Source organism: Aquamicrobium zhengzhouense, from assembly GCF_016124105.1.
Lineage (GTDB): Bacteria > Pseudomonadota > Alphaproteobacteria > Rhizobiales > Rhizobiaceae > Aerobium > Aerobium zhengzhouense.
The window spans coordinates 57,672-144,859 of record NZ_JADGMQ010000009.1; the positions used below are offsets into that span (position 1 = coordinate 57,672).

Here is an 87,188-nt window from a genome sequence, read left to right on the forward strand (position 1 = left end):
CTCGGACAACGGACAGCCGAATTTCACTCAGCTCTCGCGACCGAGACGCAAGACGCTGCGTTCTCTGCCGAAATGATCACGGATGACGACCTGAAAGAATGGGTTGCGGAGGTTTCCGACGATGTCCGCGCTACGCTTGGTCGCCTCAGGACTGGCCTGTCTGACGGTAGTATTCACTCAGAAACCGCTGCGACTGACCTTCTCGATCGCGAAGATGAACTCTTGGCGTTGATAGGCCAAGCATTGAGATATCCGGTTGAAGGTCTGAAGACCCGGATTCATGGTGATTTTCATCTTGGCCAAATTCTCGTGGCAAAGGGCGATCTGATCATCATTGATTTTGAGGGTGAGCCCAACCGGTCCCTTGAGGCGCGGCGCAGTAAGTTCTCCCCGCTGCGAGACGTAGCGGGCATGTTACGCTCGTTTGCCTACGCTGCATCAGCGGTGGAACGAACGCTGGAGGTGAGCTCAGGTCCGCGCGAAGAGACAATTCGGGCAAGGCTCAATCATTGGCTAAGCCTCGCCTCGACTGACTTCCTGAACGCTTACTTGTCCCATGGAGCGAATGATGGGACACCAGCTCGGCATCAGCTTGCTCTTCTCGATCTTTTTGTCGTTCAGAAGGCGATTTACGAGATACGCTACGAGCTTGCCAACCGGCCCAGCTGGGCAGAGATCCCCATAAGAGGGCTTCTGCAAATGCTGGACCGATCTTCTGATCTGGCCGAGGAGTGATGCCCTAAGGATTTATCATGTTGCGTACATCCGCCAGACCACGAATGGCATTACGGTTGCCTGTTCCCGCGGCGGCTTCGAAGACGCGTCGCGCATCGCCTAACCGGTTGAGTTTCATATAGGCGTATCCGCGTATCACCATTAGATCGACCCGCTCTGGTGCGATCTGGGCGCGTTGGTCGAGTGCGACCAGCGCCTCGACATACCGCCCGCGCTCAAACGCGCCGAGCGCTCGTTCGGCCAATATGCTTGTCTGCAGTTCGGAAGCCCGCGCCTGAGACTGGGGCGCGCGCGTTGCTGCTACGGCGGCGTCATTAACCAGGCCGGCCCGCAAATATGCAAGGCTTTGACCGTACGCTGCATCGCGTTGGACCTGTCCACTTCCACTGCGAAGCGCGACTTCGAAGGCCTTGGCCGCTTCGATTGGGCGATTGACGTCCAGCAAGCACCAGCCTCGGTTGAGAGCGGCGGAAGGCTGAAGGCTTTCAGGGTGGACGTGGTTGGTGCAGCCTCGGCGCGGTGCAGATGCCGCAGGTTTTGCAGCGGGCGCACGAACCGGTCGGGTCGTCTCCGGTCTGGCGGTCGGCATTGGTGCAACAGCCACCTGATCTGTGCGCATGCTGGTCGCGGGTGCAGGTTCGGTCGGCGCGATGCCAACGAGTTGAATTCGTTCGGACCGCCCTTCCCAAGCCTTCTTGATCTGCGCCAATTCCGCGAGTTCGCCGAATAGATGGTGGGTTAAAGCCAAACCGTACGCGGATGGCTCGTCTTGCGGATCCCAGCCGAGCGCGGTGATGAACCAAGCCTTTGCCGTCGCATGTTGTTCAAATGCGCGCGAGTACCAGCCAAGTTGACGGGCGCCTTCCACGTGTTTCGACGCAGCGACTTCAGCCACGATCCGATCGAGGACCTCGCTCGACAAGAGCGGCCTTGGCTCGACGCCAAGAAGGTTGGCCGCGGCTGCCAGATAGACTATCCGCGTATTGTCGCTGTCGCCTCGCCAGCGATGCATCAAGTCTTCTGCATCCGCATAAGCTTCGCGTTCAATCAGCGCTAGAGCAAGGCCCTCCGCAGCATCGGCTGATGGCTCTTCATCGAGAGCCATCCGGAACCATTTTTCAGCGACCGTGTGGTCCTTGCGCTGCAGGTAATACCAGCCGAGAAGGCGTGCATCTGACGGGAGCTTTTCAGCTTCCGCAGTTTCTTCGACGCGCTTCAGTTCTTCACGAGGAACTGCGACCTCGGCATCCTTGCTGCCGCGCGCAACGGCATCACGTGCCAGATCGTTGCGGATGGCAGCGAACTCACCAACGCCCTGGTCGTCTTTCCGCTCAAGGCGGAGCAGATCCGCGATGAGAGGCGCGGACAGCAATTGCGACGCGTTCTGCATCGTTGCGACGCGCTCATTTGTGTCATCGCAATTGGTCAGAATGTACTTGTACGCGTCGTAGCCCCGCTGCTCGCGGTCCGTATGAACGAAAGCCTCTGCCACACGCCAAAGGACGTCGACCTCGCTACAGGTGAGAAGCTGCGGGTTGTCCGTAGCTACCGAAATGACGGTACCATACTGATCGAGCTCAGAGGAGTTGATCAGGCGTTCTCTCGCTTCTGCGAGAGCCAGCCGGTCGAGGAGATCTCCAGGCGGGCGCCAATCCTGATCGGCTGCCTGCCGCTCGGCAATTTTCTGACGTACCTCTCCTAGTTTGCCTTCGGAATAGAGCTGCCAGAATTCTTCGAGAGAATCGTCCGTCTGTGTAGGTGTTGCGAGAGGATCGGCCGGCGGCGTCCAGTCGGGATAAAGCGCCTTCAGACGCGCAATTTCGATCTCAAGCCGCCGCGTGTCTCCTTGGCGAGCAAAGTATCGGAGGGCGGATTCGTCCACCTCTGCCGGCGCAGGCTCAGCCTTGGTCTCGCTCGGCGAAGCACTTTCCTCGGACACCACTTGTGCGAGGAGCTGCACAGCATCACTGCTTGAGTAGCTGTCGTCTGCAGTCGTGCCGGTGACTTCCAGCGAGATACCCGGTGATGGCGCGTCCCAGTACTGACGGCCTTGATCCAGGCAGTATGCAGCAAGCAGGAGTGAAACGCCTGCAGCGCCGATGGTAGCGGACTTAGCCGAGATCAGAGGCATTCGGGCCGGTCCTCCCTGATGTGCGAGAGCGCGAGCAGTTGCAGGGTTGATGGATAGTACAGCGAAGGTTGAAAATTCTGCAACGCAGCTGGAATTTTGGCACCATCGACGACGCAACTCGCAAGCGCGGGAATTATCCGGTAGCCCGCGTCGTTAAGTGAATCGATGACCTTCCCATTGACCGTATCGACGATGATGAGTTCGCCGTTGCTTCCGGTCATGCCATCGCGTAGCCGCCGTAACAGCTCCTTGTCGTCATCAAGAGCCCGCATCAGGTATAGCGGGATACGCAACGCATTATACCCGAATGTTGCCGGGAAGCCCTGCGCCGTCTTCGGCGCGTTTGCGAGTGAAAGCCATTCAGGTGGCAAGGCGCGCTCGCCAAGCTGAGATTTACGGATGAGACGCTTTCCGCTTTCCGCCAGCCGCTGCCAATTGGTGTGTGGTGCCAGGCTTGCGAAGTATGGGAAAGCTTCGAACACCCAGTACGAAAGGTTCACGACCGGTCCATCGGGACGGTCCTTAGCTCCAAAGCCGGTCACACCAGGAAGAAGCAACAATTCGCCATGATGCTCGAGAACGGACGTTCTCCCGATGGCCTTCGCGATGATCTGGGCCTTGCGAATAAAACGCGTCTCATTCCAGGCGGTACCTGCACGGGCGAGAGCATAGGCAATCAGGATGTCACCATCAGAGGCGTTGTTGAGATCAGTGATATGCGGAACCGCTGACGGGTCCCATCGCCACGCCGAGAGGTTGTCGTCACGCAGCAGAAATTCGCGCTCCGTGAATGACCATATCCGTTCAAAGTCAGCGCGATTGCCCGCCAGGTACGCGAGGAGCAACCCATATCCTTGTCCCTCACTGTGTGAGATGTTGTGGTTGCCGTCGTCGATCACGCGACCTTCACTGGATATGAAGCGTTTCGAATAATCGGCCCACTCGCGAGCCGAAATTTGAGCGGAAGCGTTTGAAGAGGCCATGCCCGCAATCAGCAAGAACGCGAAAAGAATTGCCCGGATCAACGCCGCCTCCCAATTCTTGAGAGGAGCGATGAGGTGGCGATGCCAAGCAAGATACATGCGAAGATCAGCAGGACAGAGTACGATAGAATATTGGTCGATAGCCAGTTCGCGATGATCAGGCGGAAATTATTCAAGGTAAGGGGCCGGGTCAGCACAAGGCTCTGCTCTTTAGCTGGCAACGCGTTGATGGTTTGCTCGTCGCTGTCCAATGTGGCAAGTCGCCCAGACAGGCGAGACCAGTTGGGCAGGTTGGTGATTGCACTGACCCCATCAGTAAGCATCATGGCGTCAGGTGCTGTGAAGAGGGTCCAAACACCGTTACCGGCCGGGTTTACCCCTTGTGCGACCAGTAGCTGTGCCGGTTGGGAGGGCACGAAAGGCTTCTCTGAGCCAGGTGCGAACCTTAGCTGGCTGAGGCTTAGTTCAAACTTTCGCTCGAACCATTGGCCAATATTGTCCAACCAGGCGCCCTGCCCGATTCGCTGCCGCCACAATTCCGCGTCTGCTTGCGTTGCATCACCTTCAACCGGGACACCACCGTGAGAGGCGACCCAGAAGGTCCGGGCTTCCTCCGACAGTTTGACCTGTGAAAACACTGGCGCCGGAATCGCGTTCACGGAACTGATGAATATGGCGTCCTGATCGCGCAGAGCATCGGGAGAGTTGGTCAAGGTGACCGGGACTGAGCGTCCCGCGCTCAGTGCAACGCGCGCCATGAGATCTGCGGCGACGGAGAGCGTCGCGGCGTCATTCCGCTCTAGATATATCGGCAAAGGCTCGGTCAGCCGCGTATACGGGAAGCCGGTGCCGCCGAGCGCAGCAAGGTTCGGATGCTGGCCGATACGGGCGAAGTCTGGGATCACGAAACGCGAGGAATTGAAGATCGCCAGACGCGGAGTTTCATCCGACAATCCTACCGCAGTACATGCCTCGTCCTCAGCCGTTTGCAGATTTGCCACGATCGTGACTTCGTTGAGGCCCGGTTTGAAATGCCGCATGGTCATGCGCAGAGGCAGCTGCTCGAGGATAGCGCCCCGCTGATCGTTCAGCGGCATTGAGACCGCAATCGAGCCGTTCACATAAACGTTGATCAGGCTCCCCGGCAGGACGTTAGCGGCATAGCCTGCGTCCAGTAGAATCTGGGCCTCTCCATAGGAGTCCGCATAGAAGTCGGACGGTACTGCGAATTGGAAGCTGGTGCTGAAACTGCGCCCAGAAAAGCTCTCCGAGCGAATCCCCAGCTCCCGGAACGTCAGTTCGCGGCCGCCTAAAACCATAGGCGCGTTCGGAAGGTGCCACGCTTCCGTAATCACCGTGTCGCGCCTTGTTCCGGCAGCTCGGTCTATCGGCGCAAGAACCTCATCGAGCGCGCTGAGCCATTCGGAACGATTGCGTCCGCTCACGACGAATGTAGGCACGCTGGACTGCCCTTCCGCGAAGGCGGCAACGGGTCCGGTTGAGCTCGAAGGAAGGCGGACGCCCAGCGCTTCAATTTCGTCATGCGTTCCGAAAAACACACGCAAGCTTGCGTCTTCCTGTTCAGGGGAAGGTGCGGAGTCGATAACAAAGTCGAGATCCGGCAGGGGCAGATGCAGTGCGATTGCCTGAGCCAGCCGAAGAACGTCTGCGCTGATATCGCTTTGAGACATGCCGGGTGCGACAATCGCGATTGTCGCGCGGCCTGTGCCGTCTGCGGAGATCGTACGCAGATCCTCGACAGTCGTCAGTTTTGCTGCGGAGGGATCGCTCGAGCTTATGAAGGTCTGTGCTGCGTTGATGGCGCTCCACAATTCATAGGTCGATTCGATTGTGCAGTCGGTTCGATGGCGCTGACGTGCTCGCAGCGAGATATCGTTGCGTCCAGCGCGCAGAAGACCTGCAGGGATGTCGACCTGTATGTTCGCCACCCCATCTGCGGAGCGGACCGGCGTATCGATCACCGCGGAATCATTGATCAGCAACTGGAGGCGTGATGCTTCTGGCGCGACAACGATGGCGTTGCTGTAGGCGAGTTGCAGTCGCATGGGCGCTTCGGCTTGCGCCTTGGTCAGGTTCAGTGCCCAGCCTTTGGAGGCGGTCTCACCCCGCAGCATCACATCTCCTGCAGGCAGGAGCCTGCGACGGAATTCGGCTTGTTGCGGCTGATCTGGAGATGCCAACGGTGATGGTTGCAGCTCGCGCGGTGCTGCGGGCTTTTCTCCCTCTGACTGAAGCGGACGCTCCGGAGACATGTCGAAAGGTGTGGGCTGGGCATGAAGCGAAGTCGTCGACGCCAGCGCAAGAAACAATGAAAGCGTATATCGGTTCATGACTTTGCCCCGTTTTGCTGGGGTGCAGCCTGGCGATCATTGCCGCGAAGATAGCGGATCAGATAGGTAATCCCACGCGAGGTCTGGTAGAAGGCTAGCTGGAGGAACCAGATCGTCCCGCCGACCACGCCTGGATTGCGCCGCCGTGCGGCTTGGAATTGCGACCATTGTTCCGGATTTGCAAATACCAGGTCGGCAACGTAGCGATGGTGGTCGGCTGCGGTGCGCATGTACTGGCAGCCCAGAACGAAGGTATCACCTTCCTTGATCTGGTTGCGCACGACTATTGGAAGCATACCGCTGGCGTCCCCGGAGAGGAGCTGGAAGCGAATAGCCGACTCTCCTTGCGCAACGAACTTTTCGGTGTCGGCAGCGTAGACGCGCACACGCGCCCCATTCACGGATACATCCTCGATCGTGGCAGGAAGCCAGCTGTCTCCATGCCCGAACTCGCAACGGCGGTTTACCTTGATACGCCTCGTGCTGGTCCACTCCCTGCGCTCGGAAACTACTCCAAGGGCGCAGCCCGCCAAGATCAGGTTGAGCAGATTCCAGGTGCCGACGACGAGAGTGACATCTGCCTTCCAAGGTTCACTGTAGATGCGCCATATGGACACTCCTGCTGCAACCAAAAGGACTGCGAAGATGAGGAAGAAAGGCCGGCTGAGTTCGGAGAGCCTGCTTGTCGAAATGGACTCGTCTTTCGCGGTCACCTTGAAGGTCGGTTTGCGCGGGTTGATCATAACGGAAATGACTGCAGGCAGCAGATGCACTGACTGGATGTACTCATACAGTTCCGAGATCCATGGCCAGCGGAACCGTCCATAGAGATAGTTCTGCATCATGAGGTTTACCGTCATGTAACTGAGTGTGTAGGCGAAGAATTCGCCACCCGAAGCGGTAAAGATCTGCAAATCGAGGAAGATGTAGAACAGCGGCGCGAACAGGAAAATGATGCGCGGAAATGGAAACAGCCAGAACAGCGTTGATGACATGTAGCAAACGCGCTGCGGTATGGTCAGACCGCGCTTCAGCAATGGAAAGCGGAAGCGCAGGATCTGCATCATGCCTTGGGCCCAGCGGCTTCGCTGGCCAATAAAGCTCGCGAATGACGCAGGTTGCAGACCTGCGATCAGCGGCTTGTCGACATAGACGCTGTTCCAGCCCCGGGAGTGCAGTTCGACTGCAGTCTCGCAGTCCTCCGTGATCGAGACGCCGGAAAAGCCATTCGACTCCGTGAGAGCAGCGCGGCTCAAAACGGCAGCTGAGCCGCAGAAGAATGATGCGTTCCATTTGTCCAGCCCGCGCTGGATGACGCCATAGAACATCTCGTTCTCTGACGGCATCTTCTCGAACGTGCGCAAATTGCGCTCGACCGGGTCGGGGTTCAGGAAGAAATGCGGTGTCTGGACGAGGAAGAGCTTAGGGTCTTCCTTGAAGTAGCCCACTGTCTCCTGCAGGAAGCTGCGCGTTGGTGCGTGGTCGGCGTCAAATACAGCGATCAGGTCGCCGTCTGAGTGCGCCAAACCGTTGTTGAGATTTCCGGCCTTTGCGTGCTCATTGCGTTCGCGGGTCAGATAATTGACGCCAAGATCAGCGCATAGCTGCTGTAGCTCAACATGGCGCTTCTGAGCGGCTTGTGCGGTGGGAATATCGTCGGAGTTGCGCTTTTGAACCGTGCCGCCATCATCGAGTAGCCATACAGTTACCAGATCAGCCGGATAATCCATTGCCTTGGCAGCTGCCATGGTGTCGGCCAGGAGAGACGAGTTTTCATCATAGCTTGGAATGAAGACGTCAACGCGCGGCAAATCTTCTTGCGCCACTGGTCGTGCTTCACGCGAAGGCAGTGGCTTGGCAACGATGAACAAGCTGAGGAACAGCATGAAGACGCTGTACATCTCGGCGAGGTAAAGAAGCAGGCCGGGGATGAAGTTCTCGAGCTGGCTCACCGGCGGAATTGTGCTCGTCGTGCGCCAATACACGTAGCGCATCACGAGCGCGGTGCCGAGGGCAAGAGCGATTAGCCGCCAGGTGCCCCCAAGGCGCAGCAATTTCATCGTGATCATGATGGCGAGAACGATGCCGCCGAGAACGAGATGGGTTTGAAGGTTGATGGGAAGCGAGACGATAAATATCGTCCCTGCTGCCAGAATCGCCCACACCAACCCTACGAAAACTTTACCCATCCAATTACCTCAGAGTGCTTTTTTGGCGTCACGCGGAACGTCTCCGAGTCACGACATGAGACAAGTGGATTTAAGATACCTGCCGGCCAATTGTCTGGATGCCTTCCAAACCCTACCATGGTTAACAGCTGGTAACTGACCATGGTGCCGTCGCAAATTATTCTTCGATTACAGGCGGGGCAGGAACCTGCGGCGTTGTCTGTGTCGAAGAAAGCGCGGGGGGAAGCGGAACCACCGGCGCGTTTACGGGGACCGGAGGCAGAGCGGGAGCGGATGTCACAACCGCCGCCGCAGCTGGTTGGGGACGTCGGGTCGGTCGTGGCGCGGATAGGTCACGCGGAGCGGATACCGTGATCAGCTCCGAGCCTGACAATCCGCGAGGATGGATCGGCTGCCCGGTAACGCCAAGGCGCGGGTCGGCAGCGGGGACCGTCCCGTACGGGTTCCATGTGTACCCAGCGAAGGCGCTGTTGATCGTGTACCCGTACATGACGGCGAGCAAGCCATCCTCGGTCGCTCCGGTTTGACAAAGCCGGAGCCTTACCTGAACGGATCCGCGTGTTGCCAGACTTGCGTCCGACTTCAATCCCGAAATGCGTTGCCAGGCGTAAAGGCACAGATCGCCGGAATGGGACCGGCCGGTGGCGTAGCCGAACGGGCCGTAGCTATTTTGGACGTAGAGTGGAGACCGGACCATCCGGATGCCCGGCAGTGCATGGCGCATCTCGCGCGCGACGACGCTTTCGGACGGAGGGGTATCGCTCAGAGGTGTGTCGCCACCGCTTGAGCCGACTGGCCCGAAAAACTGAATCTGAAGCGTGTTCTGTCCGGGTACTTTTGCGGAGGTCGACAGTACGATCTCTTGCTGGATCGCGTTAGCGAACACGCGCTCCACGACGCCAATAACAGCCGGTCCTCCAGGTGGAGGAAGAGCCATGGCATCAGTGATCTCACGTTCGCGGCTCAAGGCCGATTCTTCAAGTCGAACTGGTTGCTGGGCGCAAGCGGCGAGCGCGATGCACGCAGTGGCTAGCGCAATGGCCGCGACCGGGCGAACAATCGCGGTTGCGACCTTGGATCCTCGTAGGATGAAAATATCAGCTGACATAATGCGAATCAGATCGACCCTTGCTGCCAAAATACTTAGCGCGTGTTAACCATACGCGGAAGCCCTTATGCAACCTGCGCGCTAGTTGCGGGGAGGTGTGGCCTTGAAGTGTCACCCTGCGCAACCAAGATCAGATGTTGGTGGGCGTTGCCCTCCGTTGCTTGCTCTGTCGATCTGGTTTTTGAGAGGAAGTAATGACTGACGTTGCATTCCCGACCCCTGTTCTGTTGCGCATGGCTGGTCGTGGCGAGCGCCAGGTGTCGACGAGTTTTGAGACTCTGGAGTGTCTGGAGCGCGAATGGCCTGAATGGGCGCGCGGGCGCCGCTGGCGCAGCGCCGTTACAACGTGTCGCGATTCGCTGGATGGCTGGCGGACCGGTGTGGACGCACAGCGCAGCTTTTTGCGCGCGGCGGAGGCTGCGGGGCTCCTGCCGGTTGGCAAGCGGACCCGGACCGTCCAGCGGTGGGGCTTTTCAGGTCCGACGAGTGCCCAAAATCATCTGAAAAAACAGCCCGCAAGGCGAATTCGCCATTCTGGTGCAAGAGCGGGGCGCTAGCCTCATTCTCTGCCCCAATTTGGTGACAATCAGGCGGCAACAGGATCGCGTTGACGCAATGATTGCGATCACGCCCTTGTTTTCACGTGGAGGTTGAAGGTGTCCCGCTCGTTGTACTGCCCTTCGTGTCATACGCACCGACCGAAGGCTGCAACTAAATGTCCGTACTGCCGCAATGCATACGGCCCTATTGATAGTCCGCCAGATCATCTTTTTGCGGACCCGAGCGGTGAGACGCATAGCGCACCTCCACGATCGGTTCGGGCGACCGGCGGCTGATTTTAGATCAGTTTGCCGAGCTTCAGGTTGACGCCTTTAGGGCTCGCGTCTTGGGAAGTCTGACGCCTGTGCTGCAGGCTGGTGTGGGGCCACGCGGCCCCACCTTTGTTTCATTCGTGGCGTTTCGATCGCTGCGAGAGCATCCGCCGCATCGTCGAATGACGGAACTGCTTTGAACTGCTCAAGTCCGAAGCTGTGCGGTCAGGCATTGACGAGTTTACGTTACGTCATCCGCTCCAGAGCCGGCGATTTGACCGCGATCTCATCACTTTTACCGATTTTGGAAGGACCTGTTAACCAACGTTTCCTATCCCTCGTAGTGCCAATCCAGTCGTGAGTCTTTGAGTATGTCGTCCATGCGTTCACCCAGGTCCACTCCGTTGGAAATCGTCTCGCGGAATGACACGCACTTGCCGAGGGGCGAGGCGTCGCAAGGCCATGCAGACGACCAGCCTCCCGCATGGGACAACCATTTTTACATCGCGCCGAACGTGCGGTTCACGCGCACGCCCGATCGGATGCTGAGGAAAACCACCGACGAAGTTAAGCCCGAGCCCGCGCCTCAGGCGAGCCTTGTCACGTCAGGTGCAGCGCCAAACATCCCCGCCCGGACCATGATTCCGGTGGCTCCAGTTCAGGACGTACCAATCGAGCCACTGGTTGAAGCGGCCGCGCCTGAAGGGGTTTCGCATGTCGTTGCGGTCGCAAATGAAGATGCTGCTCCTTTAGTCCCGCTTCGGCAGGTCGCGTCGACGGTAGTGACACCCGCCCCGCCCGCTACTCCGGCAAACCCGACACGCGTCTATCCGCAGGATCAGCCAGTTGTGCAGGCCGCGGAACCCGCAGCGCCCGCGGCGGTAGAAGAGGTTAAGCCGAGCGCAACCGAGCCGGTCAATATCGTCCCTTCCGATAATCAGCTGTCTTATCTCTCTGATTTCGCATTCTTTGAGCTCGGAGCGCCTACGCTGGTCGTTCCTGAAGCCGAGCCAGATGCGATCGCGGCCGAGGACGTTTGTAAGCCGGTTGAGGTTGTCGCGGAAAAGCCTGCGCACGTAGCTCAGGTGGTGCCAATGCAGCCCGTTGACATCGCATCTCTTTATCGGGTGATCGAATGTGCTGTTGCAGAGCGGTCATTTGCGGAAGCAACCGAGCCGCAAACGGAAAGTTCTTCCGTTTCGCAGACCGAGCCTGAGGTTGAAGTAGCGGCAGCACGTCACGAAGCGGCTTCCTCCTCCACTCCGAAGCAGCCACAGACGCTATCCTCCGTAGTCACGCCGCTACGTGCGCCCTCGCTTCCCCTGGCAGGCGCGGTGTCTGCTGCAAATTTCGGTGGCGACTATGAGTTCCCGACACCGGAATTCTTGCAATTGCCGCCGGAAGGTCAGGGTTTCTATATGTCGCAGGAGAGGCTGGAACAAAATGCCGACCTCCTGGAAACCGTCCTGCAGGATTTCGGCGTTCGTGGTGAAATCATCAACGTCAATCCGGGACCGGTGGTCACGCTCTATGAGTTCGAGCCAGCGCCGGGTGTAAAATCAAGCCGAGTCATCGGCCTCACTGAAGACATTGCGCGGTCAATGTCAGCCATCTCCGCACGTGTTGCGGTCATTCCTGGCCGGAACGTCATCGGTATCGAGCTGCCCAACGAAAGCCGCGAGACCGTATATTTCCGCGAGCTCATCGAGAGTGAAGGGTACAAGGACAGCAGCTACAAGTTGGCGCTGTGCCTTGGAAAGACCATTGGCGGTGAGCCGGTGATCGCCGAGCTCGCGAAAATGCCCCACCTGCTTGTTGCCGGCACGACTGGGTCCGGCAAATCGGTCGCGATCAATACGATGATCTTGTCGCTGCTCTACCGCCTCAAGCCGGAAGAGTGCCGCCTGATCATGGTTGATCCGAAGATGCTTGAATTGTCCGTTTATGACGGCATCCCGCATCTCCTCACGCCGGTCGTCACCGATCCGAAGAAGGCCGTGACCGCGCTGAAGTGGGCGGTGCGTGAGATGGAAGACCGCTATCGCAAGATGGCGCGGCTCGGTGTTCGGAATATTGACGGCTTCAACCAGCGTGCGGCAATCGCGCGCGACAAGGGCGAAGTTGTCACCATGCAGGTTCAGACTGGCTTCGAAAAGGGAACCGGCGAGCCGCTTTATGAGGATCAGGAAATCGATCTGACGCCAATGCCGTATATCGTCGTCATCGTCGACGAGATGGCAGACCTGATGATGGTCGCTGGTAAGGAGATCGAGGGAGCGATTCAGCGTCTGGCTCAGATGGCGCGTGCTGCTGGTATCCATCTCATCATGGCTACACAGCGTCCTTCGGTTGATGTGATCACCGGCACCATCAAGGCGAATTTCCCGACGCGCATTTCGTTCCAGGTAACGTCGAAAATCGATAGCCGAACGATATTGGGTGAGCAGGGTGCCGAACAGCTGCTTGGCCAGGGAGACATGCTGCACACAGCTGGCGGGGGGAGGATCTCCCGCGTGCACGGACCTTTTGTTTCAGACGAGGAAGTCGAGCGTGTCGTTGCACATCTGAAGCTGCAGGGCCGCCCGGAATATCTCGACACCGTTACCGCGGATGAAGAGGATGAGGTCGAAGAGGTCGACGACGCGCCGGTGTTCGACAAGAGCGCGCTGGCTTCAGAGGACAATCCCGATGCGATGTTCGAAGAGGCGGTGAAGATCGTTCTTCGCGACAAGAAGTGCTCGACCTCGTACATCCAGCGCCGCCTGGGGATTGGATATAATCGTGCCGCCTCTCTTGTGGAGCGCATGGAACAAGAGGGCCTTGTCGGTGCGCCCAACCATGTCGGGAAGCGCGAGATCCTCGGTGGTCGAGCCTAGCTTTCCTCATTGAAGGTTTCGACGAAAACGGCGGGGGTGACCCGCCGTTTTCTGTTTTATGACAGGTTCGTGTCCCCAGCCTGTGGACAAGGTCGCCACCGAGCCCTTCAACACGAGTATCCTCTGCCCGTCATTTGAGCACATTGGCGAGGCGGAATGTGCATCTGCGCAACTTTGTGCGTGGTTTAGAAGTAGAGCGCCAAATCCGCCGCGAAAATTGCGTCCCCGCGCAATAGTCCTTCCAAAGATCGGAACTCAGCGCTAGACTGCCTTCAAATATTGGCATCCGAGCCCCGTTTCGACCGCGTCTTCGCGCGGTTCGGTGCGGGGCTTTTCACGTTGGGCTTCCGCATGAAGCGAGTGGTAGACATTGGGGTACTTCTTTCGCGCAGCGGCATGTACACTGCGCTGGCGTGCGCGAGCCGTGCGGGCGTGCTGCGTGGTGTCGAAGAAGTAAACGTTGATCCCAATCTCGATGTCGCCTTTCGGGTAATCGAGCGCGACCCCGAAGGGCGCGCGGATCGCTACGCGCCGTTGTGCCGCGAGATATTAAAGGGTTCCAACGCAAGACACATTTTCGGATGCACCACTTCGGCGAGCCGCAAGGAGGTCATACCGGAGCTGGAGCGTTTCGACGGTGTTCTCTGGTACGCGGTTCCCTATGAAGGCTTCGAGGCTTCGGAGCGGGTTGCGTACATGCATTCATGCCCAAACCAGCACCTCCTCCCGCTTTTGGATTGGGCGCTGCCCAACCTGGGCAATCGTTCCTATCTTGTCGGCTCCAATTATATCTGGGGCTGGGAGCTGGCGCAGATTGCTCGCGAGCGCGTCTCGGCTGCGGGAGGGCAGGTCCTAGGTGATCGCTATCTCGCGATCGGCGATACTGAGCCGGATCATATCATCCAGGACATCCAGGCTTTGAAGCCGGATTTCATCCTCAATTCACTTGTCGGGGAAAGCTCCTACGCATTCATGGCCAAACTGGCTCAAGCTGCGCAAAATTTGTCGTTCAGCCGACCTACCGTAATCTCCTGCAATTTCACGGAGTGCGAAATTGAGGCGGCTGGAGAAGCTGCGGAAGGGCTCGTGTCGGCCGGTCCATGGTTCGAGCCGGAAGGCGCACGTGGCGGATCGTTCTACGAAATGGCTCGCCAGTCCGTGCATGAGCTTGCACGATTGCTGCATGGGCGTCCCGGCGCAGAAGGGTTGCCTTTGTCGGATTTGCTTCGCAGCGCGACTGAGGCGGGCAAAAGCCCTCGTCTCGATCCGACGCATCTTCATGCGCGCCAGCCCGCGATCATCGCACGCCTTGAAGGCGGAAGGTTCCGGGAGATAAAGCGCCTGGTCACCATGCGCGCAGATCCCTACCTGACCAGCCGCTCGCGCCCCACGCAAGCAGGCGCCATCCTGAAGGTGGTGTCATGAGTCGCATCAGGACGGAAAATCTTGGCGGCGCGATCGCCTGGATCCTGCACCGCCCGCACCCTTCGGTACAAGGTCTCGTCCGGCAGCTCGGTGTGATCGGTCTGGAGGTCCGTGAGGCGTGGCCCGAATTGCCCGCTGAGGCGATCGGTGCCGACTTCATCTTCTATGATGCGGATATGGGACATGACGAGCAGTTCCCGTGGCCGCGGGGGCAGTCGCCGATGCCAATGATTGCGCTTATCGGGTCAGAAGCGCCGGGTCGTCTGAAATGGGCGATGGATGTAGGCGCGCATGCGCAGCTTCTCAAGCCGGTCAGCGACAAGGGCGTCTATGCCGCGCTGCTCGTCGCACGCAGCAATTTCGACCGGGCGAATGCTTCGGAGGCGATGATCGCCGATCTGCAGAACCGCCTCTCCGCGAGGCAGACAATTGTGCAGGCGGTGATGATCTTCGTCATGAAGGGGATGACCGAAGCCGAGGCCTATGACCAGCTTCGCCAGGCCGCAATGGCCTGGCGCGTAACGATTGAGACCGCCGCCGAACGGCTGGTCGCGAACCATTCTAATGAGAGGGGCAAAGACGATGGCAGACGCGTCGATCTCGCCTGAACCCTTGGTAGTGCATGAAAACGGGCCTTCCGTCCTGCGTAGGCTGCTGAAGCGCAAGCTCGCGCTGATCGGATTGGCGATCATTGTTATCTGTGTTGGCGGCGCCGTTTTCGCTAAATGGCTGGCGCCACATGACCCGTATGAACAATTCTTCGACGGGCTGACCATCGAGGGAGCGCCTCTGCCCCCTAACGAAATGTTCTGGTTCGGCACAGATCTTCTGGGCCGAGATCTCTTCTCGCGAATCCTTTACGGCGCCCAGACCTCGTTGATCATCGGCCTGGTGGCCAACGGGGCGGCCTTGTTCATCGGAACACTTGTTGGAGTGACGGCGGGCTACTTCCGCGGTGTCATCGGTGGCGTGCTCATGCGCTTCACCGACCTGATGATGGCATTTCCTGCCCTTCTCCTGGCGATCTGCCTTGCAGCGATCTTTTCACCGTCGCTCTGGATTGTTGCGATGGTGATCGCCTTCGTTAACTGGGTCCAGACCGCGCGCGTTATCTTCACCCAGACCTCTTCCCTCGCAGAGCGCGATTACATCGCTGCCGAGAAGACCCTCGGGGCTGGTCATGGCCGGATCCTGTTCAAGCACATTTTGCCCCACCTTATTCCGACTTTGATCGTGTGGGGCACTCTCGGTATTTCTACCACCGTTCTGCTGGAGGCCACCTTGTCGTTCCTCGGCATTGGCGTTCAGCCGCCGATCCCTTCGTGGGGCAACATAATTTTCGAGAACCAGACTTATTTCCAGTCTGCGCCATGGCTCGTCTTTATTCCGGGGGCGGCGATCCTTTTGTTAGCCCTTGCCTTTAACCTCGTCGGCGATGCGCTGCGCGATATTCTCGACCCGACACAGCAGGGGCGTGACTGATGGCTGCCTATATCCTGCGACGCCTCATTCAGTCCACACTGATCCTGCTCGGCGTTTCGTTCATTACTTTCGTTCTGCTCTACGTTCTCCCCGCCGATCCTGTGCGGCAGATTGCAGGGCGTTCAGCCACTGCGGCGACTGTCGAGAGCATTCGTCAGCAATTGGGCCTCGATCAGCCGTTTCTGGTCCAGTATGGCAACTATCTGCTGAATCTGTTCCAGGGCGACTTTGGCCGCTCTTACCTGCAAAAGACGGAAGTCGCAGAGCTGATCGTTTCGCGGCTCCCAGCGACGCTGATGCTGCTTGTTGCTGCAATCGGGTGCGAACTCCTGATCGGCTTGCCACTTGGCATTATCGCAGCCCTCAATCGCGGTAAGGCTATCGACAACGGTCTGATGCTGACGAGCTTCCTGACGGTGTCAGCACCGCAGTTCGTCGTGGCTCTGCTGCTTCTCTTCGTCTTTGCGGTCAAGCTGGGCTGGTTCCCGATCGGCGGCTACGGAACGTTCGCCCACATTGTCCTGCCGGCGCTAACGCTCGGTATTCTTGGGTCCGGCTGGTATTCGCGGATCATGCGATCCTCGATGGTTGATGTGTTGCGCGCGGACTTCATACGTACCGCAAGAGCCAAGGGGCTGAACCGCACCAAGGTGATCCTTGGCCACGCCCTCCCCAACGCGATTTTGCCGATCATCGCGATGATTGGGATCGATATCGGTCTGTTCATGTCAGGAATTGTGGTGGTTGAAAGCGTCTTTGGCTGGCCAGGGATCGGTCAGCTCGCCTGGCAGGCCATCCAGCGCGTCGACATCCCGATCATCATGGGCGTGACGCTTGTCTCGGCCTGCGGGATCGTGATCGGCAATCTCATCGCCGACCTGATTTCGCCGCTCATCGATCCGCGCATCAAGCTGCGCTGAACCATTTAATCCAGAGGAGTAACACACATGAAGAAGCTTATCCTTTCCACGGCGCTGGCAAGCCTATTGGCGCTGCCTGCCTTTGCACCGGCACAGGCCGAAGAGCCACAGTACGGCGGCAACATGATCGTCACCTATAAGGACGACGTTGCCACGCTGGATCCGGCTATCGGCTATGACTGGCAGAATTGGTCGATGATCAAGTCGGTATTCGACGGCTTGATGGATTATGAGCCGGGGACCACGACCCTGCGCCCGGGCCTCGCCGAGAGCTATGAGATCTCGGACGACGGCCTCACCTATACCTTCAAGCTGCGGCCGGGCGTCAAGTTCCACAATGGCCGCGAGCTGGTCGCTGATGACGTGGTCTACTCCATTAACCGCGTGGTCAATCCGGCTACCCAATCTCCAGGTCAGGGCTTCTTCGCCATGATCGATGGTTACAATGAAGCAGCCTCGGGTAGCGCAGACACGGTTTCGGGCGTCACCGCACCTGATGCCAGCACAGTCGTCTTCAAGCTGGCCCGTCCGGACGCGACCTTCCTTCACGTCATGGCGCTGAACTTCTCGTTCATCGTCCCGAAGGAAGCGGTTGAGGAAGCTGGCGCTGACTTCGGCAAGAAGCCGGTCGGGACAGGCGCGTTCAAGCTGACCGAGTGGACCCTCGGACAGCGTCTCGTGTTCGAAAAGAACCAGGACTATTGGATCTCTGGCGTTCCCTACCTCGACAGCTTCACGGTTGAAGTTGGTCAGGAGCCGGTCGTAGCGCTTCTGCGTGCGCAAAATGGCGAAGTCGACATTCCGGGTGACGGCATTCCGCCGGCGAAGTTCGTTGAAGTGATGAAGGACGAGGCTCAGGCAAGCCTTGTGGTTGAGGGCGGGCAGCTCCACACCGGTTACATCACCATGAATGTGCAGCAGGCACCGTTCGACAAGGTTGAGGTGCGTCAGGCCGTCAATATGGCGATCAACAAGGACCGCATCATTCAGGTCATCAACGGCCGTGCAGTTCCTGCCACCCAGCCGCTGCCGCCATCAATGCCGGGCTACACCGAAGGCTACGAGGGCTACAAGTACGATCCGGAAGCAGCCAAGAAGCTGCTTGCCGACGCAGGCTATGCGGACGGCTTCGAGACCGAAATGTTCGTCATGAACACCGACCCGAACCCGCGTATCGCGCAGGCGATCCAGCAGGATCTGAAGGCAATCGGCATCAACGCGTCGATCAAGTCGCTGGCGCAGGCGAACGTGATTGAGGCTGGTGGCGCAGGAACGGCTCCGATGATCTGGTCCGGCGGGATGGCATGGATTGCTGACTTCCCGGACCCGGCAAACTTCTACGGTCCGATCCTCGGCTGCGGTGGCGCGGTTGAAGGCGGCTGGAACTGGTCGAAGTACTGCAATGAAGAGCTCGACATGCTCGCGGCGCTGGCAGATTCGATCGTTGATCCGGCCAAGGAAGGCGAGCGTCTGGCCAAGTGGTCGGAAATCTACATGAAGGTGATGGAAGACGCCCCATGGGCGCCGGTGTTCAACGAGCAGCGCTACACGCTGAAGTCGGCCCGCATGGGCGGCGCAGACGAGCTCTTCGTTGATCCGGTCTCGATCCCCGTCAACTACGACTACGTCTTCATCAAGGAGTAGGGCACATCATGTGCAAGCACTGTAACCATACGATCCACGCTCATCAGCACCATTTCGGCTGGGACAATTCTATTGCTCCGGCTCTGACGGTAGCTCCGGGCGAGACGATCCTGTTCCAGTGCCTTGACAGTTCTGGGGGCCAGCTTGGCCCCCAGTCCACCGTCGAGGATGTGAAGGCGCTGGATTTTGGCAAGATCAACCCCGTTTCCGGTCCGATCTACGTCGACGGTGCAAAGCCGGGCGACGTACTCAAAGTGACGATCGAGAGTTTCACGCCGCAGCTGCGCGACGGCACTGGGTTTGGCTGGACCGCTAATATTCCGGGTTTCGGGCTTCTGGCAGATCAGTTTACTGAGCCGGCTCTCAATGTCTGGAAGTTCGATGCCACCAGCATGGAACCAGCATTGTTCGGCAAGAATGGCCGCGTGCCGTTGAAGCCGTTTGCCGGAACGATCGGCAACGCTCTTGCGGAAAGCGGCCTCCATTCCGTCGTTCCGCCGCGCCGTGTAGGTGGCAATCTTGACATCCGTGATCTGTCATCCGGTACGACTCTCTACCTTCCGGTCGAGGTCGAGGGCGCTTTGTTCTCGGTTGGTGACACGCACGCTGCCCAGGGCGATGGCGAGGTCTGCGGCACCGCTATCGAAAGCCCGTTCGATGTCGTTCTGACGCTTGACCTGATCAAGGACCAACCGCTGAGGACGCCGCGCTTCACGACGCCGGGGCCAGTCACGCGCCACCTCGACGCTAAGGGCTACGAGGTCACGACCGGTATCGGTCCCGACCTGTGGGCCGCGGCGAAGGATGCGGTTGCGAACATGATCGATCTGCTCTGCGCAACGCAGAAGCTGGATCCGGTCGATGCCTACATGCTTGTCTCGACGTGCGGCGATCTACGCATCTCCGAGATCGTGGACATGCCGAATGTGGTGGTCAGCTTCTACTTCCCGAGGGCCGTCTTCGAATGACCGCAGCAATGCTTTCTCCTACAGTCGATAGGGCGGCGGACGTCGTCCTGTCAGTGCGCGACCTTCAAGTCTCTGCCCGTTCGGACCAGGGATTGATACCGCTGGTCGAAGGTCTCAGTTTCGATCTCCATCGGGGTGAGACGCTGGCGATTGCGGGAGAAAGCGGCTCGGGCAAATCGATCACTTCGCTGGCCTGTATGGGGCTATTGCCGGCGCCCGCTGTACGGGTGACAGGCGGTTCCATTCGTTTCGGTGACACGGAATTGACGACTCTGCCTGAGAAGAAGATGCAGGAAATGCGCGGCGCGCGCATCGCAATGATCTTCCAGGAACCGATGACAGCGCTCAATCCGGTGATGAGCATCGGACGCCAATTGGTGGAAGCGATCCGGGCGCACGAACCGTTGTCCGTGTCCCAAGCGCGGGCCCGCGCGCTAGAAGCGGTACGTGCTGTCCGGTTGTCTCAGCCGGAAAAACGGCTTGAGCAGTACCCGCATGAATTGTCGGGCGGCATGCGCCAGCGCGTGATGATCGCAATGGCAATTGCATTGCGCCCGGCGGTTCTGATTGCAGACGAGCCGACCACAGCTCTCGACGTTACCGTGCAACGTGAAGTGCTCGATCTCCTTCGCGATCTGCAGGAGGAGCTTGGGACCGCCGTCATCCTGATCACACATGACATGGGTGTGGTTGCGGAAATGGCTGACCGCGTCATCGTCATGCGCAAGGGCAAGATGGTAGAAGCTGCGGGCACGATCGAACTGTTCGATGCACCAAAAGAACAATATACGCGCGACCTTCTGGCGGCAGTGCCCCGGATCGGCGCTGGTGCATCGCGGCCGGAGCTCGAAACGCGCGACGTTCTCGTGCGCTACGACGATGTTTCGGTCAATTTTCCGATCCGGCAAGGACTGTTGGGCCGCGTTGCCGCGCGGGTACATGCGGTAGAGCACGTCTCTCTCGAGATTTTCCGCGGTGAGACGCTGTCACTGGTGGGAGAGTCCGGATGTGGCAAGTCGACGATGGCGAAAGCTCTGGTCGGCCTGGTCCCGCATACCGGGCGCATCGAGATAAACGGTCAGGCGCTTGGTGAGCTCGATAGCAGAGGGCGCAAAGCGATCCGTCGCGACCTCCAGATGGTCTTCCAGGATCCGATGGCCGCGCTGGACGCGCGCATGACCATTGGTGAGCTAATCCGGGAGCCACTGGTCATCCATGGTATCGGCACTGCCGAGGAACAAAAGGCAAGGGTGCGGGAACTATTGGAGCGCGTTGAGCTTTCTGCGAACGTTTACAACCGATATCCGCACCAGTTCTCCGGCGGACAGCGCCAGCGCATCTGCATTGCCAGGGCGCTCGCTCTGAAGCCGAAGCTAATCATCTGTGATGAGAGCGTGGCAGCGCTGGACGTTTCGATCCAGGCTAAGGTGCTGGATCTTCTGCGCGATTTGCAGAAAGAAAGTGGCGTCACGTACCTCTTCATCAGCCACGATATGGCCGTCGTCGAGAATATCTCGGACCGTGTTGCCGTGATGTATCTTGGCCAGATCGTCGAGATGGGAACGCGCGCGCAGCTTTTTGGCAATCCACAGCATCCATACACAAAACGTCTTCTGGCGGCTGTGCCGGTTCCAGACCCACGCCGCGAGCGCGGCCCAAGCCTCAGGTTGTCCGGCGAGATACCGAGCCCGGTCTGGAATGTCGGACAATCTCCAGAGCGCGTCGAACTGGTGGATATCGGCGGCGGGCATCTCGTCGCCAGGCATTGATCATTCGCGTCGCAGGGTAATCCAGGCAGGGGCGTGATCGCTCGCCCCTTCCCTACCGCGGACCTCGTGATCGACTCCTCCGCTCTCCAGCCGATCGCGCAGGTTCGCGCTCAGGAGAAAGTGGTCCAGGCGCATGCCGGCGTCCCGCTGCCAGCGAAGCCGCTTATAGTCCCAGAAGGTGTAAATCTTCTCGTTTGGATAGAGATGACGCAGCGCATCGGTCCAACAGCGGCCCACAAGCTTGCGGAACGCTGCTCGGGCTTCCGGCTGAACCAGGGCGTTATCGTCCAACGACTTCGTCCGATAGATATCGAAATCCGTTGGGACAACGTTGTAGTCACCCGCGAGAACGACTGGCGCTCCAGTCTTTCGCAAGGCGGTAGCATGCTTTCGAAGCCGATCCAGCCAGGCGAGTTTGTAGGCGAACTTTGGCCCTGGCTGCGGATTGCCATTCGGCGCGTATATGGACGCGAAGAGAATACCAGCGATCGCAGCCTCTACATATCTGGCCTGCAGGTCTTCAGGATCGCCGGGCAAGAACGTTCGAGTCAGAACCGGCTCGCCGACGCGAGAGAGGATCGCAACACCATTCCAGCTACGTTGCCCCACCCAGACGGCGTCATATCCGAGCGCCTTCAGAGCACTCTCGGGAAACGTATCATTCGTGGCCTTCAATTCCTGAAGGCACACAATATCCGGTTCTGTGTCTTTCAACCACGCAATGAGGTTGCCTAGGCGGCGGTTGATACCGTTGATGTTGAATGTCGCGATCCTCATCCTGCGGTGATGCGATTGGCCCAGTCGCGTGTGGTCATAGCCATCGTCTTTAAATGGTCAGCCACGCTGAAGCCGGAAAATTTCTTTCGCGGCTTGAGATCATGGTCCCCATCCTCCAGCCAGAAGATCTTTATCGCTTCGGAGAGCTGGTACTGATCGACCTCCTCATTTGTGCCAAACGGATCTCGTGTGCCCTGAATGACGAGCGTGGGTACTGAAAGATTTTCGAGGTGTGCTGTCCGCAATTGATCGGGCTTTGCCGGGGGATGAAAAGGATAGCCAAGGCATAGAAGTCCGGCGATTGCGCCCTCCGCGTGCATCTGGTCGGCAAGCATGGAAGCAACCCGCCCACCCATCGACTTTCCGCCAATGATTAGGGGAGTTGCGGCTGCTATCCCGGCAACCGCATTGCGATATTCATCGATCAGCTTTTCAGCCTTAGGCGGTGGCTTGCGTCCGCCCTCGCGACGCGCGGCCATATAGGAGAATTCGAACCGAGCGACCCGGAAGCTCTCTTGTGCAAGTGCGTCTACGATCGCATTCATAGATGTGGAATCCATCGGAGCTCCGGCACCATGTGCCAGGAGGATCATTACGTCTGCATCTTCTGGGCCGTCAAAAATGAACTGCATCTAAAACCGTCCCTGTTCAGCCAGGACCATGTAGTGCAATAATTCGCGATGACATTCCCGAATGCCACCAGTCTTTGGCATTTGACGGGTCACTCAACCAAGAGGCGGTGCCTGAGGCTCATCCCGTTCGAGCGCTTGTCGAATGTGGTCGATGATCTCTTCGAGCACCTTCATCCTGCGGCCGCCAGAGGGACGCGCGGCGTAATAGGAAATCTCGATCGTCGGCGTGAATGGTATGGTGCATAGATCGACCCTTGCCGCGCGCAGGGTGGTACGGTCCACGATTGCCACTCCCATTCCTGCGGCCGCGAGCTGGCAGCAATTTCGCATCGATGTCTCGATGGTGTTCAGGGGCCCCTCCTCCGCCAGAGCAAACGCCCTGTCCAAACCGCTGCGTAGCGGGGAGTTTCGCCCCGCCGTCAGCACGCGGTACTCCCGAAGATGCGCCGGAGTGATGCGGGGTAGTGTTGCGAGCGGATGATCATGCGGCATCGCTGCGACCGCTTCGGAACTGTGCAGATGCACGGTCTGAAGATGGTTGCGAGGGGGCCCAAACACGATGCCGAGATCATAATGGTTTTTCTCTACCATGTCCCAGATGTGCCTGCTGTTCTCGACATCGAGCACGATTGGAAGATCAAGTCGAGGACCAATGATATCGATGATTGCCTGATGCAAATACGGACGCAGGAGTGAAGTTACGCTGCCGATCCGAAGCACCACGTTCTTGTGCTGGCGAATGTCGTTTGCTGCGCGCCCCACCTGATCGATGCCAATATATAGACGCTCCACCTCGGCAAATAGGAGGACGGCCTCTTCAGTCGGCAACAATCGCGCGCCCTGACGCGTGAATAAGGTCATTCCCACCGCATCTTCCAGATCGCGGATCAGCCGACTTACGGCTGGTTGGGTGATGTTCATCGTCTCAGCGGCAGCCGTGATACCGTTTTGGTTCATCACATGGCGGAACGCTTCCAATTGCCGTGGTTTGAGCCGCATCGTCTCCCCCTCACCCATAACATTAGGTCATGGTCTCAAAGCAAAAAGCAATTTTTAATCACCTTCGAATGTGGCTAACAACTCCCAAGAGTTCAGGAAAGAAAAACTGGACGCGTTTGAGGGAAAATATTCGATGAAGATTCTCGCGACTGCCGCGTTGGCTGCTTCGGTGGCATTCATCCCAGTGTCTGCAATGGCGCGTGATCTGACTGTCGGTCTTGCGGCCTCGACGACGTCCATGGATCCGCAGTTCTATGTGGTGGGTCCAAACAGCGCGATGGCGCGCAACATTTTCGACGGCCTGGTCAACCAGGATGCGCGTCAGCAGATCGAGCCGGCTCTCGCCGAGAGTTGGGAGCGTCTGGGCGAGACGACCTGGGAGTTCAAGCTGCGCGCCGGCGTGAAGTTCCACGATGGCAGCGACTTCACTGCTGAGGACGTTATCGCCAGCATCGAGCGCGTCCCTGTGGCAGCTACCAACAGCCCAAGCTCTTTCGCGCCGTACGTGAAGGCGATCAAGGAAGTCGTCGAGATTGATCCGCTGACGATCCAGATCAAGACCGACGGCCCGACCCCTCTCCTCCTGAACAACCTCAGCCGCATCTCGATCCTGCCGGCAGAGCAGGCGCAGACGACAACCGAAGAGATGAACAAGGGTAATGGTGTCATCGGCACCGGACCGTTCAAGTTTGTCTCTTGGACCCCGGACGCGGAGATCATCGTCGAGCGTAATGAAAATTACTGGGGCGGGGAAGTTGCGTGGGACAAGGTTACGTTCCGCATCTTCAAGAACAACAGCGCGCGCGTCGCAGCAATTCTGTCGGGCGACGTCGACATGATCGAAAGCATCCCGACGGCCGATACGCGTCGCCTCGAGCGGACAGCTGATCTCAAGGTCATCAAGGCAACAGGCAATCGCCTTATGTACCTGCATATGGACCAGGATCGCGAAGAGGCGCCTTTCGCAAAGGATGCCGAAGGCAAGAACCCGCTGATCAAGAAGGAAGTTCGCCGGGCGCTGTCGCACTCGCTCAATCGCGAAGCTATCGTTGATCGTGTGATGGATGGTCAGGGCACGCCGTCGGGCCAGGTCGTTCCCCAGGGGTACTTCGGCTTCGAGGATGCGCTTGCAGTAGACGTCTACGATCCAGAGCTCGCCAAGAAGATGATGGCTGATGCCGGTTATCCTGAAGGGTTTGAGCTGACGTTCCACGCGTCCAACGACCGCTATCCAAACGATTCCAAGGTTGCACAGGCCGTGGGTCAGTTCTTCAGCCGCGTTGGTGTGAAGACCTCCGTCGAGACCCTTCCCGGCAGCGTCTACTTCTCCCGCGCTTCGGCGCGCGAGTTCAGCTTCATCATGGGTGGTGCAGCGATCGAGACAGGCGAGCCTTCAGGCATCCTTGGACCGTTGCTCGAGACCTATGGCGAAAAGGCTGGCCAGGGCAATCGCGGCCGTTACTCGAACGCGGAGTTCGACGCAACGCTCGATCAGGCGCGCAAGACGCTTGACGACGCAGAGCGCGAGGGTCTGCTGAAGGCGGCAACGAAGATCGCCATGGATGATCTCGGCATCATTCCGCTGTTCTTCCTCGACAACACCTGGGCAGCCAAGGCGGACCTCTCCTATGAGGGTCGCTCTGACGGTTACACCCTGCCCTTCTACGTGACGGCTGAATAAGCCGTCGGCAGAAGGAGGCAATCGCTGATGTCGCTCCACGGCGTATTTCCCTATCTGGTGTCGCCGACCACTGCCGAGGGCGAGGTCAACACCTCAGCCCTTGGCGATCTGGTCGAACACCTGATAGCGCAGGGTGTCCATGGCCTCGCTCCGCTAGGCAGTACGGGCGAATTTGCCTACCTGTCCAACGCGCAGCGGTTGGTCATCGTGCGCGCCACTGTGGACGTAAATCGCGGTCGCGTTCCGGTTATTGCTGGTGTCGCCTCCACGTCGATCAATGATGCGGTTCAACAAACCAAAGCATTGGTCGAGGCCGGCGTGGACGGTGTCCTGGCAATTCTGGAAGCTTACTTTCCGGTGTCGGATGCAGGCGTTGAGGCCTACTTCAGGGCGATCGCCGCTGCAGCGGACGGACGCCCGGTGGTTCTTTACACAAATCCGCAATTTCAGCGGTCGGATCTTAGTCTGCCCGTCATCGAGCGGCTGAGTCATGTGGAGAACATCCGATACATCAAGGATGCGTCCACAAATACTGGACGCCTCTTGTCGATCATCGAGCGCACGCGCAGTCGCATGGAAGTCTTCTCCGCTTCCGCGCATATCCCTGCCTGTGTGTTGATGATTGGCGGTGTGGGCTGGATGGCGGGGCCAGCCTGCATTGTACCTCGGCAGAGCATTGACCTTTACGACGCAGCGCGTGCCGGCGACTGGACGCGCGTCATGGATCTTCAGCGTCCGCTTTGGCGGGTCAACGAGATCTTTGCGAAATACTCGATTGCCTCCTGCATCAAGGCAGCCTTGCAGCTGCAGGGCTTTGATGTGGGCAACCCGATAGCACCACAGGAACCTCTGGGCGACGAAGCTCGCGCAGAGATTGCTGAGGTGCTTGCCTCGGTGGGCGCTCTTTAGCGCCTGCCTCCATAATAAGAAGCCTACAACCGTCCCGATTGTCCGGCTGTCAGTTCCCCGCGGGACTGGGCGCCGGACAATCTACTTAGGCAAGTGAAGTGAGACCTCATGTTCAAGACCCGGATCATTGTTGATTGCGATCCTGGCATAGATGATGCGATCGCGCTTCTGGCCTCCTTCGTGTCGCCTGAACTCGAAATCCTTGCAATCACGACCGTCTCTGGCAATCAGCCGCTTGAGACTTCTACCCAAAATGCGCTCAAGCTGTGTGAGCTTGGGGAGCGCACTGACATTCCGGTTTACGCTGGTAGTCACCGGCCGCTCCTGCGCGAACCCATTCGTGGTCAATACCACGGCACAACCGGGCTTGGATCTTGCAACCTGTCAGAACCGACAAAGACGCCTGAGCCTGCAGGAGCCGTCGAATTCCTTATTGAGCGTCTTCTCTTGGCTGCGCAAGAAGAACAACCCATTACCTTGTGCGCCCTCGGGCCACTGACCAACATTGCCATGGCGCTGAAGATCGAGCCATCGATCGCGCGCGGCATCAAGCAATTGGTCATGATGGGAGGCGCATATCGCGAGCCCGGCAACCGCACGTTGACCGCGGAGTTCAATATTCTGGCGGACCCTCATGCAGCGCATATTGTCTTTTCGAGCGAACTGAAGATCGTCGCCCTTCCCCTCGACGCCACACATCAGGTGATTTTGACGCCGGATCACGTCGCTCGCTTCAGCGCGGTCAGCGGGCGCATCTCAAAAGCAGTGTCAGAGCTGATGATGTCGTGGGACCGTAACCAGGTGGAACGTTATGGCTCACGCGGGGGCCCTCTCCACGATCCTCTGGTGATCGGTTGGCTCTTGGCACCGGAGCACTTCGAAACAAAGTCTGTTCGTGTCTTTGTCGAGTATCAAAGCGAATTGTGCATGGGACAGACTGTGGCCGACTGGTTTTACAAAACCGGTCTGGAGCAGAATTGTCAGATTGTCACGCAAGTTAATTCAGCGTCCATAATTGACGTATTTCTCGAGCGTTTCTCCCGCTACCAGACGGTGGCTGCGCCATGAGTGTTCGGCGTATCATAATCGATACTGACCCGGGCGTTGACGATGCAGCAGCCATTCTGCTCGCAATCGCATCACCGGAACTCGACGTCATCGGGATCTCGGTCGTTGCAGGTAATGTCGGCCTGACGGAAAGCGTGAAGAATGCGTGTAAGCTGGTCAGCATTGCGGGGCGGCAGGATATCCCCGTTTACGCGGGGGCGGCAGGTCCGCTTGTGCGCGAGCAGGTGTTTGGCAAGTACGCTCATATAGGCGCTTTCCCGGACGAGATGGTGCCGCCATCCTCTGTGAAGCCGAAGTCCCTCTCGGCAGTACGCTTCATTGCAAATGAGGCACGCGCTGCTGCTGCTCGCAACGAGAAGATTACGATCTGCGCGATTGGTCCGCTGACCAACGTTGCGTTGGCACTGCGCCTCCACCCTGATGTCGCGGCTGGCATCGAGCAAATCGTCGTGATGGGCGGTGCCTTCAAGGCGATGGGCCACCGAACGGCCTGGGCAGAGTATAACGTTTACGCTGATCCGCATGCGGTCGACATTGTGTTGGGCTCAGGTGTCAAGCTGGTGTTGTTTTCGCTTGATGTCACGCTACAGGCACTGTTTACGGAGGACGACTTCCGTGGGCTCGAGCGTCGAGGGGGCGAGCCAGGCAAATGCTTGGCGGCACTGCTGAGAGCGTTCGACCGCAGTGATATTGCCCGGTTTGGACGGCCGGGGGGCCCTATCCATGATGCAATGACGGTCGCCTGGCTCCTGCAGCCGGGGCTCTTCGCAGGCAAGAATACCGCTGTGGGAGTGACCCGAGATGGTCCAACGGCAGGTCATACCTGGGCAGATTTCCATCGGAAATCCGATCATGTCGCGAACGCGCTTGTGATCAGGACGGTCGATGAAACGGGCTTCCGGCAGTTGCTGGTCAGCCGCATTGCATCGATGGGTATCCAATCGCCGTCTAGGAACGAGAAAGTAAGCGCGACGATATGAGCAGCTACCTATTCAGCCGTCTGGCGCAGACGATCGTAACGCTCTTCGTCATGAGTGTCCTGGTCTTCGTCGGACTCTATATGGTCGGTAACCCGGTCGACGTATTGCTGAGCTCGTCAGCAACCCCTCAGGAACGGATGGAGGTCATCCGCGCCTTTGGGCTTGATCGTCCGGTCTGGGAACAATATTTCACGTTCCTGACCAAGGCTCTGCAGGGCGACCTTGGCAATTCCTTCATTTTTAACCAGCCGGCGCTGGACCTGATTTTCCAGCGCATGCCAGCTACGCTGGAACTGGCCTTCGTCGCGCTGGTAATGGCGCTGATCATCGGCATTCCGCTCGGGGTTCGGGCCGGTCTCAAGCCGAAAAGCCGCATCTCGCGGCTGATCATGACGTTCTCCATCCTGGGGTTCAGTTTGCCGACGTTCTGGATCGGCTTGATCATGATCATGATCTTCAGTGTGTTTCTGGGCTGGCTTCCGGCGTCCGGGCGGGGCGACACCGTCAACCTGTTGGGGGTTCCCGTCAGTTTCCTCACTCTTGACGGTCTTTCACATCTACTTTTGCCTGCATTCAATTTGGCGCTGTTCAAGATATCGCTGGTTATCCGCCTGACCCGTGCTGGCGTGATGGAGGTGATGCAGCTCGATTATGTGCGCTTCGCGCGCGCAAAGGGAATTAACGAAAAGCGGATCCTGCGCGTACATGTTCTGAAGAATACGCTGATCCCGCTGATCACCGTCATCGGTCTGGAACTCGGATCCCTGATCGCGTTTGCTGTGGTTACCGAAACCATTTTCGCGTGGCCGGGCATGGGCAAGCTGATAATCGATGCAATTGGGGTTCTCGATCGCCCGGTCATCCTCGCATATCTGCTGATTACCGTCGTCATGTTCAGCGTCATCAACCTGGTGGTCGACATTCTTTACTCGATAGTTGATCCGCGTGTTCGCCTTGAGGGAGGCTCACGATGAGCAACGATGCCAAGAGGAAAGTTGCCTCGGTCCACTCGGAAGATGCGTTAGTCGCAGCCGAACGGATCTTGCCGCTCAAGCGGACGCTGCTTGCACTCGTACGAGATCGCGTTGCGCTGGCGGGTTTGATCATTGTTAGCGTGCTTGTTTTCATCGCAGTGCTCGCCCCGGTCCTTTCCGTGCAGGATCCCTATGATCTGGCGCAGTTGGACATCATGGACGGACGGCTACCGCCAAGTTCCACCAGTATGACCGGCACGGTCTATTTGCTGGGAACGGACGATCAGGGCCGCGATCTTTTCAGCGCGATCATGTACGGCCTGCGCACCTCGATCCTCGTCGGCCTTGTCAGCGCAGCAATCGCGCTCGTCATAGGTGCGAGCATAGGTCTGTTCAGTGCTTATGCGGGCGGTCGCGTCGACGCATTGCTTATGCGCATCGTCGACATCCAGCTCAGCTTTCCGGCAATCCTCGTCGCCCTGATCTTCTTGGCAATCCTCGGACAGGGCGTCGACAAGATCATCATCGCTTTGGTCGTGACTCAATGGGCATATTATGCCCGCACCGTTCGTGGTTCTGCGCTGGTCGAAAGCCGGCGCGCCTATACGGATGCAGCGCGGTCGATGGCGCTGTCGGACAAGCGTATCATCTTCAGGCATATTCTGCCGAACTGCGTCCCGCCATTGATCGTGGTTGCCACGATGCGCGTTGCCTACGCGATCATGCTCGAAGCGACGCTCTCTTTCCTTGGCATTGGACTTCCGGTGACTGAACCGTCGCTCGGGCTGCTGATTTCGAACGGGTTCGAATATCTCCTCTCCGGCGATTACTGGATCAGCTTCTTCCCGGGTATCACGCTGTTGATGCTGATTGTGGGTATCAATCTGATCGGCGACGCCCTGCGTGACATTCTGAACCCAAGGCAGGAGGGCTGAGCCATGAGCGAACCGATACTTTCGATCTCCGGCCTGACCACCGAGTTCAAGGTAGGCAAGGAGTGGCGTGACGTCATCCGCAACGTTAATCTCGATATCCACCAGGGGGAAACTGTCGCGGTAGTGGGCGAGTCAGGGTCGGGCAAGAGCGTGACCGCAATGTCAGTGATGCGTCTTCTCGGAAGCAATGCACGTTCTTCCGGGAAAATCCTGTTTGAGGGCCAAGATCTTCTTGGGCTTACTCAGGAGGCGATGCAGACGGTTCGCGGCAACCGGATCGGTATGATCTTTCAGGAGCCGATGACCTCGCTCAATCCGGTACTGAAGATCGGCGAGCAGATTACCGAAGTCCTGATGGAGCATCGCGGGCTCGAACATCGCGCAGCATTGGCGGAGGCAGAGCGCCTGCTTGAAAAAGTGCGGATACCCTCAGCGCGGCAACGCCTGAATGAATATCCCCTAAGCTTCTCAGGGGGAATGCGTCAGCGCGTTGTCATTGCAATTGCACTGGCCTGCGAGCCGAAGCTGCTGATTGCGGATGAGCCGACCACAGCGCTCGACGTCACGATTCAGGCGCAAATCCTTGAGCTAATCAAGGCCTTGCAGCAGGAAGAGGGCATGGCGGTCCTTTTCATCACGCACGACATGGGCGTAGTGGCGGAGATTTCAGATCGTACCGCCGTCATGTTCCGAGGCGACGTGGTGGAGACCGGATTAACCGAGCAAATCTTTCGCCAACCAGCTCACCCTTATACCCGCGCGCTACTCGCTGCTGTCCCGCAGCTTGGCTCGATGAATGGGCAGAGCCTACCCCTTCGCTTCCCTATCGTCGACATGGCAACGGGCCAGATCGAGCCGGTCAAGCCGACGGTGGACACGGTGCGCAACGATGCGGATCCTGTTCTCAAGGTCGAACGCCTCGTCACGCGCTTCCCGGTCAAAAAAGGAATTCTGCGCCGTACGGTTGGCAACATCCATGCCGTGGAAGATGTCTCTTTTGAGGTGCGCGAAGGCGAGACACTATCACTGGTTGGCGAATCCGGTTGTGGAAAGTCGACTACCGGACGGTCAATTCTGCGGCTGACGGACCCGACGTCAGGTCGGGTAACGATTCAACAGCGTGATGTTGTCAGTGCCGACAAGCAGGAACTTGCCGTGATCCGCCGTGAAGCGCAGATGATCTTTCAGGATCCGTTTGAAAGCCTCAACCCGCGGCTGCGTGTTGGCGATGCGATCGCCGAGCCGATGGTCGCGCATGGCCTTGCAGGCGCATCCGATGTTGGTGAGCGCGTCGGCAAGTTGCTGGAAAAGGTGGGTTTGTCACCTTCAATGGCGGACCGCTTCCCACATGAGTTTTCCGGCGGGCAACGCCAGCGTGTGTGTATCGCGCGGGCCCTCGCGCTGGATCCGAAGATGATCGTTGCTGACGAATCCGTCTCCGCGCTCGACGTGTCGATCAAGGCGCAAGTCATCAATTTGCTGCTCGATCTGCAGGAGCAGCTTGGCCTTGGCTACCTCTTCATCAGCCATGATATGGCGGTGGTCGAGCGCATAAGCCACCGGGTCGCGGTCATGTATATGGGCGAGATCGTTGAGATAGGTCCGCGACAGGCGGTGTTCGAGAACCCACAGCACCCGTATACACGCAAGCTGATGGCGGCGGTGCCGATTGCCGATCCGACGCGCAAGCGGGTTCGCCAGATCAGCAATGACGAAATCCGCACCCCCTACCGGGAGGCCGGATTTGTGCCCCCTTCAAGGGAATATTTGAAGATCGGGGAGGATCATTTTGTCCTCGGCCGGAAGCAGGAACGGGCGGCCTAAGCCGCCCTGCCCTCTCGCATCAGTTTATTGCGGTCAGCGTGACTGACGTGCCAGTCGCGGCGGCGTTCAGGCCGATTTGACCCGTGGCGCTCACAGTCTGCAGATGAACGGAGCCGGCGGTGCCACCCACGAGGATGTTGGCTCCAATGCCTGCACCAACCGTTGCTTCAACAGTGGCTCCGGAATATAGGCCAGCCAGCGAACCCTGGTGATAGCCAGCGGTCGGCGCAAAGACTGCCCAGACCAACCGGCCTTCGGTGGTGAAGCCGACATCAAGGCCCACCTTTCGGATCGTGCCGACATACTGTTCTGTCGACCGGCTGCCAATGGTCGACTGAAATACGCAATCGAGTTCTTTTGCCGAGCCGATAACGTATCCCACGCCGCCGCCTACCCGGCAATCGAGGGTGCCAATTTTCACGCCGTCGCGATCACCGGCACGCTCTACTTCGACCGCCCGATACTCAACCATGTCAGCGGCAGATGCGATGGGTGCCGCAACCATCATGGTGGGCAGGATTGCGGCTGCGACCAGATAACGCTTCGTCATATTATTCTCCTTGGTCTGCGACCGCCGCGTTACCGCAACGGCCTTCGTCCAGCTAACGCTCTTTCTAGGAAAACGATCCGCCCGTATAGGCCATGCGTCGAATTGGCCTTTCGGCCGCAGATGTGCAATTTAGCGGTCTTCTAAGGTTCCAGGCGGGTCATGCTCACTTACATTGTGCTGCTTCTTGCCGGCTTTTGTGCCGGTGCACTCAACGCGGTCGCGGGCGGTGGAACGTTCTTGTCGTTCCCGGCTCTGGTCTGGGTGGGAGTTCCCCCTATCGCGGCTAACGCTACGGCTACCTTTGCAGCGTTGCCGGGTTATGTCGGGAGTGCATGGGGCTTTCGCAAAGACATGCGCTCGGAAGGGCCGCTGTCGGTCAAAATCATCATCGCCCTTGCCGTTCTTGGCGGCTTCCTCGGTGCCTTGCTCCTTCTTGTGACTTCTCCGGATGTGTTCCGGGTTATCGTTCCTTGGCTGCTTTTGCTTGCAACAGCGGTTTTCGCTGCGGGACCGGCACTGCTCAAGATGATTACGGCGCGTGGTGCCGGTGGACTTGGAGCTGGAGTGGCGGCAATCCTGCTTCTCGCCATCGCTACGTATGGCGGCTACTTCAACGGCGGCCTCGGCATCATGCTTCTCGCAGGCTTCGGGCTGATCGGCTTTACTGATCTGAACGCAATGAACGGCCTGAAGAATGTCATCTCGGCCATTCTGTCGCTTGTTTCAGTCGCCACCTATATGGTGGCGGGCCTGATCGACTGGACCTATGCGTTGCCTGTCGCGATCGCATGCACGGTAGGTGGGTATGTCGGGGCGGCCTTGGCCCGCCGCATAACCCGCCCTCAGATGCTCCGCATCTTCATCACGCTGGTCGGCGCCGTAATGACGGTTGCGTTTTTCCTGGTTTAGCGACTAGCGCAGCATTTTCTTGGCCAGCATCGCGATCGTCAGACCGCAGAGCGCGATCAGGATGAACAGGTAAGACACGCCGTTCCAGCCCTGCCACTCAATCCAGAAGGCGAGAATGGCCGGGCCACCGAGCTGACCGATGGAAGATGCCTGCTGTACCATACCTAGCGCAAGCGCGAGTTGCTGATTGGATGACAGCAACCGAGGCATGGTGACGAGGATCGATGAAGGCATCAAAGCCGCAAGGCCAAGACACAGGCCGGCGGCGGCAACGGCAAGTTCCATTGGGCTGGAAGCGTGGAAGATGGCCACGCCACAGACGCCGATTGTGGTGAACACGACGGCGAAGATTCCCCACAGCGGCGCTCCCATTCGCAAGATGAAGCCGGCGGATATGTTGCCGACAGCATTGGCAATCACCGCCAAGGCAGAGACCGTCCCCGCAACCTCAAGCGATAGCCCCATCTGATCGATCAAGAAAGTAGGTAGAAATGTGGTCAGAGCGAAGTACTGGATTGTATAAAGGGTGAAAGTGAAAGCGAGGAGGACGGGCGTTCCCGCCTTGAAGACCGCCGAGATGTCGCCAATGGTCGGGCTTGCGCGCCGCGAGACTGCCACTTCTTCTTTAGGACGGAGGACAAACAGCAGTACCGCGTGAGTTGCTGCAACAATACCGTTGAGGGTCCAGAGCCAGCGCCAGTCGCCTTGCATGAGCATTGGTCCCATCAAGATCATCGTCGCAGCACCGACGGGCATGTACGCCGCCCAGAAAGCGAACACCACCTGCTGTGTTCGAGGGGTGACCATGCTGCGCAAAAGAGTGGGGCACGCAATCACTACGCCCAGGAAGCCGATGCCCTCGATCACCCGGCTGACAATCAGTATGGTTGCGTCCGCCGACATCGCGCCGAGGAAACTGCCGCCGGAGATCATCAGCAGGCCGAATATGATGACGTGTCGCAGCGCGAAATATGAAAAGACGAAGCCTGCGGCCATCCCTCCAACGACGCCCAAGGCAGCATAGGCGCCAGCTACCCAGGATACGGCAAACAGGCTCAAGCCTAAATCATCGCGAAGCAGCGGGATTGCGATCGCTACCTTGCCGATCTGGAAGGCGCCAATAATTCCTGCGGCGATGATCAGGACCGATTGCAGCCAGTTGGTTGTATCTCGCACGTCTACTCTCATCTGCGTCTAAAACTTGAACAGCCTGAGAAACAGAGATGCTACATCTACGTCCACTTTCGGCTTGCATTTGGGATCATAGCCAGGCCGCGGCGGCAGACAAGCGATATGTATACAATCGCTGTGGGAGCTTCCGTTAGGTCGCTGACATTATGTCGCCCTGCTTTTGCGTATGCGGCGGGGCATAAGGCTCGAAAAAAGGAGTCAAAAATGTCGCTATTTCTGATGTCGGTTACGGGCCTTGTTCTTGCAGTTGCGTTTGCGTTCGCCGCAACCAGCATCGGCTTTGTTCAGGCGCTGACACTTGGGGCGATCGCTTCCACAGCGCTGATCTTTTACCTCCTCATCCGCATCACGATGAGCTGAGCCCCCGCTGTTCGGAGCGACCTGTTTCCACTCGATTCCGGCCTGCTTTCTTGGCCAGATAGAGCGCCTCGTCAGCGGCGTTGATCAGATATTGGTAATCGGGGTGGCCTTCGAAGGCGGCAACCCCGACAGACACCGTAGCGCGAACAGGCTGGCGATCGGGGATATTGGCCGCCTTTTGGGCAACGCGAGTACGAATGCGCTCAGCAATTGCAATTGTCTGATCAGTGTCGGCTTCTACCAGAACGATCAGGAACTCTTCACCGCCATATCGGAACACGAAGTCGGTCGGCCGAACCGTCGTCAGGAGAATATCGGCAACATGGCTGAGCACGGCATCTCCGACTGCATGGCCATGCGTGTCATTAATCGACTTGAAGTGATCGATATCGACCATCAGGACGCTCAGCGGCGTGCTGGTTTGCTTGGCGAACGATATCTCCCGCGCGATGACCGAGGGCAGGAAGCGGCGGTTCAATGTTCGGGTTAGCGGGTCGCGTCCGTTTTCAATGTTCGAGGCGGCATCGAACAAATCGTTCAGGTGGTACCTGATTTCGCCTATCTGTACCTCAAGATTAGCAACGGCTGCGTTGGGGTCAGATGCAAACTGCTCCAGCACGTCGGTGTCGATTAATTGGATGATCGTTTTGATGCTGTCGAGTTGAGGCGCGCCCTGGAAGATGACGGCGCCGCGATGGCGGACCCAAAGACCGAAAGCGGAATTGGCGAGCTTGGCGATGTTCTGGGATCCGTTGCCGAACAGGCTGAACAGGACCGATTGCGACCACTCCATGAGAGCAGCACGCTGCGTTTCGCGCTCCAGATGAATGTCCTGTCCAAGCGAGAGCAGGCGGAATGCCTCGTCGGTGCGTGTCCGGCGGTCAGTGTCGGTCAAGTACGCTTCCGTCATCAGGCGCAGAGCGTAATCCATCAACTCCCCAAGCAGGATGATGGTCTTCGCGGTTTCCGTACTGTCGAGATCGAGATCGGCGACCTTTAACGAGATTTCGGTCTTCAGGAGGGTGATCCCCTCCATCACCAGGTGATTGGGGATCTTCAGGCGGGCGTGAACTTCACCTACCTTAACCTGACGCTGATCGAATTTCGTCAGGTCGCCCAGCGGATCGACGCTGACAAGCTCCAGAAGCCAGTTGCGGAGCGAATGGCTCAGCCGATTGGTGACGACAGAGTGGTCGAGAAAAGCCGCGCCGTCATCGTGGGCGAGGAAACTTGCGTAGAATTTTTTGACCAGATCATCAACGTGCGCGCGGACGATCGATGCCAAGCGCTCCGATGCAGTGGCGCGCTCCTCATCTGTGGCCTGTATCCAGATATTCATTCCAGGACGGTATGCGTGTGACATGGACATCTCACATGGTGGTTCAGGTCCGTAGCGCGTCCAAACGGGGGGATCAAGGATGCGAATGTCGACGCCATACCATTTGGAGGGTGTCCGCTGTCAGGCACAAAATCAGACGTTGCTTAAATTGTCGCTTGTGCACCGAGCGATTGACTTCGGATGATAAAGATATGCAGAATAACAATGAGCAATCCAATTCTTTTGCCTGGACTGTTGGGGAGGTATTTATGCAGAAAATCATCGGCCGCATTGCGGCCGCAGCTATGTTCACGACCATGATGAGCGGTCTTGCGTTGGCCGACATCACGATTGGTGTGACCGTCTCGTCGACCGGTTCCGGCGCGGCTCTCGGCATTCCGCTGAAGAATTCTGTCGAACTTTGGCCGACTGAGATCGACGGCGAGAAGCTGAATGTCATCGTTCTTGACGATGCGGGGGACCCCTCCATTGCCACGACCAATGCCCGTCGTTTTGCAAATGACGACAAGGTTGACGTCATCGTCGGCTCCGCGCTGACGCCGGGATCGATTGCGATCTCCAACGTGGCAAACGAAGTTGGCATTCCTCATCTGGCATGCTCGCCGATTCCGCCGAATGTTGCTGCGACGAAGTACACCTTCGTGATGCCGCAGGACGCTGGTCTTATTGCCCGCACTTTATTCAAGAAGATGCAGGATGATGGGGTCAAGCGCGTCGGTTATATCGGCTTCTCCGATTCCTATGGCGATCTGTGGGTCAATCAGTTCAAGGCGATCGGTGAAGAGTACGGGCTCGAGCTTATTGCTGATGAGCGCTACGCGCGTCCGGACACCTCCGTTTCTGGCCAGGTGCTGAAGCTGGTAGCTGCGCAGCCGGACGCAGTCTTCGTGGGTGCTTCCGGCACTGGCGCTGCTCTTCCACAGCTGGCTCTGCGCGAGCGCGGTTTTGAGGGCACCATTTACCAGACGCATGGCGCGGTAACCTTCGACTTCCTGCGTATCGCTGGCGAAGCGGCGAAGGACACCGTCTTCGCCTCCGGCCCGGTGATGGTTGCGGAACTCCAGGACGATGCTTCGGAGACGAAAGAGGAAGGCCTGGATTACGTAACTGCTTACGAGGAGAAGTTCGGTGCCGGGACGCGTACGCAGTTTGGCGCGCACGTCCATGATGCCATGGCGATCCTGAAGCGGGCGATCCCGATTGCAAAGCAGGTGGCCGAGCCAGGCACGCAAGAGTTCCGTGAGGCGCTGCGCGATGCCATTGAGACCGGCGGCCCCTTCCCCGCAAGCCAAGGCGTCTTCGAATTTAGCGCTGATAACCACTTTGGGCTTGATGAGCGCGCTGTGGTTCTGCTGGCCCCTTCGCCCAAGAACGATGGCAGCTTTGATCTGATCAAATAACGGCTTTTACAGGCTAGAAACGAGAAGGCCCGGAGAGATCCGGGCCATTTTTTCGGGTGTACAGGGAAGCGGGAGGTCCAGAGCTTACGAGCCTGTAGCTCCACCCAGATAGCTTTCGACCAGGGCCGGATCCGCTGCCATCTCCGCGGCTTTGCCGGAGCGACGAACTTCTCCCAGTTCTACCAGATACGCGTCGTCCGAAATTTCCAGCGCCGCGCGTGCATTCTGCTCCACGAGGAGAATGGATACTCCGGTCGCTCTCAATTCGGAAACGATGCCAAGGATCTCCGCAACGATCTTTGGCGCAAGGCCTAGGCTCGGCTCGTCAAGCATTAACAATTGCGGCCGGCTCATCAGCGCACGCCCAAGAGCCAGCATCTGACGCTCGCCGCCGGAAAGCGTGCCGGCAATTTGCGTGCGCCGTTCCTTTAGACGGGGAAAGCGGTTGTAGACGTCTTCAAGCGTCTCTTTGCGCTCGGTTGCGCTTCGCAAAAATCCGCCCAAGGCCAGATTGTCTTCGACCGACATCGACGTGAACAGCTCACGTCGCTCAGGGACCAGGCACATGCCAGCCTGAACTCGCCCCTCGACTGAATGAGGAGCGGGTTTCCCTCGATAATGAATGGTGCCGCTGCTGGGAATAACGCCCATCGCAGCGTTGAGAAGCGTCGTTTTCCCGGCACCATTAGCGCCGATAACAGAGACGATGGAGCCGGTGGCAACGTCTAGCGAAATGCCGTGGACGACCTCAGCCCGGCCGTAGGAGACACGAATATCCTTGAGCTGAAGAAGGGGAGCGGTCATGCGACGCCTCCAAGATATGCAGCGATCACCGCAGGGTCATTCCTTACCTTGTGAGGGTCACCCTCAGCGATGACGGTGCCGAAATCGAGCACAACCAGGCGATCAACCAATTCCATGACGAAGCTCATGTCGTGTTCGACAAGCAGGATGGCAACGCCCTCGGCCCGCAGCTTGCGCAGAAGATCTGCCAATTGCTGCTTCTCCCCGTGACGCAACCCTGCTGCCGGCTCATCAAGCAGCAGCAGATTAGGGTCGAGTGCGAGCGCTCGGGCAATTTCAAGGATGCGAAGCTGTCCAAGCGGTAGATCTCCCGCAGGCCGGTCACGCGCCTCCGCCAGGCCAACGCGCTCAAGTTGACGGTCTGCTTCGGCAAGGATCTGCGCTTCTTCGGCACGTTCCGTGTGCAGGAAGCTGCGCATCACTCCAGCATTTCCGCGAAGATGAGCACCGAGAGCAGCGTTTTCCAAGGCAGTCATGTCAGGGAAAATCTTGGCATGCTGGAAGGTGCGCGCAACACCCTGCCGGGCGACGTCTCCGGGCCGATGAACGCCGGCGTCGCGCCCGCTAAGCCGGATCTGGCCGCCGCTGAGTGTTGTCACGCCCGTGATCAGGTCGAAGGTGGTGCTCTTGCCGGCTCCGTTAGGGCCAATTAGGCCTATGATTTCGCCCGCACCGATCTCAAAGCTGACATCGTTGACGGCGACGAGACCACCAAACTGCTTCCGAGCTTTGTCGAGCGTGACCAGGGGTGAGCCATGTGCCGGCATCTCCCGCTTTGCCAAGGGGGCGGTGCCATCTTCCGCTCGTGGCTTCGGTGCCTTCTCCGGCAGGATGCGCAAGACGAATGACCAGAGGCCGTCGCGTGCAAATTGCAGCATAGCGACGAGAAGGATCCCAAAGAACACAGCTTCGAAGTTGCCGCTGGCACCGATCAGCCAAGGCAGGTAGCGCTGGAGCAATTCTTTGAGAAGGAGCACAATGCCTGCACCAAAGATCGCGCCCCAGATATGGCCTGCTCCGCCTAACACGGCCATCAGCAGGTATTCGATGCCCATATTGAGCCCGAACGGCGTCGGGTTGACCGTGCGCTGGAGATGCGCATAGAGCCAGCCCGACAAAGCTGCGGCAACGCCTGCGAAAACGAACACTGTGAGCTTCGCACGTCCGGTGTTGACACCGAAGGCTTCAGCCGCTGCCGACCCGCCACGCAGGGCACGAATTCCTCGTCCGACACGCGAGTCCAGCAGGTTTCGAGCGCCAAAGGCCAGAAGCAGAACGAACGTCCAGATCACGTAGTACATGGACGTGGTGTCAAGGAAGCGATGCCCCGCGATTTCGAGCGGCGGAATACCGGTGATGCCATCGTACCGGCCGAGGAAATCGAGCTGGCCGAAGAGATAATAGAGTGCGATGCCCCAGGCGATCGTGCCGAGAGGCAGATAGTGACCGGACAGGCGCATGGTGATCAGGCCGAGCGGCAGCGCACACATCGCGCCCACTGCCAGTGAGACAGGCAGTGATAACCACGGTGACAGCCCGTATGAGGTGGTCAGTAGCGCCGTTGTGTAGGCGCCGAATCCGCAAAACGCGGCTTGTCCGAAAGATGTGAGGCCGCCAACCCCGGTCAGCAGTACCAGGCCGATAGCAACCAGAGATGCGAGGCCGATATTGTCCATCAACGTGATGACGAAAGGCGGCACAGGCAGAAGTGGGATGATCGCAAGCAGCGCAATCGCCGCCAGCCCCGGGAGCGAGATGTTCAGGCCCTTCATATCATTCATCCTCATGCGGGTCTGTGGTCAGCGAGCGCCAGACCAGCACCGGAATTATCAGCGAGAAGACAATGATCTCCTTGAAATTGCTGGCGAAGAATGAAGCGAAAGCTTCCACCAGACCGACGGTGATTGCCGCGATGGCTGTGAGTGGGAAGCTGGAGAGGCCGCCTATGATGGCTGCCACAAATCCCTTCAGGCCAATCAGGAAACCGGTGTCGTAGTAGATCGTCGTGATCGGAGCGATGAGGACGCCGGAGATCACGCCAATGGTCGAGGCGAGCACGAACGCGGTGCCGCCGGTCAGGTTGGTCCGTACGCCGACAAGGCGAGCGCCCAGTCGGTTAACGGCAGTCGCACGCAGCGCCTTGCCAAGAATTGAACGTTCGAAGAAGACGTAAAGACCGACCATCGCAGCAATGGTCGCGCCATAGATCCACAAGCTCTGAGCCGGGATCGGCAGGAAGCCGAGTGAGTAGCTTCCGCGTGCGAGAGGCTGTGCGCGTAGTCCTTCGGCGCCGAAGGCAAAGAGGCCCATGCCCATCAGCGCCAGATGCACGCCGACAGACGTTATGAGCAGGACGAGGACAGAGGCGTCAGCCAGAGGCCGGTACGCCACCCGGTAAATGTAGAGCCCCATCGGAGCGATGATCAGGATCGTCAGAAGCGCCCGAACGATTGGACCGGGCTGCATCGGCATCACCGTTACGACCAAGCCATAGACAAGCGCCGGCAATGCAAGATTCAGCAGGGCGCTGGTGACGAGTAGCTGCGAACGAAAGCCGCGCCTCATCGCGATCAGGTCGAAGAGGAAGGACGCGATTCCGAGCCCCAGCAACAAAGGGAGTGTTCCAGGAACACGCCCAACATCAAGCACTGCAAGAGTTAGTGCCCCATAGGCGACAAACTCGCCCTGAGGAATGAAAATGACGCGCGTTACTGCGAAGACCAGAACGAGCGACAGGCCGAGCAGCGCATAGATCGCTCCGCTGGTAACGCCGTCCTGGACCAGGAACGCGAGGATTGTACTGTCCACGCTGAGCCTCCCCTCGCCAGCCTCCCCAGCTGGCATAATTGTAACAATCTATAACAATTGAATCGCGTCTTGCCAATGCAGCTCCGACTTATTCAGAAGAGAAGCCTGATGACCAGATATCAGCGCAAAAACTACAGCGAAGACGGCTCATCTACTGAGAAGCTTACATGTTCCGGGCGTCTTCAAGGATCATGTCCGCGGCCTTTTCAGCGATCATTACGACCGGCGATGCCGTGTTCCCGGAGGTAATCTTGGGCATGATCGAGGCGTCAACGATGCGAAGACCGCCTAGTCCCCGGAAACGCAACCGCGGATCGACCACCGCTTGATCGTCCACGCCCATGCGGCAGGTTCCAACCGGATGGAAGATGGTTGTTGCGATATCTCCGATGGTCTGCAGAAGATCGTCATCTGTGTCGATTTCGGGACGCGGTAAAACCTCTTCCGGACGATAGGGAGCAAGCGCTTTCGCGTTCATGATACGCCTCGCCTGCCTTACTGAGGCGATCGCGACCTCGCGATCGCGCGGGGCGGACAGGTAGTTGGGTGCAATGACAGGCTGAGCCGTCGGGTCCGATGAGCTGACGTGGACGCTGCCGCGGCTCTCGGGACGAAGGTTGCAGACTGACACGGTGATTGCCGGATATTTGTGCAACGGGTCGCCAAGCCGGTCAGTCGAGAGCGGCTGCACGTGATATTCAAGGTCTGGAGTAGCGAGTGCCGGGTCCGACTTGGTGAAGATGCCGAACTGACTGGGGGCCATCGACATCGGTCCGGCGCGAAGGAGTGCGTAATGCAGAGCAATGCGCGCCTTGCCGATTCGGCTGTTGAACATCGAGTTGAGCGTCTTCGCACCGTTGACTTTGTAGACGGTGCGAATTTGCAGATGATCCTGAAGATTTTCGCCAATTTCCGGACGTTCAAATCGGACGTCTATGCCAAGTGAGTGAAGGATTTCCGGCTTTCCAATGCCAGACAACTCCAGCAGCTTTGGCGAGTTGATCGCACCGGAACACAAGATCACTTCGATCTCTGCGTTGGCGGTGAAGACTTGCTGTCCCACTCGGTACTGAACGCCAGTAACCTGCCGGGAGTTTAGCAAGACCTTTTCAGCGAGAGCGTTGGTGATCAGGTGCAGGTTCGGTCGTTTTAGCGCTGGTCGCAGAAAGCCCTTGGCGGTGTTCCAGCGAATTCCCTTATGCTGGTTAACCTCAAAGAAGCCGGAACCTTCATTGTCGCCATCATTGAAGTCGGCCCGCGGCATGATGCCGAATTCCATCGCGCCGCGCTGAACAGCTTCAAGGATGTCCCATTTCAGACGCTGTTTCGATACTTTCCACTCACCGCCTGTCCCGTGTTGGGCAGTCTTGCCGGCGTGATGATCTTCTGAGCGCATGAAGTAGGGCAGAACGTCTTCCCAGCCCCACCCGGCATTGCCCATCTGCCGCCAGCCGTCATAATCGGCGGCCTGGCCGCGCATATAGATCATCCCGTTCACGGATGAGCATCCGCCGAGAACCTTGCCGCGCGGATAAACAAGCGACCGCCCGTTAAGGTTCTTCTCCGGGGCGGTCTTCATCAGCCAGTCGGTGCGGGGATTGCCGATACAGTAGAGGTAGCCGACCGGGATATGGACCCAGTGATAATTGTCAGTGCCTCCCGCTTCGAGCAGCAGGACACGGGAGCGCCCATTCGCGGTCAGGCGATTGGCAAGAACGCAACCTGCCGTGCCCGCGCCCACAATAATGTAGTCGTAGCTCTCTTTCGGCAGCACACGAACCCTCCCAAGTTCTTCCTGTTGAAGGCTGAACGGATCAGCGCTGTTGTCAACCTTGGATTTGAAATGCGATTCTAATCATGGAACTGGTTCGGAAATGCCTGCCCTTCCAATTTGGAGGAGTTCAGATAGAAGGGTACGCACTGAGTAAGATATAGCCTTCCAATACTACGCATCTGCGTATGACTTCCTGGTACCGATGCGTCGCCTGATTCTTCCTTTCTCACACTACCTGCGAGCTCTCTGCCCGGGCGCCGCAGTGCCTGTACGCGAAGGTGTTCGCGCTTCTTTCGGAGCGCTGCTCGGCATCGCCGCAACCGTCATCGTTGCGATGCTCATATCGCAGGATTTGTGGCTCGCGGTTTACCTCGTCGCCCCGTTTGGTTCGAGCTCGGTGCTCTTGTATGCGGCGCCGAACAGCCCGCTCGCTCAGCCGTGGCCGGCGATTGTCGGCAACACGGTCTCAGCATTGGCAGCCATCGCAGTCTGCATGATGGTGCCTGTTCCGGTCTTCAACGTCCCGCTATCGGTGGCTGCAGCAATACTTGCCATGGCCCTCTGCCGGGCGATGCATCCGCCAGGCGGCGCGGTAGCGATGATGGTGGCGATCGGCGCCGAGACGATTGTACCGCTTGGGTTTGGCTTCGCGTTCGTTCCTGTTGCGCTGGGGACTGCGGTGCTGGTTGTTGTGGCCGCGATGTACGCGCCACTGACCGGGCGACGGTACCCCCTGCGCCAGTTCAATGAGCCGAACGCAAAGGGCACGCTTGATCCTGCGCCCGAGGAGCGTCTCGGATTGAGCGAGGATGAGCTTGCGGGAATACTGGCTAGATACAAGCAATCGCTCAACCTGGGCGTTGAGGATCTCGCGCGCTTGATCGGAGCTGCAGAGTTGCAGGCGGCCAGTCACCGAGTTTCACCACAGACTGCCGCAGACATTATGTCGCGAGATCTGGTGACAGTGTCGCCCGACGCGCCCCTTCAAGACGTGGCGTCGCTCTTCATTCAGTACGGGTTCACTTCATTGCCGGTGGTCGAAAACGGTAAATATGAAGGCGTCATCTTCCAGTTGGACCTGATTGAAGGATCATTGGGCGGCAGACGCCCACAAGGTGCGCGACGGCTGCTGCCCAACTGGGCGCAACGACGGTCCGCCCGCAGGGCGAGGGACATCATGAAGAGGCCCAAAGCGGCACAGTCAGATACACGCCTGGCCGCCTTGTTGCCGATCCTTGCATCGCACCGAGCCGATGCGGTGCCAGTCCTTGATGACGGACAGATTGTTGGGATCGTGACGCAGACGGATCTGATCTCTGCGCTGGCACGTCAAAGCCTGCGTGCGGCTTGACTTATCCCTCGGCTTTCATCGTCCGGGCGAGCTCAAACAGCTTCCCGCGGTCCGTCCCATGCTTGGTAACGAGCTCCTTGGCTTGCAGCGGAGAAAGGTCGGTGGCCTCTACGAGTTCGCGGACAAGAGCTTCATGCTCTGAATCCGGATGCATCCATTCGTTGTGATCGTTGGTCATAACGCATCCTTTCTTCGCGTTGAACATTGGCCTTCTTCGCGTCGAACAAGGGTAAGTCGCGGCTGTTCCAAGATCACGGTCGCGGTGCATCGATTGGAACCGGCACTATGGTCTTCGAGCTGTCGTCCGACATCCCGACATAAAACGCGGTGATGATTGTGAGGGCTATGATGCCGACCACTGCGGCGGTGCCGATGTTCTTGCGGATTCTCGATTTTCCGTGCTCCATCTGCAGGTAACGCGGTTGTTACGCCGGTGTTCCGTCTTGCTCTTTCAAAGAGGGGAGGGGCTATGGCGAAGGCCCCTCCCCTCCCCTGACTATTCGACTAGCCTTCAGGCGGGAGGATCACCTGGTCGATGACGTGAATCACCCCGTTGCTTGCGGCGACGTCGGTTGCCGTGACAGACGCATCATTAACTCTCACAGAATTGCCGTCGACCTGAATCTCGATGGTCTCTCCGTTGACTGTCTTTGCTTCATCGAGGCTGACAACATCGGCGGCCATCACCTTCCCGGGCACGAGGTGATAGGTAAGGATTGCTGCAAGCTTTTCCTTGTTTTCAGGCCGGAGTAGTTCCTCGACCGTTCCTGCTGGAAGTTTTGCAAAGGCTGCATCAGTCGGGGCAAAGACGGTGAAGGGCCCCTCCCCTTTCAGGGTCTGAACGAGACCAGCTGCATCAAGCGCTGCTGCAAGAGTGGTGAACTCACCTGCGGCGACCGCAGTATCGACGATATCCTTATCCTGGGCGTGAGCGGGAATTGCGATAGCGATCAGGCCTGCGGCGAGAGCAAACGTCATTCTCATCATTTTTCTCCTCGTTCCTCGTCGGAATTTTTTTCCGACATCTTTCATGTGGCGCAAACAATTTCTACTGCTACTCAATATTTCGTGAGATGAAAGCAGTTTCTCTTGAAAGGAAAAACAGCGTCGCCCTATATTCCTCTTGAGAAAAGGAGTTGGCTTTGTGCTTTCGGATACACTGACGACGGAGCTCGAGCGGTATCAGATCGGGCCGCGAATCCGGGCCATGCGGCTCAAAAAGAAGATGGGTCTCGTCCAATTGGGCGAGCACACCGGGATGTCGCCGGCCATGCTTTCGAAGATTGAGCGCGGTCAACTGTTTCCCACGTTGCCGACACTGTTACGGATCGCGCTGGTGTTCGGGGTCGAATTGAACCATTTCTTCTCGCGCGGCGGACCACGCGTTGCCATCACGAGGCGGAAGGATCGGCTGCGGCTGCCTATCCCCGCTGGCTCTACTGAGCCTAGCTATCTGTTCGAAAGCATCAATTTCCCCCTGCCCGACAGGAAGCTGGAATCCTACGTGGCGGTATTTCCGGTTGATGCGAGTGCGTCGGAGCCGCATCAGCATGGCAGCGAGGAGATGCTGTACGTGCTGAGCGGCGTTTTGACTGTCCGCATCGAGGAGGAAGCGCACATCTTGGAAGAAGGGGATGCGATCGCCTTTGATTCCAGTTTGCCGCATTCTTATGAGGCGAGTGGTGCGGATATCTGCTCGGTGCTTGTCGTGACGGTCAACTGATCTGGGAACATCCCTCGCTTTGTCCAGTTCTGCATGTACTTAGGTTGAAAGGACCAGAGCAATGACCAGTGATGATGCTGATCGTGTTTGGGAGTTGATGCGCAAGATCGGCTTTTGCATTCTGTCCACAAAGGATGGTGAAGATATACGATCGCGCCCCATGGCAGCGCACGTGGACCGGGATGAAAATGCCATATATTTCCTAACTGACGTTCGCAGCCACAAGGACGACGAGATCGATGCCTCCGCGCATGTGGGGCTCGCCTTTGCGGACACCAGCGATCAGAAATACGTTGCATTGACCGGTACTGCAGTCGTGTCGAACGACCGTGCCAAGGTGAATGAATTGTGGTCAACGCCCGCCAAAGCCTGGTGGGATGACTCTGACGATCCGAACATCCGGGTTCTCAAGGTTTCCCCGAAGGATGCGCAATATTGGGATAGTCCCGGTACCGTATCCAGCTACATCACGATGATCGCTGCGGCGGTTGGCGCAGGGCGACCGGACCTCGGTGACAATGCCAAAGTTAAGCTTGGGGCCGGCTGGCTGAGGCAGCCGTGACGGTTTCATAGATGACGAGGAACCTGCGAGACAGCCGGAATTTTTCGCGGTAATTTCTCCCTGCCCGTTTAAGGCAAGGAGGGGTATAATTGGCGCAGCTCTCGCAGGGACGCCAGAGGAAGACGAGGTGGGCTAGCCTGATTGCTGCTCCTTTCGCAGCTATTTGGCTTGCCGTGATCATGCTGCTTGGGATCTCTGTCCTGGGCATTCTGATGATCTGGCAGAACTATAATGGCGCCATTAGCCTCAGCGAGGCGCGCGCACAATCATCAGCTCAAGTTGTAGCGGCTCATATGGAATGGGTGATGGAAGCCAGCGACCAGGCGCTTCGGCGCATCGACGCCACGATCGATGCTGCGCCCATTCGTGCGACGCCGGGAGCTATCGCCAACATCCGCGAGGCGGTGGCTGATCTGCCGGATAATTTTCAGTATTCAGTCTATGACGAGAATGGCCAGTTGCGCATGTCGAGTGTGCCCGAAGCCATTGGGATCGATGTCTCTGATCGGGAGTATTTCCGGCAGTTGCGCGATGGAGATGCCATCGTTATCTCCCCTCAATTGGAAGAGCGGCTTAGCGGCGAGCAGGTGTTCGTCGTCGCGAGGCGGATCATGCGAAACTCGCAGTTTCACGGGGCGGCAAGTATTGCAATCCCGACCCGTACTATGTCCGAATATTGGTCTCTCATGGAATTGGGGCCGGGATCCTCTGTTGCGATCGTGCGGCCCGACGGATGGATTGTCGCGCGATATCCGCAGCTGCCGGAAGCGATGAATATTTCATCGTCGCTGCTTTTTTCGAAGGTGCACGACAGTCCTGGTGGCTTCTACCACAGCGCTTCAGCCGTAACCGATCGCATGCCAAGGATTGCGGGGTATCGAGTTGTAAAAAACTGGCCGATGATCGCGACGACGGGGATCGCGCGCGTGGAGGCGCTCCGGCTTTTCTGGTCAAGCTTGCGCAGTGGGCTTGCTGTTGGACTACCTATGATCGGGCTGCTGGTACTGGGGGTGGGCTGGATTGTGCATCTGCTTCGTGCTGATGCCAAACGTAACCGGCAACTGGTGCAAGCCCTTGAACATAATGAGTTTTTGCTGCGCGAAATTCATCATCGTGTGAAGAACAATCTTCAGGCAGTTTCCTCCCTTATTCGTCTTCAGCCTATGCCACAGGACAGCAAGGATGATCTTACTCGTCGCATTGGTGCGATGGTTGCGGTGCATGAGCAGATCTACGGCTCCGATCAATTCGACCGGTTGGACCTTGCCCCATATTTCGAACGGCTCGTTAGCGATGTTGTGGCTGGTTTCCCAGGGGAGGTTGATGTCGAGACGTCCTTTGAGCCGCTGGTGATTGCACGCGATCGCGCCCTGCCCTTGGGCCTGTTTTTGAACGAAGTTGTCTCCAATGCGTTCAAACATGCCTTCAAAGAGGCGAGCCGCGGCTTGCTCAAGGTGACGCTCGCAGCGGAAGGTGGAAGAGCCCGTCTTAGCGTCATCGATAACGGACGTGGGTACGATTTCTCGTCGGGCCGAAAGGGGATGGGCAGCCGGTTGATTGAGGCATTCGCGGCCCAGGTTGGGGGAGATCTGGAGATCGTCTCGGAGCGGGGCACTGCCGTAAGCCTCACATTCGCCGCAGGATGATGGTGCGCGGGCGACGAGCGAGAGGTGACCGCCCTGCCCCTACTGCTCTTGAAACTGCGCAATTGGCGGATTAGCTCCGTTCCGGGGGGTGGAATGTCTTAGCTTCGGCTGGTTGTACGCGTACAACATCATGGGCCGCAGCGGTCGAACCCAAACCCCACTTATTATCAATGCTGACAGTCTGATCGCGGCGGCTGCCCTTGGCATCCCGCCAATCAAGATAGATCCAGGTGTGTGAATGACCAGTGATACGATCGCTCCCGAAACGCTCTCTTTCGAAGCTGATGTCGCACGTCTCCTTCATATGATGGTTCATTCCGTCTATTCGGACCGCGACGTGTTCTTGCGCGAGCTGATTTCAAACGCTGCCGACGCATGCGAAAAGCTCCGCTACGAGGCGATTACCCGCCCTGAACTGCTTGCCGATGGAAAGGCGCTTTGCATCACCGTTACAGCGGATGCTGAACGCAAGAGGCTGACTATCGAGGACAACGGCATTGGTATGAGCCGGGAAGATCTCGTGGAAGCACTCGGCACGATCGCACGTTCGGGAACCCGAGCATTCATGGAGCGCATTGAGGCCGCAAAAGCGGGTGAGGGTGCTGAGCTCATCGGGCAGTTTGGTGTCGGCTTTTATTCTGCGTTTATGGTTGCGGAGAAGGTCGAGGTTTTCTCTCGCGCGGCTGGCGGCGAGGGCTCATGGCGATGGTCATCGGACGGCAAGGGCGCCTACGAAATCGGCCAAGCTCTCTCTGACGAAACTCCCGCCCGCGGCACTCGCGTTGTCCTTCACTTAATGGACGATGCCGAAAACTACGCCCAGTCCTACACACTGGAGAAGTTGATCAAGGAACAGTCCGGACATGTCGCGGTCCCCGTTTATCTTGTAGAGAAGCCTGGCGGTGAGGCGCGTCAGATTGCAGACGGGACTGCGCTATGGACGCGATCAAAGGGCGAAATCAAGTCCGAGGAATATACGGAATTCTACCGCGGGATTTCCGGTGATTTTGACGAGCCGGCTGCGATTGTTCACTACCGCGCTGAGGGGCGTCAGGAATACAGCGCCCTTGCATATGTTCCGGGTTCGCGTCCGTTCGACCTTTTTGATCCGGATCGTACCGGCCGCTTCCGCCTCTATGTTCGTCGGGTTTTCATTACGGACGAGGCGGATATTCTGCCAAGGTATCTTCGCTTCGTGCGCGGCCTGGTTGATTCAGCGGACCTGCCCCTGAACTTGTCACGCGAGATGATACAGGAAAGCCCCCTTCTCGCGGCCATCAGGAAAGGCGTCACGAACAGGATCCTGGGCGACTTGGAGAAGCTTGCCGAAAACGACGGCGACGCGTTCATCAAGATCTGGGAGAGTTTCGGCGTCGTCCTCAAGGAAGGCATTTACGAGGACTGGGAGCGCAAGGAACAGCTGCTGAAGCTCGCGCGCTTCCACAGCACTGCGGGTGACGAGTGGCGCAGCCTCTCCGACTACACCGGCGCCATGAAGGTTGGTCAGAAGGCGATCTACTATATCAGTGGAGACGACCGCGCTAGGTTGGAAGCGTCGCCGCAGCTGGAAGGTTTTCGTGCACGCGGGGTGGAGGTGTTGCTGCTAACTGACCCGGTCGACAGCTTCTGGGTCACCAGCGTATCCGAGTTTGAAGGCAAGACCTTCAAATCCGTAACGCAGGGTGGCAGCGACCTGCCCGACATCCCACTTACAGACAACACCGAGGATAAAGTCGAAGAGGAGACGTCCGGGGAGGTCAACGCATTTATCTCGTTCATCAAGTCGACCTTGGGCGATGCGGTGAGCGATGTCCGAGCGTCAGACCGGTTGACCGAAAGCGCCGTGTGTCTGGTTGCGCCGGACCATGGACCCGACCGACAGATTGAACGTTTGTTAAGCGCAGCGGGCCGGCTTGAGACGGTGACAAAGCCCATTCTTGAGATCAATCCCCGCAATACGCGCATCGTGGCCCTTGCGGCAAAGGGAGATGACGACCCGGCATTTCGTGAGGACGTCGCGCATCTCCTTTATGACGAAGCGCGAGTTTTGGATGGCGATAAGCCAGTGGACCCTTTCGCGTTTTCTGAAAGGCTCGCGCGCATTGTGGAACGCGGACTTGGCGGCTGAGGGCTCATCGCCTGCCAAAGTATATGGAGCCGGCGGCAATGCTGCCGGCTTTCAATTTCGGGGTAGGGCAGGGGCGTTGTACGCGTACAATCATTTAGCCGCGCAAACGACTGTCCCCAGGGCAGAATCGGCGTTAACTTTCCGTTAACGAAAAAGGGTTTGCCCCGGCGCGAGAATCATCGCATCTTCATCTGCGCATTTTGAAGAAATATCGCAAAAAAAGCGCGGATCGAAGGTGGCATGTTGGATATGACAAATTTCGCGGAGGCTTCACCGCCAAATCTGCGGAAGATGATTGCGTCGGATGCGGCCGAGCTCTCGCGCCAGCTCCAGGCGCACCAACAGCGCATCTTCCCCCCGACCGCCCAAAAGAGCATTCGTCTCTTCACGCCCAGCGAAGCTGCCAGCTTTATCGGAATCCACGAAGGGTATCTCCGCCAGATCGCAGCAGAAGGTCACGGCCCGCAGCCACAGCCAAATGGGCGCCGTCTCTATTCCGTCGATGACATCAACAATATCCGCCACGTCCTCGATGAGGGCGGGATGCGCAAATATGTTCGCCACCGGAGCCCGGGTGAAAAGCTGCAAGTCATCTCGGTGATGAACTTCAAGGGTGGCAGCGCAAAGACGACGACATCCGCGCACCTTGCGCAGTATCTTGCTCTGCGTGGCTATCGGGTTCTGGCTATCGATCTCGACCCGCAGGCAAGTCTGTCCGCAATGTTCGGGCATCAACCGGAACTCGATGTGAGTTCGGGTGACACGCTCTATGGCGCGTTGCGCTATGGCCCGCAGCGTCGGCACATCACCGAAATCGTGCGCTCGACATACACGCCGGGTCTCCATGTCATTCCGGGCAATCTCGAACTCCAGGAATTTGAGCACGAGACAGCCAAGGTCCTGGCTGACCGCGCGCAGGAAACGATTTTCTTCAGCAGACTTGGCGAGGCGCTTTCCGCAATTGAAAGTGCCTACGACATCGTTGTTATCGACTGCCCACCGCAGCTTGGCTTCCTGACCTTGTCAGCCCTATGCGCGGCGACCGCGGTTCTCATCACCGTTCATCCGCAGATGCTGGACGTGATGTCGATGTCACAGTTCCTGCACATGACGTCGGATCTTCTGGCCGTCGTTGAAGATGCTGGAGGCGACACTGATTATGACTGGATGCGTTATCTTGTCACTCGGTACGAGCCGAATGACGGACCGCAAAGCCAGATGGCCGGCTTCATGCGATCGATCTTCGGCAATCGCGTTCTGGAAAATCCAATGCTTAAGTCGACCGCCATTTCAGATGCCGGGCTGACGAAGCAGACGCTTTATGAGGTGGAGCGCTCACAATTCACACGCGGAACGTATGACCGCGCTCTGGAGTCACTGACAAAGGTCAACGAGGAGATCGAAGACCTGGTCCGCAAGACCTGGAAACGGAAGTAGGTATGGCGCGCAAGCACCTTTTCGAGATTGCAAATACCGATCCGGCTCCTGCCGAGGCAACACAAACGCCTCGCCAGCCGGCTCGACCGCTTATGGGGCTCAACCTCACACCATCTACGCCCGTCGGGGCGATATCCCAGTCGCTTGAAGCGATAAATTCCCGTGCGTCGCGCGCGGAGGAGATCGAGCGCAAGCTGAGCCAGGGACATGCGGTGATCGAGCTTGATCCTGCGACAATCGATAGTGCGATTGTGGTGGATAGGCTTGGTGTCGACGCGGAACAGCAAGAAGCGCTCGTTCAGCAAATTCGCGAGAACGGTCAGCTGGTTCCCATTCTCGTTCGTCCGCACCCGCAGGAGGAGGGCCGGTACCAGCTGGCCTATGGCCATCGTCGTCTGTCGGCGATCCGTAAGCTTGGCATTCAGGTCAAAGCGGTCGTCCGCGAGCTCTCCGACGAAGAACTGGTTGTCAGCCAAGGGCAGGAAAACAACAGCCGCCAGGACCTCAGTTATATTGAGCGCTGCTATTTTGCGCTTCGACTTGAGGAACGTGGATTTTCTCGGGACGTGATCATGTCTGCGCTGGGCGTGGACAAAGCAGCTCTGTCTCGAATGATCGCGCTGGTGAAGCGGGTACCTGCGGACATTATTGAGGCGGTTGGTTCGGCCCCATCGATTGGTCGCCAGCGCTGGGCCGAAGTAGCAGATATGCTTGAAGATCGTGCGAAACGCGCGCGAGTTGCCAAGCTTGTCAGTGATGATGAATTTGCCGCGATGACGAGCGATGACCGCTTCAACGCGGTGCATAAGCTACTGGCTACCGTGAAGGTAAGGGCTGCGCCCATAGGCTGGACAGCCTCCGACGGTACCACGCCGGTTTCGATTTCTGAGAATGACAAGCGCCTTGTCCTTACTTTCGACAAGCGCGTGAACCCGCAATTTGGAACCTTCATCCAGCAGCGCTTGCAGGCTTTGTACGATGAGTTCCGAAATTCTGGACCAAAGGAGCACTAGCCGGCAAAAGAAAAGGCCCCCGAAACGTCACCGCCGCGGAAGCCTTCTCAGATCGTGTAGCAACACTGAGAATCGCAAATCCACGAATCGCTGTCAAGAGTCCTTGAGGCTCGGTGCGTCGTTTTGGCGAGCAGAATTCTTTTGCCTCAACGTAAGGTGAGGGAAAGATGCAAACGCATTTGGCAACGACGCCGTTTGGGCGGCGGTCGATGTCGCTTGGAATGCTCGCAGCGCAGATGGCGACAAAGGAAGTCGCCAGCGATGCGCGCGTGCACAAGTGGCAGGTTTTCAGAGATATAAAGGAAGCGCGCAATGCGATAGGCGCGACCGATCGAGGCTTGGCAATTCTCGATGCATTGCTGTCGTTTCATCCGGAGACGGAGCTTTGTGGGGATGGACAGCTTGTGGTCTGGCCATCCAACGAGCAGCTAATTGCGCGCGCAAACGGCATGTCGCCGGCAACCTTGCGGCGTCATCTGGCCAATCTCGTTGAGTGCGGTCTGATCATTCGTCGCGACAGTCCGAACGGCAAGCGTTTTGCCCGGAAAGGGCAGGGGGGCGCTGTCGAGCAAGCCTATGGCTTCGATTTGTCACCTCTCATCGCGCGAAGTGCAGAGTTCCAGCAACTTGCCGAGCAGACGAAAGCCGACCGGAGGGCACTTCGCCTCGCCAAGGAGCGCTTGACCCTCATTCGCCGTGACATCGTCAAGATGATTGAGACAGGCATCGAGGAGAACGTCCCGGGAAATTGGGGCCGGGTGCAGCTTAACTACCAGGAGGTCGTCTCAAGACTGCCACGGACAGCACCGATGCCCGTCCTGGAGCAGATCACGATCGAGCTGGATGAGTTGTGGCGGGAAATCCGTGACACATTGGAAATGTTCATTAATTCGCAGAATCTGAACGCCAATGAGTCTCACAATGAGCGTCACATACAGAATTCAAAACCAGATTCCATACTTGAATCTGAATATAGCTCACGAAAAAAGGATGAAGCGAGCACCAGCGTCGAGCCCAACGACAACGTACACAGCTTGCCCCAAAGGGATCTGCCACTTGGCATTGTGCTTGATGCCTGTCCGAACATCGGATGGCTGGCAAAAGGAGGAAGGATTGGTAGCTGGCGCGATTTTGTAGCGGCGGCAGAGACAGTCCGACCCATGCTGGGCGTGAGCCCCAGCGCCTGGGAGGAAGCCTGTTCCGTCATGGGAGCGCGGGATGCCGCGGTAACACTTGCCGCGATCTATCAGCGGCAGGAGCAGATTTCATCGCCTGGCGGTTACCTTCGCAGCCTGACCGACCGTGCCCGTCTTGCGCAGTTCTCGACCTGGCCGATGATCATGGCACTTCTAAGGGCAAAGCTGGAAGAGAAGCGGCAGCCACGAGAAGGGGAGGGGAGCGCAGGTGATGCTGAGCATACGGCTCATTCGTCATCAGAATATCGCTTCCACGGGCGTCTCGAGGCGAGTGCGGCGCTACAACCCATCGCTAAGAAAAACGGGCGGTCCTGACGAAAATAAACGTCGTTCGTAAAATGGAACTGCATCACGCGGTTTTTGGGACGCGTTTTCGTCGAGGAGAACCGGCACCAGACGGGGCAACTGACTTCTGCTCGATCAGAGAGCGAGGTTGCTCGCTCCAGGAGCGGACGAAATGTCATTGAAAACAATGACCTATGCAATCGTTCGCCTGGAAATCGAAGCGGCGGATTAGGAGGTGCTAGAGAGAGATTTAGACCCCGAGCGTCGAAAATTGCTTTCAACGTCCCATTAGGGCGCAGCCATCGTCGTGGTAATTGAACAGCTGCGTCCTTGCGTCATGAGTGTCGTACGTGGTCGCACAACCTTCATAGAAACTTCATCGACAGTTCGGGTAGCTGTCACATGAGTGGATTAGCTCATCCTCAGCAAAGGCCAACGGCGGCCGGGAACCATGGATGGGGCTTACATGCTTATTACGCGTCGACAATCACTCGGACTTCTGGGCGGAGCCGCTGCGGGTGCGCTGATCCTGCCGCATCGCTTGATGGCACAGGGGGCTCGCCGCTCGATCACCATTGCTGTGCAGAAGATCAGCAACAACAACACGCTGGACAATTGGCACGAGCAGTCCAACGTCGGTGAGCGCGTCTTTTACCCCAATTTCTGGGAAGGATTAATCGGCCGGAACTGGATGGGCGATCAGGGTCCGGTCCCGGAGCTTGCCACCGAGTGGAAGCGCCTCGACGACAAGACCATCGAGTTCAAGCTGCGTCAGGGCGTCAAATTCCACAACGGCGATGAAATGACCGCTGAAGACGTCGCTTTCTCGTTCTCGGACGAGCGCCTGTTTGGTGGCACCGAGCCGGTTGGTGGCACCACCATCTACGCGGAAGATTTCAAGCCGAAGACGGACAAGGAACTGCCAGCCAGCGTGCCTGGAACGGCACGTCGGCTCTGGCCTGCGCTGCGCGGCGTCGAGATCGTTGACCGGTATACGGTGCGCTTTCACAATGCGACACCAGACGTGACGCTGGAAGGCCGTTTCTATGCTGGCGGTCCGCAGATCACCTCGAAGCGCGCTTGGGATGAAGCCAAGACATATGCCGAATGGGCGCGCAGCCCGGTTACCACCGGCGCTTACAAGGTTGAAGAATTCAAGCCTGATGTGTCGCTGACTTTGGTAGCGCATGACGAGCACTGGGCCGGTCGTCCACCGCTTGAGCGCATCCGTTTCGTCGAAGTGCCTGAAGTCGCCAGCCGCGTGAACGGCCTGTTGTCCGGCGAGTACGATTTCGCCTGCGACCTGCCGCCGGACCAGATCGGCACTATCGCAAACACGGCTGGTCTCGAGGTTCAGTCGTCGACAATCTGGAACCACCGCGTTTCAGTGTTCAACGCTCAGAACGAAATCATGGCTGATCCGCTGGTGCGTCGCGCTATGACACACGCCATTGATCGGAACGCTATTGTCGAAGCTCTTTGGGCCGGTCAGACCGTTGTTCCGAGAGGGCTGCAGTTTGACAGCTATGCCGCTTCAAACATGCTGATCGAAGACTGGACCGTGCCGGAATACAATCCGGAGCTTGCCCGTGATCTGCTCAAGCAGGCCAATTACAAGGGCGACCCGATCCCGTACTTCCTGCTGAACAATTATTACACCAACCAGACAGCCACCGGTCAGGTCCTGACCGAGATGTGGCAGCAGGCTGGCATCAACATCGAAATCCAGATGAAAGAAAACTGGTCGCAGATTTTTGCTGGCGAAGGCGAGCGTGGCCTGCGGGATTGGTCGGCTTCCAACCTCGTCAACGATCCGGTGACGCCGATGGTCAACCAGTTCGGCCCGAACGGTCAGGCGCAGCAGAACCTGGAATACAGCAATGCCGAGTTGAACCAGATGTCGGTGGTTCTGGAAACCTCGACCGACCACGAGACCCGGCGCAAGGCCTTCCGCCGCATGCTGGAGATCGCCGAGCGTGAAGACCCGGTCTACACGCTGCTGCACCAGAACGCCGTGTTCACTGGCATGAAGTCCGAGCTCAACTGGAAAGCCGCTCCTGCATTCGCGATGGATTTCCGTCGCGACAATTGGAACGTCTGATCTGCTTCTTTGGCACGGCAGGCTCTTCGGGGCCTGCCAGCTTTTCATGACATGACGGAAAGGACGCAGGATGAGTTTGGTCTCGATCCGTGATCTCAAAGTCTCGTTTGATGGTGTTCAGGTACTCCACGGCATCGATTTCGACGTCGGAAAAGGGGAAGCCGTCGGCCTCGTCGGTGAAAGTGGCTGCGGAAAATCAGTGACATGGCTCGCAGCGCTAGGGCTTCTGCCGCTCAAGGCAACGGTTAGCGGCTCGGTGAAATTTGCCGGCAAAGAGCTGGTTAATGCACCACGCACCACGCTGGAAAATGTCCGTGGCGGGCGCATAGCGATGATCTTTCAAGACCCTTCCTCTTCGCTTAACCCCGTCCAACGTGTTGGCAAGCAGCTGATAGAGAGCATCCGGCTTCATCGGGGCCTAAACGGAGCTGAGGCGCGCGCGGAGGCGGTCCGCCTGCTGGACCTCGTCGGCATTCCGTCTGCCTCGACCCGTATAGATCTTTATCCGCACGAATTTTCCGGCGGCCAGTGTCAGCGCATCATGATTGCAATGGCTTTGGCCGGCGAACCCGATCTGCTGATCGCCGACGAGCCGACAACAGCGCTCGATGCGACCATTCAGGCGCAAATTCTTGATCTTCTGGCGCGAATTCGTGCTGAAACCGGCATGGCGATGGTGTTCATCAGCCACGATCTTGGCGCTGTTTCAGCGGTGTGTGAGCGCGCAGCGGTGATGTATGCCGGCCGTGTCGTTGAACAGAACGGCATCCAGGGCCTCTTCAAAAATCCGCGTCATCCGTACACGGTTGGTCTGTTTCAGGCCATCCCGCAGCTGGACGGACCGCGTCAGCGTCTGCAACCCATCCACGGCACAGTGCCTGACCCGCGCCATCCGCCGGCCGGTTGCGCATTCTCGCCGCGCTGCGCCCGCGCCAGCGATTTTTGCACCAGCGTTCAGCCAGGTCTTGTTCGGCAGGACGATGGCTGCGATCTCGCGTGTTTTAACCCCTCCGCTCATGCGATCCCCGCAGCTTATGGCTCCTCCGCGATGATCAGCGAGTATGCCAGATGAGCGTTCTGTTACGTGCATCCGGACTTTGCCAGCGCTACACCACTGGCAAGAAGCTCTTCGGCAAACCATCAACGGTAACCGCCGTTGATGGCATTGATCTTGAAATTCATGCCGGCGAAATTGTTGGTGTCGTTGGCGAGTCCGGTTCGGGTAAATCGACGCTTGCACGAATGCTGCTCGGGATCGAAACGCCGGCTGCGGGCGAGGTTGAGTGGCAAGGTGGGCCGATGCCAAATCCGGCAACGCCGGAGTGGCGGGCTTTGCGCCGTGACATGCAGTTGATCTTTCAAGATCCGCTCGCGGCGCTTGATCGGCGCATGACCGTCGCCAACCAGATCGCCGAACCGCTCGAGATCCATAAAATGTTACCACGTGACCAGATCAGCGGTCGCGTCGCCGAGTTGATGGAAAAGGTCGGTCTGCGCCCGGACCAGGCGGATCGCTATCCGCTTGAACTTTCGGGTGGTCAGCGTCAGCGCGTCGTTATCGCTCGCGCTCTGGCTATGTCGCCGAAATTCCTTGTCTGTGACGAGCCGGTCTCAGCGCTGGACGTGTCGATCCAGGCACAGGTCGTCAATTTGCTCTACGATCTGCAGCAAGAAGAAGACCTGACCATGGTCTTCATCAGTCACGATCTCAAAGTGGTTCGCAATCTCTGCGACCGCGTGGTCGTCATGTATCTGGGGCGCATTGTCGAGGAAGGTCCAGCGGACGAGATCTTCGCCAAACCGTTACATCCCTACACACAGGCACTGGTGTCCTCGGTGCCGCAGGCCGGAACCGGCATGAAGGGCCGCATCGTGTTGCAGGGTGAACCGCCGAATCCGGCCGCGCGCCCTTCCGGCTGCGCCTTCCACCCGCGCTGCCGCTTTGCCGATGCAGCCTGCAAATCGCAAGTGCCGCCGCTGATGCGCGACAACGGCCGCCTTGCCGCCTGTCTAAAACTGCGGACCCTTCCTTTTCAGGACGAGAAGCAACTGACCCATGCTTAATCACATTCTGATCCGTCTCGTCCGGGCGTTCCTGACGTTGATGCTGGTGATGACGTTCGCCTTTCTGGTTCTGCGTCTGTCGGGCGATCCGGCGATTATCCTTCTTGGCCCCGACGCGCCGCAGGACGCGATCAATGCGTTTCGGGAACGCTGGGGTCTCAATGATCCGTTGTGGAAGCAATATCTGGCCTACATCGCGCAGGTTCTCACCCTCGATTTCGGCGTTTCGATGCGCGATCAGGTGCCGGCGCTCGAATTGGTCATATCCCGTATTCCCGCAACGCTTGCGATCACTGTGCCGGCGCTCATCCTCAAGATCGCCATAGGCATTCCGGCTGGGGTCTATGCCGCCTTGCACCGCCAGTCGATCGCCGACCGGGGCGTGATAACCCTCTCGATCTTCGGCTTCACTGTGCCGTCCTTCGTGCTTGGGCTTATCCTCGTGCTGATCTTTGCCGTCAGTCTCGGCTGGTTGCCATCTGGCGGTCAGGACAGCTGGAAGCATGCAATCCTGCCAATTGCGACACTCTCAGTAGGCGGCATCGGCATCATGGCGCGCTTTTCACGCTCTGCCATGATCGAGGTGCTGGGGCAGCCATACATTCGCACGGCCATGGCCAAGGGCCTCAGCTGGCGCGACGTCGTCTGGAAACATGCTCTGCCGAATGCGGCCGTGCCGATCGTCACATTGCTCGGCTTCATGGTCGGTTCGCTGATCGCCGGTGCTGCTGTGGTCGAGAGCATCTTCTCCTGGCCCGGGGTTGGACGGCTGATCGTCACTTCAGTCGCCAACCGTGATCTGGCCGTCGTTCAGTCGCTGCTGCTCGTCATCGCCTGCTCAATGATCGTCGCTAATTTCCTCGTCGATCTGGGTTACGGCTTACTTGATCCACGCCTGCGCGCCAGACGCGCCGCGCACTGAGGACATCTTGTCATGACTGTTGCTGCTCTTTCCGCAGAAGTGCCTGCCCGGCGAGGTCTCCTCTCACGCGCACGGCAGAAAATGCCGATGCTGATCTGGCTGTGTGCGCTTTGGCTTCTCGCAATGGTCCTGGTTGCCATCTTCGCCGACCTGCTCCGCCCCTATCCCATCACCAAGATGGATCTGAGCGCGCGTATGGCCGAGCCGGGAACGCCGGGCCATTGGCTGGGTACTGATGATCTGGGTCGGGACGTCCTGTCCCGGCTGATGCAGTCCATTCGCGTTTCGCTGGTGATCGCCTTCGGCGCGACCATCTTGTCCGCGGTCGTCGGGACGGGCCTCGGGTTTCTGGCTGCCCAGTTTCGCGGCTGGGTGGAGAACGCGGTAATGGCTCTGGCTGACTTCCAGGCCGCTCTGCCGTTCCTGATCATGTCTCTGGCGGTTCTCGCATTCTTCGGCACGTCGATGTTGCTGCTGGTCTGCTTGATGGGCTTCTATGGCTGGGAGCGTTATGCGCGCATCGCTCGCGGCCTTGCCATTTCCGCCTCTGCGCAAGGATATGCCGGCGCGGTGGTGCAACTCGGCGCAAAGCCGAGCCGGGTATATTTGCGTCATATCCTGCCCAACGTCGCCTCGACGCTGATCGTCTCCATGACGCTGACCTTCCCGGAAATCATCCTCATGGAATCGGGCCTCAGTTTCCTCGGGCTCGGCGTACAGCCGCCACAGACCTCTCTTGGCAACATGGTCGGCTTTGGACGTGAATATCTGACGCGAGCACCCTGGATCATGCTCGCGCCATCGGTGGTCATCGTATTGACCACGCTGTCGATCTCGCTGCTCGGAGACTGGCTGCGCGACCGTCTCGATCCTACCATTCGTTGAACCGGAAGACCCTCAATGTCCCGCATCATGGCGCACCGCGGTGCCCGCAATCTTTGGGCCGAGAATTCGCTGCTCGGCTTTCGCAACACCCTTGAGTATGGGTTCGACGCGGTCGAATTCGATGTGCACCTCACCGATGAAGGTGAGATGGTTGTTATCCACGACGCCACGCTGGAGCGTACTACTGATGGGAGGGGTGATGTACGCAAGCTGACCCCAGCAGAGCGCAAACAGCTCAAGCTGCGCGGTCCGGATGGCGCTCTGATTGATGAATGCCCGCCTACTCTCGAGGAAGTTCTTGCCATTCTGGCTCAAGATCCGAGCATCGAGGCGTGGGTCGAACTCAAATCCGATGCCGATAACAGGCCATATGATGGACTGATCGAAAAGGCGGCGTCAGCAATCCGGGCAGCCGGACTTGCACAGCGTGCTGCCCTGCACAGCTTTGACGTCAGCGTCGTCGAGAGAATCCGCGAGATCGCGCCAGAGATGCGCCGCCTCGTTTCGGTCAACGCACAATCGGCCGAGCGTTATGGCGGTCTCGCTGCAATGATGGAGAAAGTGCGCGGCCTGCCGCACATCCTTGGCGTCCATCATGAATTGTTCGCTGCCGAATTTGACCTGATTGCCAGCGAATGGGGCGTCGAGAACTGCTCGGTCTGGACCGTCAATGACGCGGACCAGATGCGTCGATGGATTGAAGTCTATCCCGGCTTCATCGTCTCTGATGATCCGGTAACGCTTCAATCGTTGATGCGCGAAAAAGAGCCGGCGCAATGAGCCGCGTCAAGGCAATCCTCTTCGATTGTGACGGTGTTCTCATCGATAGTGAGCCAATGGGCTGCGGTTCCCTGGCACAGGCAGTTACAGAAGCTGGGCATCCTATGAGCCAGCACGAGGCGAGGGCGGTATTTTCCGGGAATGCGGCACGAGACAGCCGTAATTGGATGGCTTCGAACGGGTTGGACGCAGCAACGGTGTTTGCCCGCAGCGATGACATCCTTTTTGAGATGTTCGAAACTTCGGTGCCCTACATTCCGGGCATTGAAGAGGTGCTGCGCGACTTTCCGCTCAAGCGCGCAATCTGCTCCAATTCCTCGGTGCTGCGCCTTGAGCTCTCGATCTGCCGGACGCCTCTTGCGGCGTATTTCGGGCGGCATGTCTATTCTGCCGAACATGTAGCGCAGCCGAAGCCTGCACCTGATATGGCACTTCATGCCTGCCGCGAGCTTGGCGTTCTGCCGCATGAGGCAATCTTCATCGACGACAATATTCACGGAATCAGATGCGCCCGCGAAGCGGGCTGTATCGCCGTCGGCTTCGTCGGACCATCAGATGATCGTCATGACCATGACCAGACCTTGCGCGCGGCGGGGGCTCACCATGTCGTCAACGGCATGAGCGATTTCCACGCACTTTTGACCACACTCACGACCGAAATATTCGAGGTAATTTGAGATGAGCGAACTTCCCCTTCTCGGCGCGGCGATGCCCGTTGACGTTCTTGAGACACTGCAGGACTTTATCGTCAACGAACACCGCGATCTTGAACTGCAGGACTTCTGTGTCCCGGGTGTTCTTGATGATGATTGGAAGCCGATCGCCGACCGCGCGAAGGAGCTCCTGTCAGGTTACCGCGGTCGCCTCGGCATTCATGGCCCTTTCTGGGGCCTGCACATCGCAAGCCCTGACCGGGAAATCCAGAAGGTCGTCACACGTCGCATGATGCAGGGGCTGGATGTCTGCGAGCACCTGTCGGCAACGCAGATGGTAATCCACTCGCCTTACATCACTTGGGATTACAACAATCTTGATAACGCGCCCGGGCGTCAGGCCTACCAGGCGGTTCTCGACCACGCCCATGCAACACTCGACGAAGTGGTGCGCCGTTCCGAGGAAATCGGCGTGACCATGGTCGTCGAGAACATCATGGACAAGGATCCGGATATTCGTCGTACGCTGGTTGAGGATTTCAACACAAGCGCAATGGCCGTCTCGATTGACACGGGCCACGCCCATTATGCCTGCGGCTCAACGGGTGCGCCTCCGGTTGATTATTTCGTGCGCCGCGCCGGAAACTCGCTGCAGCACATCCACCTGCAGGATGCCGACGGCTATGCCGACCGGCACTGGAACATTGGCGAGGGGAATATCAGCTGGCATGCCGTTTTCCGCGCGCTTGGCGAACTGACATCGCAACCTCGCCTCATTCTGGAACTGCGTGACAAGACCGGTATCCTGCCATCCGTTGAATGGCTTCGCAGCTGTAATCTGGCACGCTAAGCGGCGCGCCGTGACATCAGTCTTTGGCGCTGTAACCGTAGCGCCAAAGACCATCTCGGCATCTCATGGCGATAGCGGCCGATCACTGCTTCAAGATAAAGCGCTCCAGCTTGCCGAGGGTCTCGTAGCCAAGCTCGACCGCGCCGAAACCCTTCGCCGACTGGAATTCGGCAGCGGTTGAAAACACCATGCCGAGCGTCACCGTCGTTGCACCATCGGCTTCGTCAAACGACGCCCAGGCATCGGCGTGTTTCGGACCGTTTTCGCCCCACAACAATTCGTAGCCGATGCGCTCCTGCGGCTTTACCGCGTTGTAGTGATGATGGTTGGGATAGACGGTCCCGTCTGGGCCGATCATGTCGAACACCCATTCGCCGCCTTCGCGCAGATCGATGCGGCTTGTGCGGCACGAAAACCCCTCCGGGCCCCACCATTGCGGCAAGGTCTTTTCGTTCATCCACGCGCCCCAAACGGCGCTGCGCGGAGCGCGGATCAGTTTTTGCAAGATCATGGTGCGCTCGGCGACACCCGCCAGATTGTCGAGCCCACCATCAAAGCCTTGCTGGTAATCTCCCGACATGTCGCCGACGAGCGAGGACAGTTGAACCGTCACGATCACCTTGGATCGCGCGCCAAGATCGACGAAATCGGCGGTGATGAGCGAGGCGGACAGGCTCTCGCCCTCGCAGGAAATGACTTCGTAATTGACGCTACGTGCTTGCGGGTAAAGCTCGAGCCAGCCGCATTCGCAGCGGATATTCGGCTGACCCTCGACCTTGCAGATCGAGACTTCGCGCCCGCCCTTTCGCGTGTCGGCTTCGATGAAATCGACAGTCACCGCCGGTGTTGGCGCAGCCCACACGGCGCGCGCGGCGGGAGCGGTCCAGGCAAGCCACAGTGCCGAGACGGGCGCTGCGACCTCGCGTTCAAAGGTGAGTGTTGCGAAGCGATCGTCAGTCTTTGTCGCCAGATTCTGCTTTGTCATGTGCGTTCTCCTCCATCATGCGCATGACGAACTGGTCGAGACGATCGAGCCGCGCCGCCCAGACCGCCCGTTGCTCCTCGATCCACGCCCGCGCGGGTTCCATGGCTTCCGGCCGGATGGCGCAGGTGCGGATACGTCCGTCCTTGCTCGACACGATCAAACCGGCCTCCTCCAGCACCGACAGATGCCGCATGACCGTTGGCAGCTTCAGCCCCGTCGGTTCCGCCAGATCCGTCACCGCCGCCGGCCCCTCCGCCAACTGCGCGAGGATCGCCCGGCGCGTCCCATCCGCCATCGCGTGAAACAGAAGTGAAAGGTCAGGATCATGTTTAGCCATAATGCTAAGTATCACGGGGCATGAACGTCAGCAAGTAAAACTTCACCGATTGGCTAAGTGTTAGACGCGACCAAGTCGCAGCGCCTTGTCTGGACGGAACCTGCTAAGAGGTACCAAAATCCGATTCTACAGTTGAGCTTGATGAACCCTGCCGCTCTCGAAATCCTGAAAACCGTCTACGGTTATGATGCCTTTCGCGGGCCGCAGGCGAAGATTGTCGATCATGTGATGGAGGGCAACAACGCCTTCGTCCTGATGCCGACAGGTGGCGGCAAGTCGCTGTGTTATCAGATCCCGGCGATCGCACGGCCGGGCATGGGGCTGGTCGTCTCGCCGCTTCTGGCGCTGATGGCAGATCAGGTTGCGGCTCTGCGCGAAGCTGGCGTGCGCGCAGCAGCGCTCAATTCCGACCTGCCGCCCGATGCGCGCCGGGCGCTGTGGCGCGACATCGAAAACGGCCATCTCGATCTTCTCTATGTCGCGCCGGAAACGCTGCTGCGCCCGGACGTGCTCGAAATGCTGACGGGCGTTCGCCTGTCTCTGATCGCAATCGATGAGGCGCATTGCCTGTCGCAATGGGGCCACGACTTTCGCCCGTCCTATCGCCAGCTCGACATTCTGGTGCGCCATTTCCCCGACACGCCGCGCATGGCGCTGACCGCGACGGCGGACGAACCGACCCGCGAAGAGATCCTCGCGCATCTCAATATCGACGAGGATGACGCCTTCATCGCCGGGTTTGACCGGCCAAACATCCGCTACGCGATCGAGGAAAAGGACAATCCGCGCGCGCAGCTGAAGGATTTTCTCAAGCGCCACAAGGGCGAAAGCGGCATCGTTTATTGCCTGTCAAAGCGCAAGGTCGAGGAGACCGCCGCCTGGCTGCGAGAACAGGGCCACGATGCGCTGGCCTATCATGCCGGCATGGACAAGGCTGACCGCGAGGCCAACCAGATGACCTTCCAACGCGGCGAAGCCGTCATCATGGTCGCGACGGTCGCCTTCGGCATGGGCATCGACAAGCCGGACGTGCGTTTCGTTGCGCATTTTGACCTGCCCGGCAGCATCGAAGCGTTTTATCAGGAGACGGGCCGCGCCGGCCGTGATGGTCTGCCGTCCGAGACGCTGATGCTCTACGGCTCCGACGATATCGGACTGCGCACCCGCTTCATCGAAGAGTCCGACGCGCCCGACCAGCGCAAACATATGGAGCGGCAGAAGCTCGATGCGCTGCTGGGTCTTGCCGAGACGGCCGGCTGTCGTCGGCAGGTGCTGCTTTCCTACTTTGGCGATCAGTCCGAGCCGTGCGGCAATTGCGATACCTGCGCTGCGCCGCCCAAAATGTTCGATGGCACGATCGCGGCGCAAAAGGCGCTGTCCTGCATTTATCGCACCGGCGAGCGCTTTGGTCAGGGCTACATCATCGACGTTCTGCTCGGCACCGAAAACGAGCGCATCCGCCAGTTCGGCCACAACAAGATTTCGACCTTCGGCATAGGTCAGGAGCACAACAGCCGCACCTGGCGTGCGATCTTGCGCCAGCTGATCGCGCTGCGTCTGGTCGAGGTGGATCTCGCCGGCCATGGCGGGCTGTCGATCGCACGTGCGGGCCGCGATTTCCTGCGCGACAAGCCAACCTTGATGCTGCGCCAGCCGGGCCTGCAGCGCGAGCGCAACCGCACGATCGCCAGCGGCAGCAGCGCGGCGCAATCACAGCTCAGCGAACACGATCAGGGCCTGTTTCAGGCGCTGCGCCAAAAGCGCATGGAGCTTGCCCGCGCGCAAAACGTCCCGCCCTACGTCATCTTCCACGACAAGACGCTGCTGGAACTCGCCGCTGCCAAGCCCTCATCGCGCGCCGAGATGGGCCAAGTGCCCGGCATCGGCGAAGCCAAGCTCGACCGCTACGGCCCCGCCTTCCTGCTGGTCATCGCCGAATATCAGTAGCGTCGCTGCAACAACCCACTGGACACGATTTCCACCTCCTAATCCGGGGAGGGGCGCCTCTCGCTCTGCCATCTACAGGGCGAGGGGGTGGGAGCAGCGCGTTTGCCCTCGAGAAACAGTCAGCTGGCCGGATTTACATAGCTTTTTCGACCGCTGGGCGTAGTATTCCATATGACTGATAAGGCAAGATTATCGCTCATAATTGGTGATCGCTAGCTTGTGCGGTTTTGTTAAAATGAATCCGTCATAGTGCACGATCTCCTTGTCTGAATGGGACTCCCAAGGATCCGGGATTGGTCTGAGAACGCTAACGTTGCCGCTCTACCGCAATCCGCACTGGCACGGACTTTGCCGCTGGCGTTTTGCTTTCCTGGGAGTAGTGCCAGAGAGGAATGAGGGCGTTGCATTCTGGGTAGTAGGCGGCGATCGTACCGGAGGGCAGGTCGTAATCGATCACCTGAAAGCCGCCCATGCTGCGGTTGATCCCGTCATCAACGGCGGTGGTCAACCTTGCGGTCCCGTCTTTTTCGATGCCGAGTCGCTCGCGATCCTTGCGGTTCATCATCACGATCATGCGCGAGCCGTGAATGCCGCGAAGGCGATCATCATAGCCGTAGACCGTCGTGTTGAACTGGTCGTTCGAGCGAAGGGTGATCAGCCGCAATATGTCTGGATCATTTCCCTCGTCGAAGGAGGCGTTCAGCGCCTGCGGCACCTTGAAATTGGCACGACCCGTATCGGTCTCCCATCGACGGTCCCGGGCCGGGACGGGCCGCGCGAAGCCGCCCGGAATGTCGAGCCTCGCATTGAAATTCCTGAAATCTGCCGGAAAGATGGCCGCGATTTCGTCACGCACCAGGGCATAGTCGCCCACCCATTCATCCCACGGCACACGCCCGTTTGGCAAAAGCGATGCCTTGGCGATCTTGGTGACGATACGCGGTTCGGAGCAAAGGTGCGGGCTGGCAGGCTTGTATTTGCCGCGCGAGGCGCGGACATGACGAACACCGTGCCGATCTGCAATAGGCACACAGCAGCACGATGCCCGAGCGCCGGCGCTCGGGCGCAAAACGACCGAACAGCGCCACCAGCGTTCCAATGCGGCCAAGCCGATCAGATGGGACCAAGGTGAAAGATGGATCAGTGGCAGCACGATGGCCGCCGCCAGCGCGGATTGTAAGCCCGCGAGAACGGAATTGCGCAGCGAAGGCTGCCGGGCCAGCGCCAGGCTGTCGCGCAATAAGTGCAGCAGCAGGTGGCTAGCGGTATCATCCCGGCGCGCCGGGTGGAATCCGATTCTGGCTCGACGGGTACGCTCATCAGTGATCTCCTGTGCCCCCGCCCACCCTTCACGCGCTTTTTAGCGTGGCCGGCAGTTCCGGGCCCAGCGGAACGATGCCGGCCGGGTTGAGGGCCTTGACAGAATAATAGCCGGACTTGATGTGGTCGATATCGACCGTTTCGCGAATTCCGGGAACTGCCAAGACGCGCTCGATATAGCGAGGGAGGCTCGCATAGTCGGCAATGCGACGCAGTTTGCACTTGAAGAGGCTGTGATAGGCGACGTCGAAGCGCACCGGCGTCACAAAGAGCCGCACATCGGCCTCGGTGGACCGCCGCCGCCCGAAAGGAAATTTCGGCCATCGGGAAAGCGCTGTTCCAGCTCGTCCAGCATCGCGAAGACCTCGTGGAAGGCTTCTTCATAGGCCATCTGTGTCGTGGCGAAGCCGGTGCTGAGGAAGAGAGCAGCGCTTCTTTTGTCAGCCACCTCCTGCGTCATTCCTTCTTCTCGGAAAGATCTAGGACATCTTCACCGCCCTTCGGTACGATCGACTGCTGGCCCGCAGGTGGCATCGTTGGTGTAAGGACTGAAGCCGTATTTGTGTCCGTCGAGACAGTAAGGAATGCAAGGTGCGCTTCGTACCGGTCGAGCACATCGTCTATCACCTGTTGCCGGGTCAGGCCCATCAGATCGTACCCGCCTGAACCGATCTGGGTAAAGACCTCGAGGCGGTAGTAGACATCGGTCTCCCGCGACATGCGTCCGCTGAACATCGGCACCGGGGCCTCGACGAGCGCGACCTGATAGTGGAAGGCCCGGAACGTGTTCATCGACACCCGCAATACAGGCTCCTCGATGCCCTTCGCGTTGGTCATAGACGTCTGTTCGACCTCGTAGTCCTGGCTCCGGAATTCACGGTCGATGGCAATGCCGCGTGGGGCAAGGCGTGCTCGATCGACGACCCTGAATGCGAAGCCTGCCAGTAAGCGGCGATCAAGGAGAAATATGATGCTCAACTGGGCAGAGACGAATACGTCGGCGAAACAGCCGACTGCCATGGACGGCGAAGCGGATGCGACGGGCCTTGGCGATATAGAACGTGGCGGAGCGCGCGTTTCCGTCGATGACAAACGCATGATCAATGCGCGCGCCGACGTGAAGCAGCTCTTGCCGCTCAAATATCGCTGGGCGTGGGAAAAGTACCTTTCAGGCTGCAACAACCACTGGATGCCGACAGAGGTCTCGATGCAGGCCGACATCGCGCTGTGGAAGTCGAAAGATGGCCTCACCGACGACGAGCGTCGCATGCTCAAGCGCAATCTCGGTTTCTTCGCCGCGTCGGAGAGCCTTGTTGCCAACAACATTGTGCTCGCGATCTATCGCCACCTGACCAATCCGGAGTGCCGTCAGTACCTGCTGCGGCAGGCGTTTGAGGAGGCAATCCACACCCACACATTCCAGTACATCGTCGAAAGCCTCGCGTTGGACGAGGGTGAACTGTTCAACATGTACCGTGAGGTGCCGTCGATCACCGATAAGGCGGCGTGGGCGCTGAAGCACACCCAGAGCCTCGATGATCCCGACTTCAAGACGGGGACGCCGGAGACCGATCAGGCATTCTTGCGCGACCTTGTTGCCTTCTACGTGATCTTCGAAGGCATGTGGTTCTACACGGGCTTTGCACAGATCTTGTCGCTTGGCCGCCGCAACAAGATGGTCGGCATTGCCGAGCAGTACCAGTACATCCTACGTGACGAGTCGATCCATCTGAACTTCGGGATCGACGTGATCAACCAGATCAAGATCGAGAACCCGCATCTGTGGACGCAAGCGTTCCAGGACGAAGTGCGCGGCATGATCACCGAAGCTGCAGCGCTTGAGGCGGCCTATGGACGTGACACGATGCCCCGCGGCTTCCTTGGCCTCAACGCAGCGCTCTGCGAGCAGTACATGCAATTCATCGCCAACCGTCGCTGCGCCCAACTCGGCCTCGCGCCTGTATTCGCGGAGACGGAAAACCCGTTCCCGTGGATGTCCGAAGCGATGGACCTGAAGAAGGAAAAGAACTTCTTCGAAACCCGCGTCATCGAATATCAAAACGGCGGGGCGTTGAGCTGGGATTGAGACCCTAAAAAAACCGCAGCCGAGCGTGTGATGTCCCGTGCGGCTGATGGCATCGCAGCACCAGCATAACGGCGAAACGATTTGCCGAATTTCAAGCTGTCGCGTTTTCGGGTGGGCATGTCGTTTTCGCGCTCACCCCGAAGATGCCCGTGTGATCTGATCAGGTCGTTCAAGGTGCCTTCCGACGTCGTGTCGGCAGGATAATTGGGAAGCCGGTGTCCTCAAGAAGAGAAAGCCGGCGCTGCCCCCGCAACGGTAGCGAAGCGTGTCCGTCGTCAGGGTTTTTGGGACAACTGGCGGGGTGAGCTAACGGAGGCTCTGGCCCATCAGGATTGTCATGTTAGGCTGCCGCTTCTCGATGAAGCAAGCGGCGTTGTCTGATGGTTTCGCGTTTGATCCTTTCCCTTTCCAGCATGATGATGTCGCCGCGCCCGAAGTAGACATCGGCTGGTGTGAGATTGCTGATGCTCTCATGGTAGCGGCGATGGTTGTAATGATCGACGAAGGCCGCGATCTGCCGCTCGAGATCGCCCGGCAGGAAGTAGTTTTCGAGCAGGATGCGGTTCTTCAGCGTCTGATGCCAGCGCTCGATCTTGCCCTGTGTCTGGGGATGGCAGGGAGCACCGCGGGTGTGGTCCATGCCCTTGTCCGACAGCCAGGCGGCGAGGTCGGAAGAGACGTAAGACGGGCCATTGTCGGACAACAGCCGAGGCCGCCGCATGACCCTGGCGTTGTCGCAACCGGAAGCCTGCAGCGCCATGGTCAGCGTGTCGGTGACGTCCCCGGCCTTCATCGTGGTGCACAGCTTCCAGGCGATGATGTAGCGGGAGAAGTCATCGAGCACGGTCGACAGATAGAACCATCCCCAGCCGATGACCTTCAGATATGTGAAGTCGGTCTGCCAGAGCTGGTTCGGCGCCGTCGTCTTGTCATGGAACTCGTCGGCGGCCTTGATGACGATGAAGGCCGGGCTGGTGATCAGGTCGTGCGCCTTGAGCAGGCGGTAGACCGAGGATTCCGAGACGAAGTAGCCCCTCGTGTCGGTGAAGGTGACCGCCAGTTCCCGTGGCGACAGCTCCGGCTCGTTCAACGCCAGCTCAATGATCTGATCGCGTTTCTCCTCGGGGATGCGGTTCCAGACCCGGTTCGGCCGGGGCCTGCGATCCTCCAGCGCATCGACACCGCCGGCCAGGAAACGGTCATACCAGCGATTGAAGGTCGAGCGCGGAATACCGAGTTTTTGCAGCGTGCGCCGCGCCGACAGATGCGACTGCTCGACGAGCCGAATGATCTCCAGCTTCTCGGATGCGGGGTATCTCATTCGTCGTCGCCCCCATCCGCAATCATGCTTTTTTTAAGAATCCGCAGTTCCAGCGCCTGCTCGGCGACGACCTCCTTGAGATCGCGCGCCTCCTTGCGCAGAACCTTCACCTCGTCGCTGGTGGCGGCGCGCGCCGTATCCCCGGCAAGCCGCTTCTTGCCGGCTTCCAGGAATTCCTTCGACCAGGTGTAATAAAGGCTCTCCGCGATCCCCTCGCGCCGGCACAGCGCCGCGATCGACTCTTCGCCGTGCAAGCCCTCCAGCACGATGCGGATCTTCTCCTCGGCCGAATATTGCTTGCGGGTTGCGCGGCGGATGTCTTTGATGACCTGCTCTGCCGGCGCTTTCCCGGTTCCGGATTTCTGTCTCATCTTCGCTCCTTTGAAAGGCTACGATGAACCAGAAATCCTCCGTTCTCAGTTAAGCCGATTTGGTCCCATCAGTGCTGACGCCGGACATGTTGCTAAAGCTACATTGCAACTGCAACGTATCTTTGGAGGTCAGATTCAAGGCATCTGCAAAACTGGCCTCATTCCTCATCGTACGCGCCCGGGCATCGGTTTTTCAGCTCACCGTAGACTCAGCCGCTCTCAAGCGTTTCTATTCCCAAACAGAGGTGGTCCCGCCCACTGAGACAGTTTGGCGGCTCGAACTGGCTTGCCTGATCCGTGTTGGATATTTCCGGTGCCATGGCGGGCGATCGCCTCTTCGAGGGCACGCCATCGTTTTAACGTATGATCCCAGGCCAAAAGCCAAGCCCCATATAGGCTCCTAACATTATGGCGTCCTCGACAAAGTCGCCTGAAAAGGATTGTTCGACCGGAGCGAACGGTTTGACACAATTTTCCAATTGGACTGGTTTAAGGGTGCTCCATATCTTCGCGCCATTACTTAAACGGGTGCGATTTGAGAACGTCTTCCTTGTTTCAACTGACGGCATTTCCGCCTCTGGTCGACCGACTGCTGCCGGGGTTTACATTGGTTGCCATTGTCACGGCCGCCGCTTACGGCCTGCGTCAGATGCCGGGCTTTTCGGGCTTCAGCCCGATGTTCTCGGCGATCCTGATCGGGATGGTCTTTGCCAATTTTACTTCCGTCCCTGCTCAGGCTGTCCCTGGCGTCTCGCTCATGGGCAAGAAACTGCTACGCCTTGCCGTCGCCTTCCTCGGTTTGCAGCTGACGCTGACTCAGATCGGCGAGGTTGGCCTCGCCGGCATGCTCGCGATCTCCTTTGTCGTTCTGTCGACCTATACGTTCACGGTTATCGCCGCACCTCTCCTCGGCGTTGATGCTGGCCTCGGACGTCTCCTTGCCGCCGGCACCTCGATCTGCGGCGCATCCGCAATTGCTGCCGCAAATGCTGTCGAGCAGGCCAAGGACGAAGACGTCTCCTACGCCGTCGCGTGCGTCACGCTGTTCGGCACCATCGCGATTGCTGCCTATCCGGTCATCGCGCGTATGATGGAACTCGACGCCTTCGCCTTCGGCTTCTGGACTGGCGCGTCGGTGCATGAGGTTGCGCAAGTGGTGGCCACCGGCTTCCAGCTCGGCGATCAGGCCGGCGAAATGTCGGTCGTCGTCAAGCTGTCGCGCGTTCTTCTTCTCGCACCGCTACTGATGGCGGTTGCCTTCCTCGCGCACCGTCGCACCAACCGCAAGGGTGCCAGCGTATCGACCGGCTCGATCGTGCCCGTATTCGTCATCGGCTTTATCGTCCTGATGCTCGCCAACACCGCCGGCATCGTGCCGGAGATGATCCGCACCTGCATCGTTCAGGCGACGCCGGTCGCATTGACTGCTGCGCTCGGCGCGCTCGGTCTGGGCACCAGCTTCAAAGCCCTCAAGGCACGCGGAATCCGCCCTTTGCTGCTTGCCGGTATCGCGTCGGTCTTCATTTCCGTGTTAAGCGTCGCAATGCTGCCTTTGATCACCTGAGGAATTGCTCTGGCCTTTACATGACACTTGAACAGCTTCGCATTTTTGTTGCCGTTGCCGAGTTGCAGCACGTCACCCGTGCTGCCGAGCGGCTCCACCTGACCCAGTCGTCGGTATCGAGCGCGATCTCGACGATCGAGGAGCGGCATCAGGTTAAGCTGTTCAACCGTGTCGGGCGGCGGATCGAACTGACGGCCGAGGGCACACACTTTCTCGATTCAGCGCGTGCCGTTCTGGCGGAAATGCGCAGCGCCGAAGCGACTCTCGATGACCTCTCGCATGTCCGTCGCGGAACGCTGTCGATCTTTGCCAGTCAAACGATAGCAAGCTTCTGGCTGCCTCCTCTACTTGTCGGCTATCGAGCAAAATTCCCCAACATTAACCTCAAGGTCGCAATCGGCAATACTGCCGAATGCACTTCGGCGGTTAGCGAGGGCCATGCCGAGCTTGGCTTCATCGAAGGCGAGATCGACCTCCCAGCGCTTTATATGAGCGCTGTGGCGCGGGACAAGCTGGTTGTTGTAGTGTGTCGTGACCATTGGTGGGCCAAAGCTCCGCCGAAAACGCTGGCGCAATTGCTGCAAACCGATTGGGCTTTGCGCGAGCCGGGTTCAGGCACCCGCTCTAGCTTTGAAGGTGCGCTGCACGCCAAAGGCGTTGAGCCGCGCGATCTCAACGTCGTTCTCGAACTACCGTCCAATGAAGCCCTGTGCACCGCCGTTGGCGTCAGCAATCTTGCAACCGCCGTTTCTGTGTCAGCGGCCTGTGCCGGTATAGAAAGCGGAAGGCTCGTCGCGTTGCCGCTAGACATCGGCCAACGCGCATACCGCCTCATCCGCCACAAGGAACGCCGGCTCAGCCGCTCGGCGCAAGCTTTTCTGAATACATTGCCAGAGGGCTGATCATACACTGGTCGTTCTATCAAAAAGGCCCCAACGAGATCGAAGGGGCCTTTGTTTGAATGAACTATTAGATCAGTTCGACATAACCGTCGGTAACCAGAGCGCAATCTGCGGGAATATCATCAGGATGATGAGACACCCGAGTAGGAGGAGAGCGTAGGGCAAGGTGCCGATCATCGCATCGCGAAGGGGGACCCCTGAGACGCCTTGCAGCACGAAGATGTTGAGCCCGACCGGCGGAGATACCAGAGCCAGCTCCATGTTGATGGCAAAGACCACCGCAAACCAGATCGGATCATAACCCATCGCCACAACCAGCGGCACCAGAAGCGGGACCGTCATGATTGTGATCGCCGCTCCATCCATGAAGGTGCCGAGAAGTAGGAGCAGGATATTGATGATCAGCATCACCTGCCACGGTTCCAGCCCCGTATCCTGCACAAGATTGATGACGCTGGAGGATAGGTTCATCATCGTTGATGCGCGCGCCAGAATGAGACCGCTGAAGATGATGAAGCCGAGCATGCTGGTAGTGCGCACTGCCTGAACGAGAATGTCCGGCAGATCTTTTCCCTTGATTGTTTTCAGCACAAAGAAGCCAATCAGCAGCGCGACGACTGCACCCAGACCACCTGCCTCTGTCGGCGTGACCACGCCGAAGATGATGCCGCCGACAACAGTCGTGATTAGGAGAAGTCCAGTCCACGCGTTGCGCAGCGCCAGCATCTTCTCGGCCTTGCTTGGCACATGTTCATATTCTGCCGATGGGGTCAGTGATGGAACCATCTTGAACAGAATGGTGTTGAACAGGACCACGACCACAACGACCATGATCCCCGGCACGATGCCAGCCATAAACAACTTGCTGATCGACGTTTCCGTCATCACGCCGTAGACGATGAAGAGGTTACTAGGCGGAATCAACATGCCGAGCGTTCCACCGACGGCGACGGCGCCGATACCAAGGCGCATGTTATGACCGCGCTTGCGCATTTCGGGTAGGATGAAACCGCCGACAGCGGCCGCTGTTGCAACCGACGAACTCGACATCGCGGCGAAGATACCGCACGAAATGACCGCTGCGGAATGCAGTGCACCCGGGATGCGGTGGAGCCATTTCACGACAAAATCGACGATCGTATTGCCGATGCCCGACGCCGTGATCGCCGAGCTCATAAGCATGAACAGCGGAATCGCCAGCAGGTTGAAATGTGAGAGCTCATGGACGGCAGTGGTGCCGGACATGATTATAACCGTGTTCACGCCGCCGACATAGAGCAACCCCAGCAAGCCGACGATCGCCAGGGCGATCGATACTGGAAGGCCGAGGAAGATCGCAAACAGCATGCCTATGAAAAAGATGAAGCCTAATAGACCAAGGGACACAGGGGCTATTCCTTGCGCGGCTGACCGCCGTGACGATCAGAATTTGAAGAAGGCTCCGCATGGCCAAGCGCATCGTCAATCGACAGATTTGCCAGAACTGCTTCACCGCGGACTCGGCTGATCAGATCGGACAGGAGCACGAAGACGTAGATGAGCGAGCCAAGCGGAATGACCGCCATGAAGATCCAGAACGGCATCGGATAGCGTCCGAGCGTGACACGTCCGGTGTTGAAGTAGCGCATGGTCATCATCGTGGTCATGATCACGAGCAATGCCATGAAGATGACGCTTATGACCGGTATCACATAATGCTGCATAACCTGGACAAAGCGCTTGTTGCCGATGACTTCGAGGATCTCGACCGCGACGTGCTGGCCGGCGATATACGCGCCGGCCAATCCAAGAAACGTCACAACGAGAAAGACGAAGCCGCCAGCCTCGGTTATTAGCGCAAGGTCAGCTCCAAAGCCGTAGCGTGCGAATGCATTGATCGTCACGCCAATGGCAACGATCAACAGGATCCATCCACCAACTTGTTCCATGAAGCTCGACAGCGCGCCAATCGTCCCGCGGAAGCGACTGTTCAAATTCATCGCGTCTTGCTCGCAATGTCGACATATGGCTGCAGGTCAGGTCGCGCCTTTAGCGCTTCGGCGAATATCGGTTCCATCTGCTTCTGGAACGCGCCGCGCTGTTCCGGCGTTAAAATATGAACCTTCACGCCTGCGTCTTCCCACTTATTCATGCAGGAAACTTCATCGTCTTCGATCATGTCCGACCATTCCTGGTCTTCCATCTTGGCGGCGGCGTCCATGACGACCTTCTGCAGGTCTTCCGGCAGCGAAGCGAGGAAGTCAGCATTCATACCCATGCCTTCGCCCCCTTGCGACATGTCGGCAAAGGTCACATATTTGAGATGCTCCGACCAGCCCCGCGAAATATGCGCCGCACAGTTGGTGGTGATGCCATCGATCACGTTACGCTCAATCGCCGCATCGACCTCGCCCAGCGCAACGCTCAGCGGATTTGCGCCCATAGAAGATAGAAGCTGGCTAATCGTGCCGCCAAGGCTGCGCAGGCGCTGACCCGAGAAGTCCTCCGGCTTCTCAAAGAACGCGGTCTTATGCATGATATGCAGCGCGCCCTTGTGGTAGAAATTCAACAGCTTAATGTTGTACTTCTCATATTCGACGTCGAGCATCTCCTTGATGCCGCCCTCCATCGCGCGACGGAAGTGCTGCGCGTTATCGAACATGAACGGGTAAGTGTAGTATTCAAGCTGCGGAATGTTTCCGGTCTGGTAGTTGGTAGACATGGTCGCGACGTCCACGACACCGCCCTCGACTGCTTCCAGCGCCTCGCGACCCGTGATCAACGTTTCGGCCGGATACACCAGCACCTTAATGCGACCTTCGGAGTTCTTCTCGATCTCCGAGACGAAGGTACGGATGCCGGCTGCCTGGATGTGAACATCCGGGTAATGATGCGCCAGCTTCATGGTGAATTCCTGCGCCATGGCACCGGATGCCATCGCGCAGCTCATTGTGCCCGCTGCAAGCGCGGCCCAGATATAACCCTTCATGCTCTCCTCCCTGGTAGATGCGGGTTGACGGTACTTTTCATTCCTCCCGGGACGTCTGAAGGCGTCCCGATGAATTCAGGTGATGCGGCCCTGCCCTTCGACGTTGATGCGCATGCGTTCCTGGCAAAGATCGATCCAGTCGCAAAGAAGCTTGCGCGTCTTGCGAGGTTCGATGATGTCGACAATCAGGAACCGCTCTGCAGTCCGCAGCGGCGAACTCAGGCGATTGTAGTGCTCCTCCAGTTCCTGACGGCGCGCAACCGGATCGGGCGCGGCGGCAATGTCGCGCTTGTAAGCGGCAGCGACACCGCCTTCAATCGGGATCGAACCCCATCGTGCCGACGGCCAGCCAAAGCGGTGGTTCAACGGGCGACGGTGACCATCCATGCCGTATTGCGCGCCGTGTAGCCCACCGGCCAGACCGAATGCACGTCGGACCACGATACTGACCCACGGCACTTTGGCCTTCTCGATTACCTTCATCACCCGCAGCGCGCCGCGCAGCGTTCCGGCGCGTTCGGCTTCTGGGCCAGTCATGTTTCCCGGCTGGTCAACGAAGTTGATGACTGGCAGATGGAAGCGGTCGCAGAGTTCAACAAAACGCTCGATCTTCGTCGCCGATGACAAGGTCATCGCACCGCCAGCCTCTCGCGGATCGCCGATCATGATGCCGACCGGCACACCGTTGAGTCGAGCGAGCTGCGTGATGACCGAGCGGCCATAATAGCGGCCAATTTCAAACAGGCTGTCGCAATCACAAATGGCCGCCACGATCTTGCGCGGGTCATAGACCTTGCGGCGATTGCGCGGGATCACCGTGTCGAGGAATTCCTCCTCGCGATCCACCGGGTCGTCACATGGAACGCGCTTGGGCAGCGACCAGACATTTTGCGGCAAATAGGAAAGGAACTTGCGCACCTGCTCCAAAGCGTCGGCTTCATCGATTGCTTCATTGTCGACGAGACCGCTGTGGCGGGCATGAACCTTGTAGCCGCCGAGCTCGTTCTTATCGATATCGATCCCAAGCGCCTGCTTGACGACGGGAGGCCCGGCGGCGAACACCTGACTTGTGTCGCGGACCATGATCGAAAAGTGCGAGGCGAGCACTTTAAGTGCCCCCAGCCCGGCACAGGAACCGAGTGCCACGCCAACCACCGGAACACTTTCCAGCAGTGGGAAGACCGGCCATTTCGAATAGTCAGGAAAGCGTGTCGTTTGGTTCTGGTCAAGCAGCTTGACGCTCCCGCCCGCCGTATCGACGAGGCGAATGAGCGGATTAGCGGTCTCCAGCGCCAGGCGCTCAAGATAGATCCACTTGTCCGGGTTTGCAGCTTCCGACGATCCACCGCGAATGGTGAAATCGTCCGCTGCGACGCAGATATGCCGACCGTTGACCTGTCCGCTACCGACCACAGAATTTGCCGGCGTGAACTCTGCCAGTTCTCCATCGTCGTCATACTTTGCTTTACCGGTCAGCGAACCAAATTCGCGAAAACTTTCCTCGTCGCAAAGTCGTGCAATACGCTCGCGCGCAGTCATCTTGCCGAGACCATGCTGGTATTCGACAGCGGTCGGGCCGCCCATCGCCTCGGACAAGGCACGACGGCGACGAAGATCTGCAACTTCCGCCGACCAGTCCTGCTGCTCGATCTTGGCTTCAGAAGCTGAAGTGTTCGTACTCATGCGCGCACCGCCTTGCGCTCGTCAAACGCATCGAGACCGTGCTGCATGATCGCTCCGTCGCGGGCGAGGTCGTGCAGCGCGTTATCCGAGATCCCGAGCACGCGCTGAAGCACCGCAAACGTATCTTCACCAACCTCGTGACCGAGATGGCGGATCGAACCTGGTGTGGCTGACAGCTTCGGCACAACACCTGCGACAGTCACTTCACCCAAGGTCTCGTGTGGGACAGGAACCAGCATATCGCGCTCACGGAAATGCGGGTCCTCAAAAATATCGGCAATCGTGTAGACCAACGAGGTCGGGACGCCGGCAGCTTCCATACGCTCAGCAGCCTCACGCGCGGTAACCGTGGTCGCCCACTCGGCAACCTCAGCGTCGAGCGCCTCATGGTTGGTGTTGCGGCCGCGAATAGTTGTGTAGCGCGGATCCTCAAGAAGGTCGGCGCGATCCATCGCGCGCGCCATACGCTTGAAAACGGCGTCATTGTTTGCAGCGATCAAAACGTAATTGCCGTCGCTACCGCGGTAGAGATTGTTCGGCGCGGTGCCCGGTAAACGAGAACCCTGGCGCATCGGAACAACGCCGGTGCGATCATAATCAGGAACGACCGATTCCATCATCGAGAAGGCTGCTTCGTACAGCGCTGCATCGACGACCTGCCCAACACCCGTCTTCTGGGCATTTAGCAAGGCCATCATCGCGCCAAAGGCGGCATAGACGGAGGTCAGATAGTCGGTTGCAGCCAGTGCAGTTCGTGACGGCGGACGGTCGGGATCGCCAGTCATGTGACGCACGCCGGCAAAAGCCTCGCAAATTGCGCCATAACCGGGCTTGGCAGCGTAAGGCCCAGTTTGGCCATAGCCACTAATACGCACGAGAACGAGCTTTGGATTGTCCTTAGACAGGACATCATAGCCCAGGTTCAGTCGCTCAAGCGTGCCCGGCCGAAAATTCTCGACGACAATATCGGCCTCGTTGATCAACTTGAGCAGAAGGTCGCGTCCTGCCTCGGTCTTGATGTTGATCGAGACGGCTTCCTTGTTGCGCAGGATCGCCGAGCCGTAGAGCGAAACGCCCTTGTCCTGACCGCCGATGCTGCGGACGGAATCGCCCTCCCTCGGCTCAACCTTGATCACCTCGGCACCGAAGTCACCCATCAGCCGCGCACAAGCCGGACCCGCGATCGTGCTGCAGAGCTCGATGACGCGGTAACCGGCCAGCGGCCCCGTTGCTGTCAGGCAAGACGTCTCTGATAGTTTCTCGATGCAACTCATATTTCAATCCGCCTCAATTTGCTTCCGTCACAAAACTGAGCGAACCTCCATAAGGTTGTCAATCAAATTGTTTCCATAACGATTGTTGACAATCCTACACAAATGATCAAGTTTTGCGACGGATATGGTTTCGGCCGTGACGACCCGTCGTCTTCGGCTGTGGGGAGGAACATGGATCACGAACAACGCAAGGCGCATGCGCTCGCGATGGGCGGTGAAAAGAAGCTGGCGCAGCGCAAGGCTGCCGGCATTCTCAACGCCCGCGAACGTATGGCACTTCTCTTCGACAACGGTCAGTTTCATGAGGCCGGGTTGTTTGCCACGAGCGAGCGGCCGGAACATCGCGAAAAGACCCCGGCCGACGCAAAGGTCGTCGGGTTCGGCCAGATCGGCGGGCGCAATGGTGCGGCCGTTTCAAACGACCTGACCGTCATGGGTGCATCCAGCAGCACCGTTAACGGACGCAAGATCGCCTATGCCAAGGACATCGCAACACGCAACGGCATGCCGCTCGTGTTTCTCGGGGAATCATCAGGTGGCCGCATCCCTGACAATATGGGCGCGCGCGGCATGGGCGCGTCGGCATGGGATGCACATCAATATGTGCGCACACGCGAAACGCCATGGGCCAGCGCTGTGCTTGGTCCTTGCTTCGGATCGTCCGCCTGGTACACCTGCCTTGCCGATTTTGCGGTGATGCGCAAAGGCGGAACGCTCGCTGTTGCAAGCCCCAAGGTAACGTCCAAGGCGATCGGCCAGGACATTTCCGAGGAAGAACTCGGCGGCTGGCAGATGCACCAGCAATATTCGGGTCTGATCGATCAGGTGGTGGACACGGATGAGGAAGCGATCGAGGCGATCCGCACCTTCCTCAGCTACATGCCGTCCAACGCAAATGAAGCCCCCCCAACCGTTGGCGCCCGCGCACCGGCAACTGCCCCCGCCAAGCTGAACGAACTCGTCCCCGTCGACCGTGCCCGTGTCTACAACATGGCACGCGTCATCGAGGCGGTGGTCGATGGCGGCAGCTTCTTCGAGATGAAGCGAAAGTTCGCGCCGAACCTTCTTACTGGTCTTGCGCGGATCGATGGTCGCTCGGTCGGCATCATCGCCAATAATCCGATGCAGAAGGGCGGCGCGGTTGACTACGACGCGTGCGACAAGGCAATCTCATTCATCGTCCTCTGCGATTCCTTCCACATCCCGATCGTCATGCTGGTCGACCAGCCGGGCTTTCTGGTCGGCCTGCAAGGCGAGCGCCGTGGCATGCCCGGCAAAATCATGAGCAACATTCAGGCGCTACAAATGGCAAGCGTGCCGAAGATCTCGGTCGTCCTGCGCAAGACCTATGGTGCGGCCTTCGTCAACATGGGTGGCGGGCGCAACTCTGACGAGTTTGCGCTTTGGGATCGCGCCGAAGTCAGCTTCATGGACCCTGGTATTGCCGTCGGCATCGCTCTTGGCGTCGACCATGAAAAGGAGCCCGAGCGCTATGAAGCGCTGAAGGCACAACTGAACGCCGACAGTTCCCCCTATGAAATCGCTGGCATGTTCAGCGCGCAAGCGGTGATCCAACCGCACGAAACGCGCGACTACATCGCTTCATCTCTGGCGATCCACACCCGCGCCATCAGCGGCGGCAAGGGCAAAAGACTTCTCAGCGTATGGCCGTATAGATGATCTCTGAAAAACATTTCCGCCGTATCCTTATTGCCAATCGTGGTGCCGCAGCATCGCGTCTCCTTCGCGGCATTCACGCGCTAGGTCGCGAAGCGGTCGTGATCTACTCGCCTGCCGATGCAGATCTCCCCTACGTTGCCAAGGCTGACCATGCCGTCGCATTGGAAGGCAACCGCCCTTCGGAAGGCTATCTCGATCAAGACGCAATCCTTGAAGCTGCGCGCGAGTCCGGCGCGGACGCCATCCATCCCGGATGGGGCTTTCTTTCCGAGAACCCAACCTTTGCGCAGCGTGTTGTTGAAGCTGGCCTTTCATTCATCGGCCCCTCGGCTGAAGTCATCGCCATAATGGGCGAAAAGACCCGCGCCCGGACCACGATGGCGGACGCTGGTTTGCCGATGGTACCTAGCAGCGATCTTCTCTCAGCTGATCCGACCGAAATTCTGAACGCGGGCGATGCCCTCGGCTATCCGCTTCTGGTCAAACCGGCCAATGGCGGTGGCGGCATAGGCATGACACCGGTACATGATCGCGATCAACTGGTTGATGCTGTCAGCCGCGCCCGCGCTGTTGCGCAACGTGCCTTTGGCGATGACGAGGTATTTCTCGAGCGCCTGCTCGTAAATCCGCGCCACATCGAATTCCAAATTGCAGCTGATCAAACCGGCGCATCCGCGAACATCTTTGAGCGCGATTGCTCAGTTCAGCGGCGTCATCAGAAGGTGCTGGAAGAGGCCCCGGCCCCGCGGATTTCCCGAAGTGAAGTCGATGCGATGGGTGATCGCGTTGCGATCGCTGTCTCGCGCATTGGTTATCACACCGTCGGGACCGTCGAGATGCTCTATCATCCCGACGTCGGCTTCTCCTTCCTTGAAATGAATACCCGCCTTCAGGTTGAGCATGGCGTGACCGAAGACGTGACCGGCATCGACCTCGTCGCGGTGCAGATCCGTCTTGCCGAGGGTGCGCGTCTTGCCGACGTTCTCGATACACCTCGCCTTAACGGAACCGCCATCGAGGCCCGCATCTACGCCGAAGATCCGGTTCGGTTCCTCCCCTCACCCGGTCAGATATCGACGCTCGATTTTCCTGCTGTCGAGGGCGTGCGTATAGAGAGCGGCTACGTCGCCGGCAATCGCGTGACACCGTTCTATGACCCTATGGTCGCCAAGGTAATCGCGTCGGCGAACGACCGTCAGACTGCGATCAAACGCCTTCGCGAGGCGCTTGCCGGCACGACGATCGAAGGCATCAAGACGAACATTCCGTCCCTCATCCACGTGCTGGATTCCAGCGCTTTTCGCGAGGGACGCGTCCACACCGGCATGATTGCCGAACTTGGAAAGGCAAACTGATCCCATGGCAAAGACAATCGACGTAATCGCAAACCTCACAGGCATCGTCTGGCAAGTTGATGTTGCTGCTGGCGACCGCGTGGCCGAAGATGACCCGATCATCACGCTCGAATCGATGAAAATGGAAATCCCGGTTTGCGCGCCCGAAGACGGTGAAGTTGTCGAAATCCTCGTGGGCAAGGATGACCCCGTCGAGGAAGGACAGGTCATCGCACGTCTCAGTGCCGCTTAAGTGCCGCAGGAGTTATCATGCAAACGCTCTCAGAAACCAGCCAACTCAGCCGCAGCCACTCGCTGGCACTTAAGATCGGTGCCGTTATTGCCGCCAACATTCTGCTGATCGCCTCCGCCAAGGTGCAGATTGCCTTCTGGCCGGTGCCGATGACTATGCAGACCCTCGTCGTCGTCGGCCTTGGTCTTGCACTCGGCTTCCGTCTTGGCCTTGCTGCAATAGGCCTCTACCTGATCGAGGGCATGCTTGGCTTTCCGGTTTTCGCCGGTACGCCCGAACGCGGCATTGGCCTTGCCTATATGGTTGGCCCGACAGGCGGCTATCTGATTGGCTTCGCCCTTGCTACCGCCATGATCGGCCTCATGGCTGATCGCGGTTTTGCGCGTGGGCTCGTCGGCACAACGATTGCCGTCCTCCTCGGCCACGTTGTCATCCTCGCTGCCGGTGCAGCTTGGCTTGCCTCGATCGGCGGCTGGCAGATGGCATGGTTGGCAGGCACACTTCCGTTCCTGCCGGGTACAGCTCTGAAGTCGGCGATCGCCGCCCTTCTTGGCTCCCATCTAGGACGCCTGCGTCGTAGCTTGCGTTAAGTGACCGACATATATGGGCACAAATGTCGCTTCGCGGCGGCGCCTGCGTGCTTTATGACGTGGTTGCCTTCACGTCCGGTTTTCCGATAGGCCAGTGAGGTCCCGAAGTTGGGCGACGAGATGACGACGATCAAATACGGACTTGCCCTTGAGCAGTTGTCACTGGGATTGCGCCCGGCCGGTGCGATGCTAAGCGTGCCGGAGCAAATCGCCGACCGCATCTGCACCGCAATACTCTCTGGCGAACTGAAGCCGGGACAGCGGGTCGCGGAAATTCCGCTGGCCCAGTCGTTCAATGTAAGCCGCGGTCCTGTGCGCGAAGCGCTCCGGATTCTTGAGCACGAAGGCCTTGTCACCTTCTCTCCCCGCCGTGGCGCACAGGTCACTGAGCTTACGCCCGAAGAAGTCGAGCAGCTCTTCGATATTCGCGCAGCGCTCTCGGCCCTCGCCGCCCAAAGCGCCGCCCGCCAAATTAGCGCCGAAGAGCTCGCTCTCCTCGGCAAGATCACTGCCCAGTTGCAAGAGGTCGCTGACTCCAGTGAAGAGGTCAATGACTACACGATCCTTAGCGCGCAGGCCGGCCAGATACTTGCCCGTTCGGCCAACAATCCCCGCCTGCAAGCGATGATCCAGTCTCTGTCACGCCAAACTCTGCGCTACGCCCAACTTGGCCTCTCTACCCGCCAGCGTCGCCAAGAGTCCGCAAAATCTTGGCGTTCTCTTTTCGAAGCCATCAAAGCCGGTGACAGCGAACGTGCCCGTCAAATCAACGTAGCGACGATCATGAGATCTAAGGAAGCAGCCTTAAAATTGCTACGTGGAGAATAATAGCAGTCGTCGCCAGGGTGCCGCGTCCTGCCCGCAGATCAGCGCGAACCCACGCGACCTTGTATGGCAGGGTGCGACTACGAACGCTCGGTAAGACGGTCAATTAGCGATCACTGTGAAGCGCATATGCAACTTCCATGTCAACTGTAGCGCCAACTCTTAGAGCATGCTCTACCTTGATGGCTGTATTCGGCGCTCATGGCCGGCCAGAGAGCGAGCTAAGAAAGAATGTTTACCGGAAATCAGTTACGGCGCGAACGCCGACATGGGAAGCAACTTTGCTCAACGCGCCTAATGAACGGGAGCTATCCCGCCTGCGGCGCTTGATTGAGGACTGTCCTCTAGCGACCCGGAGATCGCCGAAACGGAAATGTGAAATCATGTCAGCTTACGGGAAGGAGGAGCCGAATGGCGAACGCCCGTCTTGGGGTCGGAAAATGATGTCATCGGTTCGGTTACAACCCGAGCATGGAGCTGATCTCCATCACTCGCGAGCGTATTACCGAGCCGCAGTTGAGACGCTTGAAACGCCGTCGGAACCGATCCTTTGCATTCGGAAACTGGTCTACGCGGATGGTATGCCGTTAATGCACGACGCAACCTACCTCGCGGTGGATGCTAATGAAGCGATGATCGAAGAAACTGGGTCTAGATGCTGAAATAGGTGCTACATGGATTCTGGGGTTCGATTCCCAGCCGGCATTTAGCAGCCGCGCATGGCAGCAGGACCACACAATCCGGGCGAAAAGAGGACCCCAATCTGAAGCTTCCGCATCGTTCCGGCACCGCGGGGAGATCAAATCCTTACCACGCAATCCCTCCAGCACAATGCGGATCTTCTCCTAAGCGCCATACTGCTTGCGGGCCGCCCGGCGGATGTCCTTGATGACCTGTTCCGCAGTGCTTTCCCTGTCGCGGATTTCTGTCTCATCTTTGCTCCTCTGAAAGTCTAAGATGAACCAGAAATCCTCCGTTCTCAGTTGAGCCGATTTCCATCAGTGCTGACGCCAGAGGATGTCAGCTAGTCGACCCCCCAGACTTCAATGAGTGCCTCTAGGGTCTCGAATTCATATTGGAACTCAACTCTGCGATCCGACGGCTCCGAATGGACAATCCACTTGTTTCGTTCTGCGTCTTCCCTTTGAATCTCTCCGAAGCCAAGTGGGTGCCTGTGCCAGAACTGCGTCTTCACGGGGCAATAATTGTACAATGGCCACTCGGCAGTATTTGCCAGGAAAGCTCGGTCGAACACTTTTCGTTCCTCCTTTGCCCGCTGAGGACATCCCGACGTTCCTTCGCTCTCAGATGAATGGCATCGATCAGGAACTGCCTGGGATCTGGGTGGATCATTGCCTCTTGGGAAAGTTTGGAAATAGTAACATGGTCAAGCTGAATATAGGGGCGAAGTTCCGGATCGAAAGAGAGGTTGTTCCATGGTGATTCTTGAATAATCATTTTAGTTCCTTTTATAAAAATGTTCAGTAGTAATAATAGTTGTGCGACCTAACGTTCGCTACTAATACGCACCCCTTCGGTAAGGTATGAAATGCGGAGTGCGTCGATGTTCTTGAATGACGAAGCCATTGCGCGAGCTTTCACAATGGCCGTGAACGTCAGGGCGATCATCGTGCCGCCCAATCAGACAGTTTCGCTGTCGGGCATGGTTTTCACCCTGTACTCGCCGATATACTCGCCGTGATCCCAGAAAAATCCGTGCGGGTGCTGCAGGTAGAAGCCGCGTGGCAGACGGTAGAGCGTGAGCAAAGCGGTGTTTGATCCTCGGGCTCTTGCATCAGTGTTGACATAGCGACGCTGTGCTCTGTCAACAAAGATGTCGCCGAGTTTGCTCCCGTAGTGCCCGTTGAAGTCGAGCTGATCGATGACGACCTTGTTGGTATCGTCAACGAGAACGAGGGTTCCATTGGAAGCTCCGGCGATGCGGGCAGCCTGACGGTATTCCCTCCAGGGCAAAGGTCCGTTCGGGCGGTAAGTTTTTAGCAGGACGCCTTCTGACGCGGGAAATGCGAGCTTTCCTGTCTGAAGATCCTCGACGATGCGGTCGATCAGGATGGTGGGACGCAAACGTGTTTTCATCATTTTTACTCCTTCTTGATGAATTCCAGGTCTCTGGCGCGGCGTTGATCGCCCCGCTGCAGCCGTGCTGAAGCAGGTGATGATCAACAGGGTTCGCGGACAGCCGATCAGCGGTCTGCGACTTGCCAGGTTTAAAGATGTGGGAGCCCGTCCGACGGGCAGCGTCGGGGCTTAGCTTATCAAGCTTATGTCGTATGTATTGAACATAGTCGCCTCCATAGTCGAGCGCGTCGCCTTACAGCATCGGCGCTAACTCTAGGAAGCCGCACTCTGGAAAGTATTGCAAGGGGCGGTGAAGAAAAAATGTAATAATTTTTCGCGTGACTGTTAAATCCACAAAGGTCCAAGTTTAATTCAAAAGCAATACGGAGGACGAAACGCGCAGGTGTAACCCTAAGCTCAGGCGTTACAGACGTTCCTAAATCGTTGCCTTTAGCGCGTTGGGTTGGAATGCGTGATGCTATTACACCGTCGGGCCCAGTGCTATCGCCGCTAGCATGGCTGCTGCGGGTGCCGAAGGCGCTCCGGCTCGTGCCATCGGCAGAAAGCGCAGGCATAACGCGCAGCAACCGGCATGCTAACGGCTCCGCACCGCAGTCAGTTGTATGCGACTCGATAACAGTGTGTAGAAGCCCGCGATCCGGCGGTCTGAGGTGGTGCCGGTTTTTGAGACAGGGGCATAAGGTGGATCGCCCAATGGAAAGGACGATCCAGCATGAAGACACGCAGACGGTTTACTGCCGAGTTC

General features: G+C 58.4%; 75 protein-coding genes, 1 pseudogene and 1 riboswitch (1 of these 77 only partly in view). Of the genes and pseudogenes, 45 read left to right on the plus strand and 31 right to left on the minus strand.

From position 1 onward, the window contains the following. Positions 1 to 735, plus strand: partial view of a maltose alpha-D-glucosyltransferase gene (gene treS / locus IOD40_RS13140; protein WP_210336905.1) — the 3' portion only. It extends 2,583 nt beyond the left edge of the window; 735 of the gene's 3,318 nt are visible here — the last part of the coding sequence; its start codon lies off the left edge, out of view; the stop codon is at positions 733 to 735. A 4-nt stretch (positions 736 to 739) separates the two neighbouring features. Here the strand turns inward: treS and IOD40_RS13145 are convergent, their stop codons facing one another. The 5 genes from IOD40_RS13145 to bcsN form a co-directional block, all read right to left on the minus strand. Next, positions 740 to 2,866 (minus strand): tetratricopeptide repeat protein, encoded by a 2,127-nt coding sequence (locus IOD40_RS13145; RefSeq protein ID WP_198477010.1) that lies wholly within the window; start codon positions 2,864 to 2,866, stop codon positions 740 to 742. Further along, positions 2,857 to 3,948 (minus strand): glycosyl hydrolase family 8, encoded by a 1,092-nt coding sequence (locus IOD40_RS13150; protein ID WP_407649205.1) that lies wholly within the window; start codon positions 3,946 to 3,948, stop codon positions 2,857 to 2,859. Before IOD40_RS13150 ends, IOD40_RS13145 begins: the two co-directional genes overlap by 10 nt. After that, the gene (locus tag IOD40_RS13155; protein ID WP_198477014.1) at positions 3,888 to 6,200 is read right to left on the minus strand and encodes a cellulose biosynthesis cyclic di-GMP-binding regulatory protein BcsB; all 2,313 of its coding nucleotides are present in this window, start codon (positions 6,198 to 6,200) and stop codon (positions 3,888 to 3,890) included. Before IOD40_RS13155 ends, IOD40_RS13150 begins: the two co-directional genes overlap by 61 nt. Next, positions 6,197 to 8,389: a UDP-forming cellulose synthase catalytic subunit gene (bcsA, locus tag IOD40_RS13160; protein WP_198477015.1), complete on the minus strand. Its 2,193-nt coding sequence runs from the start codon at positions 8,387 to 8,389 to the stop codon at positions 6,197 to 6,199. The genes IOD40_RS13155 and bcsA overlap by 4 nt, the downstream gene beginning before the upstream one ends. Before the next feature lie 157 nt (positions 8,390 to 8,546). Next, positions 8,547 to 9,497, minus strand: a complete 951-nt coding sequence (bcsN, locus tag IOD40_RS13165) for a cellulose biosynthesis protein BcsN (protein WP_198477016.1) — start codon at positions 9,495 to 9,497, stop codon at positions 8,547 to 8,549. Between the two features lie 194 nt (positions 9,498 to 9,691). Between bcsN and IOD40_RS13170 the strand changes: the two genes are divergently transcribed. The 9 genes from IOD40_RS13170 (at position 9,692) to IOD40_RS13210 (ending at position 21,393) form a co-directional block, all read left to right on the plus strand. After that, a complete protein-coding gene (locus IOD40_RS13170; RefSeq protein ID WP_198477017.1) occupies positions 9,692 to 10,054 on the plus strand; it encodes a DUF982 domain-containing protein in 363 nt (120 codons plus the stop codon). Positions 10,055 to 10,680: 626 nt separating this feature from the next. Continuing rightward, positions 10,681 to 13,185 carry a DNA translocase FtsK gene (locus IOD40_RS13175; protein WP_198477020.1) on the plus strand — a complete coding sequence of 835 codons (2,505 nt, stop codon included), beginning with the start codon at positions 10,681 to 10,683 and terminating at the stop codon, positions 13,183 to 13,185. A gap of 279 nt (positions 13,186 to 13,464) precedes the next feature. Further along, positions 13,465 to 14,610, plus strand: a complete 1,146-nt coding sequence (locus tag IOD40_RS13180) for a transporter substrate-binding protein (RefSeq protein WP_233713979.1) — start codon at positions 13,465 to 13,467, stop codon at positions 14,608 to 14,610. Further along, positions 14,607 to 15,218 (plus strand): ANTAR domain-containing response regulator, encoded by a 612-nt coding sequence (locus tag IOD40_RS13185; protein ID WP_198477023.1) that lies wholly within the window; start codon positions 14,607 to 14,609, stop codon positions 15,216 to 15,218. The genes IOD40_RS13180 and IOD40_RS13185 overlap by 4 nt, the downstream gene beginning before the upstream one ends. Beyond that, positions 15,193 to 16,092: an ABC transporter permease gene (locus IOD40_RS13190; RefSeq protein ID WP_198477025.1), complete on the plus strand. Its 900-nt coding sequence runs from the start codon at positions 15,193 to 15,195 to the stop codon at positions 16,090 to 16,092. Before IOD40_RS13185 ends, IOD40_RS13190 begins: the two co-directional genes overlap by 26 nt. Then, the gene (locus IOD40_RS13195) at positions 16,092 to 17,012 is read left to right on the plus strand and encodes an ABC transporter permease (RefSeq protein WP_198477026.1); all 921 of its coding nucleotides are present in this window, start codon (positions 16,092 to 16,094) and stop codon (positions 17,010 to 17,012) included. The genes IOD40_RS13190 and IOD40_RS13195 overlap by 1 nt, the downstream gene beginning before the upstream one ends. 27 nt (positions 17,013 to 17,039) lie before the next feature. Further along, positions 17,040 to 18,656 carry an ABC transporter substrate-binding protein gene (locus tag IOD40_RS13200; RefSeq protein ID WP_198477028.1) on the plus strand — a complete coding sequence of 539 codons (1,617 nt, stop codon included), beginning with the start codon at positions 17,040 to 17,042 and terminating at the stop codon, positions 18,654 to 18,656. An 8-nt stretch (positions 18,657 to 18,664) separates the two neighbouring features. Then, the gene (locus IOD40_RS13205) at positions 18,665 to 19,624 is read left to right on the plus strand and encodes an acetamidase/formamidase family protein (protein ID WP_198477029.1); all 960 of its coding nucleotides are present in this window, start codon (positions 18,665 to 18,667) and stop codon (positions 19,622 to 19,624) included. A gap of 8 nt (positions 19,625 to 19,632) precedes the next feature. Continuing rightward, positions 19,633 to 21,393: an ABC transporter ATP-binding protein gene (locus IOD40_RS13210; RefSeq protein ID WP_233713980.1), complete on the plus strand. Its 1,761-nt coding sequence runs from the start codon at positions 19,633 to 19,635 to the stop codon at positions 21,391 to 21,393. On the opposite strand, the gene xth is transcribed toward IOD40_RS13210, so the two are convergent. The 3 genes from xth to IOD40_RS13225 form a co-directional block, all read right to left on the minus strand. Beyond that, a complete protein-coding gene (gene xth, locus IOD40_RS13215; RefSeq protein ID WP_198477031.1) occupies positions 21,394 to 22,170 on the minus strand; it encodes an exodeoxyribonuclease III in 777 nt (258 codons plus the stop codon). After that, positions 22,167 to 22,802 (minus strand): alpha/beta hydrolase family protein, encoded by a 636-nt coding sequence (locus tag IOD40_RS13220; RefSeq protein WP_198477032.1) that lies wholly within the window; start codon positions 22,800 to 22,802, stop codon positions 22,167 to 22,169. Before IOD40_RS13220 ends, xth begins: the two co-directional genes overlap by 4 nt. 93 nt (positions 22,803 to 22,895) lie before the next feature. Beyond that, complete coding sequence (locus tag IOD40_RS13225) at positions 22,896 to 23,801, minus strand: LysR family transcriptional regulator (protein ID WP_198477033.1); 906 nt, start codon at positions 23,799 to 23,801, stop codon at positions 22,896 to 22,898. A gap of 133 nt (positions 23,802 to 23,934) precedes the next feature. Here IOD40_RS13225 and IOD40_RS13230 point away from each other — a divergent pair, with 133 nt between their 5' ends. The 7 genes from IOD40_RS13230 to IOD40_RS13260 all read left to right on the plus strand — a co-directional run bounded on the left by IOD40_RS13230 (position 23,935) and on the right by IOD40_RS13260 (position 32,172). Continuing rightward, positions 23,935 to 25,482 (plus strand): ABC transporter substrate-binding protein, encoded by a 1,548-nt coding sequence (locus tag IOD40_RS13230; RefSeq protein WP_198477034.1) that lies wholly within the window; start codon positions 23,935 to 23,937, stop codon positions 25,480 to 25,482. 27 nt (positions 25,483 to 25,509) lie between these two features. Further along, positions 25,510 to 26,391, plus strand: a complete 882-nt coding sequence (locus IOD40_RS13235) for a dihydrodipicolinate synthase family protein (protein ID WP_198477036.1) — start codon at positions 25,510 to 25,512, stop codon at positions 26,389 to 26,391. 108 nt (positions 26,392 to 26,499) lie between these two features. Then, on the plus strand, positions 26,500 to 27,459 hold the full coding sequence (locus IOD40_RS13240) for a nucleoside hydrolase (protein ID WP_198477037.1): 960 nt from the start codon (positions 26,500 to 26,502) through the stop codon (positions 27,457 to 27,459). Continuing rightward, on the plus strand, positions 27,456 to 28,439 hold the full coding sequence (locus tag IOD40_RS13245; protein ID WP_198477038.1) for a nucleoside hydrolase: 984 nt from the start codon (positions 27,456 to 27,458) through the stop codon (positions 28,437 to 28,439). Before IOD40_RS13240 ends, IOD40_RS13245 begins: the two co-directional genes overlap by 4 nt. Further along, positions 28,436 to 29,413: an ABC transporter permease gene (locus tag IOD40_RS13250; protein WP_198477039.1), complete on the plus strand. Its 978-nt coding sequence runs from the start codon at positions 28,436 to 28,438 to the stop codon at positions 29,411 to 29,413. Before IOD40_RS13245 ends, IOD40_RS13250 begins: the two co-directional genes overlap by 4 nt. Then, positions 29,410 to 30,348, plus strand: a complete 939-nt coding sequence (locus IOD40_RS13255; RefSeq protein WP_198477040.1) for an ABC transporter permease — start codon at positions 29,410 to 29,412, stop codon at positions 30,346 to 30,348. The genes IOD40_RS13250 and IOD40_RS13255 overlap by 4 nt, the downstream gene beginning before the upstream one ends. Before the next feature lie 3 nt (positions 30,349 to 30,351). Further along, positions 30,352 to 32,172 (plus strand): ABC transporter ATP-binding protein, encoded by a 1,821-nt coding sequence (locus IOD40_RS13260; RefSeq protein WP_198477041.1) that lies wholly within the window; start codon positions 30,352 to 30,354, stop codon positions 32,170 to 32,172. 19 nt (positions 32,173 to 32,191) lie between these two features. Here the strand turns inward: IOD40_RS13260 and IOD40_RS13265 are convergent, their stop codons facing one another. Beyond that, entirely contained in the window at positions 32,192 to 32,722 is a 531-nt protein-coding gene (locus IOD40_RS13265) for a DUF992 domain-containing protein (RefSeq protein WP_198477042.1), read from the minus strand. A gap of 159 nt (positions 32,723 to 32,881) precedes the next feature. Between IOD40_RS13265 and IOD40_RS13270 the strand changes: the two genes are divergently transcribed. After that, positions 32,882 to 33,631 (plus strand): sulfite exporter TauE/SafE family protein, encoded by a 750-nt coding sequence (locus tag IOD40_RS13270; protein ID WP_198477043.1) that lies wholly within the window; start codon positions 32,882 to 32,884, stop codon positions 33,629 to 33,631. A 3-nt stretch (positions 33,632 to 33,634) separates the two neighbouring features. Here IOD40_RS13270 and IOD40_RS13275 read toward each other — a convergent pair whose 3' ends face one another. Continuing rightward, positions 33,635 to 34,807, minus strand: a complete 1,173-nt coding sequence (locus IOD40_RS13275; protein WP_198477044.1) for an MFS transporter — start codon at positions 34,805 to 34,807, stop codon at positions 33,635 to 33,637. Between the two features lie 219 nt (positions 34,808 to 35,026). Between IOD40_RS13275 and IOD40_RS13280 the strand changes: the two genes are divergently transcribed. Further along, positions 35,027 to 35,182, plus strand: a complete 156-nt coding sequence (locus tag IOD40_RS13280; protein ID WP_198477046.1) for a hypothetical protein — start codon at positions 35,027 to 35,029, stop codon at positions 35,180 to 35,182. Here the strand turns inward: IOD40_RS13280 and IOD40_RS13285 are convergent. Next, the gene (locus IOD40_RS13285; protein WP_210336906.1) at positions 35,169 to 36,521 is read right to left on the minus strand and encodes a GGDEF domain-containing protein; all 1,353 of its coding nucleotides are present in this window, start codon (positions 36,519 to 36,521) and stop codon (positions 35,169 to 35,171) included. The genes IOD40_RS13280 and IOD40_RS13285 overlap by 14 nt on opposite strands. A 248-nt stretch (positions 36,522 to 36,769) precedes the next feature. On the opposite strand from IOD40_RS13285, the gene IOD40_RS13290 reads away from it, so the two are divergent. Further along, a complete protein-coding gene (locus IOD40_RS13290; RefSeq protein WP_198477049.1) occupies positions 36,770 to 37,921 on the plus strand; it encodes an ABC transporter substrate-binding protein in 1,152 nt (383 codons plus the stop codon). Between the two features lie 84 nt (positions 37,922 to 38,005). Here the strand turns inward: IOD40_RS13290 and IOD40_RS13295 are convergent, their stop codons facing one another. The 4 genes from IOD40_RS13295 to IOD40_RS13310 form a co-directional block, all read right to left on the minus strand. Further along, positions 38,006 to 38,725, minus strand: coding sequence for an ABC transporter ATP-binding protein (locus tag IOD40_RS13295; RefSeq protein WP_198477050.1), 720 nt, complete (start codon positions 38,723 to 38,725; stop codon positions 38,006 to 38,008). Beyond that, positions 38,722 to 40,497 (minus strand): branched-chain amino acid ABC transporter ATP-binding protein/permease, encoded by a 1,776-nt coding sequence (locus tag IOD40_RS13300; RefSeq protein ID WP_198477051.1) that lies wholly within the window; start codon positions 40,495 to 40,497, stop codon positions 38,722 to 38,724. The genes IOD40_RS13295 and IOD40_RS13300 overlap by 4 nt, the downstream gene beginning before the upstream one ends. A gap of 1 nt (position 40,498) precedes the next feature. Continuing rightward, positions 40,499 to 41,533 (minus strand): branched-chain amino acid ABC transporter permease, encoded by a 1,035-nt coding sequence (locus IOD40_RS13305; RefSeq protein WP_198477052.1) that lies wholly within the window; start codon positions 41,531 to 41,533, stop codon positions 40,499 to 40,501. Between the two features lie 163 nt (positions 41,534 to 41,696). Continuing rightward, a complete protein-coding gene (locus IOD40_RS13310; protein ID WP_198477053.1) occupies positions 41,697 to 43,307 on the minus strand; it encodes a GMC family oxidoreductase in 1,611 nt (536 codons plus the stop codon). 262 nt (positions 43,308 to 43,569) lie between these two features. On the opposite strand from IOD40_RS13310, the gene IOD40_RS13315 reads away from it, so the two are divergent. Then, the gene (locus IOD40_RS13315) at positions 43,570 to 44,658 is read left to right on the plus strand and encodes an HPP family protein (RefSeq protein WP_325099735.1); all 1,089 of its coding nucleotides are present in this window, start codon (positions 43,570 to 43,572) and stop codon (positions 44,656 to 44,658) included. A gap of 1 nt (position 44,659) precedes the next feature. Here IOD40_RS13315 and IOD40_RS13320 read toward each other — a convergent pair whose 3' ends face one another. The 3 genes from IOD40_RS13320 to IOD40_RS13325 form a co-directional block, all read right to left on the minus strand. Then, positions 44,660 to 44,836: a hypothetical protein gene (locus IOD40_RS13320; RefSeq protein WP_198477056.1), complete on the minus strand. Its 177-nt coding sequence runs from the start codon at positions 44,834 to 44,836 to the stop codon at positions 44,660 to 44,662. Between the two features lie 73 nt (positions 44,837 to 44,909). Next, entirely contained in the window at positions 44,910 to 45,065 is a 156-nt protein-coding gene (locus tag IOD40_RS19880; protein WP_210336908.1) for a hypothetical protein, read from the minus strand. 97 nt (positions 45,066 to 45,162) lie between these two features. Further along, positions 45,163 to 45,642, minus strand: coding sequence for a fasciclin domain-containing protein (locus IOD40_RS13325; protein WP_198477110.1), 480 nt, complete (start codon positions 45,640 to 45,642; stop codon positions 45,163 to 45,165). 160 nt (positions 45,643 to 45,802) lie between these two features. On the opposite strand from IOD40_RS13325, the gene IOD40_RS13330 reads away from it, so the two are divergent. The 15 genes from IOD40_RS13330 (at position 45,803) to IOD40_RS13400 (ending at position 62,903) form a co-directional block, all read left to right on the plus strand. Next, positions 45,803 to 46,381 carry a helix-turn-helix domain-containing protein gene (locus IOD40_RS13330; RefSeq protein WP_198477058.1) on the plus strand — a complete coding sequence of 193 codons (579 nt, stop codon included), beginning with the start codon at positions 45,803 to 45,805 and terminating at the stop codon, positions 46,379 to 46,381. Positions 46,382 to 46,442: 61 nt separating this feature from the next. Next, entirely contained in the window at positions 46,443 to 46,943 is a 501-nt protein-coding gene (locus IOD40_RS13335; protein ID WP_198477060.1) for a pyridoxamine 5'-phosphate oxidase family protein, read from the plus strand. A gap of 89 nt (positions 46,944 to 47,032) precedes the next feature. Next, positions 47,033 to 48,589 carry a sensor histidine kinase gene (locus IOD40_RS13340; protein WP_198477062.1) on the plus strand — a complete coding sequence of 519 codons (1,557 nt, stop codon included), beginning with the start codon at positions 47,033 to 47,035 and terminating at the stop codon, positions 48,587 to 48,589. A 238-nt stretch (positions 48,590 to 48,827) separates the two neighbouring features. After that, complete coding sequence (gene htpG / locus IOD40_RS13345) at positions 48,828 to 50,717, plus strand: molecular chaperone HtpG (protein WP_198477064.1); 1,890 nt, start codon at positions 48,828 to 48,830, stop codon at positions 50,715 to 50,717. Between the two features lie 240 nt (positions 50,718 to 50,957). Beyond that, positions 50,958 to 52,154 carry a plasmid partitioning protein RepA gene (gene repA / locus IOD40_RS13350; RefSeq protein WP_198477065.1) on the plus strand — a complete coding sequence of 399 codons (1,197 nt, stop codon included), beginning with the start codon at positions 50,958 to 50,960 and terminating at the stop codon, positions 52,152 to 52,154. 2 nt (positions 52,155 to 52,156) lie between these two features. Beyond that, positions 52,157 to 53,167, plus strand: a complete 1,011-nt coding sequence (gene repB / locus IOD40_RS13355; RefSeq protein ID WP_198477067.1) for a plasmid partitioning protein RepB — start codon at positions 52,157 to 52,159, stop codon at positions 53,165 to 53,167. Between the two features lie 167 nt (positions 53,168 to 53,334). Continuing rightward, positions 53,335 to 54,678 carry a plasmid replication protein RepC gene (gene repC / locus IOD40_RS13360; protein ID WP_198477069.1) on the plus strand — a complete coding sequence of 448 codons (1,344 nt, stop codon included), beginning with the start codon at positions 53,335 to 53,337 and terminating at the stop codon, positions 54,676 to 54,678. A gap of 436 nt (positions 54,679 to 55,114) precedes the next feature. After that, entirely contained in the window at positions 55,115 to 56,749 is a 1,635-nt protein-coding gene (locus tag IOD40_RS13365) for an ABC transporter substrate-binding protein (RefSeq protein ID WP_198477070.1), read from the plus strand. 70 nt (positions 56,750 to 56,819) lie between these two features. Then, entirely contained in the window at positions 56,820 to 57,821 is a 1,002-nt protein-coding gene (locus IOD40_RS13370) for an ABC transporter ATP-binding protein (protein WP_198477071.1), read from the plus strand. Then, positions 57,818 to 58,813 carry an ABC transporter ATP-binding protein gene (locus IOD40_RS13375; protein WP_198477074.1) on the plus strand — a complete coding sequence of 332 codons (996 nt, stop codon included), beginning with the start codon at positions 57,818 to 57,820 and terminating at the stop codon, positions 58,811 to 58,813. The genes IOD40_RS13370 and IOD40_RS13375 overlap by 4 nt, the downstream gene beginning before the upstream one ends. After that, entirely contained in the window at positions 58,806 to 59,735 is a 930-nt protein-coding gene (locus IOD40_RS13380; RefSeq protein ID WP_198477075.1) for an ABC transporter permease, read from the plus strand. The genes IOD40_RS13375 and IOD40_RS13380 overlap by 8 nt, the downstream gene beginning before the upstream one ends. 12 nt (positions 59,736 to 59,747) lie before the next feature. After that, positions 59,748 to 60,620 carry an ABC transporter permease gene (locus tag IOD40_RS13385; RefSeq protein WP_198477076.1) on the plus strand — a complete coding sequence of 291 codons (873 nt, stop codon included), beginning with the start codon at positions 59,748 to 59,750 and terminating at the stop codon, positions 60,618 to 60,620. A gap of 15 nt (positions 60,621 to 60,635) precedes the next feature. Then, the gene (locus IOD40_RS13390; RefSeq protein WP_198477077.1) at positions 60,636 to 61,400 is read left to right on the plus strand and encodes a glycerophosphodiester phosphodiesterase family protein; all 765 of its coding nucleotides are present in this window, start codon (positions 60,636 to 60,638) and stop codon (positions 61,398 to 61,400) included. Further along, positions 61,397 to 62,077: an HAD family hydrolase gene (locus IOD40_RS13395; RefSeq protein WP_198477078.1), complete on the plus strand. Its 681-nt coding sequence runs from the start codon at positions 61,397 to 61,399 to the stop codon at positions 62,075 to 62,077. Before IOD40_RS13390 ends, IOD40_RS13395 begins: the two co-directional genes overlap by 4 nt. A 1-nt stretch (position 62,078) precedes the next feature. Then, the gene (locus IOD40_RS13400) at positions 62,079 to 62,903 is read left to right on the plus strand and encodes a sugar phosphate isomerase/epimerase family protein (RefSeq protein WP_198477079.1); all 825 of its coding nucleotides are present in this window, start codon (positions 62,079 to 62,081) and stop codon (positions 62,901 to 62,903) included. Between the two features lie 82 nt (positions 62,904 to 62,985). Here the strand turns inward: IOD40_RS13400 and IOD40_RS13405 are convergent, their stop codons facing one another. Together IOD40_RS13405 and IOD40_RS13410 are read right to left on the minus strand one after the other, a co-directional pair. Beyond that, positions 62,986 to 63,888, minus strand: a complete 903-nt coding sequence (locus tag IOD40_RS13405; protein WP_198477082.1) for an SRPBCC family protein — start codon at positions 63,886 to 63,888, stop codon at positions 62,986 to 62,988. Further along, positions 63,857 to 64,225, minus strand: a complete 369-nt coding sequence (locus tag IOD40_RS13410) for an ArsR/SmtB family transcription factor (protein ID WP_198477084.1) — start codon at positions 64,223 to 64,225, stop codon at positions 63,857 to 63,859. Before IOD40_RS13410 ends, IOD40_RS13405 begins: the two co-directional genes overlap by 32 nt. Before the next feature lie 141 nt (positions 64,226 to 64,366). On the opposite strand from IOD40_RS13410, the gene recQ reads away from it, so the two are divergent. Next, the gene (recQ, locus tag IOD40_RS13415) at positions 64,367 to 66,172 is read left to right on the plus strand and encodes a DNA helicase RecQ (protein ID WP_198477085.1); all 1,806 of its coding nucleotides are present in this window, start codon (positions 64,367 to 64,369) and stop codon (positions 66,170 to 66,172) included. A 307-nt stretch (positions 66,173 to 66,479) separates the two neighbouring features. Here the strand turns inward: recQ and IOD40_RS13420 are convergent, their stop codons facing one another. The 3 genes and pseudogenes from IOD40_RS13420 to IOD40_RS13430 all read right to left on the minus strand — a co-directional run bounded on the left by IOD40_RS13420 (position 66,480) and on the right by IOD40_RS13430 (position 68,470). Beyond that, complete coding sequence (locus IOD40_RS13420; protein WP_233713983.1) at positions 66,480 to 67,412, minus strand: molybdopterin dinucleotide binding domain-containing protein; 933 nt, start codon at positions 67,410 to 67,412, stop codon at positions 66,480 to 66,482. A gap of 109 nt (positions 67,413 to 67,521) precedes the next feature. After that, positions 67,522 to 67,901: pseudogene (locus tag IOD40_RS13425) on the minus strand (glutathione S-transferase C-terminal domain-containing protein); the annotation flags it as partial. A 47-nt stretch (positions 67,902 to 67,948) separates the two neighbouring features. After that, complete coding sequence (locus IOD40_RS13430; protein ID WP_198477086.1) at positions 67,949 to 68,470, minus strand: hypothetical protein; 522 nt, start codon at positions 68,468 to 68,470, stop codon at positions 67,949 to 67,951. On the opposite strand from IOD40_RS13430, the gene IOD40_RS13435 reads away from it, so the two are divergent. After that, entirely contained in the window at positions 68,463 to 69,578 is a 1,116-nt protein-coding gene (locus IOD40_RS13435; RefSeq protein WP_198477114.1) for a ribonucleotide-diphosphate reductase subunit beta, read from the plus strand. The genes IOD40_RS13430 and IOD40_RS13435 overlap by 8 nt on opposite strands. Positions 69,579 to 69,733: 155 nt before the next feature. Beyond that, a riboswitch (cobalamin riboswitch) is annotated at positions 69,734 to 69,919 on the plus strand. On the opposite strand, the gene IOD40_RS13440 is transcribed toward IOD40_RS13435, so the two are convergent. After that, positions 69,919 to 71,270 (minus strand): IS3 family transposase gene (locus IOD40_RS13440; protein WP_198477087.1). Its coding sequence is split into 2 segments (ribosomal slippage): positions 69,919 to 70,934 and positions 70,934 to 71,270, totalling 1,353 coding nucleotides; the frame shifts between segments, so codons are not numbered across the junction. It overlaps the preceding riboswitch by 1 nt. A 550-nt stretch (positions 71,271 to 71,820) precedes the next feature. Between IOD40_RS13440 and IOD40_RS13445 the strand changes: the two genes are divergently transcribed. Both IOD40_RS13445 and IOD40_RS13450 read left to right on the plus strand, forming a co-directional pair. After that, the gene (locus IOD40_RS13445) at positions 71,821 to 72,834 is read left to right on the plus strand and encodes a YeiH family protein (protein ID WP_233713984.1); all 1,014 of its coding nucleotides are present in this window, start codon (positions 71,821 to 71,823) and stop codon (positions 72,832 to 72,834) included. Between the two features lie 20 nt (positions 72,835 to 72,854). Next, on the plus strand, positions 72,855 to 73,736 hold the full coding sequence (locus IOD40_RS13450; RefSeq protein ID WP_198477088.1) for a LysR family transcriptional regulator: 882 nt from the start codon (positions 72,855 to 72,857) through the stop codon (positions 73,734 to 73,736). Between the two features lie 72 nt (positions 73,737 to 73,808). On the opposite strand, the gene IOD40_RS13455 is transcribed toward IOD40_RS13450, so the two are convergent. The 5 genes from IOD40_RS13455 to IOD40_RS13475 form a co-directional block, all read right to left on the minus strand. Then, a complete protein-coding gene (locus IOD40_RS13455; protein WP_198477089.1) occupies positions 73,809 to 75,122 on the minus strand; it encodes a TRAP transporter large permease in 1,314 nt (437 codons plus the stop codon). Between the two features lie 5 nt (positions 75,123 to 75,127). Continuing rightward, positions 75,128 to 75,715 carry a TRAP transporter small permease gene (locus IOD40_RS13460; protein ID WP_198477090.1) on the minus strand — a complete coding sequence of 196 codons (588 nt, stop codon included), beginning with the start codon at positions 75,713 to 75,715 and terminating at the stop codon, positions 75,128 to 75,130. Then, entirely contained in the window at positions 75,712 to 76,704 is a 993-nt protein-coding gene (locus IOD40_RS13465) for a TRAP transporter substrate-binding protein (protein ID WP_198477091.1), read from the minus strand. The genes IOD40_RS13460 and IOD40_RS13465 overlap by 4 nt, the downstream gene beginning before the upstream one ends. Positions 76,705 to 76,779: 75 nt before the next feature. Further along, positions 76,780 to 78,387, minus strand: coding sequence for an acyl-CoA carboxylase subunit beta (locus IOD40_RS13470; protein WP_198477093.1), 1,608 nt, complete (start codon positions 78,385 to 78,387; stop codon positions 76,780 to 76,782). Continuing rightward, positions 78,384 to 79,661 (minus strand): CaiB/BaiF CoA transferase family protein, encoded by a 1,278-nt coding sequence (locus tag IOD40_RS13475; protein WP_198477094.1) that lies wholly within the window; start codon positions 79,659 to 79,661, stop codon positions 78,384 to 78,386. Before IOD40_RS13475 ends, IOD40_RS13470 begins: the two co-directional genes overlap by 4 nt. A 171-nt stretch (positions 79,662 to 79,832) precedes the next feature. Between IOD40_RS13475 and IOD40_RS13480 the strand changes: the two genes are divergently transcribed. The 5 genes from IOD40_RS13480 (at position 79,833) to IOD40_RS13500 (ending at position 84,346) form a co-directional block, all read left to right on the plus strand. Beyond that, positions 79,833 to 81,341 carry an acyl-CoA carboxylase subunit beta gene (locus IOD40_RS13480; RefSeq protein WP_198477095.1) on the plus strand — a complete coding sequence of 503 codons (1,509 nt, stop codon included), beginning with the start codon at positions 79,833 to 79,835 and terminating at the stop codon, positions 81,339 to 81,341. Continuing rightward, positions 81,338 to 82,696, plus strand: coding sequence for an acetyl-CoA carboxylase biotin carboxylase subunit (locus IOD40_RS13485; RefSeq protein WP_198477096.1), 1,359 nt, complete (start codon positions 81,338 to 81,340; stop codon positions 82,694 to 82,696). Before IOD40_RS13480 ends, IOD40_RS13485 begins: the two co-directional genes overlap by 4 nt. A gap of 4 nt (positions 82,697 to 82,700) precedes the next feature. Continuing rightward, entirely contained in the window at positions 82,701 to 82,928 is a 228-nt protein-coding gene (locus IOD40_RS13490) for an acetyl-CoA carboxylase biotin carboxyl carrier protein subunit (RefSeq protein ID WP_198477097.1), read from the plus strand. A 17-nt stretch (positions 82,929 to 82,945) separates the two neighbouring features. Further along, positions 82,946 to 83,518, plus strand: a complete 573-nt coding sequence (locus tag IOD40_RS13495; RefSeq protein WP_198477098.1) for a biotin transporter BioY — start codon at positions 82,946 to 82,948, stop codon at positions 83,516 to 83,518. A gap of 120 nt (positions 83,519 to 83,638) precedes the next feature. Then, complete coding sequence (locus IOD40_RS13500; RefSeq protein WP_198477099.1) at positions 83,639 to 84,346, plus strand: GntR family transcriptional regulator; 708 nt, start codon at positions 83,639 to 83,641, stop codon at positions 84,344 to 84,346. 1,188 nt (positions 84,347 to 85,534) lie between these two features. Here the strand turns inward: IOD40_RS13500 and IOD40_RS13505 are convergent. Both IOD40_RS13505 and IOD40_RS13510 read right to left on the minus strand, forming a co-directional pair. After that, positions 85,535 to 85,801 (minus strand): hypothetical protein, encoded by a 267-nt coding sequence (locus IOD40_RS13505; protein WP_198477100.1) that lies wholly within the window; start codon positions 85,799 to 85,801, stop codon positions 85,535 to 85,537. A gap of 183 nt (positions 85,802 to 85,984) precedes the next feature. Next, positions 85,985 to 86,440, minus strand: a complete 456-nt coding sequence (locus tag IOD40_RS13510; RefSeq protein WP_210336909.1) for a hypothetical protein — start codon at positions 86,438 to 86,440, stop codon at positions 85,985 to 85,987. Between the last annotated feature and the right edge of the window lie 748 nt (positions 86,441 to 87,188).

Excerpts from the sequence above, each read along its gene's own strand:
- IOD40_RS13145 (WP_198477010.1), bottom strand. The coding sequence starts at position 2,866 with ATGCCTCTGATCTCGGCTAAGTCCGCTACCATCGGCGCTGCAGGCGTT.
- IOD40_RS13150 (WP_407649205.1), bottom strand. The coding sequence starts at position 3,948 with ATGTATCTTGCTTGGCATCGCCACCTCATCGCTCCTCTCAAGAATTGG.
- IOD40_RS13155 (WP_198477014.1), bottom strand. The coding sequence starts at position 6,200 with ATGAACCGATATACGCTTTCATTGTTTCTTGCGCTGGCGTCGACGACT.
- bcsA (WP_198477015.1), bottom strand. The coding sequence starts at position 8,389 with ATGGGTAAAGTTTTCGTAGGGTTGGTGTGGGCGATTCTGGCAGCAGGG.
- bcsN (WP_198477016.1), bottom strand. The coding sequence starts at position 9,497 with ATGTCAGCTGATATTTTCATCCTACGAGGATCCAAGGTCGCAACCGCG.
- IOD40_RS13170 (WP_198477017.1), top strand. The coding sequence starts at position 9,692 with ATGACTGACGTTGCATTCCCGACCCCTGTTCTGTTGCGCATGGCTGGT.
- IOD40_RS13175 (WP_198477020.1), top strand. The coding sequence starts at position 10,681 with ATGTCGTCCATGCGTTCACCCAGGTCCACTCCGTTGGAAATCGTCTCG.
- IOD40_RS13185 (WP_198477023.1), top strand. The coding sequence starts at position 14,607 with ATGAGTCGCATCAGGACGGAAAATCTTGGCGGCGCGATCGCCTGGATC.
- IOD40_RS13190 (WP_198477025.1), top strand. The coding sequence starts at position 15,193 with ATGGCAGACGCGTCGATCTCGCCTGAACCCTTGGTAGTGCATGAAAAC.
- IOD40_RS13195 (WP_198477026.1), top strand. The coding sequence starts at position 16,092 with ATGGCTGCCTATATCCTGCGACGCCTCATTCAGTCCACACTGATCCTG.
- IOD40_RS13200 (WP_198477028.1), top strand. The coding sequence starts at position 17,040 with ATGAAGAAGCTTATCCTTTCCACGGCGCTGGCAAGCCTATTGGCGCTG.
- IOD40_RS13205 (WP_198477029.1), top strand. The coding sequence starts at position 18,665 with ATGTGCAAGCACTGTAACCATACGATCCACGCTCATCAGCACCATTTC.
- IOD40_RS13210 (WP_233713980.1), top strand. The coding sequence starts at position 19,633 with ATGCTTTCTCCTACAGTCGATAGGGCGGCGGACGTCGTCCTGTCAGTG.
- xth (WP_198477031.1), bottom strand. The coding sequence starts at position 22,170 with ATGAGGATCGCGACATTCAACATCAACGGTATCAACCGCCGCCTAGGC.
- IOD40_RS13220 (WP_198477032.1), bottom strand. The coding sequence starts at position 22,802 with ATGCAGTTCATTTTTGACGGCCCAGAAGATGCAGACGTAATGATCCTC.
- IOD40_RS13225 (WP_198477033.1), bottom strand. The coding sequence starts at position 23,801 with ATGCGGCTCAAACCACGGCAATTGGAAGCGTTCCGCCATGTGATGAAC.
- IOD40_RS13230 (WP_198477034.1), top strand. The coding sequence starts at position 23,935 with ATGAAGATTCTCGCGACTGCCGCGTTGGCTGCTTCGGTGGCATTCATC.
- IOD40_RS13235 (WP_198477036.1), top strand. The coding sequence starts at position 25,510 with ATGTCGCTCCACGGCGTATTTCCCTATCTGGTGTCGCCGACCACTGCC.
- IOD40_RS13240 (WP_198477037.1), top strand. The coding sequence starts at position 26,500 with ATGTTCAAGACCCGGATCATTGTTGATTGCGATCCTGGCATAGATGAT.
- IOD40_RS13245 (WP_198477038.1), top strand. The coding sequence starts at position 27,456 with ATGAGTGTTCGGCGTATCATAATCGATACTGACCCGGGCGTTGACGAT.
- IOD40_RS13250 (WP_198477039.1), top strand. The coding sequence starts at position 28,436 with ATGAGCAGCTACCTATTCAGCCGTCTGGCGCAGACGATCGTAACGCTC.
- IOD40_RS13255 (WP_198477040.1), top strand. The coding sequence starts at position 29,410 with ATGAGCAACGATGCCAAGAGGAAAGTTGCCTCGGTCCACTCGGAAGAT.
- IOD40_RS13260 (WP_198477041.1), top strand. The coding sequence starts at position 30,352 with ATGAGCGAACCGATACTTTCGATCTCCGGCCTGACCACCGAGTTCAAG.
- IOD40_RS13265 (WP_198477042.1), bottom strand. The coding sequence starts at position 32,722 with ATGACGAAGCGTTATCTGGTCGCAGCCGCAATCCTGCCCACCATGATG.
- IOD40_RS13270 (WP_198477043.1), top strand. The coding sequence starts at position 32,882 with ATGCTCACTTACATTGTGCTGCTTCTTGCCGGCTTTTGTGCCGGTGCA.
- IOD40_RS13280 (WP_198477046.1), top strand. The coding sequence starts at position 35,027 with ATGTCGCTATTTCTGATGTCGGTTACGGGCCTTGTTCTTGCAGTTGCG.
- IOD40_RS13285 (WP_210336906.1), bottom strand. The coding sequence starts at position 36,521 with ATGAATATCTGGATACAGGCCACAGATGAGGAGCGCGCCACTGCATCG.
- IOD40_RS13290 (WP_198477049.1), top strand. The coding sequence starts at position 36,770 with ATGCAGAAAATCATCGGCCGCATTGCGGCCGCAGCTATGTTCACGACC.
- IOD40_RS13295 (WP_198477050.1), bottom strand. The coding sequence starts at position 38,725 with ATGACCGCTCCCCTTCTTCAGCTCAAGGATATTCGTGTCTCCTACGGC.
- IOD40_RS13300 (WP_198477051.1), bottom strand. The coding sequence starts at position 40,497 with ATGAAGGGCCTGAACATCTCGCTCCCGGGGCTGGCGGCGATTGCGCTG.
- IOD40_RS13320 (WP_198477056.1), bottom strand. The coding sequence starts at position 44,836 with ATGACCAACGATCACAACGAATGGATGCATCCGGATTCAGAGCATGAA.
- IOD40_RS19880 (WP_210336908.1), bottom strand. The coding sequence starts at position 45,065 with ATGGAGCACGGAAAATCGAGAATCCGCAAGAACATCGGCACCGCCGCA.
- IOD40_RS13325 (WP_198477110.1), bottom strand. The coding sequence starts at position 45,642 with ATGAGAATGACGTTTGCTCTCGCCGCAGGCCTGATCGCTATCGCAATT.
- IOD40_RS13335 (WP_198477060.1), top strand. The coding sequence starts at position 46,443 with ATGACCAGTGATGATGCTGATCGTGTTTGGGAGTTGATGCGCAAGATC.
- htpG (WP_198477064.1), top strand. The coding sequence starts at position 48,828 with ATGACCAGTGATACGATCGCTCCCGAAACGCTCTCTTTCGAAGCTGAT.
- repA (WP_198477065.1), top strand. The coding sequence starts at position 50,958 with ATGTTGGATATGACAAATTTCGCGGAGGCTTCACCGCCAAATCTGCGG.
- repB (WP_198477067.1), top strand. The coding sequence starts at position 52,157 with ATGGCGCGCAAGCACCTTTTCGAGATTGCAAATACCGATCCGGCTCCT.
- repC (WP_198477069.1), top strand. The coding sequence starts at position 53,335 with ATGCAAACGCATTTGGCAACGACGCCGTTTGGGCGGCGGTCGATGTCG.
- IOD40_RS13365 (WP_198477070.1), top strand. The coding sequence starts at position 55,115 with ATGCTTATTACGCGTCGACAATCACTCGGACTTCTGGGCGGAGCCGCT.
- IOD40_RS13370 (WP_198477071.1), top strand. The coding sequence starts at position 56,820 with ATGAGTTTGGTCTCGATCCGTGATCTCAAAGTCTCGTTTGATGGTGTT.
- IOD40_RS13375 (WP_198477074.1), top strand. The coding sequence starts at position 57,818 with ATGAGCGTTCTGTTACGTGCATCCGGACTTTGCCAGCGCTACACCACT.
- IOD40_RS13380 (WP_198477075.1), top strand. The coding sequence starts at position 58,806 with ATGCTTAATCACATTCTGATCCGTCTCGTCCGGGCGTTCCTGACGTTG.
- IOD40_RS13385 (WP_198477076.1), top strand. The coding sequence starts at position 59,748 with ATGACTGTTGCTGCTCTTTCCGCAGAAGTGCCTGCCCGGCGAGGTCTC.
- IOD40_RS13390 (WP_198477077.1), top strand. The coding sequence starts at position 60,636 with ATGTCCCGCATCATGGCGCACCGCGGTGCCCGCAATCTTTGGGCCGAG.
- IOD40_RS13395 (WP_198477078.1), top strand. The coding sequence starts at position 61,397 with ATGAGCCGCGTCAAGGCAATCCTCTTCGATTGTGACGGTGTTCTCATC.
- IOD40_RS13400 (WP_198477079.1), top strand. The coding sequence starts at position 62,079 with ATGAGCGAACTTCCCCTTCTCGGCGCGGCGATGCCCGTTGACGTTCTT.
- IOD40_RS13405 (WP_198477082.1), bottom strand. The coding sequence starts at position 63,888 with ATGACAAAGCAGAATCTGGCGACAAAGACTGACGATCGCTTCGCAACA.
- IOD40_RS13410 (WP_198477084.1), bottom strand. The coding sequence starts at position 64,225 with ATGGCTAAACATGATCCTGACCTTTCACTTCTGTTTCACGCGATGGCG.
- recQ (WP_198477085.1), top strand. The coding sequence starts at position 64,367 with ATGAACCCTGCCGCTCTCGAAATCCTGAAAACCGTCTACGGTTATGAT.
- IOD40_RS13435 (WP_198477114.1), top strand. The coding sequence starts at position 68,463 with ATGCTCAACTGGGCAGAGACGAATACGTCGGCGAAACAGCCGACTGCC.
- IOD40_RS13450 (WP_198477088.1), top strand. The coding sequence starts at position 72,855 with ATGACACTTGAACAGCTTCGCATTTTTGTTGCCGTTGCCGAGTTGCAG.
- IOD40_RS13460 (WP_198477090.1), bottom strand. The coding sequence starts at position 75,715 with ATGAATTTGAACAGTCGCTTCCGCGGGACGATTGGCGCGCTGTCGAGC.
- IOD40_RS13465 (WP_198477091.1), bottom strand. The coding sequence starts at position 76,704 with ATGAAGGGTTATATCTGGGCCGCGCTTGCAGCGGGCACAATGAGCTGC.
- IOD40_RS13470 (WP_198477093.1), bottom strand. The coding sequence starts at position 78,387 with ATGAGTACGAACACTTCAGCTTCTGAAGCCAAGATCGAGCAGCAGGAC.
- IOD40_RS13475 (WP_198477094.1), bottom strand. The coding sequence starts at position 79,661 with ATGAGTTGCATCGAGAAACTATCAGAGACGTCTTGCCTGACAGCAACG.
- IOD40_RS13480 (WP_198477095.1), top strand. The coding sequence starts at position 79,833 with ATGGATCACGAACAACGCAAGGCGCATGCGCTCGCGATGGGCGGTGAA.
- IOD40_RS13485 (WP_198477096.1), top strand. The coding sequence starts at position 81,338 with ATGATCTCTGAAAAACATTTCCGCCGTATCCTTATTGCCAATCGTGGT.
- IOD40_RS13490 (WP_198477097.1), top strand. The coding sequence starts at position 82,701 with ATGGCAAAGACAATCGACGTAATCGCAAACCTCACAGGCATCGTCTGG.
- IOD40_RS13495 (WP_198477098.1), top strand. The coding sequence starts at position 82,946 with ATGCAAACGCTCTCAGAAACCAGCCAACTCAGCCGCAGCCACTCGCTG.
- IOD40_RS13500 (WP_198477099.1), top strand. The coding sequence starts at position 83,639 with ATGACGACGATCAAATACGGACTTGCCCTTGAGCAGTTGTCACTGGGA.
- IOD40_RS13505 (WP_198477100.1), bottom strand. The coding sequence starts at position 85,801 with ATGATTATTCAAGAATCACCATGGAACAACCTCTCTTTCGATCCGGAA.
- IOD40_RS13510 (WP_210336909.1), bottom strand. The coding sequence starts at position 86,440 with ATGAAAACACGTTTGCGTCCCACCATCCTGATCGACCGCATCGTCGAG.